The 104,827-nt window shown below is 66.6% G+C and carries 105 protein-coding genes, 1 tRNA gene and 2 pseudogenes (1 of these 108 cut by a window edge); 64 read left to right on the top strand and 44 right to left on the bottom strand.

The genetic code is table 11. The annotated features are described in order from the left end of the window. The 8 genes in view from AWC14_RS12755 to AWC14_RS12790 are tightly spaced (each overlapping or abutting the next) and all read left to right on the top strand, a layout consistent with a single transcriptional unit that may run on beyond the window. A protein-coding gene (locus AWC14_RS12755) for an MCE family protein (protein ID WP_045377251.1) crosses the window boundary here: on the top strand, nucleotides 1–71 show its 3' portion. It extends 1,132 nt beyond the left edge of the window; 71 of the gene's 1,203 nt are visible here — the last part of the coding sequence; its start codon lies off the left edge, out of view; it ends in the stop codon at nucleotides 69–71. Further along, nucleotides 71–1,120, top strand: a complete 1,050-nt coding sequence (locus AWC14_RS12760) for an MCE family protein (RefSeq protein ID WP_045377247.1) — start codon at nucleotides 71–73, stop codon at nucleotides 1,118–1,120. The genes AWC14_RS12755 and AWC14_RS12760 overlap by 1 nt, the downstream gene beginning before the upstream one ends. Next, nucleotides 1,110–2,171, top strand: coding sequence for a virulence factor Mce family protein (locus AWC14_RS12765; RefSeq protein WP_045377244.1), 1,062 nt, complete (start codon nucleotides 1,110–1,112; stop codon nucleotides 2,169–2,171). Before AWC14_RS12760 ends, AWC14_RS12765 begins: the two co-directional genes overlap by 11 nt. Continuing rightward, complete coding sequence (locus tag AWC14_RS12770; protein WP_045377242.1) at nucleotides 2,168–3,580, top strand: virulence factor Mce family protein; 1,413 nt, start codon at nucleotides 2,168–2,170, stop codon at nucleotides 3,578–3,580. The genes AWC14_RS12765 and AWC14_RS12770 overlap by 4 nt, the downstream gene beginning before the upstream one ends. Further along, nucleotides 3,577–4,737 carry a virulence factor Mce family protein gene (locus tag AWC14_RS12775; RefSeq protein ID WP_045377240.1) on the top strand — a complete coding sequence of 387 codons (1,161 nt, stop codon included), beginning with the start codon at nucleotides 3,577–3,579 and terminating at the stop codon, nucleotides 4,735–4,737. Before AWC14_RS12770 ends, AWC14_RS12775 begins: the two co-directional genes overlap by 4 nt. Then, complete coding sequence (locus AWC14_RS12780; RefSeq protein ID WP_045377238.1) at nucleotides 4,737–6,449, top strand: virulence factor Mce family protein; 1,713 nt, start codon at nucleotides 4,737–4,739, stop codon at nucleotides 6,447–6,449. The genes AWC14_RS12775 and AWC14_RS12780 overlap by 1 nt, the downstream gene beginning before the upstream one ends. Further along, on the top strand, nucleotides 6,413–7,120 hold the full coding sequence (locus AWC14_RS12785) for a mammalian cell entry protein (RefSeq protein WP_045377235.1): 708 nt from the start codon (nucleotides 6,413–6,415) through the stop codon (nucleotides 7,118–7,120). The genes AWC14_RS12780 and AWC14_RS12785 overlap by 37 nt, the downstream gene beginning before the upstream one ends. Next, a complete protein-coding gene (locus tag AWC14_RS12790; RefSeq protein WP_045377230.1) occupies nucleotides 7,120–7,602 on the top strand; it encodes a mammalian cell entry protein in 483 nt (160 codons plus the stop codon). Before AWC14_RS12785 ends, AWC14_RS12790 begins: the two co-directional genes overlap by 1 nt. A gap of 108 nt (nucleotides 7,603–7,710) precedes the next feature. Here AWC14_RS12790 and AWC14_RS12795 read toward each other — a convergent pair whose 3' ends face one another. Genes AWC14_RS12795 through AWC14_RS28995 form a run of 3 tightly spaced genes read right to left on the bottom strand, consistent with a single transcriptional unit; the run spans nucleotide 7,711 to nucleotide 9,931 of the window. Continuing rightward, a complete protein-coding gene (locus AWC14_RS12795) occupies nucleotides 7,711–8,274 on the bottom strand; it encodes a hypothetical protein (protein ID WP_045377229.1) in 564 nt (187 codons plus the stop codon). Between the two features lie 40 nt (nucleotides 8,275–8,314). After that, nucleotides 8,315–9,766, bottom strand: a complete 1,452-nt coding sequence (locus AWC14_RS12800) for an alpha,alpha-trehalose-phosphate synthase (UDP-forming) (RefSeq protein WP_045377228.1) — start codon at nucleotides 9,764–9,766, stop codon at nucleotides 8,315–8,317. Further along, a complete protein-coding gene (locus AWC14_RS28995) occupies nucleotides 9,767–9,931 on the bottom strand; it encodes a hypothetical protein (RefSeq protein ID WP_162267194.1) in 165 nt (54 codons plus the stop codon). 118 nt (nucleotides 9,932–10,049) lie between these two features. On the opposite strand from AWC14_RS28995, the gene AWC14_RS12805 reads away from it, so the two are divergent. After that, nucleotides 10,050–10,985 carry an enoyl-CoA hydratase gene (locus tag AWC14_RS12805; RefSeq protein WP_045377225.1) on the top strand — a complete coding sequence of 312 codons (936 nt, stop codon included), beginning with the start codon at nucleotides 10,050–10,052 and terminating at the stop codon, nucleotides 10,983–10,985. 84 nt (nucleotides 10,986–11,069) lie between these two features. After that, nucleotides 11,070–11,885, top strand: a complete 816-nt coding sequence (locus AWC14_RS12810; RefSeq protein ID WP_045377222.1) for an SDR family oxidoreductase — start codon at nucleotides 11,070–11,072, stop codon at nucleotides 11,883–11,885. Here the strand turns inward: AWC14_RS12810 and AWC14_RS12815 are convergent. Continuing rightward, nucleotides 11,868–12,809 (bottom strand): NAD(P)-dependent oxidoreductase, encoded by a 942-nt coding sequence (locus tag AWC14_RS12815; RefSeq protein WP_045377420.1) that lies wholly within the window; start codon nucleotides 12,807–12,809, stop codon nucleotides 11,868–11,870. The two genes, AWC14_RS12810 and AWC14_RS12815, sit on opposite strands and share 18 nt — an antisense overlap. A gap of 96 nt (nucleotides 12,810–12,905) precedes the next feature. On the opposite strand from AWC14_RS12815, the gene AWC14_RS12820 reads away from it, so the two are divergent. After that, on the top strand, nucleotides 12,906–14,180 hold the full coding sequence (locus AWC14_RS12820; RefSeq protein WP_045377220.1) for an amidohydrolase family protein: 1,275 nt from the start codon (nucleotides 12,906–12,908) through the stop codon (nucleotides 14,178–14,180). Nucleotides 14,181–14,184: 4 nt separating this feature from the next. Here AWC14_RS12820 and AWC14_RS12825 read toward each other — a convergent pair whose 3' ends face one another. Further along, a complete protein-coding gene (locus AWC14_RS12825; RefSeq protein WP_045377417.1) occupies nucleotides 14,185–14,763 on the bottom strand; it encodes a PaaI family thioesterase in 579 nt (192 codons plus the stop codon). A 116-nt stretch (nucleotides 14,764–14,879) separates the two neighbouring features. Here AWC14_RS12825 and AWC14_RS12830 point away from each other — a divergent pair, with 116 nt between their 5' ends. Then, nucleotides 14,880–15,554: a PadR family transcriptional regulator gene (locus AWC14_RS12830; RefSeq protein ID WP_045377217.1), complete on the top strand. Its 675-nt coding sequence runs from the start codon at nucleotides 14,880–14,882 to the stop codon at nucleotides 15,552–15,554. On the opposite strand, the gene AWC14_RS12835 is transcribed toward AWC14_RS12830, so the two are convergent. From AWC14_RS12835 to AWC14_RS12855, 5 genes are all read right to left on the bottom strand, one after another. Then, nucleotides 15,555–17,240 carry a 3-ketosteroid-delta-1-dehydrogenase gene (locus AWC14_RS12835; protein ID WP_045377215.1) on the bottom strand — a complete coding sequence of 562 codons (1,686 nt, stop codon included), beginning with the start codon at nucleotides 17,238–17,240 and terminating at the stop codon, nucleotides 15,555–15,557. Between the two features lie 113 nt (nucleotides 17,241–17,353). After that, nucleotides 17,354–18,430 carry a hypothetical protein gene (locus AWC14_RS12840; protein WP_045377213.1) on the bottom strand — a complete coding sequence of 359 codons (1,077 nt, stop codon included), beginning with the start codon at nucleotides 18,428–18,430 and terminating at the stop codon, nucleotides 17,354–17,356. 89 nt (nucleotides 18,431–18,519) lie between these two features. Continuing rightward, on the bottom strand, nucleotides 18,520–19,395 hold the full coding sequence (locus AWC14_RS12845; protein ID WP_081968093.1) for an alpha/beta hydrolase: 876 nt from the start codon (nucleotides 19,393–19,395) through the stop codon (nucleotides 18,520–18,522). 53 nt (nucleotides 19,396–19,448) lie between these two features. Next, nucleotides 19,449–20,294, bottom strand: coding sequence for an SDR family NAD(P)-dependent oxidoreductase (locus AWC14_RS12850; protein WP_045377414.1), 846 nt, complete (start codon nucleotides 20,292–20,294; stop codon nucleotides 19,449–19,451). Nucleotides 20,295–20,311: 17 nt separating this feature from the next. After that, a complete protein-coding gene (locus AWC14_RS12855; RefSeq protein ID WP_045377411.1) occupies nucleotides 20,312–20,794 on the bottom strand; it encodes a nuclear transport factor 2 family protein in 483 nt (160 codons plus the stop codon). Between the two features lie 130 nt (nucleotides 20,795–20,924). Here AWC14_RS12855 and AWC14_RS12860 point away from each other — a divergent pair, with 130 nt between their 5' ends. Beyond that, nucleotides 20,925–22,823, top strand: a complete 1,899-nt coding sequence (locus AWC14_RS12860; protein ID WP_045377207.1) for a flavin-containing monooxygenase — start codon at nucleotides 20,925–20,927, stop codon at nucleotides 22,821–22,823. Next, nucleotides 22,820–23,707: an SDR family NAD(P)-dependent oxidoreductase gene (locus AWC14_RS12865; protein ID WP_045377204.1), complete on the top strand. Its 888-nt coding sequence runs from the start codon at nucleotides 22,820–22,822 to the stop codon at nucleotides 23,705–23,707. The genes AWC14_RS12860 and AWC14_RS12865 overlap by 4 nt, the downstream gene beginning before the upstream one ends. Before the next feature lie 3 nt (nucleotides 23,708–23,710). Here the strand turns inward: AWC14_RS12865 and AWC14_RS12870 are convergent, their stop codons facing one another. From AWC14_RS12870 to AWC14_RS12895, 6 genes are all read right to left on the bottom strand, one after another. Continuing rightward, entirely contained in the window at nucleotides 23,711–24,343 is a 633-nt protein-coding gene (locus tag AWC14_RS12870; RefSeq protein ID WP_045377201.1) for a Dabb family protein, read from the bottom strand. Next, nucleotides 24,336–24,683 (bottom strand): hypothetical protein, encoded by a 348-nt coding sequence (locus tag AWC14_RS12875; RefSeq protein WP_045377196.1) that lies wholly within the window; start codon nucleotides 24,681–24,683, stop codon nucleotides 24,336–24,338. The genes AWC14_RS12870 and AWC14_RS12875 overlap by 8 nt, the downstream gene beginning before the upstream one ends. Before the next feature lie 97 nt (nucleotides 24,684–24,780). After that, on the bottom strand, nucleotides 24,781–25,602 hold the full coding sequence (locus AWC14_RS12880; protein ID WP_045377408.1) for an IclR family transcriptional regulator: 822 nt from the start codon (nucleotides 25,600–25,602) through the stop codon (nucleotides 24,781–24,783). Nucleotides 25,603–25,740: 138 nt separating this feature from the next. Then, the gene (locus AWC14_RS12885) at nucleotides 25,741–27,207 is read right to left on the bottom strand and encodes an FAD-dependent oxidoreductase (protein ID WP_045377195.1); all 1,467 of its coding nucleotides are present in this window, start codon (nucleotides 27,205–27,207) and stop codon (nucleotides 25,741–25,743) included. Then, on the bottom strand, nucleotides 27,204–28,112 hold the full coding sequence (gene bphC / locus AWC14_RS12890) for a biphenyl-2,3-diol 1,2-dioxygenase (protein WP_045377192.1): 909 nt from the start codon (nucleotides 28,110–28,112) through the stop codon (nucleotides 27,204–27,206). The genes AWC14_RS12885 and bphC overlap by 4 nt, the downstream gene beginning before the upstream one ends. 8 nt (nucleotides 28,113–28,120) lie before the next feature. Next, on the bottom strand, nucleotides 28,121–29,305 hold the full coding sequence (locus tag AWC14_RS12895; protein ID WP_045377189.1) for an acyl-CoA dehydrogenase family protein: 1,185 nt from the start codon (nucleotides 29,303–29,305) through the stop codon (nucleotides 28,121–28,123). A gap of 152 nt (nucleotides 29,306–29,457) precedes the next feature. Here AWC14_RS12895 and AWC14_RS12900 point away from each other — a divergent pair, with 152 nt between their 5' ends. Beyond that, on the top strand, nucleotides 29,458–30,051 hold the full coding sequence (locus tag AWC14_RS12900; RefSeq protein ID WP_142281682.1) for a 2-keto-4-pentenoate hydratase: 594 nt from the start codon (nucleotides 29,458–29,460) through the stop codon (nucleotides 30,049–30,051). A 13-nt stretch (nucleotides 30,052–30,064) separates the two neighbouring features. Here the strand turns inward: AWC14_RS12900 and AWC14_RS12905 are convergent, their stop codons facing one another. After that, nucleotides 30,065–31,663 (bottom strand): flavin-containing monooxygenase, encoded by a 1,599-nt coding sequence (locus tag AWC14_RS12905; protein ID WP_045377402.1) that lies wholly within the window; start codon nucleotides 31,661–31,663, stop codon nucleotides 30,065–30,067. A gap of 125 nt (nucleotides 31,664–31,788) precedes the next feature. Here AWC14_RS12905 and AWC14_RS12910 point away from each other — a divergent pair, with 125 nt between their 5' ends. Genes AWC14_RS12910 through AWC14_RS12925 form a run of 4 tightly spaced genes read left to right on the top strand, consistent with a single transcriptional unit; the run spans nucleotide 31,789 to nucleotide 35,108 of the window. Then, the gene (locus AWC14_RS12910; protein ID WP_045377186.1) at nucleotides 31,789–32,565 is read left to right on the top strand and encodes an SDR family oxidoreductase; all 777 of its coding nucleotides are present in this window, start codon (nucleotides 31,789–31,791) and stop codon (nucleotides 32,563–32,565) included. Between the two features lie 21 nt (nucleotides 32,566–32,586). Continuing rightward, a complete protein-coding gene (locus AWC14_RS12915) occupies nucleotides 32,587–33,378 on the top strand; it encodes an SDR family NAD(P)-dependent oxidoreductase (RefSeq protein ID WP_045377183.1) in 792 nt (263 codons plus the stop codon). Beyond that, nucleotides 33,375–34,244 carry an alpha/beta fold hydrolase gene (locus AWC14_RS12920; protein ID WP_045377179.1) on the top strand — a complete coding sequence of 290 codons (870 nt, stop codon included), beginning with the start codon at nucleotides 33,375–33,377 and terminating at the stop codon, nucleotides 34,242–34,244. Before AWC14_RS12915 ends, AWC14_RS12920 begins: the two co-directional genes overlap by 4 nt. A 21-nt stretch (nucleotides 34,245–34,265) precedes the next feature. Beyond that, a complete protein-coding gene (locus AWC14_RS12925) occupies nucleotides 34,266–35,108 on the top strand; it encodes an IclR family transcriptional regulator (RefSeq protein WP_045377176.1) in 843 nt (280 codons plus the stop codon). Between the two features lie 15 nt (nucleotides 35,109–35,123). On the opposite strand, the gene AWC14_RS12930 is transcribed toward AWC14_RS12925, so the two are convergent. Next, nucleotides 35,124–36,206, bottom strand: a complete 1,083-nt coding sequence (locus AWC14_RS12930) for an acyl-CoA dehydrogenase family protein (protein ID WP_045377400.1) — start codon at nucleotides 36,204–36,206, stop codon at nucleotides 35,124–35,126. Nucleotides 36,207–36,259: 53 nt separating this feature from the next. On the opposite strand from AWC14_RS12930, the gene AWC14_RS12935 reads away from it, so the two are divergent. After that, nucleotides 36,260–37,291 (top strand): acyl-CoA dehydrogenase family protein, encoded by a 1,032-nt coding sequence (locus AWC14_RS12935; RefSeq protein WP_045377173.1) that lies wholly within the window; start codon nucleotides 36,260–36,262, stop codon nucleotides 37,289–37,291. On the opposite strand, the gene AWC14_RS12940 is transcribed toward AWC14_RS12935, so the two are convergent. After that, nucleotides 37,205–38,674 carry a wax ester/triacylglycerol synthase family O-acyltransferase gene (locus tag AWC14_RS12940; RefSeq protein WP_045377170.1) on the bottom strand — a complete coding sequence of 490 codons (1,470 nt, stop codon included), beginning with the start codon at nucleotides 38,672–38,674 and terminating at the stop codon, nucleotides 37,205–37,207. The genes AWC14_RS12935 and AWC14_RS12940 overlap by 87 nt on opposite strands. Nucleotides 38,675–38,820: 146 nt before the next feature. Between AWC14_RS12940 and AWC14_RS12945 the strand changes: the two genes are divergently transcribed. The 4 genes from AWC14_RS12945 to AWC14_RS12960 are packed head-to-tail and all read left to right on the top strand — an operon-like array spanning nucleotide 38,821 to nucleotide 42,996. Then, entirely contained in the window at nucleotides 38,821–40,437 is a 1,617-nt protein-coding gene (locus tag AWC14_RS12945; RefSeq protein ID WP_045377167.1) for an AMP-binding protein, read from the top strand. Next, complete coding sequence (locus AWC14_RS12950; protein ID WP_052425555.1) at nucleotides 40,434–41,423, top strand: alpha/beta hydrolase; 990 nt, start codon at nucleotides 40,434–40,436, stop codon at nucleotides 41,421–41,423. Before AWC14_RS12945 ends, AWC14_RS12950 begins: the two co-directional genes overlap by 4 nt. Then, nucleotides 41,414–42,211, top strand: coding sequence for an SDR family NAD(P)-dependent oxidoreductase (locus tag AWC14_RS12955; RefSeq protein WP_057003332.1), 798 nt, complete (start codon nucleotides 41,414–41,416; stop codon nucleotides 42,209–42,211). The genes AWC14_RS12950 and AWC14_RS12955 overlap by 10 nt, the downstream gene beginning before the upstream one ends. A 2-nt stretch (nucleotides 42,212–42,213) precedes the next feature. Next, a complete protein-coding gene (locus AWC14_RS12960; RefSeq protein WP_045377161.1) occupies nucleotides 42,214–42,996 on the top strand; it encodes a glucose 1-dehydrogenase in 783 nt (260 codons plus the stop codon). A gap of 3 nt (nucleotides 42,997–42,999) precedes the next feature. Here the strand turns inward: AWC14_RS12960 and AWC14_RS12965 are convergent, their stop codons facing one another. Further along, a complete protein-coding gene (locus tag AWC14_RS12965) occupies nucleotides 43,000–44,520 on the bottom strand; it encodes an LCP family protein (RefSeq protein ID WP_045377158.1) in 1,521 nt (506 codons plus the stop codon). Between the two features lie 337 nt (nucleotides 44,521–44,857). On the opposite strand from AWC14_RS12965, the gene AWC14_RS12970 reads away from it, so the two are divergent. The 14 genes and pseudogenes from AWC14_RS12970 (at nucleotide 44,858) to AWC14_RS13030 (ending at nucleotide 57,767) form a co-directional block, all read left to right on the top strand. Further along, complete coding sequence (locus tag AWC14_RS12970; protein ID WP_235215870.1) at nucleotides 44,858–45,175, top strand: hypothetical protein; 318 nt, start codon at nucleotides 44,858–44,860, stop codon at nucleotides 45,173–45,175. A 205-nt stretch (nucleotides 45,176–45,380) separates the two neighbouring features. Beyond that, the gene (locus tag AWC14_RS12975) at nucleotides 45,381–46,052 is read left to right on the top strand and encodes a TetR/AcrR family transcriptional regulator (protein WP_045377155.1); all 672 of its coding nucleotides are present in this window, start codon (nucleotides 45,381–45,383) and stop codon (nucleotides 46,050–46,052) included. Between the two features lie 417 nt (nucleotides 46,053–46,469). After that, nucleotides 46,470–47,249 (top strand): MlaE family ABC transporter permease, encoded by a 780-nt coding sequence (locus AWC14_RS12980; protein WP_428838968.1) that lies wholly within the window; start codon nucleotides 46,470–46,472, stop codon nucleotides 47,247–47,249. A gap of 1 nt (nucleotide 47,250) precedes the next feature. Then, nucleotides 47,251–48,120 carry an ABC transporter permease gene (locus AWC14_RS12985; RefSeq protein ID WP_045384789.1) on the top strand — a complete coding sequence of 290 codons (870 nt, stop codon included), beginning with the start codon at nucleotides 47,251–47,253 and terminating at the stop codon, nucleotides 48,118–48,120. Nucleotides 48,121–48,125: 5 nt separating this feature from the next. After that, entirely contained in the window at nucleotides 48,126–49,439 is a 1,314-nt protein-coding gene (locus AWC14_RS12990) for an MCE family protein (RefSeq protein WP_045384793.1), read from the top strand. Next, nucleotides 49,436–50,476 carry a virulence factor Mce family protein gene (locus tag AWC14_RS12995; protein WP_045384788.1) on the top strand — a complete coding sequence of 347 codons (1,041 nt, stop codon included), beginning with the start codon at nucleotides 49,436–49,438 and terminating at the stop codon, nucleotides 50,474–50,476. Before AWC14_RS12990 ends, AWC14_RS12995 begins: the two co-directional genes overlap by 4 nt. Next, nucleotides 50,473–52,032: a virulence factor Mce family protein gene (locus AWC14_RS13000; protein ID WP_057003330.1), complete on the top strand. Its 1,560-nt coding sequence runs from the start codon at nucleotides 50,473–50,475 to the stop codon at nucleotides 52,030–52,032. The genes AWC14_RS12995 and AWC14_RS13000 overlap by 4 nt, the downstream gene beginning before the upstream one ends. Next, nucleotides 52,029–53,600 carry a virulence factor Mce family protein gene (locus tag AWC14_RS13005; RefSeq protein ID WP_057003329.1) on the top strand — a complete coding sequence of 524 codons (1,572 nt, stop codon included), beginning with the start codon at nucleotides 52,029–52,031 and terminating at the stop codon, nucleotides 53,598–53,600. The genes AWC14_RS13000 and AWC14_RS13005 overlap by 4 nt, the downstream gene beginning before the upstream one ends. Continuing rightward, the gene (locus AWC14_RS13010) at nucleotides 53,597–54,730 is read left to right on the top strand and encodes a virulence factor Mce family protein (RefSeq protein ID WP_045384784.1); all 1,134 of its coding nucleotides are present in this window, start codon (nucleotides 53,597–53,599) and stop codon (nucleotides 54,728–54,730) included. Before AWC14_RS13005 ends, AWC14_RS13010 begins: the two co-directional genes overlap by 4 nt. Beyond that, nucleotides 54,724–56,274, top strand: coding sequence for a virulence factor Mce family protein (locus AWC14_RS13015; RefSeq protein WP_045384782.1), 1,551 nt, complete (start codon nucleotides 54,724–54,726; stop codon nucleotides 56,272–56,274). The genes AWC14_RS13010 and AWC14_RS13015 overlap by 7 nt, the downstream gene beginning before the upstream one ends. Nucleotides 56,275–56,359: 85 nt before the next feature. After that, nucleotides 56,360–56,812, top strand: a complete 453-nt coding sequence (locus tag AWC14_RS13020; protein WP_045384780.1) for a universal stress protein — start codon at nucleotides 56,360–56,362, stop codon at nucleotides 56,810–56,812. After that, complete coding sequence (locus AWC14_RS13025; RefSeq protein WP_237761624.1) at nucleotides 56,809–57,387, top strand: ester cyclase; 579 nt, start codon at nucleotides 56,809–56,811, stop codon at nucleotides 57,385–57,387. Before AWC14_RS13020 ends, AWC14_RS13025 begins: the two co-directional genes overlap by 4 nt. Before the next feature lie 9 nt (nucleotides 57,388–57,396). Then, nucleotides 57,397–57,471 (top strand): annotated as a pseudogene (locus tag AWC14_RS29610) (hypothetical protein); the annotation flags it as partial. A gap of 223 nt (nucleotides 57,472–57,694) precedes the next feature. Continuing rightward, a tRNA-Thr gene (locus AWC14_RS13030) sits at nucleotides 57,695–57,767 on the top strand. Nucleotides 57,768–58,028: 261 nt separating this feature from the next. Here AWC14_RS13030 and AWC14_RS13040 read toward each other — a convergent pair. Further along, on the bottom strand, nucleotides 58,029–58,760 hold the full coding sequence (locus tag AWC14_RS13040) for a hypothetical protein (RefSeq protein ID WP_045384778.1): 732 nt from the start codon (nucleotides 58,758–58,760) through the stop codon (nucleotides 58,029–58,031). A gap of 116 nt (nucleotides 58,761–58,876) precedes the next feature. Between AWC14_RS13040 and AWC14_RS13045 the strand changes: the two genes are divergently transcribed. Genes AWC14_RS13045 through AWC14_RS13055 form a run of 3 tightly spaced genes read left to right on the top strand, consistent with a single transcriptional unit; the run spans nucleotide 58,877 to nucleotide 61,784 of the window. Beyond that, complete coding sequence (locus tag AWC14_RS13045; protein ID WP_045384777.1) at nucleotides 58,877–59,596, top strand: response regulator transcription factor; 720 nt, start codon at nucleotides 58,877–58,879, stop codon at nucleotides 59,594–59,596. A gap of 30 nt (nucleotides 59,597–59,626) precedes the next feature. Continuing rightward, the gene (locus tag AWC14_RS13050) at nucleotides 59,627–61,060 is read left to right on the top strand and encodes a sensor histidine kinase (protein ID WP_045384776.1); all 1,434 of its coding nucleotides are present in this window, start codon (nucleotides 59,627–59,629) and stop codon (nucleotides 61,058–61,060) included. 40 nt (nucleotides 61,061–61,100) lie between these two features. Beyond that, nucleotides 61,101–61,784: a hypothetical protein gene (locus tag AWC14_RS13055; RefSeq protein WP_045384775.1), complete on the top strand. Its 684-nt coding sequence runs from the start codon at nucleotides 61,101–61,103 to the stop codon at nucleotides 61,782–61,784. Here the strand turns inward: AWC14_RS13055 and AWC14_RS13060 are convergent. Continuing rightward, nucleotides 61,769–62,188 carry an HIT family protein gene (locus AWC14_RS13060; RefSeq protein ID WP_045384774.1) on the bottom strand — a complete coding sequence of 140 codons (420 nt, stop codon included), beginning with the start codon at nucleotides 62,186–62,188 and terminating at the stop codon, nucleotides 61,769–61,771. The genes AWC14_RS13055 and AWC14_RS13060 overlap by 16 nt on opposite strands. Here AWC14_RS13060 and AWC14_RS13065 point away from each other — a divergent pair. After that, nucleotides 62,187–62,495, top strand: a complete 309-nt coding sequence (locus tag AWC14_RS13065; RefSeq protein ID WP_045384772.1) for a nucleotidyltransferase family protein — start codon at nucleotides 62,187–62,189, stop codon at nucleotides 62,493–62,495. The two genes, AWC14_RS13060 and AWC14_RS13065, sit on opposite strands and share 2 nt — an antisense overlap. 34 nt (nucleotides 62,496–62,529) lie before the next feature. Continuing rightward, nucleotides 62,530–62,715, top strand: coding sequence for a HepT-like ribonuclease domain-containing protein (locus tag AWC14_RS13070; protein WP_045384771.1), 186 nt, complete (start codon nucleotides 62,530–62,532; stop codon nucleotides 62,713–62,715). Here AWC14_RS13070 and AWC14_RS13075 read toward each other — a convergent pair. From AWC14_RS13075 to AWC14_RS13125, 11 genes are read right to left on the bottom strand one after another with little or no spacing between them, the layout of a single operon-like run. Next, nucleotides 62,712–63,590, bottom strand: coding sequence for an SDR family NAD(P)-dependent oxidoreductase (locus AWC14_RS13075; protein WP_235216047.1), 879 nt, complete (start codon nucleotides 63,588–63,590; stop codon nucleotides 62,712–62,714). The two genes, AWC14_RS13070 and AWC14_RS13075, sit on opposite strands and share 4 nt — an antisense overlap. Then, a complete protein-coding gene (locus tag AWC14_RS13080; protein ID WP_045384770.1) occupies nucleotides 63,587–64,012 on the bottom strand; it encodes a nuclear transport factor 2 family protein in 426 nt (141 codons plus the stop codon). The genes AWC14_RS13075 and AWC14_RS13080 overlap by 4 nt, the downstream gene beginning before the upstream one ends. A 15-nt stretch (nucleotides 64,013–64,027) precedes the next feature. Beyond that, complete coding sequence (locus AWC14_RS13085; protein WP_082632521.1) at nucleotides 64,028–66,025, bottom strand: oxidoreductase; 1,998 nt, start codon at nucleotides 66,023–66,025, stop codon at nucleotides 64,028–64,030. After that, nucleotides 66,022–67,101 carry an NAD(P)H-dependent amine dehydrogenase family protein gene (locus tag AWC14_RS13090; RefSeq protein ID WP_045384769.1) on the bottom strand — a complete coding sequence of 360 codons (1,080 nt, stop codon included), beginning with the start codon at nucleotides 67,099–67,101 and terminating at the stop codon, nucleotides 66,022–66,024. The genes AWC14_RS13085 and AWC14_RS13090 overlap by 4 nt, the downstream gene beginning before the upstream one ends. 4 nt (nucleotides 67,102–67,105) lie before the next feature. Continuing rightward, entirely contained in the window at nucleotides 67,106–68,233 is a 1,128-nt protein-coding gene (locus AWC14_RS13095) for an NDMA-dependent alcohol dehydrogenase (RefSeq protein ID WP_045384767.1), read from the bottom strand. A gap of 57 nt (nucleotides 68,234–68,290) precedes the next feature. Further along, nucleotides 68,291–68,836 carry a nuclear transport factor 2-like protein gene (locus AWC14_RS13100; RefSeq protein WP_045384765.1) on the bottom strand — a complete coding sequence of 182 codons (546 nt, stop codon included), beginning with the start codon at nucleotides 68,834–68,836 and terminating at the stop codon, nucleotides 68,291–68,293. Between the two features lie 2 nt (nucleotides 68,837–68,838). Further along, the gene (locus AWC14_RS13105; protein ID WP_045384764.1) at nucleotides 68,839–69,045 is read right to left on the bottom strand and encodes a ferredoxin; all 207 of its coding nucleotides are present in this window, start codon (nucleotides 69,043–69,045) and stop codon (nucleotides 68,839–68,841) included. 1 nt (nucleotide 69,046) lies between these two features. Continuing rightward, nucleotides 69,047–70,405, bottom strand: a complete 1,359-nt coding sequence (locus tag AWC14_RS13110; RefSeq protein WP_057003328.1) for a cytochrome P450 — start codon at nucleotides 70,403–70,405, stop codon at nucleotides 69,047–69,049. After that, nucleotides 70,402–71,220: an SDR family oxidoreductase gene (locus AWC14_RS13115; protein WP_045375678.1), complete on the bottom strand. Its 819-nt coding sequence runs from the start codon at nucleotides 71,218–71,220 to the stop codon at nucleotides 70,402–70,404. Before AWC14_RS13115 ends, AWC14_RS13110 begins: the two co-directional genes overlap by 4 nt. Further along, a complete protein-coding gene (locus tag AWC14_RS13120; protein WP_057003327.1) occupies nucleotides 71,221–72,423 on the bottom strand; it encodes a cytochrome P450 in 1,203 nt (400 codons plus the stop codon). It lies immediately after the preceding gene. 49 nt (nucleotides 72,424–72,472) lie between these two features. Further along, a complete protein-coding gene (locus AWC14_RS13125) occupies nucleotides 72,473–73,084 on the bottom strand; it encodes a TetR family transcriptional regulator (RefSeq protein WP_045375683.1) in 612 nt (203 codons plus the stop codon). Between the two features lie 142 nt (nucleotides 73,085–73,226). Here AWC14_RS13125 and AWC14_RS13130 point away from each other — a divergent pair, with 142 nt between their 5' ends. The 4 genes from AWC14_RS13130 (at nucleotide 73,227) to AWC14_RS13145 (ending at nucleotide 76,790) form a co-directional block, all read left to right on the top strand. Beyond that, a complete protein-coding gene (locus AWC14_RS13130; RefSeq protein ID WP_045375734.1) occupies nucleotides 73,227–74,690 on the top strand; it encodes an aldehyde dehydrogenase in 1,464 nt (487 codons plus the stop codon). 77 nt (nucleotides 74,691–74,767) lie between these two features. Next, nucleotides 74,768–75,517, top strand: a complete 750-nt coding sequence (locus tag AWC14_RS13135; protein WP_045375685.1) for an SDR family oxidoreductase — start codon at nucleotides 74,768–74,770, stop codon at nucleotides 75,515–75,517. After that, nucleotides 75,514–76,365: an NAD(P)-dependent oxidoreductase gene (locus AWC14_RS13140; RefSeq protein WP_045375687.1), complete on the top strand. Its 852-nt coding sequence runs from the start codon at nucleotides 75,514–75,516 to the stop codon at nucleotides 76,363–76,365. Before AWC14_RS13135 ends, AWC14_RS13140 begins: the two co-directional genes overlap by 4 nt. Before the next feature lie 8 nt (nucleotides 76,366–76,373). Further along, the gene (locus AWC14_RS13145) at nucleotides 76,374–76,790 is read left to right on the top strand and encodes a carboxymuconolactone decarboxylase family protein (protein WP_045375688.1); all 417 of its coding nucleotides are present in this window, start codon (nucleotides 76,374–76,376) and stop codon (nucleotides 76,788–76,790) included. Here the strand turns inward: AWC14_RS13145 and AWC14_RS13150 are convergent, their stop codons facing one another. Beyond that, a complete protein-coding gene (locus tag AWC14_RS13150; RefSeq protein WP_045375690.1) occupies nucleotides 76,791–77,384 on the bottom strand; it encodes a TetR/AcrR family transcriptional regulator in 594 nt (197 codons plus the stop codon). Beyond that, nucleotides 77,384–78,625: a cytochrome P450 gene (locus AWC14_RS13155; protein WP_045375692.1), complete on the bottom strand. Its 1,242-nt coding sequence runs from the start codon at nucleotides 78,623–78,625 to the stop codon at nucleotides 77,384–77,386. The genes AWC14_RS13150 and AWC14_RS13155 overlap by 1 nt, the downstream gene beginning before the upstream one ends. Before the next feature lie 100 nt (nucleotides 78,626–78,725). On the opposite strand from AWC14_RS13155, the gene purD reads away from it, so the two are divergent. Then, the gene (purD, locus tag AWC14_RS13160; protein ID WP_045375736.1) at nucleotides 78,726–79,985 is read left to right on the top strand and encodes a phosphoribosylamine--glycine ligase; all 1,260 of its coding nucleotides are present in this window, start codon (nucleotides 78,726–78,728) and stop codon (nucleotides 79,983–79,985) included. Here purD and AWC14_RS13165 read toward each other — a convergent pair. Further along, entirely contained in the window at nucleotides 79,982–81,565 is a 1,584-nt protein-coding gene (locus AWC14_RS13165; protein WP_045375694.1) for a gamma-glutamyltransferase family protein, read from the bottom strand. The two genes, purD and AWC14_RS13165, sit on opposite strands and share 4 nt — an antisense overlap. Before the next feature lie 71 nt (nucleotides 81,566–81,636). On the opposite strand from AWC14_RS13165, the gene AWC14_RS13170 reads away from it, so the two are divergent. After that, nucleotides 81,637–82,812 (top strand): thiolase family protein, encoded by a 1,176-nt coding sequence (locus tag AWC14_RS13170; protein WP_045375696.1) that lies wholly within the window; start codon nucleotides 81,637–81,639, stop codon nucleotides 82,810–82,812. A gap of 15 nt (nucleotides 82,813–82,827) precedes the next feature. On the opposite strand, the gene AWC14_RS13175 is transcribed toward AWC14_RS13170, so the two are convergent. After that, complete coding sequence (locus tag AWC14_RS13175) at nucleotides 82,828–83,733, bottom strand: alpha/beta hydrolase-fold protein (protein WP_045375698.1); 906 nt, start codon at nucleotides 83,731–83,733, stop codon at nucleotides 82,828–82,830. A gap of 72 nt (nucleotides 83,734–83,805) precedes the next feature. On the opposite strand from AWC14_RS13175, the gene AWC14_RS13180 reads away from it, so the two are divergent. Continuing rightward, complete coding sequence (locus tag AWC14_RS13180; RefSeq protein ID WP_045375700.1) at nucleotides 83,806–84,426, top strand: TetR/AcrR family transcriptional regulator; 621 nt, start codon at nucleotides 83,806–83,808, stop codon at nucleotides 84,424–84,426. Between the two features lie 68 nt (nucleotides 84,427–84,494). Then, a complete protein-coding gene (locus AWC14_RS13185; RefSeq protein ID WP_045375702.1) occupies nucleotides 84,495–85,913 on the top strand; it encodes an APC family permease in 1,419 nt (472 codons plus the stop codon). Here the strand turns inward: AWC14_RS13185 and AWC14_RS13190 are convergent. Further along, nucleotides 85,876–86,751 (bottom strand): DUF429 domain-containing protein, encoded by an 876-nt coding sequence (locus tag AWC14_RS13190; protein WP_045375737.1) that lies wholly within the window; start codon nucleotides 86,749–86,751, stop codon nucleotides 85,876–85,878. The two genes, AWC14_RS13185 and AWC14_RS13190, sit on opposite strands and share 38 nt — an antisense overlap. 40 nt (nucleotides 86,752–86,791) lie before the next feature. On the opposite strand from AWC14_RS13190, the gene purB reads away from it, so the two are divergent. From purB to AWC14_RS13205, 3 genes are read left to right on the top strand one after another with little or no spacing between them, the layout of a single operon-like run. Continuing rightward, nucleotides 86,792–88,207 carry an adenylosuccinate lyase gene (gene purB, locus AWC14_RS13195; protein ID WP_045375704.1) on the top strand — a complete coding sequence of 472 codons (1,416 nt, stop codon included), beginning with the start codon at nucleotides 86,792–86,794 and terminating at the stop codon, nucleotides 88,205–88,207. Nucleotides 88,208–88,211: 4 nt separating this feature from the next. Further along, entirely contained in the window at nucleotides 88,212–89,447 is a 1,236-nt protein-coding gene (locus tag AWC14_RS13200; RefSeq protein WP_045375706.1) for a cytochrome P450, read from the top strand. Continuing rightward, a complete protein-coding gene (locus AWC14_RS13205) occupies nucleotides 89,444–90,430 on the top strand; it encodes a tellurite resistance/C4-dicarboxylate transporter family protein (RefSeq protein ID WP_268811694.1) in 987 nt (328 codons plus the stop codon). The genes AWC14_RS13200 and AWC14_RS13205 overlap by 4 nt, the downstream gene beginning before the upstream one ends. 7 nt (nucleotides 90,431–90,437) lie before the next feature. On the opposite strand, the gene AWC14_RS13210 is transcribed toward AWC14_RS13205, so the two are convergent. Together AWC14_RS13210 and AWC14_RS13215 are read right to left on the bottom strand one after the other, a co-directional pair. Beyond that, nucleotides 90,438–91,295 (bottom strand): DUF559 domain-containing protein, encoded by an 858-nt coding sequence (locus tag AWC14_RS13210; RefSeq protein ID WP_045375708.1) that lies wholly within the window; start codon nucleotides 91,293–91,295, stop codon nucleotides 90,438–90,440. Nucleotides 91,296–91,357: 62 nt separating this feature from the next. Next, complete coding sequence (locus tag AWC14_RS13215) at nucleotides 91,358–91,990, bottom strand: hypothetical protein (RefSeq protein ID WP_045375709.1); 633 nt, start codon at nucleotides 91,988–91,990, stop codon at nucleotides 91,358–91,360. A gap of 99 nt (nucleotides 91,991–92,089) precedes the next feature. On the opposite strand from AWC14_RS13215, the gene AWC14_RS13220 reads away from it, so the two are divergent. Both AWC14_RS13220 and AWC14_RS13225 read left to right on the top strand, forming a co-directional pair. Beyond that, entirely contained in the window at nucleotides 92,090–92,983 is an 894-nt protein-coding gene (locus tag AWC14_RS13220; RefSeq protein ID WP_045375711.1) for a phosphoribosylaminoimidazolesuccinocarboxamide synthase, read from the top strand. Continuing rightward, on the top strand, nucleotides 92,980–95,124 hold the full coding sequence (locus AWC14_RS13225; RefSeq protein ID WP_045375713.1) for a S9 family peptidase: 2,145 nt from the start codon (nucleotides 92,980–92,982) through the stop codon (nucleotides 95,122–95,124). The genes AWC14_RS13220 and AWC14_RS13225 overlap by 4 nt, the downstream gene beginning before the upstream one ends. On the opposite strand, the gene AWC14_RS13230 is transcribed toward AWC14_RS13225, so the two are convergent. Next, nucleotides 95,053–95,499: a DoxX family protein gene (locus tag AWC14_RS13230; RefSeq protein ID WP_045375714.1), complete on the bottom strand. Its 447-nt coding sequence runs from the start codon at nucleotides 95,497–95,499 to the stop codon at nucleotides 95,053–95,055. The two genes, AWC14_RS13225 and AWC14_RS13230, sit on opposite strands and share 72 nt — an antisense overlap. Before the next feature lie 91 nt (nucleotides 95,500–95,590). On the opposite strand from AWC14_RS13230, the gene AWC14_RS13235 reads away from it, so the two are divergent. After that, on the top strand, nucleotides 95,591–96,154 hold the full coding sequence (locus AWC14_RS13235) for a TetR/AcrR family transcriptional regulator (RefSeq protein WP_045375716.1): 564 nt from the start codon (nucleotides 95,591–95,593) through the stop codon (nucleotides 96,152–96,154). On the opposite strand, the gene AWC14_RS13240 is transcribed toward AWC14_RS13235, so the two are convergent. Continuing rightward, on the bottom strand, nucleotides 96,155–97,723 hold the full coding sequence (locus AWC14_RS13240; protein ID WP_052425521.1) for a DHA2 family efflux MFS transporter permease subunit: 1,569 nt from the start codon (nucleotides 97,721–97,723) through the stop codon (nucleotides 96,155–96,157). A gap of 65 nt (nucleotides 97,724–97,788) precedes the next feature. On the opposite strand from AWC14_RS13240, the pseudogene AWC14_RS13245 reads away from it, so the two are divergent. The 3 genes and pseudogenes from AWC14_RS13245 (at nucleotide 97,789) to AWC14_RS13255 (ending at nucleotide 100,718) form a co-directional block, all read left to right on the top strand. Continuing rightward, nucleotides 97,789–98,272, top strand: a pseudogene (locus tag AWC14_RS13245) (glutathione peroxidase). A 76-nt stretch (nucleotides 98,273–98,348) separates the two neighbouring features. Further along, a complete protein-coding gene (locus AWC14_RS13250; protein ID WP_045375720.1) occupies nucleotides 98,349–99,053 on the top strand; it encodes a DUF2334 domain-containing protein in 705 nt (234 codons plus the stop codon). A gap of 18 nt (nucleotides 99,054–99,071) precedes the next feature. Continuing rightward, entirely contained in the window at nucleotides 99,072–100,718 is a 1,647-nt protein-coding gene (locus AWC14_RS13255) for an FAD-binding dehydrogenase (protein WP_045375722.1), read from the top strand. Nucleotides 100,719–100,785: 67 nt separating this feature from the next. On the opposite strand, the gene AWC14_RS13260 is transcribed toward AWC14_RS13255, so the two are convergent. Continuing rightward, nucleotides 100,786–101,424, bottom strand: a complete 639-nt coding sequence (locus tag AWC14_RS13260) for an MBL fold metallo-hydrolase (RefSeq protein WP_045375724.1) — start codon at nucleotides 101,422–101,424, stop codon at nucleotides 100,786–100,788. A 38-nt stretch (nucleotides 101,425–101,462) separates the two neighbouring features. Here AWC14_RS13260 and AWC14_RS13265 point away from each other — a divergent pair, with 38 nt between their 5' ends. From AWC14_RS13265 to AWC14_RS13280, 4 genes are read left to right on the top strand one after another with little or no spacing between them, the layout of a single operon-like run. Further along, a complete protein-coding gene (locus tag AWC14_RS13265) occupies nucleotides 101,463–102,122 on the top strand; it encodes an ATPase (protein WP_249026330.1) in 660 nt (219 codons plus the stop codon). Between the two features lie 53 nt (nucleotides 102,123–102,175). Further along, nucleotides 102,176–102,415, top strand: coding sequence for a phosphoribosylformylglycinamidine synthase subunit PurS (gene purS, locus AWC14_RS13270; RefSeq protein WP_045375726.1), 240 nt, complete (start codon nucleotides 102,176–102,178; stop codon nucleotides 102,413–102,415). Continuing rightward, on the top strand, nucleotides 102,412–103,086 hold the full coding sequence (gene purQ / locus AWC14_RS13275) for a phosphoribosylformylglycinamidine synthase subunit PurQ (protein WP_045375728.1): 675 nt from the start codon (nucleotides 102,412–102,414) through the stop codon (nucleotides 103,084–103,086). The genes purS and purQ overlap by 4 nt, the downstream gene beginning before the upstream one ends. Before the next feature lie 9 nt (nucleotides 103,087–103,095). Further along, a complete protein-coding gene (locus tag AWC14_RS13280) occupies nucleotides 103,096–103,827 on the top strand; it encodes a hypothetical protein (RefSeq protein ID WP_052425520.1) in 732 nt (243 codons plus the stop codon). A gap of 117 nt (nucleotides 103,828–103,944) precedes the next feature. Here AWC14_RS13280 and AWC14_RS13285 read toward each other — a convergent pair whose 3' ends face one another. After that, on the bottom strand, nucleotides 103,945–104,742 hold the full coding sequence (locus AWC14_RS13285) for a family 1 encapsulin nanocompartment shell protein (RefSeq protein WP_045375730.1): 798 nt from the start codon (nucleotides 104,740–104,742) through the stop codon (nucleotides 103,945–103,947). Between the last annotated feature and the right edge of the window lie 85 nt (nucleotides 104,743–104,827).

Here is a 104,827-nt window from a genome sequence, read left to right on the forward strand (position 1 = left end):
TGCAGGTGGATGCGCCGTCGACGCTGCAATTTTTGTTCCACGGCGCCTTCGCAGAACGGGACGATTTCTGATGACCGCGCCTCACGAGTCGCACCGCGCGATGATGGTGAAGGTTGGCATCTTCACCGCGACGATGCTGCTGGTCGCCGTCGGCCTGCTGGTGATTTTCGGCGAGTTCCGGTTCGGCCCGTCGAACCTGTACCACGCCAACTTCTCCGACGCGACGCGGCTGAAAGGCGGGCAGAAGGTCCGCATCGCCGGGGTGCCGGTCGGTGCGGTGCGCGACGTCAAGCTCAACAAGGACAACACCGTCGACGTGGCGTTCACGGTGGACAAGCGCTACACGCTGTATTCCTCGACACGGGCGGTGATCCGCTACGACAACCTGGTCGGCGACCGGTTCCTGGAAATCACCTCGGGCCCCGGCGAATTGCGCAAGCTGCCGCCGGGCGGCACCATCGACCAGCACCACACCCAGCCGGCACTCGACCTCGACGCGCTGCTGGGCGGCCTGCGGCCGGTGCTCAAGGGCCTCGACGCCGACAAGGTCAACACCGTCAGCAGCTACGTCATCCAATTGCTGCAGGGACAGGGTGGAGCGCTGTCGGATCTGTTGGCCAACACCAACGCGTTCGGATCGGCTCTGGGCGCGCGCGACCAGGTCATCGGCGACGTCATCAACAACCTCAACACGGTGCTGACCACGGTCGACGAGAAGGGTGCGCAGTTCTCGGCCAGCATCGACCAGCTGCAGCAACTGATTAGCGGCCTGGCGCAAGGCCGCGACGCGGTGGCGGGCGCCATTCCGCCGCTGGCGTCTGCGGAAACGAATCTGACCCAGCTGTTGAAGGGTGCCCGCCGGCCGCTGCAGGGCGTCATCGAAAACACCCGGCCGATCGCCACCGAGCTCGACGACCGAAAAGCCGAGGTGGCCAACGACATTGAGCAGCTGGGCGAAGACTACCTGCGGCTGTCCGCACTCGGTGCCTACGGGGCGTACTTCAACATCTACTTCTGCACGGTATCGCTCAAGATCAACGGGCCGGCCGGCAGCGACATCCTGATCCCGATGGGCGGTCAGCCCGATCCCAGCAAGGGGAGGTGCGCTTTTGCCAAGTAAGGCGGACAACCGCGACCCGCTGCGGACCGGCATCTTCGGCCTGGCCCTGGTGATCTGCATCGTGTTGGTGGCGTTCGGCTACACCGGCTTGCCGTTCTGGCCGCAAGGCAGGTCCTACGACGCGTACTTCAGCGACGCCGGCGGCATCACGCCCGGCAACGACGTCTACGTGTCGGGCATCAAAGTGGGGCAGGTGAAATCGGTTGGCCTGGCCGGCGATACGGCCAAGGTGTCGTTCACCGTGAACCGCCGCATCGCCGTCGGCAACCAGTCGCTGGCGTCGATTCGGACCGACACCATCCTCGGCGAGCGGTCGATCGCGGTGACCCCGGCGGGCAGCGGTAGCGCGACCACGATCCCGCTGAGCCGGACGACCACGCCCTACGCGCTGGGTTCGGCGCTGGAGGATCTGGGCCGCAACGCAGGCGATCTGGACAAGGCGCAGTTCGAGAAATCGCTGCAGGTGATCACCAATGCGCTGCACGATGCGACCCCACAACTGCGCGGCGCGCTGGACGGCGTGACGTCGCTGTCGCGCACCCTCAACCGCCGCGACGAAGCGCTGGCCAGCCTGCTGGCACATGCGAAGTCGGTGACCGAGGTGCTGGCGGACCGCGCCGGACAGGTCAACAAACTGATCCTGGACGGCAACCAGTTGTTCGCCGCGCTGGACGAACGGCGGGCGGCGCTCGGTCAGCTGATCGCTGGGATCCGCGATGTCTCCCAACAGCTTTCCGGCTTCGTGGCCGACAACCGCAAGGAGTTCGGCCCGGCGCTGTCAAAGCTCAACCTGGTGCTGGACACCCTCAACGAGCGCCACGAATACATCACCGAGGCGTTGAAACGCCTGCCCGCGTATGCGACCACCCTGGGCGAGGTCGTGGGCTCCGGACCGGGGTTCAACGTGAACGTCTACGGCGTGGTGCCGGCGCCGATCGTGGGGATCCTGTTCGACGCCGTCTTCCAGCCCGGCAAGCTCCCGGACAGCTTCGCGGATTATCTGCGCGGGCTTATCCAGGAGCGCTGGATCATTAGGCCGCAGTCGCCATGACCGTCTTGTCTGCTCTGCAAGAACGCAGTCGCGCACTGCGACTGACGCTGGCTGTCGCGCTTGTCATTCTCGTCGCGGCCGGCGCCTACCTGGTCTGGCCGGCGCGCACCGGCCACAAGATCGTCGGCTACTTCACCTCCGCTGTCGGGCTGTATCCCGGTGACCAGGTGCGCATTGTCGGGGTGCCGGTCGGCAAGATCGATTCGATCGAACCCCGCGCTTCGGACGTGAAGATCACCATGTCGGTAGATCGCGGAGTCAAGGTGCCGCAGGATGCGCGGGCGGTCATCATGGCGCCCAATTTGGTTGCGGCGCGGTTCATTCAGCTTGCTCCCGCCTACACCGGGGGGGCGGCGCTGCCCGACGGGGCCAGCATCGATCTGTCTCACACCGCGGTGCCGGTGGAATGGGACGAGGTCAAAGAGGCGCTGAAGGATCTGGCCGACAAGCTCAGTCCCGCCGCGGGACAGATGCAGGGGCCGTTGGGCAAGCTGATCAATCAGGCCGCCGACACGTTCGACGGCAACGGCGACTCGTTCCATGCCGCGCTGCGCGAGCTGTCGCAAGCCGCCGGCCGGCTGGGGGATTCGCGCACCGATGTCTTCGGCACGGTCAAGAACTTGCAGGTGGTGGTCGACGCGCTCTCGTCGAGCAACGAACAGATCGTGGCGTTCGCCGGACACGTGGCCTCGGTCTCACAGGTGCTTGCCAAGAGCTCCGAGCACCTCGACCAAACGCTCGGCACGCTCAACCAGGCTCTGGGCGACGTCAAAGACTTTTTGCACCAGAACAATTCGACACTGGTTGGAACGGTCAACAAACTTGCCGACCTGACCAAGACCCTGAGCGACCAAAGCGAAAACATCGAGCAGGTGCTGCACGTCGCAGGTCCGGGGATCAGCAACTTCTACAACATCTACGATCCGGCGCAGGGCACGCTCAACGGGCTGCTGTCGATTCCCAACTTCTCCAACCCGGTCCAATTCATCTGCGGTGGTTCCTTCGACACCGCCGCCGGGCTGGTGGCGCCCGACTATTACAAGCGCGCTGAGATCTGCCGGGAGCGGTTGGCCCCGCCGCTGCGCCGCCTGACCGCGAACTACCCGCCGATCATGTTCCACCCGATCAACTCGATCACCGCGTACAAGGGTCAGATCATCTACGACACCCCGGCGACCCAGGCCAAGGCGCAGACGCCGATCCCGGAACTGACCTGGATACCAGCGCCCGGGGTACATCCGCCCAGCCCGGATGACCTGCAGGCCATGCTTGTCCCGCCCGCGCCGTCGAACGCCCCGGCACCCGGGCCCGCTGCGGGGCCCGCGCCCGGACCCGCACCCGGACAGGCGGCCGCACCGGCCGGTGCGGCGCCCGGACCGCTGCCTGCAGAGCAGGGAGCGGGCCGATGAAGCGAATCATGCTGCGTGGCACGGCGATTGCAGCGAGCGGCATGCTGCTCGCCGGCTGTAAATTCGGCGGGCTGAACTCCATCTCGCTGCCCGGCACCGCCGGTCACGGCGTTGGCGCCTACTCGATCACCGTCGACCTGGCCGACGTCGCGACCCTCCCGCAGAACTCCCCGGTCATGGTCGACGACGTCACCGTCGGCAGCGTGTCGGGGATCGACGCGATGCAGCGCCCCGACGGAAGTTTCTTTGCCGCAGTCAAGTTGGCGCTGAACCGCAACGTGGTGCTGCCGGCCAACGCCACCGCCAAGGTGGCGCAGACGTCGCTGCTGGGCTCCCAGCACATCGAGCTGGCGGCCCCCACGGACCAGAAGCCGGTGGGCAGGCTGCGCGACGGCTCGACCATCCAAGAGTCGCACACCAGTCGCTATCCCACCACCGAAGAGGTGCTCGCGGCGCTCGGTGTGGTGGTCAACAAGGGCAATCTCGGTGCACTGCAAGAGATTACCGACGAGACGTACAAGGCGGTAGCGGGTCGTGAAGGCCAATTCGTCGACCTGGTGCCCAGACTCGCCGAGCTGACCGCGGGGCTGAACAAGCAAGTCAACGACATCATCGCCGCCATCGACGGATTGGACCGGTTCTCGGCGATCCTGGCGCACAACAAGGACAGCCTGGGCCGGGCGCTGGATTCGCTGCCCGAGGCACTGCTGGTGCTCAACAAGAACCGCGACCACATCATCGACGCGTTTGCCGCGCTCAAGAAGGTGGCAACCGTCGCTTCGCACGTGCTCGCCGAAACCAAGGTGGATTTCACCGAAGACGTCAAAAGCCTCTACTCCGTGACCAAGGCGCTGGCCGACAGCCGCAAGGAATTCGTCAGCTCGCTGCAGATCTTGCTGACGTTCCCGTTCCCGAACTTCGGCATCAAGCAGGCGGTGCGCGGCGACTACCTCAACGTGTTCACCACCTTCGACCTCACCGTGCGCCGGCTCGGTGAGACGTTCTTCACCACCTCCTGGCCGCTCGATCCGAACATGCTGCACATGGACGAAATCCTCAATCCGCCAGACTTTTTGCTCGGGTCAATGGCCAATCTGTCCGGCCAGGCGGCCGACCCGTTCAAGATCCCTCCGGGGTACTCGGAAGGCAATCACTGATGCTGGACCGCCTGACCAGAACCCAACTGGCCATCTTCGGCGTGGTCACCGTAATCACCGTGGCGGTGATGGCGATCTTCTACCTGCGATTGCCGGCCGCGCTGGGCATCGGCACCTACCGGGTGACCGCCGATTTCGTCGCCGGCGGCGGGCTGTACAAGAACGCCAACGTCACCTACCGCGGCGTCGCGGTCGGCCGGGTGGAGTCCGTCGGGCTGAACCCGCACGGCGTCGACGCGGTCATGCGGCTGAACAGCGGCACCACGGTCCCGTCGAACGTCACCGCCACCGTGAAAAGCGTGTCGGCCATCGGTGAGCAGTACATCGATCTCGTGCCACCGGACAATCCGGCCTCGACCAAGCTGCACAACGGGTCGGTGATCGCGCGGGACAACACCCGGATCCCGCTGGACATCGCCACCCTGCTGCGCCAGTCCGAAACGTTGGTCAACAGCGTGGCCGACACCCGGCTGCGCGAGCTGCTGCACGAAACGTTCAAGGCGTTCAACGGGTCCGGTCCGGAATTGGCCCGGCTGATCGAGTCGTCGCGGCTGCTGGTGGACGAGGCCAACGCCAACTTCCCGCAGACCGAGCAGCTGATCGACCAGGTGGGTCCGTTCCTGCAGGCCCAGATCCGCGCCGGCGACGACATCAAGTCGCTGTCCGACGGGCTGGCGCGCTTCACTTCCGAAGTCCGGCAAGCCGATCCACAGTTGCGCACCTTGCTGGGTGTCGTTCCGCCGGCCGCCGACGAGGCCAACACCGCGTTCTCGGGCATCCGGCCGTCGTTTCCGATGCTGGCGGCCAACCTGGCCAACCTGGGCCGGGTCGGCGTCATCTACCACAAGTCGCTCGAGCACCTGCTGGTCGTGTTGCCGGCGTTGTTCGCGGCGATCATCACGGCAGCCAACGGCGAACCGCAGGACGAGGGCGCCAAGCTGGACTTCAAGATCAACATCGACCCGCCGCCCTGCAACACCGGTTTCATTCCGCCGCCGCTGATCCGGACGCCCGCCGACGAGACGGTGCGCGAGATCCCGAACGACTTGTACTGCAAGACCGCCCAGAACGACCCGTCCACGGTGCGTGGCGCGCGGAACTACCCGTGCCAGGAGTTTCCGGGCAAGCGGGCACCGACCGTGGCGTTGTGCCGTGACCCCCGCGGCTATGTGCCGATCGGCACCAATCCGTGGCGCGGGCCGCCGATCCCGTACGGCACGCCGGTGACGAATGGGCTGAACATCTTGCCGCCCAACAAGTTCCCGTACATCCCGCCGGGCGCCGACCCGGATCCGGGCACTCCGATAGTGGGGCCGCCCCCGCCCGGGGTGGTGCCGGGACCGGGGCCGGCGCCGAATCAGCCGTTCCCGACGCCGCCGCCGCCCAACACCGGCGGCACCGACGGTCGGCAGGCGTGGATACCGCCGGCGCCCTACCCGCCGCAGCCGCCGATGATTCCGTTCCCGAAGGCGGTTCCGCCACCCGGACCACCGGAAGGGCTGTCGCCGCCGCCGCCGTTCCCCCCGCCGGAAAAGCCGTGGGGTCCGCCGCCGGGGCCGGTGCCGCAGGCCAGCGGTGCGGCCTACACCACCTACGACGAGAGCACGGGAACGTTTCAGGACCCGGCAGGTGGCACTGGTATCTTCGCGCCCGGCAGATTATCGAGCGCCGAGACATGGGTGGACCTGATGCGCGATCCGAGGCAGTTGTGACCGAAGAACCGGCGACGCGGCGTGCGCGTCGGCGGGCTTCGCGCGCGGCCGGCCCGACCGGGGGCGAAGCGGCCATGGCCACCGTTCGTGTCGAGGCACCGGCCGAACCGGTGAAGGGGCGAGCCACGCCGGTCGGCCCGCCGCAACGCCGTCCCGCGAATCGCGGGCTGGTCGGGCTGATCGCGCTGGTAGCCGGGCTGGTGGGGATCGGCGCGCTTGGTGCAGGGCTGTGGGTCCTGGTTGTCCAGCAACGCCATGCGGACGCCGCGCAGGCCCGCGACCAACGCTTCGTCGACACCGCCAGCCAGACCGTCGTCAACATGTTCAGCTACACGCAGGACAACATCGACGAGAGCGTGCGCCGGTTCTACGACGGCACCAGCGGCCCGCTGCGGGGGATGCTCAGCTCCAACAACAACGTCGAAAACATCAAGGCGCTCTTTCGGCACACCAACGCGACCTCGGAGGCGGTCATCAACGGGGCTGCGCTGGAGGGAATCGACAGCGTGACCGACAACGCGTCGGTGCTGGTCTCGGTTCGCGTCACGGTTACCGACATCGACGGCGTCAACAAACCGTCCCAGCCCTACCGGATGCGGGTGATCGTGCACGAGGACGAGGACGGCCGGATGACCGGCTACGACCTGAAGTATCCGGAGGGCGGCAACTGATGCGGTGGTTGATCGCTGCCGTCGCCGCGCTGCTGACGTCTGCGTTCGTCGGGTTGGCCGCGGCCAGCGGCTGGTTCTATTGGGACCGGGTGCAAACTCGCGGCGAGCAGTCGGCGCGCGCAGTGCTGCCCAAGCTGGCCTCGAAGGAAATAGCGCAGGTCTTCGGTTACGACTACCAGACCGTGGAGCGCAGCCTGACGGAGGCGTATCCGATGCTCACGCCGGGCTATCGGCAGGAGTTCGAGAAGAGCGCCACTCAACAGATCATCCCGGAGGCCAAGAAGCGGGAAGTGGTCGTCCAGGCGAACATCGTCGGCGTGGGAGTCATGGAGGCCAAACGCGATTCGGCGTCGGTGATGGTGTACATGAACCGTACGGTGACCGACAAATCGCGGCAGCCGGTTTACGACGGCAGCCGGTTACGCGTCGACTACAAGCGGGTCGGCGGCAAGTGGCTGATCAACTACATCACGCCGATCTGACGATTTCGGCGCGCTAATCGTCGCCCAGCGACGAAAAGCGCGCCGAAACCGCTTAGCGGCGATCGCAAGCGCGGCGAAGCCGGGCGCAGCGGGTCGCCGCCATTTGATTTAGCGGCATTGCCCGATTTCGTTGCAGTCCAACGGGTAACGCTCGACCGGTACCGGCAGCGGCTCTCTGAACGCGAGCGTGAACGGGGTCTTGGTCATCCCCGGCTGCAGGCCACAGACGGCGCCGTGAATGCTGGTGTGGGTGCCGGCGAGCGTGACGTCATCGAAGGCATACGTGTCTGTCGAGGGTGCGGTCGTGCCGTCCGGACACGAGACGCCCGCTGACTTACCCACTTGGAATGTCCACAGATCGCTGGTAAGCCGGGCCCGGCCAATGTAGTTCGCCAGCTTCTCGGCGGGAGTGATGACCCGTGCCGTCGTACTCGAGACGTTGAGTGCGCACAGGTCGGCCGCAATGACCGGGTCGGTGAAGTCCGGGATCGCGCGTTGGCGCGACGGCGCGTCGCACAAGGCCGAGATCTTCCAGGTGGCCGGCGGCACGCCCGCTTCGCTGAAGGTGTAGAGGCCGTCCGGCGGTGGGCCTAATGCTTTGGCGGGGCTGGCCGTTCCCACCGCCACCAATGCCACGGCTGCGGCGGCAGTCAGGCCGCGGGAAATGATCATCCGTCGATTATTGCAGCGCCTCACCGGGCGCATCACCGGTTCAGTTCTTCTGCGGATGCGCTTCGGCGAGCGCGTCGAGAAATGACCGGGCCCAGCGGTCCACGTCGTGGGCGAGCACCTGCCGTCGCAAGGCCCGCATCCGGCGTCGCCCCTCCTCCTCGGACTGGTTGAGCGCCGCTTCGATCGCGTCCTTGACGCCTTCGGTGTCGTGCGGGTTGACCAGGTAAGCCTGGCGGAGTTCGGCTGCGGCGCCGGTGAATTCGCTGAGCACCAGCGCCCCGCCGAGATCGCTGCGGCAGGCGACGTACTCCTTGGCCACCAGGTTCATCCCGTCCCTTAGCGGGGTGACGAGCATGACGTCGCTGGCCACGAAGAACGCGATGAGCTCGTCGCGGGGCACGGGGCGGTGAAAGTAATGCACCACCGGGTGGCCGACCTCGCCGTATTCGCCGTTGATGTGGCCGACCTGACGCTCGATGTCGTTGCGCAGGATTTGGTAGCTCTCGACTCGTTCGCGGCTGGGGGTGGCCAGCTGGACGAGCACCGCGTCGTCGCCTTTGACGCGGCCCTCGGCGAGCAGCTCGGAGAAGGCCTTGAGCCGGACGTCGATGCCCTTGGTGTAGTCGAGCCGGTCGACGCCGAGCAGGACCTTGCGCGGGTTGCCGATCTCCGCGCGGATCTCGCGGGCCCGCCGCCGGATGCCGCGGTCACGGGCCTTGTGGTCGAGGTCGCCCGAGTCGATCGAGATCGGAAAGGCACCCACGCGGACGGTGCGCGAGTCCAGCTGCACCTCGCCGAACCGTGACCGCACGCCGACCGATCCGCGGGACGTGTTGGCGCCGACGAGCCGTCGCGACAGGATCAGGAAGTTCTGCGCACCGCCGGCCAGGTGGAAGCCGACCAGGTCGGCGCCGAGCAGGCCTTGCACGATCTCGGTGCGCCACGGCATCTGCATGAACAGCTCGACCGGCGGAAACGGAATGTGCAGGAAGAACCCGATGGTCAGGTCCGGGCGCAGCTCCCGCAGCATCTTGGGGACGAGCTGTAGCTGGTAGTCCTGCACCCAGACGGTCGCGCCGTGAGCGGCGGCCCGTGAGGTGGCTTCGGCGAAGCGACGGTTGACGTCGACGTAGCGCTCCCACCACTCCCGGTGGTAGATGGGTTTGACGATAACGTCGTGGTACAGCGGCCACAGGGTGGCGTTGGAGAACCCCTCGTAGTACTGCGCGACGTCGTCGGCGGACAGCCGTACCGGGTGCAGCCGCAGGTCCTCGGCCTCGATGGGCTCCTCGTCGGCGTCGACAATGCCCGGCCAGCCCACCCAGGCCCCGCGCCGGCGGCGCAGCAGCGGCTCTAACGCCGTGACCAGCCCGCCGGGGCTGCGCTTCCAGGTGGTGCTGCCGTCGGGCAGCCGCTCCATGTCGATGGGCAGCCGGTTGGCGACCACCACAAAGTCGGAATCCCCCGAGCGCTTTCCTCCCCGGGGAGCCACTTACGCCTCGTTTTTCGCCGGTCCAATACCGAGCATCGACAGGAAAATCCGGCATTCGTCGGCGTCGTTCGCATACGCCGCGACAACACGCCTGGCCTGGCGTGCGGTGCTGTCGGCCAACGGTTCCACATCGCCGATTTCGGCAGGATCAGTTTTAGAAGGCATGACATAACTGTATGCGAAAGTGTGTTTTGGGTCGCATCCGCTGCCGGGGCCAGCGGCGCGCGCGTTACGCGCGGGCCGTAATGTGTAAGCGTCCAACCAACCCAGGTGAGGTGGCGAAATGGCAGTCCACGACGATGTGGGCACCAGCGCGGTCGACGGAGAATCCGCTGAGCTGGTGACCTATGAAACGCTCGACGAGGGCCGCATTGCCCGGGTCTGGCTGAACCGGCCCGAGGCGCACAACGCGCAGAACCGCACCCTGCTGGTTCAGCTCGACGAGGCGTTCCTGCGTGCCGAGGCCGACGACGACGTGCGGGTGGTGATCCTGGCTGCGCGCGGTAAGAACTTTTCCGCCGGCCACGACCTGGGGTCGGAGGCGGCACTCGCCGAGCGCAAACCCGGGCCCGGTCAGCACCCGACGTTCCGCGGATACGGCGCTACGCGTGACCCGATCGCCGAGAAGACCTATTTGCAGGAATGGCACTTCTATTTCCAGAACACCTGCCGCTGGCGGGATCTGCGAAAGATCACCATCGCGCAGGTTCAGGGCAACGCGATCTCCGCGGGTTTGATGCTGATCTGGGCGTGCGATCTGATCGTCGCCGCCGACAACGCCAAGTTTTCCGACGTGGTCGGCGTCCGGATGGGTATGCCGGGCGTCGAATACTATGCGCACCCTTGGGAATTCGGTCCGCGCAAAGCCAAAGAGCTTCTGCTGACCGGTGATTCGCTGGACGCCGACGAGGCTTACCGGCTCGGCATGGTGTCCAAGGTGTTCCCGGCCGACCAGCTCGAGGACAAGACACTGGAGTTCGCCCGGCGCATCGCCGAGCGGCCCACGATGGCGGCGCTGCTGATCAAGGACTCCGTGAACGCCGCCTCCGACGCGATGGGGTTCACCGAGGCGCTGCGTCACGCGTTCCACGTCCACGAGCTCGGGCATGCGCACTGGGCGGCCCGCAACGAGAACCGGTACCCGATCGGGTTGCCGCCCGACGTCGAGGACTGGCGCACCGCCAAGCCGTCGAAGATCGCCCGCCGCGACGAGCCATAGTTTCTGGCGAGCAGACGCAGAATCGCACGATCCGGCGCTCGGACGTGCGATTCTGCGTCTGCTCGCGCAACCGAAGGAGCCAGTGTGGAGCTTTCGTTCGAAGACCGGACCTACCTGGTCACCGGCGGTGGCACCGGGATCGGCAAGGCGGTGGCCGCCGGCCTGGCAGCGGCCGGGGCGGCGGTCGTGATCGTCGCGCGCAATGCCGACCGGTTGGAGGCGGCCGCCAAGGAAATCGGCGGCGAGGTTCGCCCCGAGCCGGCCGACGTCACCGACGAAGACCAGGTCGCGCGGGTCGTCGACGCCGCCGCGGGCTGGCACGGCCGGCTGCACGGGGTGGTGCACTGCGCGGGCGGCTCGGAGACCATCGGGCCGATCACCCAGATCGACTCCGACGCCTGGCGGCGCACCGTCGACCTCAACGTCAACGGCACCATGTATGTGCTCAAACACGCTGCGCGGCAACTGGTTCGCGGTGGCGGTGGGTCGTTCGTCGGGATCTCCTCGATCGCGGCCAGCAACACCCACCGCTGGTTCGGCGCCTACGGGGTGACCAAATCGGCCGTCGACCACCTGATGAAGCTGGCCGCCGACGAGCTGGGCCCGTCGTGGGTGCGGGTCAACGGCATCCGCCCGGGCCTGATCCGCACCGACCTCGTCGCCGCGGTCACCGGCTCGCCCGAACTGTCCGAGGACTACCGGATCTGCACGCCGCTGCCGCGGGTCGGTGAGGTCGAGGACGTCGCCAACATGGCGATGTTCCTGCTCAGCGACGCCGCCGCCTGGATCACCGGACAGGTCATCAACGTCGACGGCGGACACATGCTGCGGCGTGGCCCCGACTTCACCGCGATGCTGGAGCCGGTGTTCGGCACCGACGGACTACGCGGAGTGGTCTGAGCTAGGCATTTGGGGCCGACCCGCTGCGCCCGGCTTCGCCGCGCTGGCGATCGCCCCGGCATCTCGGCCTGCCAGGGTGGCGATCGCCGACCAATCCTGGTGGCCACGGCCGTCGGCCAGGAGCGCGAGGAAACGGTCACGCAGCAGGCTGGCGACCGGCAACGGCACCGCCAGTTCTTCGGCGGCGGCGAGCACCAGCCGGACATCCTTGAGACCCAGCGTCGCGGCGAACCCCGCCGGCTCGAATTCGCCACGCGCGATCAGCCCGCCGTAGGTCTGGTATGCCGGCGCGCTGAACAGCGTCGAGGTCAGGATGTCGACGTAGTGCAGCGGATCGACCCCGGCCTTGCCAACCAGCGCGATGGCCTCGCCCAGTGACTCGATCACCGACGCGATCAGAAAGTTGCCGGACAGCTTGACCAGGTTGGCGGCTTCTGGTTGTTCGGACACCACAAAGGTTCGCTGACCGATCGCGTCGAACAACGGGGTCAGCCGCTCGAGCACCTCCGGGGCGCCGGCCGCAACCACGAAAAGCTTTGCGGCAGCGGCTGCTTCGGGCCGGCCGAACACCGGCGCGGCGACGTACTGCTGGCCGGCCTCGGTGTGCGCGGTGGTCAGACGTTGAGACAGTGCCACGCTGATGGTGCTCGACGAGACGTGCACGGCGTCGGGTGCCAGCGACGCGAGCACGCCTTCCTCGCCGAACACCACGTCGTCGACGGCGCCGTCGTCGGCCAGCATCGTGACCACTACTTCGCCGCGGCAAGCCTCGGCGACGGTGTCCGCGCGGGTAGCGCCCCGGTCGGTCAGCGCTTCGGCCTTGCCGGGGGAGCGGTTGTAGACGGTGACGTGATGGCCCGCATTGACGAGGTTGGCGGCCATACCGCGGCCCATGTTGCCCAGGCCGATGAATCCAATGTCCATGGCTTCCACCATGCCCGCTCAATGAGACGAGGTCTTGCCAGTTGCCGGATCGAACCGGAACCCTGGTCTTAACCCGCACTAGCGCTGGAGGATCCGATGGCTGCAACCTGGGACACAATCGATCGGTACGTCGTCATCTCGACGGACACCCACGCCGGGGCCGATCTCTACGACTACAAGCAGTATCTGCCGGCCCGGCTGCACGACGAGTTCGACGCGTGGGCCAAGACCTACGTCAGCCCGTTCGACGACTTGATCATCGCCACCGCCGCCCGCAACTGGGATCACGAGCTGCGGCTCTCCGAGATGGACGCCGACGGCGTGGCTGGTGAGGTGCTGCTGCCCAACACCGTGCCGCCGTTCTTCCCGACCACGCCCAACATCACGATCAGCCTGCCGCGCACCCGCGACGAATTCGAGAAGCGTTGGGCCGGCGTGCAGGCCCACAACCGCTGGCAGGTCGACTTCTGCTCGCTGGCCCCGGCGCGGCGCCGCGGGCTGATTCAAATCTTCCCCAACGACGTGGAGCTGGCCATGGAGGAGATCCGTTGGGGCGCCGAGCAAGAATGCTTCGGCGGTGTGCTGATTCCGCCGGTTTCACCGGGTGACCCGCAGGTCGCCCCGCTGTTTCACACCCGCTACGAACCGATCTGGGCGCTCTGCGCGGAGCTGGACCTGACCGTGGTGCAGCACGCGGGCGCCGGCAGTCCCGAGATGCCGATGGACCAGCCGGCATCCAACGCGGTGCTGATCACCGAGATGGCGATCTGGGCGAACCGCACGCTCGGCCACCTGATCCTCGCCGGGGTATTCGAACGCCATCCGACGCTGCGGTTCGTGCCGACCGAGCAGGGAACGCTCTGGGTCCAGCCGCAGCTGGCGGTGCTCGACGCCATGGTGCCCACCATGAAGTCGGAGGCACACAACCGCACCTACGGGATGTTCGGTGGGTCGTCGGTCGACGAGCTGACGCTGTCGCCCAGCGAATATGCCCAACGCAACGTTTATTTGGCCAGCGAGCTCGCGCCGTACGACTCCGCGATGATCGATTTCATGGGGGCGGACCACATCATGTGGGGCAGTGACTACCCGCACGAGGAGGGCTTCACCCCGCATTCGAAGCTGGCCATTCGCTGGGCCCTGCACGACAGGCCCGAGGATGACTGCCGAAAGATATTGGGCGGCAACGCAGGCCGGTTGTACCGCTTCGACCTGGATGCGCTGGCGTCCGTCGCCGCCAAGATCGGGCCCACGATCGACGAGGTGCGCACTCCGTTGGCAGACACCGGCTACCACGCCCCGGCGGCGTTCGGCTACCGACCGTTCGAAGGCGGCCTGGCGCTGAAGCGGCTGGCTCCGGCGCGCGGCTAGCGATTCACCGCCGGCTCTCTCGGGGGTGGATGAACACGCCCTCAGCCTCGACGGTTATGCCCTGTGCATCCGCAATGTGGCCGACGGCGAACGTTTTGACCCCATCCACACGGTCGATGCGTGCCTCTGCCCGCAGCTTGCCCAGCGGGGTTCCGCGCAGGTAGCGCAACGTAAGCGTGCCGGTATAGGCAGGTCTTCCCGGCTTGTGCGCGGTGGCGCCTAGGACATGGTCGAGGACCATCGCGCACACCCCGCCGTGTACGTGGCCGGGGGGACCTTCGTAGGCGGCGCCGAGAGAGAAGTCCGCCCGCACCAGGCCGTCGGCTCCGTGGTGAATCACCAGGGGAGGTGCGACAGGGTTGCGCAGACCGATGACGACGTTGCCCCATACCATCGGTTGACCATCGGTGGTCTGCATACCGAACGAGCCAGGAATCAGCGCCGCGCTCAATTCCTCAGTCGCGCAATCGATCTTCTCCTTCACCCTGGCGACGGTCGTTGCGTCGACTTGTGTCCGGATGGTGGCGTCGACGAGGCGCCGGACCGATTCGGCCAACGGCCCGTATACCGACTCCAGCCGCATGAGTTCCGACGTCACGAGACACAGCGTGCGCGGTGGGCGTGCACGCTGGCAATGTCGTCTCCCAACCAGTGGTAAGCAGCCGACCTCCTGCAGGGCCAAGTTGTTAACCTGGGCAAATGGAGGGCAGCGAGCAACGGGGTAAGCCAAACCTGGCACCAACCAGCTGGGCGCTGCTCGGCATGCTCTCCTACGAGTACGAGCTGTCTGGCTATGACATCCGAAAATGGATCGACTGGAGCATGCGCTTCTATTACGGCAGCCCGGCGTACAGCCAGATCTACTCCGAGCTCAAGAAGTTGGAGCAGCTGGGTTTGGTGACCTCTCGTGTCGAGAACACGACCGGCACGCGCAATCGCAGGCTGTACAAGATCACCGAAGCCGGGATGGACGCGGTAATCCGGTGGGCGAATGAGGCGCCGGTCGACCCGCCGACGTTGAAGCACGGCCCGTTGTTGCGGGTCACGATGGGACACCTCACCAGCCCGGAACGGCTGAAAGAGGTACTGCAGGAACACGTGGCTTATGCCGACGAGATGCACCGCAAGGCGGCCAAGGACGCACGGTGGGCCGGCGCGGATCCGTCCTGGGCATATGCGCGTGTCGCGTTGCAGTGGGCCGAGCGGTATTACGCCAACGAACGTGAACTCGCTCTGAAAATGATCAAAGAGCTTGACGAGGCCGAAGCCGCGTTCCCTCAGGCCGGCAAGGGCGGCCGGACCAAGATCCCTTGGCCCCCACCGGAATTCTGGTACGAGGTCGAAAAGCGGGCAAACGCCGACGATCCGGACTGATCACGCCGCGGCCGCGTCGTGGGCGGCTATGTAGCCGTATACCAATCCCTGGGCAATAGTTGCGCCCGCGCCGGGATAGCTGGCCCCGAACGCGTTGGCCGCGGTGTTGCCGATCGCGTAGAGGCCTTCGATGACGCTGCTGTCCTCGCGCAGCACGCGGGCACGGTCGTCGGCGCGCAGACCGCCGCAGGTGCCGAGGTCGCTGAGAACCATCTTGACCGCATAGAAGGGCCCACGGTCGAGGGCGCGCAGATTGGGGTTCGGTGCGATGGTGGGATCGCCGTAGTAGCGGTCGTAGGCGCTGCGGCCGCGGTGGAAGTCTGCGTCCAATCCGGCTCGTGCCATCTCGTTGAACCGCTGCACGGTGGCCGCGAACTGTGATTGGGGAACACCCATTTTGTCGGCGAGTTCGTCAAGGCTGTCCGAGCGATGGGCGACACCCGCCGCGTACCACGGCTGCGGAATCGGCATCCGTGGAAACAGCTCGCCCGCAAAGACATAACTGTTGCGGTACTGCTGGTCGAACACGATCCACATGGACTCGACCGGATTGCCCGAGCGTTCCCGATCCAGCAGCCGCTGCCCGAATGTCATGTAATCGGTTGCCTCGTTAATGAAGCGGGTGCCGTGCTGATCGACGATCAGTGAACCGGGCAGCGACCGTTCGGCCAGCATCACCATCGGTGCCGCCCCCGGCAGCGGTGCGACGGCCGGGAACCACCACGCCTGGTCCATCAGATCGGTTGCGGCGCCGAGGTCTTGCGCGATACGGATGGCGTCGCCGGTGTTGGACTCGGCGCCCAGGCTCATATGCTCGCCCAAAGACTCGGACTGGAACTTCCAGCGCATGGTCATGGCGTGGTCGAACCCGCCGGCGGCCAACACCACGCCCCGCCGCGCGGTGACGGCAACTTCACGCCCGTCGTGCCCTACCACTGCGCCGGTGACCCGAGCGCCATCCGTGGTCAAGCGATGCAGTGCGGTGTCGGTCCATATCGGGACTCCCGCACGTAGCACACCGGCGAACAGTCCGGCGGTAAGCGCCTGCCCGCCCGCGACGTAACGTCGGCCAAGCAGCAGTCCGCCCACCCCTTGACCGAGCCGTTTGAGGATGGTCGGCATGCCTTTGCGCGGGACCCGGGCCATCAGGTTCATCCACCGGTAGTCGGCCCCGGTGGTGGGCATGGGGATCTTGACCTCCAGTACCCCGGGCCTCAGCCGGTTCCCATACTCACCGAGGATCGCGGAGTTCAACGGGCGGCATTCGCAGGTGCGGCCGACGGCGGTTCCGCCGGGCGCCTCGGGGTGGTAGTCCGAATAGTCCTTGGCCCACATGAACTGCATCGGTGTGGTGCGCCGGAGCATTTCGACGGTCGCGGTCACGTGCCGCAAGAAGCCGGCCGACCGCTCGGGCGGCGCGGTGCCCGCAACCACCGACCGCAGATAGGTCTCGGCGCGTTCCACGGTGTCGGCGCCGACGTCCAGTACTGGACTCGCCGGAAACCACAACGCACCGCCGGAGCGGGCCGTCGAGCCCCCGACATGGCACGACTTCTCCACGATCAATACGTTCAATCCGCATTCGTGCGCCGCCAGCGCGGCCGCCATCCCGGTCCCCGAGCCGACGACCAAGAGGTCGACCGTCAGGTCGCGGACCGGCGAACCGGCGGGGATGGTGCTCGACACGAAACGAGATTAGGTCGCCGAATCGGCGCCGTGACGCGCTTTCCCTGCCAGTGGGACAACCGCCGAGACCCGTCCCGAGACGATCGCGGTTCGGTCGTCGCAACCACACATTGTCATGCCGGCTGGAAGGTGCTGATCGGAGCGTCCTCCGGATAGCTCGCCGGACCGCCGAGGTCATAGGCCGCGTTGAGCGTGCGGATGAACTCCGGGTCGTGCAGGGGATCGTCCGGCATCGCAAGCTTGATGCCCTGTGCGTTGATGTCCTTGACCAACGTGTCGATTGCCTGCTCGATGGTCAGGTCGTGGGAGCCTTCCATGTTCTTCTTCAGTTCGTCGTAGTCGGAGAAGACCTCGGCCGACCAGTGCACCAGGAAGCGCAGCTCGTCGGTGTGGTGGCGGGAGATCACATTGCCGCCGTTCTTCAGCAGCCACCAGTCGCGGTCGGCGGGATCACCGGTGAACACGGTGTCGAAGGTCAGCCCGGCCGGTATCTGTTGTTCCAGTGGACCATTGGCTTCCCCGCGGTGCACCATCATCTCGTTTTGCACCACCACACCCCGGTTGTAGACGGGTGGCAGCACTCGCTGCGGCGGCTTGAGCGGTCCATCCGGCCAATACGTGAAGCCGCTGTCCGGGTCGAGGGAAAACCACGTGATCACCTGGGCCATCTTGATCAGGTAATCCTGAAATAACCCGGACTTGCCCATGACGCTCGTCAGCCAGGTGGGTGCGTTCTCGTGGCGCACCCCGCGGAAGCTCGGCGAATCCAGGTGTCCCGGATCGCGATTGGCGCACGGGCCGTTGATGTTGAACAGCATCATCTGCGGCTTGGCGTATTCGGCTTTCCAGTAGGCCTTGGCCATCTCCACGAAGCGCGCGTTGTAAAAGCAGTCGTGCAGCTGTGGGTACAACACCGCGCCGTAGTTCGCCAGGTAGCCGCGGAAGGTCGGGGTCAAAAACAGGTCCAGTGACGGCTCAAACCCTTCGGGAAACGCACCGCTCATGGTGGCGATCAGCTCTTCGGCCGAGGCGAAATGGTGCGCGATGATCAGCTTCCAAGGTCCGTTGTTGCGCACAACATCCAGCAGTCGTTCCCGCTGATCGTCCGTGTAGACGTCGTGGATCTCCTGGGGAGGTGATGCGGGCCGCAACACGTCGGACAGCTCTATGCGCCGCTGATCGGTAAGCATCGGATCTCCTCTGGTTGTCGCTGGTCTCGATTTTGCGGTTGTCATCGGTGCGGCAGCGCATCGGTGTCCGGTGACCGGGACGCCAAAGCTCAGAACGGCAATGGGTGAGCGAATTTCGCGCGCAGCAGGGCGCCGACTTCTGCGATGGCCAACCGGCCGCGCGCGGTCGCATCGGCGCGCATCAGAAACCCGTGGTACATACCCGGGTAGCGGGTCATGGTCACCTGTACTCGGGCCTCGCGCAGCCGATTTGCGTAGCGCTCGCCCCAGTCGCGGATCGGATCGCATTCGGCGGTGACGATGATCGCGGGAGGCAGGCCGGAAAGATCGGTGGCGTATGCAGGTACCCGATACGCGTCGCGTGAGCTAACAGCCCCGCTATCGGCGAGCTCGTGCATGTAAATGATGTCGTCGATAGACAGCATCGGTGCATCGGCCAGCGCCGTGATCGACGGTGCATCCATGTCGCGGTCCAGCCCCGGATAGAGCAGCACCTGGCAAAGGATTGGCGGGCCGCCCCGGTCGCGGGCTGCGAGCGCCACTGCGGCCGCCAACGAGCCGCCGGCACTGTCGCCAACCACCGCAAGCCGAGACGGATCAGCGCCGAGCAGGTCGGCATTGCGCGCCACCCAGGCGGTCGCGCTGCAGGCGTCATCGAATTGCGCGGGCGGCGGATTCTCCGGGGCGAGCCGGTAATCGACGGCCACCACCGTCGCGCCGCTCTCGGCCGCCAGCATCCGGGCCAGCGGCTCGAAAGAGCGATTGGAGCCGAGAACCATTCCGCCGCCGTGGAAATACACCAGCACCGCCCTGGCAGCGCGAGTTGGGCGGTAGATGCGCACGGGAATTGGCCCTGCGGGGCCGGGTGCCGTCCTGTCTGCCACGGTGGCCATCTCCGGCATCGCGTCGGGTAGGGGCGCCGACTCGATGGCCTCACGAATGGCGGCCAGGCCGCGCTGTCGCATTGGCGGAATGTCACCGAATGACGCGACGCGAGTGGCGGCGTCGGGATCCAGCCTCACCGGCGCGCGGGGTCGAATCGGCGGCCCCTCGGCACGGGAGGACGCTGCGAGACAAGGGTTTCGGCGCGGTCGGCCATCGCCGCGCCGACGTACTCGGGCTGCGTGAGCAAGTAGAAGCGCCCTTCGGCGGCCTGATCGAATATCGCTTCGGCGGCGGTGAGGGCATCCATCGCCCCGGCCTTGATCTCGAGCATCGCCGAGCGCTGAGACTCGGCCGCGGCGACGTCGCCGTCATTCACCCCGCCGCCGGACTCGAAGATGTTGGATGCCACCGCACCTGGCAGCACCGCCTGTACGTGGATGTGGTGGTCGTGTCCGGCCAGCTGCACCTCTAAGCGCAGGCATTCGGTGAGCGCGAGCACCGCGTGTTTGCTCATGATGTACGGCGTCTGCAGCGGCACAGTCGCCACGCCGCCAATCGAGGACACGTTCCACACCCACGCAGGTTCCGGCGAGTGCAGCATCTTCGGCAGAAACGCGCGTACCCCGTGAAAGACACCGCTGATGTTGATGTCGACGACGCGCTTCCAGTTGTCCACGGGGGTATCCCACAGGTAACCGAATTGCTCGACGCCGGCGTTGTTTACCAAGAGCCGCACCGGTCCGACGTCGCGATATGTGCGCTCGGCCAGCCGCTGCATCGCTTCCGGAACGCGCACATCGCACACCGCGTCGACCGCGGTCGCACCTTGCGCGCCCAGTTCCTCGCGCAACGCCGCGACGGCCTCGGCGTCGATGTCGGCGAGCACGACCGTCATGCCCAGCCTCGCGGCATATCGGGCCAGCCCCGCCCCGATCCCTGCGCCGGCGCCGGTGATGACGGCCACGCCGCCCCCGAACATGTTGCGCACGGTCACAATCAGGTGCTTGCGGCAGTGCTGTCGACGGACAGCGCGGAAAGCAGCACAGAGTCCCGGGTGTCGAGCACGACCTCCATTTTGGTGAACTGCAGGCCGGCCCCTGCGCGTCGCACTGTGGCGTCGACGACGGCCGTGGAGTTGACGAATGGGACGGAGTTGGCGATGTGGGATACCAAGAGGTAAAAGCGGACACCGGTGGACTCGCCGTCGCTTCCCGTGCGAAAGACGTTGACGGCGTGGTGGCGCAACGGGTATGGGCTGGCCTGGCGATGCTCGACCAGCCACGCAAGTGCTTCGTCGCGCCCACGGACGTCGGCGGTCAGCAGCTCCTCGAACGGACTAGTGCCGGTGTCGCTGCGACTGACGTAATGGACGTCGTCGGCGTATCGCACCGCCAGCTCGTCGTAGTGCGCCTCGTCGTAGTGGAACCAGAACTCGGCCATGAATTCCTGTAGCTCGGCCAGCGAGATGTCGTTGCTCACGATCCTGCAGTCAAGCAGCCGTTCGGCGTGCCGGCACCGCCGATGACCGGTCAGCGGGAGCAGAAACGCGTCCCGCTCAGTAGACACGTCGGGCGCTGTGGGACCCGCCTGAGCCGATACTGGCGTCGTCATGCTTACCCAGACCGTGGCCGCCGAGCTGCGCGCCAATCTCGAGCAGGCCGACCCTGGCGTGTTGGTGGCCGTGTTGGCGCAACTGAGCGGTGATCCCGCCGTAGTCGACAAGTTCGGGCCGGCGATCTCACACGTGCCTGATCCGCCCGAGCAGGCCGGTGTCACCGACCCCGAGACCGCCGCCGCCATTGTCGACGCGCTGCTGGACATCCTGACCGGCGCGTCGGAACCCGTCCGCGCCGTCGCCGCCGACGACCCGGTCCTGTTCACCCGGATCGCGCCCATCGCGCTGGGCGTAGCCCTCGACGATCGAAACGTGCCAATGCTGCTGGAGCAGGGCGGTTTTCAGAAACCGCGCCCGGTACTACCGCGCACCGCATCTGTCCCGTCTACGACGAAGATCGCCATCGTCGGATGTGGGATGGCCGGGATCGCCGCCGCCATCGCGGCCGCCGACGCCGGCATCGCCTACGAGATATACGAACGCAATCCCGAGGTCGGCGGCACCTGGCTGACCACCACCTATCCGGGCATCGGGGTGGACACGCCGTCTACCTATTACTCGCTGTCGCACGAACTCAACCCCGACTGGTCCAGCTATTACCCGATGGGATGGGAATACCAGTCGTACTTGCAGGCGGTAGCCGACAAGTACAAAATCCGCGACCACACCCGGTTCAAGACCGAGGTTGAGGCGCTCTGGTGGGACGACGAGAACCAGCGCTGGCAGATTCGTGCCCGCTCGGCCGACGGGACGCCCACCGTCAGCCACGCGCACGTGGTCATCACCGCGACCGGATACCTCAACAGGCCGCGCCTCCCTGACCTCGAAGGCCGAGAGACGTTCGCCGGCATCAGCATTCATTCAGCGCAGTGGGATCGCGAACTCGACTTGACCGGCAAACGGGTCGCTGTCATCGGGGCGGGCTGCACGGCGGTGCAGATCGTCGACGCTGTCGCCGACGACGTCGAGCACCTCACCGTGTTCCAGCGCCAGCCGCACTGGGTGGCGCCACGGCGGCGGCAGTCGGACGACGTGCCCGACTACCACCGGTGGTTGGCCCGGCACGTGCCGTACTACGCGAATTGGATTCGGCTGAAGTCCTATTGGTCGACTGCGGACAACAACTACCCGGTCATCCAGGTGGATCCCGAGTGGGCGGCGTCGCACCTGTCGATTTCGCCGGCCAACGATGTACTACTCAACTACTGCCTCGACTACATCAACCGCACCTTCGGTGCGGGCAGCGAACTGGCGAAGAAGGTCACCCCGGACTTCGCCCCGTACGGCAAGCGCATCATCCGCGATCCCGGCGGCTACTACGCGGCGCTCACCCGTCCCCATGTCGACGTCGAAGCAAGCGAGCCGGCGCGGGTCACGCCTAACGGCATCGTGACAGAGGACGGGCACGAGATCGCTCTGGACGTAATCATCTACGCCACAGGCTATTACCTCGACTTTCTGTCGACGATCGATATTCGTGGACGCGAGGGTCGAACTTTGCAAGACGAGTGGGCGGGCACTCCCCGCAGCTATCGCGGCGGCACCGTGCCCGGATTCCCGAATTTGTTCGTCACCTCGCATCCCAACGGCAGCCCGGGCCACGGCGGCGGTCACAACTTCGGCGTCGAGGTGGCCGTGCACTACATCATGGAGTGCCTGCAATTGATGGCGCTGCGGGGAGCACGGTCAATGGAACCCACGCGCGAGGCGTACGACGAGTACGTCGCGCGCCTCGACGATGTGATGGAAAACCTTGTCTGGCGGCACACCCCGACAGCGCACACGTACTATCGCGTGCCCTCCGGCCGCGTGGTGGTGGCCAATCCGCTACGGATGATCGACTGGTGGGAGGAACACCGCGCGCCCGTCGAGGAGCACTTCCACCTACGATGACGCACTTGCTTTCGGGCAGAACGGCTCTGGTCACCGGCAGCAGCCGCGGTATCGGCCGTGCGATTGCACAACGGCTCGCGGCCGAGGGCGCCACCGTGGTGGTGACTGCGCGATCCTATGGACCGTCGTCGTCGGCGCGGGCAGGTAGGTCCGCCGTGCTGCCCGGGACGATCAGTGAGACCGTCGAGCTGATCCAGCGGGCCGGAGGCGTTGCGCTCGGCATCGCCGCCGATCTCGAAGACGGCTTACGGCGCGAGCGGTTGATCGATGAGGTGCTCGCCCGCACCGGGAGACTCGACATCTTGGTCAACAACGCCGGATACGCCGATTACTCGCTCGTGGAAGACATGAGTCTGGAAACCTTCGACCGCACGGTGGAGCACTATCTGAAGACACCGTTCGTGCTGACGAAAGCCGCGGTGCCGCACATGCGTTCACAGGGAGCGGGCTGGATCGTCAACATCGGCTCCGTGACCGGCGTGCCGCCGATTCGGCCGTATCGCGACTACAACAAGACCGCCGGTGACGTGGTCTACGCATCGATGAAGGCGGCGTTGCACCGCTTCACGCAAGGGGTGGCCGCCGAGTTGCTCGACGCGAACATCGCCGTCAACTGTGTCGGCCCGTCAACCGCGGTCCGCACTCCCGGTGCCGCACAGTTAATTCCGGACGGATTTCCGACCGAACCTGTCGAGTACCTGGCCGAAACCGTACTGGCGATGTGTCACCGGCCCGCAGTGGAGCGCACCGGGCTGGTGGCGTTCAGTCTGCACTACTCCTGGTCTCAGGGATTGCCAGTGCACAGCCTGGACGGCAAGACATTGTTGCCTCCTGCGGAACCACCGGTAACCGCCAACCCAAATATCGCGCCCGCAGGCTTGTAGTGCTCAGCCGAGCACCGCGCGGTCGGCCCGACAGAAGCTGTGGCAGACACGATCCCGCACGATCACATCGGGGCATTCCGGGTCGAACCAGCGATCCACATGACCCCAATGAATCGGATGCACGAGATACGGGCCCATCAATCCGTCGACGTCGGTAAATTCCTGTTCGAACACATGAGTCCAAGTCGAGTCGCCAGTGGCCTTTTCAACGCGGCTCAGCTGCCAGGCGGTGATGGTGCGGACGTAGCGGGGCATCAGCCGCAGGTCGTCCTCGAAGCGGGCGACGGTGGCATCGTCGGTACCGGGCGCCACCCGCAACAACAGCGTGCGGTAGACGGTGCCCGGGCCGAGCGACCAATCGGTTCGGACGGGATGACCCGTATAGCTGGCCCCGTTGACCCGAGTGACCGCCGGATCGTGCAGTACATCGGTGAATTCACCTGCGATGCGGACCCATTCGCTTCGGTCGGCCAACCGCAGATGCATCAGGATGTCGCCGCCGTTGCGGCTGCCGGGCAGCGTCGGTTCCACCAGCAGACCTTCGGCGCCGACCTTCGTGGCCGCGTCGCGCAGCGCGGCTAACAAACGGTCGCGGCTATGCTCTGCTACGTCGATCAGGTTGACGATGCTAAACATCGCAAAGTCCGTCCACGTCCCGGGCATCCGAAGCGACGCTGCGGGTGCGCTCGACGAGCAGGCCGGAGATATCGGCCCACCACTGTCCAACGTCGCGATCCGACCGCGCCCGCCACGTCATCTCCCACCACGCCCGCGGGTTCGGCAGCGACCAGATGATCGTGACCGTGTTGGTCTGGTCGGCAAACCAGATCGGCGGGCTGACCAACACCTGTTGCAACGTCATTCCCCGCTCACGCGCCCGCGGCGCGTAGCCGGAAAGGTAAGTGTCAACGAATTTTCTGGCGCAGCCGGGACGAGTGACCACCCGGTCGACGATGTACACCCGACCGTCCGCCATTAGGCCGCGCCTACGGCCGTCGACCGACATGGGAGCCGGCGCGCCTCATGGCGCCGCTCCTCCTCATCGCTTCGCTCTGCATCGTCGCCGGCGCGCCTCATGCGTACTGCAGGACCCGTTCGCGCGGCGCCGGCCCCACCCGCAACGGGCGTACCTGCTGCAGCGTCGGCGCCACCCGCTGCGAACCGTCTTCCACGTTGCGCCAGATAGCCATTGCCGCCATCCGCACCGGCGCGGCCATCCGCTGATCGAACATCACCCGGCTCATCGGCCCGCATATCGACACCGCTGCGATGGCCTCACCGGGATCGCCGATCGGCGCTGCGACACAGCCGAATCCGGGCAGAGACTCTTCTCGGTCGAACGCCACCCCGCGGGCGCGAACCTTGGCCAATTCGGCGGTCAGCTGCGCCGAACTGCCGATCGAGTACCTGGTTTTGCGGTTGCCGAGATCGGCGGCGTCCGCGCTGTCGTTGTACGCCAGGATCGCTTTGCCTATTGCTGTGCAGTGCGCCGGCTGACGTCCGCCGACACGGCTGGGGATCGCGGCGGTCATCCGGTCGCCGATCTTCTCCAGGTAGACGACGTCGGCGCCGTCCAGGACGGCCAAATGGACCACCAGCCCCGTGACGCGATGCAGGTCATGCAGCAGCGAGACTGCCGCGCGGTGCAGCCGGTCCTGGTGCACGGCCAGCGATCCGAGTTCCACCAGCCGCATGCCGAGTTCGTAGTCGCGACCGCTTCGCCGCAGCCAACGCAGTTGCACCAGCCGCTCCAGCATCCGGTGCGCTGACGAGCGCGGCAGACCGGTGCGGCGCACGATCTGGGCCAGATTCAGCCGGCCCGGGCCGTCAAAAGCATCCAGTACCAACGACACCCGATCGATGACGGCACTGGGAGTGGTGGGTTCCAGGGTCACGCTCACAACGCCTCCTCGCGCAGCAGCATATGACTAATAGAAATATGTCTGTTTGTACCACACTGGTGTGGTCGCTGTCACACTGGCGGCCAAGATCGACTCGGCAGATGCTGGCGACCTCGAGGGATGTGGACGGGTTCAGTCCTTGGCGGCGGCTCGGCCGGCGCGGCGCCCGTAGAAACTGCCGTCGCCGAGCGAGATCCCGCTGGCGTAACCCCATGCCGCCAGGCCCGCGGTGCAGCGGCCCGCCGCGTACAGACCGGGGATCGGCTCGCCGCTGACGTGCAGCACCTCGGAATCAAGCGTGGTCTTCAGGCCGCCCAGCGTGAAGCCGCCGGTGCTCTCGCGCAGATCGATCGCGCCCACCGGAGATCCGATGGGCCGCAACCACTCCGCCTTCTTGTGCAGCAGCGGATCCTCGCCGCGCGCGGCGCCGTCGTTGTAGGCGGCGACGGTTGCCTGCAGTGAGCCGGGCGCGAGGCCGATGTCGTTTTCGAGCTCGGCGACGGTTTCGCACACCCAGGTGGGCTGGCGGAGCATCAGTTTCGGGGATAGCGACGCCATGGCCTCGTTCTGCCCCGCCTCGTCGATGACGAGGTATGCGGTGTTGTCCTGCTGGTAGAGCGTGAGTTGTCCGATGCGGCCCGGATAGGTGTCCTCGGCGACGTAGCGTTGACCGCGGCCGTTGACCAGGATGCCGCGCACCAGTTGCTGCGGGTCGATGAAGATCGCCACCTCGGTGGCGTCCATGTGGGCCAGATCTGCGCCCAGCGCCTGCGCCATCCGGATGGCCTGGCCGTCGTGCTGCTCGATCGACGCGGCCGGGCGCCCGGCGATCCGCGGCGCGTACTGAGCAACCATCGCGTCGTTGTAGGCGAAGCTGCCCGTCGCGAGCACCACGCCGCGGCGCGCACGGATGGCCACCTCGTTGCCGTACTGGCGGGCGCACAGTCCCACGACTCGGCCGTCGGATTCGACGACCAGCCGTTGCACCCGCACGTCGTAGAGCGCTCGAGCGCCCGCCGCGGTGGCGGTTTCCACGAGCGGCTTCATCAGCATGTAGCCGGCGCTGGCTTCGCCCTGTTTCTTGTTGGACATCTGCGGGACGTGGCCGCGGGGCGCGGGAGTGGCAATGGTGTTGAACGGATACGAGTTCTCGCCGCCGCTGTACATCAGCCCCTGGTCGGCCATCGGCTCCCAGCCGGGCTCGGAAAAGAACTCCGCCTTGAACGGCACGCCGCAGTCGACGAGCCAGTTGAAGTGATCGACGCTGCCGGCGCAGTAGTCGGCGATGCGGCTCTCGTCGGCGCCCGGTCCCATCGCGACGTTCAGGAACGCAGCCATGTTGTCGACGGAATCGGTGAAGCCGCAAGCCTTTTGCAGCGGTGTGCCGCCGCCGAGATAGATGAACCCGCCGGCCATGGCCGCCGCCCCGCCCCACGATCCGGTGCGCTCGACCACCAGCACGTCGGCGCCCGACCTGGCCGCCTCGACCGCGGCGGCCGCGCCGGCCACGCCGTATCCGGCGACGACGACGTCGGCCGCGTGGTCCCAGGTGCCGATCGACGAGGCCGGGACGGGATGGACGTCGGCGTCGGGTGTCATAGGCGCATTGCCGCGGGCATCTCGCCGACCCACTGGTGGCCCCAATAGCTGTCGGCGGTGATTTCCTCTGCGGTGTAATACGTTTCGTCGACGCGCATGCCGTCGGTGCCGAACTCGATGTCCCAGTCACCGGGGGCGCGCACGTAGAACGACACCATCTTGTCGTTGGTGTGGCGGCCCAGCGTCGACGACAACTGGAACCCCTCGGCGTTGACGCGATCCAGCGCCTGACCCACCGCGTCGAGGCTGTCGACCTCGACCATGATGTGCACCAGGCGCGGGTCGCGCTGATGGGCGGCGGGGACGATGGCCAGGCTGTGGTGTCGGGCGTTGATGCCGAGGAAGCGCACCCGCACCGGACCGAACTCCTTGGGCAACGGCACCCGGAACGCGCCGCGGGAACGGAAACCCAATACCTCGGTGTAGAAGTCGAACAGTGCGTTGGGATCGGTGGCCGGGACCACCACATGGCCCATGCCCTGATCGCCGGTGACGAACTTCGCGCCGAACGGGGTGACGACCGGGCTGTGGTCCAGCACCGCACCGTGGAACACCTCGAGGGTGGTGCCGGCGGGATCCTCGAAGGTGATCACTTCCTCCACCCGGCGCGCCTCGGCCTCGTCGGTGGACAGTTGCTTGAACGGCACCCCCGCGCCGTCGAGAGCGGCTTTGACCCCCTGCAGTGCCGGGTGGTCGCGCACTTCCCAGCCGATCGTGAGCACCCGGTCGGTTTCGCCGGGCACCACGATCAGCCGCGCCGCGCGTTCGTCCATCCGCAGATACAGCGCCGACGGGTCAGGTCCCTTGCCCTCGGCGAAGCCCAGCACGCCGAAGGCGAAATGCCGCCACCGTTCGATGTCGCTAGTCGAGATGGTAACGTATCCAAGGCTTTTCAAGTCGGTCACGGCTACTCCTAGATCAAAGCCCGCAGCGGACCCTCGGGTGGATCGATGCCCAGCGAACTCAGCGCCGACGCGTGGAAGACGGTCCCCGGCACATGGATGGCGTGCAGATGGCCGACGTGCACGTCGCGCCAGTAGCGCTGCAGCGGCTTGTCCATCCGCGCCGCATTGCCGCCGGAGCGGGCGAAGATCTCGTCGACCGCCGACACCGCGCGCCACGCAGCGCGGATCTGGGTGCGCCGGCCCGCGGCACGGTCCGCGAACGACACCTCTTTGCCGGACGCGACGATGTCGTAGATGCGGTCCACGTTGGCCAGCAGCTCCTGGCGGGCGGCGTTGATGTCGGCCGCGGCCTCGCCGATCGCATACATGACATACGGATCGTCTTTGATCGCGGTTCCGGTCGCGCCGACACGCTCGCGTTGGTAGTCCAGGTGGGCGGCCAGTGCCCCTTCGGCGATGCCGACGACCGCGGCCGTGATGCCCAGCGGGAACATCGTCGACCACGGCATCAGGTAGAGCGGCTCGGTCATCCCGGCCTCCCGCTGGGCGGTGCCGTCCATCACCTTGGTCGCGTCCATGGTGCGGTAGGCCGGGACGAACGCATCGGAGACGATGACGTCCTTGGACCCGGTTCCGCGCAGCCCCACCACATTCCACGAGTCCTCGACGATCTGGTAGTCCTTGCGGGGCAAGATCATGTGCAGCATCTGCGGCGGCATCAGCGGCACACCCTTTTCGTCGCCGAGCATCGCGCCCAGGATGATCCAGTCGCAATGGTCGGTGCCGGAGCTGAACTGCCAGCGGCCGTTGAAGATATAACCGCCGTCGACCGGCTTGGCCACGCCCTGCGGCGCGTACGGAGAGGCCATCCAGGTGTCGACGTCGTCGGCCCAGATCTCGGCGGGCACTTTGGGGTCGGCGTACGCCAACTGGTAAGGGTGGACGCCCACCACGCCGACGATCCACCCGGCCGCGGGGTCTAGCGCCGCGGTGGCCATCACCGTCTCAGCGAACTGGCGGGGATGGGCCTCGAATCCTCGGTACTGCTTGGTTTGCAGCAGCCGGATCAGGCCGGCCCCTTTCATCAGCTTGACCGTGTCGTCGGTGAGCCGGCCGATCCTCTCGGCTTCCGCGGCCTGTTCGCGTAACTGGTCGGCGATGTCCATCACCCGGTCGATTACCCGCTCGCTCATGCTGTCGTCCTTATGTAGTCGGATGCCAGAGATGGTCTCCTGTCGCCGATGATGACAGCTTTGGCGATCCCGCTCAGCGGAACTGATGCTCCACGGGCCTTCGCCGTTTTTTATCGTGCGTGGTCATAGGGTTTACCAGCCAGGAGATCACCATGCTCGACGTCCGAAAACGAGCGGCCGCCACACGCAGGGTTGCGATCGGCGGCTACAAGGCCGGCCCCGACCAGGGCCCGCTGATGACCGGCATGTTCGTCGACGACGGCGATACGGTCAATCTCTGCGGGCTGTGCCATCCCCGCATCGAAGTGGAGTTGGCTTTCGTCTTGGGTGACGACCTACCCGGTCAAGCCTGCACAGAACTCGACGTGCTCGATGCGACCGAATATGTGGTGCCATCGATCGAATTGATCACCGATGCGATCGCCGACAACGCATCCTCGGCGCGGGTGGTACTGGGGTCGCAGCCCTGCTCGCCGCTGGCCGTGGATCTGGCGGACCTGGGCGCCGTACTTTCCTCCGGCTACAGCGAGGTCGTGGTCACGCGCGGCAATACCGGTGCGGTACTTGGCAACCCGCTGACAGCAGTAGCTCGCCTGGCCCGCCACGTCGCGCAGTTCGGGGTGCGACTCCAAGCCGGTCACACGATCTTGCCCGGATCGTGCACCCGGGCTGTCGACGTATCCGCCGGTGACCGGTACAGGGCCGAATTCGCCGGTGTGGGCGGCGTTTCGGTCGAGTTTTGCTGAGCTGGTTCGGCTGTTAGTTCTCGAGGATCTCGAAGCCCTTGTAGCCGGCGGCGGCCACGTCGGCGATGATCTGGCCGTACACCCCGAAGCCCCCGACGAAGGGCATGAACACTCGCGGCTTGCCCGCAATGTTGGCACCCATGTACCACGAGTTCGCTTGCGGCATCAGGGTTTCTTCCGCCCGTCGCGCGCACTCACTGCCCCATTCGGCTGCCGCGTCGCGGCGTGCCTCGAGCCCGACGGCGTCGTGAGTCGCCAGGTATCCGATCGCGTCGGCGACCCAGTTCACGTGTAGCTCCGAGTGCAGCGCCATGTTGGCTAGCACCGAGGGGCTGCCGGGCCCGGTCATGTTGAACAGGTTCGGGAAACCCGGCACGGCCAGGCCGAGGTACGTCACCGGACCCTCGGCCCAGGCGTGTTTGAGTGTCTCGCCGCCCCGGCCGACGATGCTCACCTTGTCGAGCGACCCGGTCATCGCGTCGAACCCGGTCGCGAAGACCAGTGCATCCAGTTCGTAGTGGGCGTCGCAGGTGTGTACGCCTGCCGCGTCGATCCGCTCGATCGGCGTGGCGCGCAGGTTCACCAGGCTCACGTTGTCGCGGTTGAAGGTCTGGTAGTAGTTGTCGTCGGTGCAGATCCGTTTGGTGCCGATCGGGTGGTCGTTGGGAATCAACAGCTCGGCGGTCTTCGGGTCGTCGATCACCGCGCGCACTTTTTCTTCCCAGAACTTTCGCGCGGTCTCGTTGGCCTCGATGGTCACCATCTGGTCGGCGAATGTCTTGGAAAACAGCACGCCGCCGAGCTCCCACCGTCGTTGGTACGCCTCCCGGAGTTCCTCGGGAGAGGCCTCGACCGCCAACTTCGGATGTGGTTGATGAGGTGAGCCGCCGCCGCTGGCCATCGACAGTCGCCGACGCTCGGCGTAGCCGGCCTTCTGCGCCCGCCGAGTGGCGTCGTCGAGCGGCACGTTGCCGGCCGGGACGCTGTAGTTCGCGGTCCGCTGGAACACGACCAGCTGCGCGGCCTGTTGGGCGATGCACGGAATCGCTTGAATGCCAGAGGATCCGGTGCCGATCACGCCCACCCGTTTGCCGGTGAAATCCACACCCTCGTGCGGCCAGCGCGCGGTGTGGTACACCTCGCCGGCGAACGACTCCAGTCCCTCGATCGCCGGGATGTTCGCTGTGGACAGCGGACCGACGGCCAGCACGCAGAACCGGGCGGACACCACATCGCCGGCGTCCGTGTGAACGTTCCATCGCAGCGCGGCCTCGTCGAGGACCATGTCGGTGACCCGGGTGTTGAACTTGATGTGGCGTCTCAGGTCGAACCGGTCGGCGACGTGGTTGAGGTAGGACAGGATTTCGGGCTGGGTTGCGTATTTTTCGCTCCAGTTCCAGTCCTGTTGCAGATCGTCGTCGAAGGAGTACGAGTAGTCCACGCTCTCGACGTCGCAGCGCGCGCCCGGATAGCGGTTCCAGTACCACACACCCCCTACGCCGTCGGCCGCTTCGAACGCCTGCACCGACAGGCCGTCGCGGTGGAACCGGTGCACGGCATAGAGGCCCGCGAATCCGGCGCCGACCACCACCGCGTCGACAGTCTGGGTCATGCGCAGTGACGGTACGAGCCGCACGGCTGCCCTGACAGCGATTGTCTCGCTGGGCGGGAAAAGCGGGTCGGCACCTGTCCGGATGTGGTTGTGTGCACGAGACCCCCTCAACGAGTCCGGGAGTTGTGGATGTGAAGTCAGACCGGTTGGCCTCTGTGACCGCCATCGTCACCGGCGGTTCGCGCGGTCTCGGGGCGGCGTTCGCCCGCCACATCGTCTCGCACGGAGGCAAAGTGGTGGTCGCCGATCTGCTCGACGACGAGGGCGCGCGGCTGGTCGACGAGCTCGGCGTGTCCGCCCGCTATGTGCATCTCGATGTCACCGACGCCGCGCAGTGGGCGTCGGCGGTCGCGTTCACGGTCGCCGAATTCGGTGCGCTCACCGGCCTGGTGAACAACGCCGGAGTGGCGACCGGCCAGTTCGTCGAGCACGAACCCGTCGAGCACTTCCGCAGCGTGCTGGAGGTCAACCTGGTGGGGGTGTTCAACGGGATACAGGCCGTGATCGCACCGATGCGGGCGGCCGGCGGCGGTTCGATCGTCAACATCTCGTCGTCGGCCGGGCTGTTCGGGCTCGCCCTCACTGCGGGATACGGCGCCTCGAAGTGGGGTGTGCGAGGGCTGACCAAGATCGCCGCGGTGGAACTCGGCACCGACCGGATCAGGGTCAACTCGGTGCACCCCGGCATGACCTATACCCCGATGACGGCGCAGGTGGGCATCCAGCCGGGTGAGGGCAACTATCCGAACACCCCGTTGGCGCGCGTCGGTATGCCCGACGAAATTGCCGGGGCGGTGGGATATTTGCTGTCTGACGAGGCCACCTATGTCACCGGCGCGGAGATCGCCGTCGACGGTGGCTGGACCGCGGGTCCCACCGTGAAATATGTTATGGGACAGTGATTTCGACCGACGGGAGTTGAGATGAAGCGCCTGGACCGCCACCGGATCCTGGTGACCGGCGCCGCGTCGGGGATCGGCCGGGCCACCGCGCTGCGACTGCTGGACGAGGGTGCCGCGGTGGTCGGCGCGGATGTCGCGGCCGACGGTCTGCAGAAGACGGTCGCACAGGCGCAGGAGAGCGGCACCGCTGACCGGCTGATCACTGTGGAGATGAACATCGGTGACGAGAGTTCGGTGGTCGCTGGTGTGCGATCCGCAATCGACGCGCTCGGCGGGCTGGACTCACTGGTCAACGCGGCCGGCATCCTGCGTGCCTCGCACACCCACGACATGACGCTGGAGTTGTGGAATGAAATCGTCGCCGTCAACCTCACCGGCACGTTCCTGGTGGTCCGCGAGGCGCTGCCGGCGCTGCTGGAAAACCCGCGCAGCGCGATCGTGAACTTCAGCTCGACGTCGGCGAGCTTCGCGCATCCCTACATGGCGGCCTACGCCGCCAGCAAGGGCGGTGTCCAGTCGTTCACCCACGCGCTGGCCCTCGAGTACGGCAAGCAGGGTTTGCGTGCGGTGTGTGTGGCGCCGGGCAGCATCAAATCTCAGATCACCGACACGACAGCCGGATACCTGCCGCCAGACTCCGACTGGTCGCTGTTGGCCAAGCTGTCGCCGATCTTGCCCACTTCGCTGGAGTCCAGTGGCGCCCCGATGGCCGACCCCGTGGCGGTGGCCGGGGTGATCGCGATGCTGGTGTCCGACGACGGCGCCTTCATCACCGGGACCGAGATCCGCATCGACGGCGGAACCCACGCATGACGCTGAACATCAGCCGCGAGGGAACCCTTCGCGAAATCGCCACCGACGCCGGAGTGTTGCGCTACCACGAGGCCGGTGACGGTCCTCCGCTGCTGATGTTGCACGGCTCCGGTCCCGGTGTGACGGGTTGGCGCAATTTCCGGGGTGTGCTTCCCGCTTTCGCCGAGCATTTCTGTTGCCGGATCCTGGAATTCCCGGGTTTCGGGGTCAGCGACGACTTCGGCGGCCACCCGATGCTCACCGCTTTCGACGCCCTGGTCCGGTTCGTCGATGCACTCGGCCTGGACACCGTCGACATCGTCGGCAACTCGATGGGCGGCGGCGTCGCGGTCAGCTATGCCATCGCGCACCCCGACAAGGTGCGCCGGCTGGTGACCATCGGCGGTATCGGCCGCAACGTCTTCAGCCCGGGGCCGCCGGAAGGCATCAGGTTGTTGCAAGACTTCACCGAGGAGCCCACGCGCGAGCGGCTGATCCAGTGGCTGAATTCGATGGTGTACCACCCGGATACGGTGACCGAGGAACTCATCGAGGAACGCTGGCGCGACGCCACCGCGCCCGAGACGCTCGCTGCTGCGCGGCGGATGTACGGGAAGGCGGCGTTTGCGCAGATGGTCGCGGCCATGGAGTCCTCGAAGGCGCCGCAGCCGTGGGCGATGATGCACCGGATCAAAGCGCCGATGTTGATCACCTGGGGCCGCGACGATCGGGTGAGTCCGCTGGACATGGCGCTGATCCCGATGCGCACGGCCCCGAACGCCGAGCTCCACGTGTTCCCGAACTGCGGGCACTGGACCATGATCGAGGCCAAGGAAGCCTTCGAGAGCACGGTGCTGGCGTTCCTGCTTCGTGCGGACAGCGCCTGAACATGACGTGGGAGGCCGGCGATGTCGGCTGGTGACGTGGCGACGTCGATGGTGGCGCGGGTTGCGCTGATCATGAACGTGTTCGACGAACCGGGCAGGCGTTTGCGCTTGGACCAGGTGGTCAGCCGCACCGGCCTGCCCCGATCCTCCGTCCACCGGATCCTCAGGCAGTTGGAATCCGCGGGGCTGTTTCAACGTCGCCCGGACGGATACTGCTTGGCGGCCTCCCCGCTGCCGCGAACACAGATGGTCGATCACTCCCAGCTGCGTGGCGCTGCGTCCCGCACGCTCGAGCGCCTGCACGCGGACACCGGGCTGGTGGTTCATCTCGGGGTGCTGCTCGGTAAAGACGTGGTCTATCTGGACAAGGTCGCCGGGCGCAGCGGGGTTTTGGTACCGACCCGCGTCGCGGGCCACACCCCGGCGCACGCCAGCGCGCTGGGCAAAGCAATGCTGGCGCAACTTCCCGCCGAAGAAGTGGATGCGGTCATTGGCGAACGCCTCGAGAAACGCACCCCGGCCACGATCACTAACCTGGCGACATTGCACCGAGAACTCGCGCGCATTCGGTCAAGGCATGGATTGGCTTACGACACTGAGGAATTGGCGATCGGTCTGTGCAGCGTCGCAGCGCCCATCCGGACTTCCGATGGCGAGGTTGCGGGTCTGTCGCTAACGGGGGCGGTCCCGACGCACCGGCTGCAGCGAACCGCTCCGTTCGTGCTGCGCGCCGCCCGGCGCATTTCCCAGCAGTTGGGCGGAACCGATCTCGAGGCGGTCGCCGGTCCGCAACCCACCGCAACCGATACCGACAGCATGCTGTCGCGTGTCCTTCGCACCCTGACATCCGACGCGTGGGTCTGATCGGGTACGCGCAGCTCACAAGATGAACGCGTCGACTTTCAGCCCGAATGCGAACTGGCCCACCACCGACAGCACCCGTTCGACGTCGTTGGCGACGTGCATGTGCGCGGTTCGTACGTCGCGCCACACCCGCTCCACCAATTCGGCGTCGACATCCGGCTCGAACAACCGAATCGCCGTCATCGCACGCTCGAACGCCAGCACCTGGTCTCGGCGTGACCGCAGCATCAATTCCTCCTCGGGGCCGGCGTCGAGACGGGCGCAGGCCATGAGCTCGGCCACATTGCGGCGCATTTGAAGGACCGACAATTCCAAGTCGGCCTCGGCCATCGCGACGGCGCTCAGCGGGTGCCTGACTTTGGCACGCCGTGCGGCCAGCACGCCCAGCGCAGCGCCGAGAACCGGCGCAGTTCCGGTGTGGGTGTACAAGATTGGCTGCGGAAGCCGGTACAGCGGGGCAAGCCTGCTCCGCTGGTCGGGGGTGACCCATCCGAACGTGCGATGGCCCGGCACGGTCGCACCGGCGACCACGACATCGTGTGCACCAATTCCGCGTAGTCCCAACCCGTTCCAATTCGGCTCAATCGCGTAATCATGTCGTGGCACCAGGGCGACTACGAAATCTTGGGCAGCGCCGTCATCTCCGACGACCAATGCGCCGGCCATCAGCCACGCGGCGTGATCGACGCCCGTGCAATGGCTCCAGTGTCCCGACAGGCGAAAGCCGCCGTTCACGCGCTCCAACCGCCCGGTCGGGGCGTACGACGCGCAGACCAACGCCCGCCGGTCGGAATCCCAGACGTCGTGCTGCGCTCGTTTGTCGAACAGCGCGAGATGCCAGGTGCTGACCCCGAGCATCCCGGCCAACCAGCCCGTGGACATGCACGCCGCCGATATCTCGCGCGTGGCCGCCAGATAATCGTCCGGTTCGACTTCCAGTCCGCCGAACGACGTCGGCTGCAGCATCGAGAAGAAGCCGGCGTCTTGCAGAGCCGCGATGATGCCGGGATCGACTGCGCGGTTTCGATCGACGTCGGCGGCGGACTCGGCGATCGCGGGAAGCAGCCCACGGACCGCAGCCAGCGCACTTTCGGTCATGGCCATCGCCCTCCGCACTATGGATACCATCATTGCGTCCCGAGGAGGTCTGCATGGCCGAACCGTCCGGTGTCGCGCGCGAGATACTCGACGTGGTGATGCGGATGGCCGCCCGCCATCTCGGTGAGCCTGCGTTTGGCGACGAATTGACCGCAGGATTGCGGGACTCGGGTGCGTGGCGGATGCTGCAGCCGGTCCAATACGGCGGGCACGCAGTGGATCCCGGGGAGTTCGTCTCGGTGGTCGGCGCGCTCGCCGCGATCGACGGATCGGCGGGCTGGCTCTGCGCAATGTTCAACGTGGCGGCCTACCACGTTGCCGGCCTGCCGAGTGGGGCGGCCGACGAGGTTTGGGACTCCGGTGGCCGGTCACTGGTCACCGCCGGCTATCGGACGGAGGGGCAACTGGTTCGCGGTGCCGTAGGTCCGCGGCTGACGGGACGGTGGACCTCGCTTGCCGGCTCCGACCTCGCGGACTGGTTGTTGCTGACCGCAGCAGACGACGATCGGCGCTGCTGCGTGCTGGTGCCGCGACAAGAGGTCGAACTCGAAGCCGCCGCAAGCCCAAACGGGCTGCGGGCGGCCGGAATCTACGATGTAAGGGTCTCCGCGTTGCCGGTCGGCGAGCAGCGAATCTTCCAAAGCCTTTGCGAGAAAGCGGAATCCGATACCAAGGTGGCGGTCCCGGTGATGGTCGGCGCCGGCGCGGCTGCGGCCGTGGTTGGAGCGGCCGAGGGTGTCTGGCGGGTACACGTCGACCAGGTGCGTGAACGACTCGCCGCCTCCTACGGCAACGAAGAGGTGACCGACCGGGTGTCGTCGACCGTGCAGGTGGCCCGGGTGGCCTCCGACATCGACGCCGCCAAGCTGCAACTCGCAGCAACACTGCAGGCCGAAAGTCGCCGCGCCGCGGGGGCGGGCCAGCGGCAGGCGGTCGTTCGGGCCCGCGACAGCGCCGACCGGCTGCTGGGTAGCAGCCGGCGGCACGCGCTGGATGCATCAGACCCGGTGACCCGCCTCTGGCAGGACGTCCACGCCGGCTGCCGCCTCACCCTTAGCCTGCTCGACGGTCTCGACCGCGGCTGACGCCCGCTCGGCCAGCTCGGCGAGTGCCCTCGGCAGGCCGTCCGCGATTTCCCACGGATCGGCCACATGGTCACCACAGGTGAGCACGCCGATGGTCATCCTGTCCGCGTAGCTCCAACCGGTGAAGTTCAGACCCATCGGGAACACCAGCGGGCCGGTCGAGATCAGCTGTTCGATCGGCGCTCCGCCCCAATAGAGCCGCCGCTGCGGCCCCCGCATGTTCGAGGCGATCAGGCTGAACGTCGGTCGGTGGCTCATCCGTTCACCGACGAGCGGCAACGCGCGGGAATAGAACCAGAACAGCGGCCAGTACTCCATCCAGTCGTGCTGGAGCAGGGCATCTCGTTCGGCCTGCACCTCGCGGGCCGTTCGGGTGGCCGCGGCAATCGCGGTCAGGCGTTCGACGGGATCGGCGATGTCGGTGGCAAGCAGGACGTTCCACCGCGCGACATGATTGCCCCACTCGATCTCGGCACCGGGCGGTCGCATGGATACCGGCACTACCGCGGTCAACGTTTCGGCGGGCAGATCTCCGCGCCGCGCCAGGAACTCGCGAAGGGCCCCGCTGCAGCACGCCAAGAACACGTCATTCACGTTGACGCCCAAGGTTTTTGCCACCTGTTTGATCGTTTGCAGATCGCAGCTGTGGTAGGCGAACCGGCGATCGGGGGTCAGCGGCGCGTTGAACCGGGCCCCCGGCGCGGCGAATGCGGCGGCATAGCCCGGCTTGCCGGCTTTTTGGCGGCGCCGGATGGTGCGGGTGACGCGCGCGGTGCGGGCGATGATGCGGGGGAAGCCGATCAGCGCGGCGAGCTGATGCCGCACAACCAGCGGGAGCCAGATCCAGGACGCCGGCCGTCGGTCGTTCGGCAATGGTGTGACCCTCGGCTCGGGCAAGCGAGCCTCGGGGTCGGCGCTGTACATGGTCTCGAGGAGACGGAGCGAGGCCATGCCGTCGGCGACGGCATGGTGAATCTTCAAGACCAGCGCGATCCGCCCGTCGGCCAGGCCGTCGACGTACCACATCTGCCATGGCAGGCGGCTGCGATCGAGTCGGGGCTCGACGATCGCGCTGATCGCCGCCGCAAGTTCCCGATCGCCTCCCGGCGCCGCGGCGGCGACCCGCCTGACGTGGTAGTCGATGTCGAGCCGAGGCCGCGAGATCCACCACGGCCGACCGATCGGCAGTCGCGGCATCAGCAGTTGCCACTGCAAGGGTTCGATGCGATCGACCATGCCCTGCACCGCGACTTTCACGCGCTCGAACGTGAGCGGCACATGGCCCCGGGCCGGGTCGCACACGATCGCCTTGATCGTGTGCTGCGGTTGCACGTCGCTTTCCCATGCAAGAAAACTGTTGTCTTCGCCCTTCAAACGCCGCATATCTCACCTCATTCGTGGGTGCCGCCCTGCGGGCAGCGCGTGGCATGAGTCACTTCTACGCGGGCAATGTGGGCGGAAAGACAACTTGTCTCGTCCAGCGAGACTCGGCCGTGGTCATCGCATGCGGCCGCCTTACGTTTCGCTGCATGAAGCGGTTGCAACGACTCAGGGTGACTGCCCGCAGCATCAAGGTGCTGCGCGAGGCCGGATTGTCCGGAGGTCTCGTGGACGGGATCAGGTCCGCGACGCTGGTGCGCAAGTTCGGGGGTTTCGCCGGAGTTATCGAGGCCGCGGCGGTGAAGAACACCGACGCCGTTGCCATCAGCGACGAATTCGGTGACGTGACGTTCGCCGAACTCAACGGGCGGGTCAACGCGCTGGCCCGGGCGTGGACGGCGCGGCGGATCGGCCCCGGCGACGTCATCGCGATGATGTGCCGTGATCACCGCGGACTGATCACGGTGCTCGCGGCGGCCAACAAAATCGGTGCCCGGCTGCTGCTGCTGAACACAGGGTTCGCCAAGCCCCAGCTGGCCGACGTTGCGCGGCGCGAACGCGTGTCCGTTCTGGTGTACGACGACGAGTTCGCCGAACTGCTCGAGGCCATCGATCCGAGCGTGCGTCGATTTGTCAGCCATCGAACCTCCGGCGCACAACGAGGCATCGACGCGTCGCTCGAGGAGTTGATCCGGTCGACATCCACCGCTCCCGTTGCGCCGCCGGACATACCCGGCGGTCTGACGCTGCTGACCAGCGGCACGACCGGCACACCGAAGGGCGCACCACGCGGCAAGACCTCGCCGCTGTTCTCCGCACAGCTGCTGGATCGGGTGCCCCGGCGGCGCAACGAAACCTGCATGCTGGCCGCACCGATCTTTCACGGCACCGGACTGGGACAGGCTGTCCTGTCGCTGGCCTTGGGGAACCGGCTGGTACTGCGCCGCAAGTTCGATCCTGAAGCGACGCTGCAGGCCGTCGAATCGTATCGGTGCAACGTGCTCGTTGTCGTACCCACCATGTTGCAGCGAATCTTGGTGCTGTCCAAAGATATTCGCGACCGCTACGATACGTCGTCGCTGCGGATCGTCTTCGTTTCGGGGTCGGCTATGCCGCCAGATTTGGTTCGCCGCGCGCTGGACGAGTTCGGTCCGGTGCTCTACAACCTCTACGGCTCAACCGAACTCGCGGTCATGACCGTCGCCATGCCCGAGGATCTGCTGCACGATCCCCGCACGGCCGGGCGGCCACCGGTGGGTTGCGCCGTCCGGTTATACGACGCGCAGGGCAAGCAGATCACCGCACCGGGAGAAATCGGCCGCATCTTTGCCGGCAGCAATATCAGCTTTTCCGGCTACACCGACGGCAGGACGAAGGACGTCATCGACGGCCTGCTCAGCAGCGGCGACGTCGGTCACTTCGACGAGACGGGCCGGCTCTACGTCGACGGCCGCGACGACGACATGGTGGTCTCCGGCGGCGAGAACGTCTATCCGCTCGAGGTGGAGAACCTGATCTGTGGCCACCCCGAGGTGGCCGAAGCCGCGGTGCTCGGGGTCGACGATCCCGACTTCGGCCAACGTCTCAAGGCGTATGTGGTCCGCGTCGAGGGCTCCACCGTCGACGCCGAGGGCGTCAAGGACTACGTGCGGGCGAACCTGGCCCGTTACAAGGTGCCCCGGGAGGTCGAATTTCTCGACGTACTTCCGCGCAACGCCACCGGCAAGCTGCTGCGCGGCCAGCTGACAGGCGGCGGAGTCAAATGACGGACACCGAAGGCATGCAGCGCGAAGTTGCGGCGAGGATGAGCGCGGCGTTCGCGTCGATCGCCGCCGGGAACGGGAACGCAACCGAAGTTCGCGCCAGCCTGCGGGCAAGCCGGCGGCCCGCAATCCCGGTACCGGTGAGACGGGTCGAGGAGCGCAGCATTGCGGGTCCGGGCGGTGAGTTGCGGCTGCGGATCTACTTTCCGTTGAATACCGACACATCCAACGGCGGGCCGCCGGTGCTGATCTATTTCCACGGCGGCGGTTTCGTGCTGTGCGACCTCGATTCTCACGACTCGTGTTGCCGTCGGCTCGCCAATGGTATTGGGGCGGTGGTTGTTTCGGTCGATTACCGACTGGCTCCGGAGTTCCCTTTCCCGGCTGCGGTGGAGGACGCGTGGGCCGCTACCGAGTGGGTGGCGGCCCATGTGGGCGAACTCGACGGTGACCCGGCGCGACTCGTGGTCGCAGGTGACAGTGCCGGCGGCAACCTTGCCGCCGTGGTGGCCATGATCGCCCGCGATCGCGGCGGTCCGCCGATCGCGTTCCAGCTGCTGATCTACCCCGTCGTCGACCAGCGCCGAAAGTCCTCGGCGACAAGCCCGCACACCGAAAGCGGAGTCCTCACCGCTGCGCACATGCAGTGGTTCACTGAGCAATATCTCGGGCGTGAAGGCGACCGGACGAGTGTGCTGGCGTCCCCGATCCTCGGCGAATTCGGCGAACTCCCACCGGCGCACGTCGTCACCGGCGATTTGGACCCGTTGTGCGAGGAGGGCGAGGAATTTGCGGGGCGGCTTCGTGGCGCAGGGGTGCCGGCCACGGTACGACGCTACGAGCAGGGGTTTCACGGCTTCTTCAATCTGGCCGACCATCTGCCACTTGCCCGGCAAGCCAGCGACGAGGTGTGCGCCGTACTGCGTGATGCGCTGAGCCGCAAGGGTTCCCAAGGCCGACCAGCACCGAAAGGCCCGTCATGCAATTGAGCAACACCCGCGCGTTGGTCACCGGCGCGAGCCGCGGATTGGGAAAGAGTATCGCCGAGGTACTGGCCCGGCGTGGCGCCGACGTCGCGCTGGTGGCACGCAGCGGGGACTCGCTGGCGGTGCTGGCAAAAGAGCTGGACGGCAAGGCGTATCCGACCGACTTGTGCGACCCCGACGCCGTCGAGAAACTGGTCGACCGGGTCGAAGCCGACGGCCCGGTGGACGTGCTCGTCAACAATGCCGGAATCGACCATGTGGGCCGCTTCCCCGAGGCCGGCGCACAACAAGTGCGTGACCTCCTGCAGGTCAACCTGGCCGCGCCGATGGAGCTCTGCCGTCAGTTGATGCCCCGTATGGTGCTAAGGGGACGCGGTCATATCGTCAATGTGTCGTCGCTCGGAGCCATCTCGCAGGGGCCCGGGGTGACCTTGTACGGCACCTCCAAAGCCGGGCTCAGCCATTTCACGGCGGGGATCCGTTCGGAATTGCGGGGCAAACCGGTGGGAACCACACTCGTGCAGCTGGGTGAGGTCAAGACCGACATGATCGACCACATCCGAGAATTCGGCCCGGCCCGTCGCACCATCGAGCGGTCCATCAAATGGCGCATGATTCCGCCGTCAGCCCTGGAACCCGAGGTCGTCGCCATCGCGATCGCCGACGCGATCGAGCGCAACCGCAGGCATGTGATCCTGCCGCGGCAGATCGTGCCGATGGCCAAGTTCACCGAGTTCCCACGCCGGGTCTCGGAAATCATGCTCACCGGCATCGACCAGGACAGCGACTGACAATGGCCGCGAACCGGACGTCGGTAGACCTGTCGGGAAAGGTCGCGATCATCACCGGGGCGGCGCGCGGGCAAGGCGCGGCCGAGGCCCGATTGTTCGCCTCCCTGGGCGCCCGGGTCGTGCTGACCGACATTCTCGCCGACGAGGGCGGGCGGGTTGCCTCCTCGATCGGCGCGGCGGCCCGTTTCGTCCGTCACGACGTCGGCGACGAGCGTGGTTGGGCGGCAACGGTTAACACCGCCATCACGGAGTTCGGCTGTGTCGACGTCCTCGTCAACAACGCGGCGATCTGCGATGTCCATCCGCTTGCCGATCAGAGCCTCGACAGTTTCGAGCGAATGCTGCGGGTCAATCTCATCGGCGCATTTCTGGGTATCCAGGCGGTGGTGGAGCCGATGAAGGCGGCCGGCGGCGGGTCGATCATCAACGTGTCTTCGCAAGCTGGGCTGCAGGGCCTTGCCGGCTACGGCGCCTACGGCGCGTCGAAATGGGGGCTGCGCGGCATGTCCAAGGTCGCCGCAATCGAGTTGGGCGCCTTCGGTATTCGGGTCAACTCCGTCCACCCGGGGATGATCGATACTCCGATGGTCGCGCATCTCGACGTCGAGCGCGGGCCCGGCGGGCACCCGGGCGCGCCGCTGACCCGAGTCGGAACACCGGAGGAGGTTGCCGACGTCGTCGCCTTCCTGGCCTCGGACGCATCCTCGTATATCACGGGGGCCGAGTTGGCCGTCGACGGCGGCGCCAGCGCCGGCAGGATACCGACTACGGCAGGTGCACGCTGACGCTTAGTTGACGCAGGGCACGCCGCCGCCGTCGATCGGTGCGCCCCGGTCGGGGGTGGGCTCGGTGCTGCTGGTGGTGGTGTGCGAGCCGTGATACGACCCGGCCACCGTCGAGGCTGTGCTCGTGTCGTCCTGGGACGGCATGGAGTAGTCGTCGCCGACAAAGACTTGAATGTGGTCGGCGCTCAGCGCGGAGTCGCTGTGCTCGGCAACGTCGCCGCCCAGCAGCGCCGCGATGGCCTGCGCATCGGATTTGGCGCCGGAACCGTACTCGACGGTTGTCGAGCTCGGTTCGCCATACTCGCGGTCGCGCACGGTGCCGGCGGTATAACCCTTCTGGCTCAGCGTCTTTGACACCTTGGTGGCGAGTCCCGAGGTGCTGCTGGCATTGACCACGTCGACCACGGTGGACGGGTTCGGTGCCGTGGTCGACGTGGTGGCGGGTGCGCTGGTGCCGAACGCAGTTGCCACCTCGGCCTTGATTGCCCTGGGGTCGACGATGTTGACGTCTTGGCCGTCGATGTTGTCGTAGCGCACTACCGGCAGCGTCCGGTATTCGACGTTGCCGCCGGCCAGAGCGCCCATCCGCCGGAACAGGTTCTCGTCCCAACCCGCCGACAGCACAACGTCTTTGCGCGCCACCGCCATCAAACCCTTCAGCTTGGCCAAGTCGGTGAATGTGCCCGAATCCTGCAGCTGGTGCATGACCGACGACAGGAACGCCTGCTGGCGGTGAGTGCGGTCCAGATCGCCGTTTTCCAGACCGTGACGCTGCCGCACGAACGCCAGCGCCTGTTCGGCATCGAGGGTCTGGCGGCCGGCAGGGAAGTCGGCACCCGAATACGAGTCGTACACGGCGTGTTTCAGGCACACCTGGACGCCGCCGAGGCTTTCGGTCAGGTCGTAGAAGCCGGCCAGGTTGACCTCGGCGAAGTAGTCGATCGGGACGCCGGTCAGATTTCGCACCGCCCGCAGTGTCGCCGAGCGGCCCGCCTCGCGGCCCTTGGTCTCGAGTTCTTTCTGATTGCTCACGCCTTTGTCCATGAGCTTCTGCTCGGTGTAGGCCTTGGTGAGCCCGTACGCTTCCTTGATCTTGATGTGGTCGTAGCCCGGAACGCCGCTGAACGGCACATAGTCGTCGCGGGGGATCGAGAAGGCGGCGACTTTGTCGTCGGCGCCGACGTGCACCAGGATCAGCGTGTTGGTGTTGTAGCCGCCGTCTTCGGAATCACCGGCGTGCAGGTGCTTCAGGACCGCCCAGGGCAGCTCGTTGCCGTCCTGGTCTTTGCGGGAATCCAGACCGATCAGCAGGATGTTCATCGCGCCGCCGCTGGAATGCGGATCCTCCGAACGCAGCGCCTGAGAAACGGTGATGCCGCCCAGCATGCCGTGCGCCATCCACCAGCCCGCGCCGGTGGCTGCCACTGCCAGTACCGCAGCCAGCGCCATGCCGCCGCGGGCCAGGCGCCGGCGGATCTGCCATGGTTTCGCACGGCGGTGCTTGCCGCCGGATCGGTTCACCACAATCTCGACTCTGTCGGGAAGCGCCGCGCCTGCCCCCCGACGGCAACTTGCGGCGACAACATCTACTACTTGGCGTTCCAGTATGCCGGAGGTTGCCGGAAAGTGCCTCGCCAAGGTGCGTGACCAGGCAGACTTTGGTAAATCGGCCAGTGAAGTGAGACCAGACGATGCATGCCGTTGCGATCGGAATGAGTTTGGCGGCGGTAGCGGGCGGCGCAGTGATCATCACGTCCGCGCCGGGAGGCCGATGCGGTTGCCTGCCTGGTCAACGGTCCCTCGTCTTTGGGACCGCCACCTAAAGAATCCCGGGGATAACCCCGTGAAGGGAGTCTGGCAGATGTTGAACACCGTTACGGTCCACCACAACCGGGTGTCTGAGCAGCGCGCACAGGATGCCGAGTTACTCAAGGAGTCAGGCGTGCACAAGCTGGTCGTCGCAGACCGCGACGGCAACTGCCTGGCGTTCGTATTAGCTTGGGACAGCTTCGAATACGACGCCGAAACCGACACCTACGTGTGCGTCGCGGACGCTGATGGCGGCGAACTCATGACGATGTATGCCGCCGGCGAAATCAAGGCAGCACCTGGCGCGAACATGTATGTCGTGACCGCCCCGGATCGGACGAGTGGTCGCAGGACGTTGCGCCCCTGTTGACCTCCCGGCAACCAGGTAAGCGCCAAGAGGCTGAGCGCTCCTTACCTCTACCAGCACGTCGCAACGGCTTCTGACGTGCACATTTGCTGCCATTTTGGCTGATCCGGCGACTTGGCTGCCGGCCCCGCCGGTTCGACTGGGAGGTTACTCGCGCGGCGAAAGTATGATAGACCGGTCGTACGGTTAGTTTGCCCGAAGGGTTGAGATGCCCAGATCACCTGGCAGACGCGGCGAGATCCTCGATGCGTTTGTCCGCTACGTCGCCGAACGTGGCTATGACAGAACGAATATCGGTGACATCGCCGACGAGCTCGGCATGTCCAAGGGCACCATCGTTCATCACTTCGGAACCAAAGCGCAAATGTTGCGGGAGCTCGAAGAAACCCGGTTGGCCCGTCAGCTCGAAGTGTTACGGCTGGTGTGGGACCGTCTGGCCGCGCCGCACGAACGCCTCGCCGCGATCATTTACGCCTCCACCCTGCTCCAGGTGATCGCCCGCGATGCGACGGTGGCCAGCCAGCGCGAGGTGCTTCAGTTGTCAGACGATCCGGCAATGCAGCAGGTACGCAAGTCCCGCCGGCAGTTGCAGGCGTTGACGATTGACGAGATCCACAAAGGCGTGAAGAGCGGATTGTTCCGAAACGTCGACGTCGAACTGGCAGCACTACAGCTGTGGGGATCGCTGGAGTGGATGTGGGTGTGGTTCGACCCCGCCGGCTCCCGGACAGCCGAAGGAGTCGGCGCCGCCTTCGTCGACGTCTTCCTCGGTGGCCTGCTCCTCGACCGCTTGGGCCTCAGCAAGTGGGCAGACCCGTCCACGGAGGTCGTTTCAGTGGTGCGCGAATGCCTTACTGCGGTAACCGGTGTGACAGATTGACCGCCTGACGGACTTGGCCGCTAGCCGAACCGCCGCTATGACCGTACGTGTAGTCAATATCTGCACCCTGCACCAACGTGGTCCGCAGGGCCGAAAATCTCGCTAAACGCCTAGTCACTGCCATAAAAGGCCAGCATCATCCGCGATTGACCAGAGCAGCCCTTGAGCCAGCCGTCCATCCTGATTATTGACTGACCGTACGGTCTGATGTCATAGTTGCCATGTGGCACACACGAGGGCGACATGGATTCAGGGCGCGGCCGAGGAAACTGCCCGCCGGGAATGTCACGCCGTTTCATGCCGCAACGCGCATCGAGAAGCATTGCGCTGCAACGTGAATCCACGTCACCGGAGCCTTCCCTCGCCTACGGAAAGCTCGAAATACCGTCTGGTGCACCGCCGATGACTACCGCGGACATGGTCGCCGGCAGGGTGGTCAATCGGATCCGGCCAGGGGCAGAAGTGGTCGGCGGCTTCTTCCGGATGTGTGTGCTGACCGGCAAAGCCCTGATGAGGCCGTTCGAATGGCGCGAATTCATCTGGAACGGCTGGTTTCTCATGCGAGTGTCGCTGTTGCCGACGATCGCGGTGTCCATCCCGGAAACCGTGCTGCTCATCTTCACGCTCAACGTTCTGCTGGCCGAATTCGGCGCCGCCGACGTTTCCGGCGCCGGCGCCGCTATCGGTGCGGTCACCCAGCTCGGCCCGATCGTGACGGTGCTGGTGGTCGCCGGTGCCGGCGCCACCGCTATCTGCGCCGACCTCGGCGCCCGCACCATCCGCGAAGAGATCGACGCAATGGAGGTCCTCGGTATCGAGCCGATCCAACGGCTGGTGGTGCCCCGCGTCGTCGCCTCGATTGTCGTCGCCGTTTTGCTCAACGGACTCGTGGTCGCCGTCGGACTGGGCGGCGGCTACCTCTTCAGCGTGTACCTGCAGAACGTCTCGAGCGGTGCCTACCTCGCCACGCTGACGGCGCTCACCGGATTGCCCGAGGTGGTGATCGCGAACATCAAGGCAGCGATGTTCGGCCTGATCGCCGGCCTGGTGGGCTGCTACCGGGGGCTGATCGTCCGCGGCGGTTCCAAGGGTCTGGGCACCGCCGTCAACGAGACCGTGGTGCTGTGCTTCATCGCGCTGTTCGCGGTCAACGCGGCGCTGACGACGATCGGCGTCCGTTTCGGAACAGGGCGCTGACGTGTCGACGGCTGTCGCACCGGTTGCCCGCTTCCCACAGGCGGCCGCCGCGTTCCGCCGCTACCGGCGCGCCCCCGCGCATCGACTGACCGAGCTCGGCCAGATCGTCTGGTTCGCGCTGACCGCAGTGGGGCAGATCCCGTTCGCGCTGCAGCGTTATCGCCGAGAACTGCTGCGCCTGATCGCCCAAATGGGCATGGGCACCGGCGCGATGGCGGTGGTCGGCGGCACTGCCGCCATCGTCGGCTTCATCACCCTGTCGGCCGGTTCGCTGGTCGCCATCCAGGGTTTCGCGTCCCTGGGCAACATCGGCGTCGAGGCATTCACCGGATTTCTGGCCGCCATGGTCAATGTGCGTTTTGTCGCGCCGGTGGCCGCCGGCCAGGCGCTGGCCGCCACTGTCGGCGCCGGCGCCACCGCCGAGCTGGGCGCGATGCGCATCAGCGAAGAGATCGACGCGCTCGAGGTGATGAGCGTCAGGTCGATCGCCTACCTGGTCTCCACCCGGGTAGTGGCCGGTTTCGTCGTCATCATTCCGCTCTACGGCCTGGCGATAACCCTTGCCTTCCTGTCCGCGCAGGTCACCACCGTCTTGTTTTACGGGCAGTCCATCGGCACATACGACCATTACTTCCACACGTTCCTGCGCCCCAATGACGTAGCGTGGTCGTTCGCCGAGGTGATCCTGGTGGCGCTGGTCGTGATGACCACCCACTGCTACTACGGCTACACCGCCAGCGGCGGGCCGGTCGGGGTCGGCGAAGCGGTCGGCCGGTCGATGCGGCTGTCGCTGATCACGATCGTGGTCGTGGTGGTGCTGACCGCAATGTCGGTCTACGGCAAGAACCCGAACTTCAACCTCACGGTGTAGTCGTGATGGCGACGTGGGTCCAGGGCAAGGTCAACAAGCCACGTATTCCGCCGTACAAGACGGCCGCCGTGGTCTTCTTGTTGGTCGCTGCGCTGGTCTTGGCGTTCGTGTGGTTGCAGTTTCGCGGCTTGCTCACGCCCAAGACCAAGTTGACCATGGTGGCTCCCCGCGCGGGCCTGGTGATGGACCCCGGGTCGAAGGTCACCTACAACGGGGTCGAAATCGGCCGGGTAGCCAGCATTTCGGAGGTACGGCGCGAGGGGACACCGGCGGCCGAGGTCGTCATGGATGTGAATCCGAAATACATCGCACTGATTCCGGCCAACGTGGCCGCCAATATCAGGGCGACCACCGTGTTCGGCAACAAGTACGTGTCGCTGACGTCGCCGAAACACCCTGTGCCGCAGCGCATCAGCCCACAGCACGTGATCGATGCCAGGTCGGTCACGACGGAGTTCAACACGTTATTCGAGACGCTGACCTCGATCACGGCGAAGGTGGATCCAGTCAAGGTGAACCTGACCCTGGCCGCGGCCACGCAGGCGCTGAACGGGCTGGGCGACAAGTTCGGCCAATCGATCGTCAACGCCAACGCGATCCTGGACGATGTCAATCCGCGAATGCCGCAGGTGCGCCACGACATTGCGCAGCTGGCGGCGCTCGGCGACATCTACGCCGATGCCGCACCCGACCTGTTCGACGCGCTCAACAATGCGGTGACCACGGCGCGCACGCTGCACCGGCAAGAAGCCGACCTGGATGCGACGTTGCTGGCTGCCGCCGGGGTGGGCAACACCGGCGCCGACATCGTCGCCCGCGGCGGGCCCTACCTGCAGCGCGGGATCGCCGACCTGGTGCCCACCGCCGAGCTTCTCGACACCTACAGCCCCGAGATCTTTTGCACCATCCGCAATTACCACGACGCCGAACCCAAGACCTATGAGACGACGGGCGGCGGCAACGGCTACGCGCTGAAAACCATGACCGAGCTGATGTCGGGGCTGGGAGGCATCCTGACTCTCCCCGGGCTCTTCGGCGCGGCAGCCACGATGGGGGCGCTGGGGCTTGCGGGGTTGGTCGGCGGGGCACCGAATCCCTATGTCTACCCGGACAACCTGCCGCGGGTGAACGCTCGCGGTGGCCCGGGCGGCGCGCCGGGTTGCTGGCAGCCCGTCACCCGGGATCTGTGGCCGGCGCCCTGGCTGGTGATGGACACCGGCGCCAGCCTCGCGCCGTACAACCACGTCGAAACCGGCTCGCCGTACGCAATCGAGTACGTCTGGGGCCGCCAAGTGGGGGACAACACGATCAACCCATGAAAACCACCGGCAACGCAATCAAACTCGGCATCGTCTCGCTGGTGCTGCTGCTGATCACCCTGTCCATCGTGGTGGTGTTCGGCCAGATGCGGTTCAACCGCACCAACAGCTACACCGCGGAGTTCAGCAACGCCAGTGGGCTGCGTAACGGCCAGTTCGTGCGTGCCTTCGGCGTCGAGATCGGCAAGGTCAAAAAGGTGCGGCTGGTCGACGGCGGCACGCGGGTGCGGGTGGACTTCGACGTCGACCGCTCGGTGCCGCTCTATCAGTCCACGACAGCGCAAATCCGGTACCTCAACCTGATCGGCGACCGCTACGTGGAACTCAAACGCGGCGAGGGCGAAAGCGCCGACCGGGTCCTGCCTGCGGGCGGGTTCATTCCGCTGTCCCGGACGTCGCCGGCGCTTGATCTCGACGCTCTGATCGGCGGTTTCAAGCCGCTGTTCCGTGCCCTCGATCCGGAGAAGGTCAACACGATCGCGTCGGCCATCATCACGGTGTTCCAGGGGCAGGGCGGCACCATCAACAACATCCTGGACCAAACCGCCCAGGCCACTTCGCATATCGCCCAGCGGGACCAGGCGATCGGCGAGGTGATCAAGAACCTGAACGTGGTGCTCGACACCACGGTCAAGCACCGCAGGGAGTTCGACCAGACCGTCGACAACCTCGAGAGACTGATCACCGGGTTGCGCAACCATGCCGACCCGCTGGCCGCCGGCACCGCCCACATCAGCGACGCCGCCGGGACGGTGGCCGACCTGCTGGCCGACAACCGCGCGCTGCTGCACAAGGAGATCGACTACCTGCAGACTGTTCAGCAGCCGCTGATCGACCAGAGTGATCAGCTCAGCGATCTGATCCACAACTGGCCGATCGCACTGAACCTGATCGGTCGCAGCATCGGCCTCTACGGCGACTGGGTCAACTTCTACGTCTGCGACGTCACGATCAACTGGAACGGACTGCAACCCGGCGGCCCGGTCCGCACGGTCAGGATCTGGCAGCAGCCCACGGGCAGGTGCACGCCGCAATGAGAACACTGACCGAATTCAACCGGTTCCGCGTCGGCATTGCGGGCGTGGTCGTGCTGGTGCTCATAGTCGTTGTGGGCCAAAGCTTCACCAGCGTCCCGATGCTGTTCGCCACGCCGAGCTACTACGGACAGTTCGCCAACACCGGTCAACTGAACAAGAACGACAAGGTGCGCATCAGTGGCGTGGACGTGGGCACGGTACAGGCGCTCAACATCGACGGCGACCACGTCGTGATCAAGTTCTCGATCGGTGCCAACACTATCGGCACCCAGAGCCGGCTGGCGATCAAGACCGACACCATCCTGGGTAAGAAAGTGCTCGAGATCGAGCCGCGGGGAGCCGAAACATTGCGGCCCGGAAGCGTTTTGCCGCTGGGTCAGAGCACCACCCCGTACCAGCTCTACGACGCCGTCTTCGACGTCACCAAGGCAGCCGCCGGCTGGGACGTCGACACCGTCAAGCGGTCGCTGAACGTCTTGTCGCAGACCATCGACCAGACCTACTCGCACCTGAGTCCGGCCCTCGACGGCCTGTCGAGGCTCTCCGACGCCATCGGCAAACGCGACGAAGAGGTCAAGCATCTGCTCGCACAGGCCAACAAAGTGGCCAACGTGCTGGGCGACCGCAGCCAGCAGATCAACCGGCTGCTGGTCAACGCCAAGACGCTGCTGGCCGCGTTCAATGAACGCGGGCGGGCCATCGACGCGCTGCTGGCCAATATCGCCCAGTTCTCGCGCCAGGTCCAGGGTTTCATCAACGACAACCCGAATCTGAATGCCGCGCTGGAGCAGTTGCGCACCCTCAGCGACCTGCTGGTGGCACGCAAGAACGACCTCGCCGAGGGCCTCAAGACCGTCGGCCAATTCGCCGCATCGCTGGGCGAATCCGTCGCATCAGGCCCGTACTTCAAGATCGTGCTGGCCAACCTGCTGCCGTACTGGATATTGCAGCCGTGGGTGGACGCCGCGTTCAAGAAGCGCGGGATCGATCCCGAACACTTCTGGGAGACTGCGGGATTGCCCGCGTTCCGGTTCCCCGACCCCAACGGCACCCGGTTCCCCAACGGCGCGCCGCCGCCCGCGCCACCGGTGCTGGAGGGTACGCCTGATCACCCAGGCCCGGCCGTCCCACCGGGATCGGCGTGTTCGTACACTCCGCCGCCCGACGCGCTGCCGCGGCCGTGGAATCCGCTGCCCTGCGCGGGCGTCGACGCTGGACCGTTCGGAGGAAGTTTCCCCGCGCCGATCGACGTCCAGACGTCGCCGCCGAACCCGAACGGTCCACCCCCAGGCCCGGGGATCCCGATCGCCGGGCGGCCGGGTGAGCCACCTCCGGACGTACCGGGCACACCAGTCCCGTTGCCTGCCAACGCCCCGCCGGGAGCGCGCACAGAGAACCTGCAACCGGCAGGGCCGACCCTGCCGCCGTCGACGTTCGCGCCGGGGCTGCCGGCGGGGCCGCCCGCCCGCCCGGGGCCGGGGGAGCAGCTGCCGGCTCCATTCATCACGCCGGGTGGAACGGGAGGCAGCGGAATAACGGGAGGTAGCCAGAATTGAGCAACATCTTCCGGACCCGCAACACGCGCACGGCGTCGCTGATCACCGGATCGCTTGCGGTGGTAGTGATCCTGGCCGCCGGCTTCGCCGGTCTGCGGCTGTACCACACGTTGACCAACAACACCGTCGTCGCCTACTTCCCGGAGGCGAATGCGCTCTATTCCGGGGACAAGGTCCAGATCATGGGGATCCGCGTCGGCTCAGTCGACAAGATCGAGCCCGCCGGCGACAAGATGAAAGTGACCTTTCACTACCGCAACAAATACAAAGTGCCCGCCGACGCGTCCGCGGTGATCGTCAACCCCACCGTGGTGGCGTCGCGCAGCATCCAGTTGGAGCCCCCCTACAAAGGCGGCCCTGTGCTGGCCCACAACGCAGTGATCCCGATCGAGCGCACGGCGGTGCCGACGGAATGGGACCAGCTGCGCAACAGCGTCGCCAACATCATCGACAAGCTCGGCCCGACGCCCGAGCAGCCCAAGGGACCCTTCGGCGATCTCATCGAGTCGTCCGCCGACGGGCTGGCCGGCAAGGGCAAGCTGATCAACACCACGCTGGAGAGCCTGTCGCGGTCGCTGAACGCGCTGAACGAAGGCCGCGGCGACTTCTTCGCGGTAGCACGCAGTCTCGCGATGTTCGTCAACGCCTTGCACAAAGACGACCGCCAGTTCGTCGCACTGAACAACAACCTGGCCCAGTTCACCGACAGGCTGACCGGGTCCGACCGCGACCTGGGTAATGCGATACAGCAGTTCGACGGCCTGCTTTCCACACTGCGACCGTTCCTGGCCAAGAACCGCGAGGTGCTGGCGCACGACGTCGACAACCTGGCCAACCTGACCACCACGCTGGTCCAGCCCGAGCCGCTCAACGGTCTGGAGACCGGCCTGCACGTGCTGCCCACGCTGCAAGCGAACCTGGGCGGGATCTACCACCCGTCGCACGGCGCCGTCATGTCCATTCCGGCGATCCCGAACTTCACCAACCCAATGCAGTTCATTTGCAGCATGATTCAAGCCGGCAGCCGGCTGGGCTACCAAGACTCCGCCGAACTGTGCGCGCAGTACCTGGCGCCCATCCTGGATGCGATCAAATTCAATTACTTGCCGTTCGGCCTCAACCTGTTCAGCACCGCCGAGACGCTGCCCAAGGAAGTCGCCTATTCCGAGCCGCGTCTGCAGCCGCCGCCCGGTTACAAGGACACCACGGTGCCCGGGATCTGGGTGCCCGATACTCCGTTGTCGCACCGCAACACTCAGCCCGGTTGGGTGGTGGCGCCGGGGATGCAGGGCACGCAGGTGGGTCCGGTCACGGCGAGCCTGCTCACCCCGGAATCGCTGGCCGAACTGATGGGCGGACCGGACGCCGCGCCGCCGCCCTCAGGCGTACAAACCCCGCCGGGACCGCCGAACGCCTACGACGAGTACCCGGTGGTGCCACCCATCGGCCTGCAGGCCCCGCAGGTTCCGGTCCCTGCCCCGCCGCCGGCGCCGGGTGTGGTGCCCGGGCCGGTCGCACCGACGCCCGCGCCTGACGCGGCGCCGCTACCCGCCGAGGCCGGCTCATGAGGCGCGGGCTGGCGTTGTTGGCGGCTGCCGTCGCACTGACGTCGTGCGCGAATTGGCATGGCATTGCGAATGTCCCGATGCCCGGCGGACCGGGAACCGGAGCCGGTGCCTACACCGTCTACGTGCAGATGCCCGACACGCTGGCCCTCAACGACAACAGCCGGGTGCGGGTCGCCGATGTCTTCGTCGGCACGGTCCGCGCGATCAGGCTGAAGAACTGGGTCGCCACGCTGACGCTGGGGCTGAACAAAAACGTCAAGCTGCCCAAGAACGCCACGGCCAAGATCGGGCAGACCAGCCTCCTGGGCTCTCAGCATGTGGAGTTGGCCGCCCCGCCCAACCCGTCGCCGGAGCTGCTGAAAGACGGCGACACGATTCCGCTGAAGAACTCGTCGGCCTACCCCACCACCGAACAGACGCTGGCCAGTATCGCGATCATCTTGCGCGGCGGCCACATCCCGAATCTCGAAGTGCTGCAGGACGAGGTCTACAACATTGTCAACGGGCGTGCCGAGCAGATCCGGGCGTTCCTCGGCAAGCTGGACACCTTCACCGCCCGGCTCAACGAGCAACGAGAGGACATCACCCACGCCATCGATTCCACCAACCGGCTGTTGGCGTACGTGGGCTCCCGCTCGGATGTCCTGGACCGGGCCCTCACCGAATTCCCGCCGCTGGTCAAGCATTTCGCCGACAAACAGAACCTGTTGATCAACGCCGTCGACTCGGTGGGGCGGCTCAGCGAGCTCACCGACCAACACCTGTCGCCCTCGCGGGGCGACCTGCACCAGGATCTGTTGTCGCTGCAATGCCCGTTGCGTGAACTCGGCCGTGGCTCACCGTATTTGATCCGCGCACTCAAATTGATTCTCGCCCAGCCGTTCGACGTCGACTCCGTGCCCAAGTCGTTCCGCGGCGACTACTTCAACCTGTCGCTGACGGCTGACCTGACCCTCAGCGCCGTCGACAATGCGATGCTCACCGGCACCGGGTTCTCCGGGGCACTGCGAGCGCTCGAGCAGTCGTGGGGCCGTGATCCCGAAACGATGATCCCCGACGTGCGCTACACGTCCAACCCGAACGACGCTCCCGGCGGCCCGCTGGTCGAAAGGGCGGACCGGCAATGCTGACTCGCTTCGAGAGGCGCCAGCTGATCCTGTTCGGCATCGTGACCCTGATCATGGCCGTTGCGCTGGGCGGGTACTACCTGCGGCTTCCCAGCGTGGTGGGACTCGGTCAGTACACGTTGAAGGCGGACCTGCCCGCGTCGGGAGGTCTGTATCCCACGGCCAACGTGACGTACCGCGGCGAGACGATCGGCAAGGTCACTGCCGTCAAGCCGACCGAGACCGGCGTGCAGGCGACGATGAGTATCGCCAGCCGGTACAAGATTCCGGTCGACGCGACCGCGAACGTGCATTCGGTGTCGGCGGTCGGTGAGCAGTATCTGGACCTGGTGTCGCCGGGCAACGCCGGCAAGTACTTCTCGCCGGGACAGACCATCACCGAGGGCAGCGTGCCCACGGAGATCGGACCGGCGCTGGACGCCGCCAACCGCGGGCTGGCCGTGCTGCCCAAGGAAAAGATCGGCGCGCTGCTCGACGAGACAGCCCAAGCCGTCGGCGGGCTGGGGCCCGCGCTGCAACGGCTGGTCGACGCAACGCAGGCGATTGCCGGCGACTTCAAGACAAACATCGGCGACATCGACGACATCATCGAGAACTCCGCGCCAGTCCTTGACAGCCAAGTGAATTCGAGCGCCGCGATCGAACGCTGGTCGCACAACCTTGACGTGCTGGCCGCGCAGACCGCCGACAACGACCAGCACGTGCAAAGCATTCTCACCCAGGGACCGGCCACCGCGGACCAAGTCAACGCGGTGTTCAACGACGTCCGCGAAACATTGCCGCAGACACTGGCGAACTTCGAAATCGTGCTCGAGATGCTCAAGCGCTACCACAAGAACGTCGAGCAGCTGCTGGTGGCATATCCGCAGGGCGCCGCGGCCGCCCAGACGGTGACGACGGCGTTCCCAGGCTACGCGTCGCTCGACAACGCGCTGACGATCAACCAGCCGCCGCCGTGTCTGACCGGCTTCCTCCCGCCATCGCAGTGGCGGTCGCCGGCGGACACCAGCCCGGCGCCGCTGCCGTCGGGAACATATTGCAAGATCCCGCAGGACGCCCCGGCCAACGTGGTGCGCGGGGCGCGCAACATTCCGTGCGTCGACGTCCCCGGCAAGCGCGCCGCGACGCCACGGGAGTGCCGTGACCCCAAACCGTATGTCCCGCTGGGGACCAACCCGTGGTACGGCGACCCCAACCAGATCCTCAACTGCCCGGCGCCGGGGGCGCGCTGCGACCAACCGGTGAACCCCGGTCAGGTGATACCCGCGCCGTCGGTGAACAACGGCCTCAATCCCGCGCCGGCGGACAAGGTGACGGGGACGCCGCCTCCCGTCAGCGATCCGCTTCAGCGGCCGGGGACAGGAACGGTGGAGTGCAACGGTCAGCAGCCGAACCCCTGCGTCTACATCCCCAGCTGGCCGCCCACGGCGGTCTACAGTCCGCAGAGCGGTGAGCTGACCGGGCCCGACGGTGTCAAGTACGCGGTCGAGAATTCGACCAGAACAGGAGACGACGGATGGAAGTCGATGCTGGCGCCGGCCCGCTAGGTGCGTTTCGCGGAATCGTGCTGCCCGCCCGCATGGGGGCGTTACTGTCTGCGATGGGGACTAGCCAACAGGGCGGGGAGGGCACATGACGGCCTATCAGACCGTGGTGGTCGGCACCGACGGCTCGCAGTCGTCGCTGCGGGCGGTCGAGCGTGCGGCGCGGATTGCCGCCGAGTCGGACGCCAAGCTGATCATCGCGACCGGGTACCTCCCGCACGAGGACGATAAGCGCGCGGCGGACATCCTCGGGGAAGAGGCCTACAAGGTGCGCGGCAACGCGCCGATCTATTCGATCTTGCGCGACGCCCGCGAGCGGGCCAAGGCGGCCGGGGCGAAGAACATCGAGGAGCGGCCGATCAAGGGGGCCGCAGTAGAGGCACTGGTCGACGCTGCCGGGGCGGCTAACGCCGATCTGCTGGTGGTCGGCAACGTAGGACTCGACGCCCGTTCTGCGATCATCGGGCGCGTGTTCTCGATCCCCGGCAGCGTCGCCAGCAAGGCCAAGGTCGACGTGCTGATCGTGCACACCACTGGGTGATTCGTCGAGTGGAGGCCAAGAGCCGGTTCGACTTTCCAGGCATCGACACCCTGCGCGCCCGCGAAAAGCTCGTCCTCGACCACTTCCATGACGAGGTCGTCCAGCGGTGGGACGACGTGCTGTCCACCTTTCCGCACCCGCACTACGAGCTGATTCCCACTCTCACGGTGCACGACGGCGACGCCGAGGTCCGCCGCTATTACCAAGACACCCGGGTGGCCTTCCCCGACCAAAACCACGAGATCATCGCGCTGCGCCACAGCGCCGACGCCGTCATCGTGGAGTTCTGGCTGCTGGGGACCCACCGCGGACCCCTGGGCGGCATGCCGCCGACCGCGCAGCGGTTCCGGGTGCGGATGACGGCCTACTTCGTCTTCGACGCCGACGAGAACCTGGTGTGCGAGCGCATCTACTTCGACAGCCTGACCATGCTCAAGCAGCTGCTGGGCGGCCTGAACTTCAAAGACCCGCGGTCGTGGCCCAAGCTCGTCCGCGCGCTCCGAGGCATCGCCGCCATGTCCGGAGAGCCCGACCCGCGGCTGCTGAATACTTCGCCACCGGACCTCGGCCGTTAGCAGCAGCAAGATTTCGGACGGGAGGTGATCCGCCAGTTCGAGCAGGACGTCGAAATCTGGCAACACCAACGCTATTCGGATCCGATCTGCAAGGAATGAACCGTGACGGCAACGCCATGCGCCCGGTGTTCAGAGTCCATCTTCAGATACCCGCCAGGGTTGACCTGACGACCGCTCGTTACCAAGGCGCTCCTTCCGTGGCCTCCCGCCGAACAGAACGAAACCGACCGCGCCGCTTTGAGCTGGCGCCGCAGTATCGACGGCATGACCCCGTCGTAGAATCGTCATGGCTCATCGAGCCGGCCCGGCCGCGTTAGCTCAGTTGGTAGAGCGTCGCTCTTGTAAAGCGGATGTCGAGAGTTCGAGTCTCTCACGCGGCTCAACTGCTGTCGGTGCTGACCGATAGCGTCGTTTTATGTCGACGACCTGCCTTGGGTGCGGAATCGATTTGCCAGGCCGTCGGCCAAAAGTGTTCTGCACCAATGCATGCCAACAGTCACATCGCCGGCGCTTGCTCGTGGAGGCCTGGCTCGATACCCGCGTATGTGGTCGCATGTCGTACCGGGGCCACTACGTTCGGGACCACCTTAATGAGGAACAGGGCGGTTGTTGTGCCGACGTGCACGCTCGACGAGCGACAGCTAGACCTGCTCGTCGCCCTCGACGACGCGCTCGGAACGTATCTGCTGCGGGGGATAACGGCGCGGCGTGCGGCGCCGCATCGGAATGCGCTCGGCGATGTTGCTCAGCGGGTTGACCACCATCGTCAGGGCGACGACCGCGTCCTGAAGAGTGGCGATGGCCGGCTCCAACGCCTCCATCCCCGGCGCGAGCCGGGCTAGGGTGTCGGCGACGTCGGTGAGCTGTTCGAGCGGTCCGTGCCGCGCCGTCAGCTTGTCGATCAGGCCGCCCTCGGCGAGCAGCCGGTCGGCCAGCCCGTCCTCGGCGAGCACCCGTTCGATCAGCCCGTCGTCGGCGACCAGCTGATCCACCAGTCCGCCGGGCTTCAACGCGCGCTCCAGCCCGCCGCCCTCCTCGGTCAGCCGGTCGAGCAGGCCGCCGGGCGCGGTCAGCAGGTCGACGATCCCGCCCGGCCGCAGCAACCGGTCCACCGGACCGTCGGGCGCCAGGGCACGCCCCAGCGGGGCGTCGTCGTCCAACAGCCTGGCCAGCCGGTTGGCCCGGGTGATCGCATCGTCGATGCCGAACATGTGCGCAACCGCGTTCGGCCCGGTCTGCGCGCCCGCTTCGCCGAGCGTTCGGTGCGCCAGGCCGAGGGCCGCGGTCGCAACACCCACTCCCGCGTCGGCCGCCGCAAGCCCGACTCGCATGGGTGTGGTCGCGATGGTCACCAGGCTCTTGGCGAGGTTCATCCCCCGAGTCTAGGCATTCGGTCCGGCGGTTAACGCAGGTAAGAAGGTATCGGATTCACAGGAACTCCACAGGCGCTCTGGAGGTAACGTTCAACCAAGTGCGAGGGAATGAGCACATGGCATCGGCAACCACAGACGGAAATACCCCCGAGGCGCGGATCCTCGTCGTCGACGACGAGGACAACATCGTCGAGCTGCTCTCGGTCAGCCTCAAATTCCAGGGCTTCGAGGTCTTCACCGCGACCAACGGTCCGGCCGCCTTGGACCTGGCGCGCGAGGTCAAGCCCGACGCGGTGATCCTCGACGTGATGATGCCCGGGATGGACGGGTTCGGGGTGTTGCGCCGGTTGCGTGCCGATGGCATCGATGCGCCCGCACTGTTCTTGACCGCCCGCGACTCGCTGCAGGACAAGATCGCCGGGCTGACCCTCGGCGGCGACGACTACGTGACCAAACCGTTCAGCCTCGAAGAGGTGGTCGCGCGGCTGCGGGTCATCCTGCGGCGCGCCGGCAAGGGCGTCACCGAGCACCGCAACTCCCGGCTGACGTTCGCCGACATCGAACTCGACGAGGACACCCACGAGGTGTGGAAGGCGGGCGAGCCGGTGTCGCTGTCGCCGACCGAGTTCACGCTGTTGCGCTACTTCGTGATCAACGCCGGCACTGTGCTGAGCAAGCCGAAAATCCTCGACCATGTCTGGCGCTATGACTTCGGCGGCGACGTCAACGTCGTCGAGTCCTATGTGTCGTACCTGCGGCGCAAGATCGACACCGGGGAGAAGCGGCTGCTGCACACGCTGCGCGGAGTGGGATACGTGCTGCGAGAACCGCGATGAGCCGCGGCGCGTTTGGCGAAGAATACGAGGATGGCTAAATTCCGTCGACCGGCGGTGCCGCTGCGGGTGGGCCTTGTCGCCGCCACCCTGGTGCTGGTGGCGTGCGGGCTGGCGGTGTCGGGGATCGCGGTCACCTCGATTCTGCGCCACAGCCTGATCAACCGGGTGGACCAGAACCTGGAGGACGCATCGCGCGGATGGGCGCAGGCGCCGCGGCGCTTCTCGCCAGTCCCGCGCGAAGGCCCGAACGTCGACCGGCCCCCGACCAACTTTTACGTTCGCAGCATCGGTCGCGACGGACGCACCTGGACCGTCGTCAACGACCGCAACGCCGAGCCTGCGATCCCCGAAAACAACGACGTGGGTGCCGAGCCCACGACCGTCGGATCCGTCGATAACTCCGGTGTGCAATGGCGGGCGGTTTCGGTGCGCGGGCCGCTCGGCCGGCTGATCACCGTGGCCTATGACCTCTCCGACGTGCAACACACTGTGCGGTCGCTGGTCTGGCTGCAGGTCGGCATCGGTGCGGCGGTGCTTCTGGTAATCGGGATCGCCGGCTACGCGGTGGTGCACCGAAGCCTGCGGCCGCTGATCGAAGTGGAACAGATTGCCGCGGCCATCGCCGGTGGGCAGCTGGATCGGCGCATACCCGAACGTGACCCGCGCACCGAGGTGGGCCGACTTTCGTTGGCGCTCAACGGAATGCTGGCGCGACTGCAGCAAGCGGTGGCGTCGTCGGAGTCCTCGGCGGAGCAGGCGCGCACGTCGGAGGAACGGATGCGGCGGTTTATCACCGACGCCAGCCACGAGCTGCGCACACCGCTGACCACGATCCGCGGGTTCGCCGAGCTGTACCGCCAGGGCGCCGCCCGCGACGTGGAGATGCTGATGTCGCGAATCGAGAGCGAATCGCGCCGGATCGGCCTGCTGGTCGACGACTTGCTGCTGCTGGCCCGCCTCGACGCGCAACGGCCACTCGATCAGCACCGCGTCGATCTGCTGGCGCTGGCCAGCGACGCCGTGCACGACGCGCAGGCGATCGCCCCGAAACGCAAAATCGCGATGGACGTGCTCGACGGCCCCGGCACGCCGGAGGTGCTCGGCGACGAGGCCCGGCTGCGCCAGGTGCTGAGCAACCTGATGGCCAACGCGCTGCAACACACCCCGGAAAGCGCTGACATCACCGTGCGGGTCGGAACGGACGGCGACAACGCTGTGCTGGAAGTCGCCGACGAGGGACCCGGCATGAGCCAGGAGGACGCGGCCCGAGTTTTCGAACGGTTCTATCGCACCGACTCGTCGCGGGCGCGCGCCAGCGGCGGCGCCGGGCTGGGCCTTTCGATCGTCGACTCGCTGGTGCATGCGCACGGCGGCACCGTCTCGGTGACCACCGCGCCCGGCGAGGGCTGCCGCTTCCGGGTCAGCCTGCCGCGGGTGGCCGACGTGCCCGCGCACGTCGGCTGAGCCGGCCAATTCAGCAGGCTCGCGGAGATACAGTCACGCAATGGTCATGGCGAATGACGACGGTTCTCCCCGGGACTCCACGGCCGCGCTCGCCGCGTTGTATGCGGCGGAGCGAACCGACGTGCAGAACATTCTCGGCCACGCACTGACGTTGGTGAGTGTTCTGGTGGCCTACGCCACGGTGATCGGTGCGGCCTGGGCGACGAGGCCAGATACCATCCCGCACTACTTGATTCCGATGATTCCGATACCCGCACTGCTGGTCATTGCGTGGCACTCGCAGCTGAACAGTCGCGTGTGGGCGCACAATCAGGTCATCTTCGTACTCGAGCAGCGGCTCTTGGACCAGATCCCCAGCATCACGAACCCGACCCGGCTTTGGATCGGGCATACGAGCGGACGGCTGGTCAACGAGATCCCGATCCTGTTGAAAGAGCGGCGATTTGGGATGGCCGCGGCGAGCATCATCACCTACGGTGGCGTCCTGACAATCGTGTTGGCCCTGACGGTGTCAAGTCTGGTGGTGCCCATCGTCGTCTACCAGGATTGGCAGTGGCTGGCATGGACGATGGCGGCTGTTTACGCGATTGCTCTGGTTCTGCTGGCCGCGTCGTACAAGTCCACGTTCGGGGTCAATATCGCGAGGATGGACGAGTGGGCGAAATCCGCCCACGCCACCTTTCCCGATCAATTCAAGACGACGCACGGCTACCGGGAAGGCTGATGGGTCAGCTCGGCCAGTGCGGCTTTGATCTTGGCCTGCGCCTCGTCGAGCGACTGCGGCGACGGGTTGCGGTCGACGTTGGCGAAGCCGAAGTCGCTGAGGCTGCGGGTGGGGAAGACGTGCACGTGTAGGTGCGGCACCTCGAGTCCGGCGATGATGACCCCGGACCGTTTGGTGTCGAAGGCCCGGCACACCGCCTTACCGATCAGCTGCGCCACCGCCATGACCCGGCCGAACGTTTCCTGGTCGACGTCTTGCCAGTTGTCGATTTCGGCGCGCGGCACCACCAGCGTGTGCCCCTGGGTCATCGGCTCGATGGTCAGAAACGCGACGGTCTCGTCGTCCTCGTAGACGAACCGACCGGGGATTTCGCCGTTGATGATCTTGGTGAAGACAGTGGCCATGCATCACAGCATATCGGTGCTGCTCGCCAAACACCGCCGTGACATCCTCGCTCTGGCCCAGCGGCACAAGGCAAGTCACGTGCGCGTGTTCGGCTCTGCGGCGCGCGGCGACGATGTATCCGCAAGCGACATCGACTTGGTTGTGCGGTTCTCACCCGATGCCGACGTCTTTGATCTCGCCGACCTGACAGTCGCTTTGGAAGAGCTGACCGGACTGCACGTCGACGTGGTGTCGGATCGTGGAATTCGTTGGGGTTCAGACGCGATTACCGCCGAGGGGCGCGGCCCCTGTGAGCGAATCCTCTGACCCACAACGAGATCGCACGGTCGCGACACTCAAGGTGGCCCGCCTGCCTGATGGGTTTGTCGCCGCGCACCCGGATGTGGCCTGGCGAAGCATGAAAGCCACGCGCAACATCGTGGCCCACCAATACGACCACCTTGACTACGAAATCATCTGGAATGCCTTGGCGCGCCAGCTACCCGTCGAAGCCGACCGGATAAGGATGGTCTTCGAGGATCGCTAGCCTCGATGGGCTTGAACCAAGTCGTGCAACTCCTCGACCGACCACGGTGGGGAGTCGTGGTGGTCGCGGTATGCGATGACAGCGGGCGTGGGCCGCGGGTATCGGCCGACGAAACCACCTGAGGCGACGAAGATTCCACCGGTCACCTGTGCGGCGAGGTCACTGGCCAGGTAGGCATACAGCGGCGCCACGTAATCCGGTGGTGCGACGTCCAGCGAGCCGTGCATGCCGGCCTCGTCCAGCAGGCCTCGCCGGTGCAGGTCTTTGATGTGGGCTTCGTAGCCCGGCCCGCTGGACAGCCGGGTCCGTGCGCCCGGACACACCACGTTGGCCCGCACCTTGTGTTGCTTGAGTTCTGCGGCGATGGCCAGCGTCAGACTGTTGACGCCGCCCTTGCCGGCCGGATAGCCAGTGCCGCCGTAGTCGCCGAGGAACGCCGACGAGCTGGTGTTGACGATGCTGCCGCCGCCCTGCGCGACCATCTTCGGCGCGGCCGCGCGGCAGGTGGCGAACACCGTGCCCAGGTGCGCGTCGAGCAGCTCGCGAAACTGCGCCGGAGTGATGTCCAGGATCGACGAACCCGCCGGCTCGGCGATGCCCGCGCAGTTCACCAGGATGTCGATGGCGCCGAATTCGTCAATGCACCCGTCCACCAAGGCCTCTGCAATTGCCTGGTCGGCCGGTGACCCCGCGTGGGCCACCGCGCGGCCGCCGTCTGCAGTGATGGCTGCCGCCGTTTTGCATGCCGCGTCGGGATCTCGGCCGTTGACCACCACGGCGGCGCCGTGTTGCGCCAGTAACGCCGCCACCGCCGCGCCGATCCCGCGCGACCCGCCGACCACCACGGCGCCGCGGCCGGCCAGCAGCGGACTCACTCCGTGTTGCCGAATGTCATCATGTCGAGGTTCCAGTAGCCGCGCATGTTGGTGATCAGCCCGGCGTCGTTGACCCGGTAGGTGAACACGCCCCGCACACTGCTGGTGATCCCGTTGTCGAACTTGCTGTCCAGCACCAGGATATGCGCGATTTCGTTGGGGGAACTCGACGGAAACGTCTCCTCGCAGGTGATCGTCAGCTGGTTGGCGGCGATGTTGGTGTCGTAGAACCCCGCAACGCCGTCCTTGCCCCGCACACCGGTGCCGTCGGGGTTGGTGACGGCCTTGCCGATCGGGTCCTCGACCACGACGTCGTCGGCCATCAGTGCCAGCCAGCCCTCCCGATCGTGGGCCTGCACGCACCGCCACGACGCCTGCGAGGCGGCCAACGCGGGTGATTGCTGAACGGTTTCTTGCGACATCGTCAACTCCAATCTCTAGATGGCGCAGGCGGCGCGGGCGCCGTCTTCGGTGGCTTTGCGGATCAGTCCCAGGCCGGTGCAGTCGCCGGCGGCGTGTATTTCGGTGTCGGGCATGGCAGTTACCAGTGCGTCCAACAATGTGGTGTCGGGTTGCGGGGTGCCGGCGACGACGACGGTGTCGGCCCGCAGGCGGCGCGTGGTTCCGCGATCCGGCGTGAAAATCACGGCGTCTTCGGTGATCTGTTCGACGGCGGCCCGGACGTGGACTGCGACCCCGAGGCGGTCGAGGCGGTCCATGTGTTCGGTTCTGCGTTTGAGGCCCACTTCGGGGGCAATCGCCTTGCCGGACTCCAAGATTGACACCAGGCGGTCGCGGGCGGCCAGGAACTCGGCCAGCTCGAGCGCCACCAGGTCGCCGCCGATGATCGCGACGCGCCGGCCGACGGGCATCCAGGCGTGGGTGGCTTTGCGCATCAGTGTCGGGCGGATCAGCCGCTGCCTGCGCCCGGCAAACATCTCGCGCAGCGCCGGGCCGGTCCGCACATGCGGAAGATCGGCGCCGGGAATTTCGGGAACCGTGACTTTGCCGCCGGTTGCCACGATGATGCTCTGCGGCGCGAGGCCTGCCACGTCGGCAGCTGAAACGGCATGATTCAACACGACTTTCGCGCTGCTGCGGGCGATCTCGTCGCGCAGGTACCGTAGGAACGGCTCGTTCTCCGGGTGCAGCACCGCCGCCCAGAGCAGCGCACCGCCCAGCTGGCCGTGGCGTTCGAACAGCGTCACTCGATGCCCGCGTTCGGACGCGACGCGGGCAGCTTCCAGACCGGCCGGGCCGCCGCCGATCACCATCACCCGCTTTGCTTTCGTGGTATGCCCCGGCGTCAGCTCGCGCTCTTTGCCGGTGCGGGGGTTGACCGCGCAGTCGACGGAGAACCGCTGTTCCATTGCATCGATGCAGTTTTCACACGAGATGCACTTGCGGATCCGACGGGCCTGACCTGTTTGCAGCTTGCGGGGCAACTCGGCGTCGGCGAGCAGCGGGCGGCCCATCGCGATGAAATCGGCGCGCCCGACGGCCAGGATCTGTTCCGCCCGGGCCGGATCGTGGATCCGCCCGACGGCGATCACCGGCACGTCGACCACTTCTTTGACCGCGGCCGCGGCGCCGACGTTGAGTGCGTCGCCGTCATCGGCGCCGTTGACCATCTGCGTGACCAGCCGGTCGATCACTCCGCCGCTGACGTGGAAGGCGTCCACCCCGGCGGCCACCAGTTGCGGTGCCACCTGGGCGGTTTCGTAGATGGGACGGCCGCCGGCGACCCGCTCGTATCCGGAAATCCGCAGTGTGATCGGCAGCGCGTCGCCAATCTCGGAGCGGATCGCCGCCAGCGTCTCCAGGACGATGCGCAGGCGGCCCCGCACCGAGTCGCCGCGGTAGTCGTCGGTGCGCCGGTTGCGTTGCGGGGCAAGGAAAGAGCCCAGCAGCATGTAGCCGTGCGCGGCATGCAGCTCGATGCCGTCATAGCCGGCCTCGGCGGCCCGTCGCACCGCGGCTTTGAACAGGTCGAGCACCTCGGTGAGTTGCTCGGTGGTGATCTCCGCCGACGGCCGCCCGGTCAGATACGACGGGATCACCGACGGTCCCAGCGACGTCACGCCGTGCATCTCGGGTCCCAAGCCGTCGGGCCCGGCGTGCACGATCTGCGGCTGGATCTTGGCGCCGTGTTCGTGCACCGCCTCCACCAGCCTGCGGTGTGCGTCGACGGCGGCGTCGGTGCCGAGATGCAGCCCGCCCGGTGTTTCGGGATGCCGGTGGTCAACCCCGGTGGCGCCCACCGTGATCAGCCCGACCCCACCTTGGGCGCGGGCGGCGAAGTAGTCGCAGGTGCGTTGCGACGGCAGGCCCTCCGGGGTGCCGTACATGGTTTCCATCGGCGACATCACCAGCCGGTTGCGCAGCGACATGTTGCCGATGCGGCCCGGCGCCAGGAGGTGGCGAAAGGAGTTCACCGGCTGAAGCGACCCGCGAAGGCGCGCAGTGGCAGGTCGGCACTGGTGAGGATGCCGGGCGGCGCGTCGACAACCGCCCGGATCGCGTTGAGCGCGGGCATGCCGGTGACGGTCATGCCGATCGCCGCGAACGACTCGACCGACGAGAAGTCGGTGCCCGGCTTGGGCAAAATCAGATGCTTGCTGTAGATGCAGGGGTCACCCTGGATCTTGGTGACGTAGCAGCCCTGAATGTCCCAGTGCGGGTTGGTATGTGGCGTCATCTGCCATTCCAGATGCAGCTCCACCCGCGGCACCCCGTCGACGGTGCCGACGTACTGGAACGCTGCACCGCCGACCGACCCGGCCGGCAGCCGATACCAGCCGAGGTCGACGTCCTTGGTGCAGGCACCCAATTCGTAGTGGAAGGTGACCTCGTCGAGCGCGATGTCGAGGCAGTCGGCCATCAGCCGCACGCCGTCTTCGAACACCCGGGTGCCTTGCTCCAGCAGCCGTGGCACCTCGGGGTCGTCGACGGGGCGGCCGAACCCGCAGTTGGCCCACGTCGGTGCCGAGTGGTGGCACGACACGTCGACCGATTCGATGCAGGTGACGTTCTCGATGTCGGCCACGTCGGCGCTGTGCACGATCGTCAGGATCTGCGCCAGACCGGGATTCATCCCGGTGCCGTAGAAGCTGGACCGCCCGCGCTGGCAGGCGTCCTGGAAGACTTCGGCTTCGGTACGGCCGTCCGGCAACCGGTGGTTGGTGTTGCGGTGGTGACCGGTCACCCAGTCCGCGGTGGTGACGACGTTGATGCCGGACTCGAGCACCCGTTCGTAGAGCGCCAGGTCCGGCCACACCCCGTGGAAGGTCACACAATCCGGGCGTGCGGCGATGATCTCGTCGACCGTCCCGGTGGCCAGCACCCCAAGCGGCTCCATGCCGGCGATCTCACCGACGTCGCGGCCCACCTTCTCCGGCGAATAGCAGTGCAGACCAACCAGTTCCAGGTCCGGGTGCCGGCCGATCCGTTTGATCATCTCGGTCCCGACGTTCCCGGACGCCACCTGGAACACCCGCAGCGGGCCGGCCATACCGCTACCGGTCGTCGTCGGTGTAGCGGATGACGCCACGAATGTTCTTGCCGTCCAGCATGTCCTGGTAGCCGTCGTTGATCTGCTCCAGCTTGTACTGGCGGGTGATCATGTCGTCGAGGTTCAGCTTGCCCGCCTTGTACATCGACAGCAGCTGCGGGATGTCGTACTGCGGGTTGCCGCCGCCGAAGATGGTGCCCTGCAGGTTCTTTTGCATCAAGGTCAGCATCGCCAGGTTCAGCGTGACCTGGTTGTCGATCAGGCTGCCGATGGCGGTCAGCACGCAGGTGCCGCCCTTGGCGGTCATGATCATGTAGTTCTCGACGTCGGCCCCGTGGAGTTCGCCGACGGTGACGATCACCTTCTTGGCCATCAGGCCGTAGGTGATCTCCATGATGCCCGCCAGCGCGGCGTTGATGTCTGGATAGACATGGGTGGCACCGAATTTCAGCGCCTGGTCGCGCTTCCACTCGACCGGGTCGATCGCAAAGATGTAGCGGGCGCCGGCGTTGACCGCTCCCTGCAGCGCGGCCATGCCGACACCGCCGATGCCGACGATGGCCACGTCGTCGCCGGGGCGGATGTCGGCGGTGCGGGTGGCCGAACCGTAACCGGTGGTGACGCCGCAACCCACCAGGGCCGCCACCTCGAACGGCACCGACGGGTCGATCTTCACCACCGAACTCTTGTGCACCACCATGTACGGGGAGAACGTGCCCAGCAGGGTCATCGGGTAGACGTTTTGGCCGCGCGCCTGAATGCGGAAGCTTCCGTCGGAAACCGACGCGCCGTTGAGCAGCCCGGCCCCCAGGTCACACAGGTTGCGCATGCCCGCCTGACATGTCTGACATTTGCCGCAGGACGGGATGAACGACAGCACCACGTGATCGCCCACCGCGATGTCCTCGACACCGGGGCCGACCTCCGTGACGATGCCCGCACCCTCGTGACCGCCGAGCACCGGGAAGCCCGCCATCGGGATGCCGCCGGTGACCAGGTGGTGGTCGGAGTGGCACATCCCGGCCGCTTCCATCTGGATCTTGACCTCGTCCTTGCGCGGGTCACCGATCTCGATCTCCTCGACCGACCACGGCTGGTTGAACTCCCAGAGCAGCGCGCCCTTTGTTTTCACCGCGAACCTGCTTTCAACTAGTTGGTGGGGACCTGTGCGACAGCGTAGTGACGTGGGTCACCACAGCGGAACCGGGGCCTTACCTAGCGGGTAGTAGCCCGGTAGCTTCTCGCCGGCAAGGCTGCGTTCGATTCGCTTTTGCATGCCCTTGGACAACTTGCCGGCCTTCATCAAGTCCATGTACAGCGTCTGGACGTGGCCGAAGTCGAAGAAGTCGCGCTGCCATTCGATGAGCTTGTCGGCGTTCAGCCGAAACCAGCTGCCGCCGATACCGTAGATCTCCTGTTGGCCGCCGTCGCCGTCGACAACCACCTGCTTCCAGAAGCCGACGATCTCGCCTTGCCGGTCGTCGATGATGACCTTCTGATACGGGTACTGCCAGTTCTCCAGGCCCTCCATCTCCAAGCCCAGGGCGATGTCGCGGATCTCGTCGATCCCCACGCACATCACGTCTTCCTTGGGCCCGATGTTCCAGCCGTAGGTGGCCTCGGGTGCGTAGAAGTCGGCCAGCGGCTTCCAGTCGCCCGCCTTCTCGCAGTCCTTGTTGGCTGCAAGCCAGCGCTGCACCCAGTCGTCGAGCTCGGCGCGGGGAAATGAGGCCATGGTCAGTCTTCTTTCTCTTCGATGGACAGAGCCTGGGTGGGACAGGCCCACACGGCTTGCTCGATTTCCTTGCGGGCCTCCTCAGGCGGCTCGTCGTCGAGGATTTCGACCTGGCCGCGCTTGGGCACCCGGAAGTAGTCGGGTGCCTCCAGCTCGCACATCGCGTGGCCCTGGCATAGATCCAGGTCGGCTTTCACCCTGTAACCCATCTCAGCTCCTGCGCCGGTAGCGCACCGTGGCCGGCTGAGCCAGCTGCACCACCATCTTGGAATGGTCGTTGCGGTAGCTGTCCGATGGCTGGGTCATCTCGAATTCGTACTCGCGCAACAACACCGAGAAGATCGCCTTGATCTGCATGGTGGCGAACGCCGCCCCCACGCAGCGGTGCCGGCCCGCGCCGAACGGGATCCACGTCCAGCGGTTGAGCAGGTCCTCTTGTCGCGGCTCTTCGTAGCGCTCCGGCACGAAGCTGTCCGGGTCGGGGAAGTCCTCGGGGATGCGGTTGGAGATCGCCGGTGACGCCGCGACGAAATCGCCTTCGTGAATCGGGTAGCCGCACACTTCGAATTCGCCCTTGGCCACCCGCATCAGGATGATCAGCGGCGGATGCAGCCGCAGCGTCTCCTTCAGCACGTTCTCCAGCCGCGGAATCTGGCGCAGCGCATGAAAACTCACCGACTGGCCATCGCCGTAGAGCTCGGTGAGCTCCTCGAGAACGCCCGCATAGACGTCCGGGTGGCGCATCAGCTCGATCAGCGTCCACGACGCGGTGCCCGAGCTGGTGTGGTGGCCGGCGAACATCAACGAGATGAACATGCCGGTGACCTCGTCGGCCGAGAACCGGGGATTGCCGTCGTCGTCCTTGATCGACACCAGCACGTCGAGCATGTCCCGTTCGCTCTTGTCGGCCGGCGGGTTCGCGATCCGCTGGTTCATGATGTCTTGGACCAACGCCACCAACCCTTTTCGGGCCTCGTCGCGGCGACGGAAGCTCTCGATCGGCAGGTACGGATCGACGTAGCACAACGGGTCGGTGCCGCGCTCGAGCTCGTGGTAGAGCTGGGCGAACCGGTGGTCGAGTTGCTCGCGGAACTTACGCCCGATCAGGCAGGCGGTGGAGGTGTAGATGGTCAGCTCGGCGAAGAAGTCCAGCAGGTCGATTTCCCCTGTGTCGCCCCAGTTTTCGATCATCCGACGCACTTCGCGCTCGATTGTGACGGCGTGGCTTTTCATGTGCTCGCCGCGGAGCGCGGAGTTGTGCAGCATCTCCTTGCGCCGCTCCGGGCTGGCGTCGAACACCACGCCTTTGCCGAAGATCGGCGTCATGAAGGGATAGGCCTCGGCCTGGTCGAGTTCTTCGTCGCTGGACCGGAAGAAGAACTCGTTGGCTTGCGCGCCGGACAGCAACACCACCTGCTTGCCGGCGAGCTGGAACCAGCCGACGTCGCCGCATTCGTCACGGACGCGTTTCATCAGCCCGATCGGGTCGGTGCGGAATTCCCCGAGGTGGCCGTGCTCCTCCTCGCCACCGGATACCCGCGGAACTTCTTTGAGCTCTTGGCTTGTCACGACTCCTCCGGATACTTCAGTTGCTTGCGTTCGGCGGGTGCGCCGGCCAGCGGCGCCTCGGGTTGGATCTCCATCGAGGTGATGAACCCGCCGCGCGGCGTTTCGGCGACGAATGCGATCGCCCGGGCGAGGTCGGACGCGCGCAGGAAGTAGTCGTGGCGGGCCTGGCCCCATTTGGCCCAGTCTTCGAGCATCGGGCCGATGGACTCCGGCGGCAGGCTCCAGCCCATGCCGGTCTTGGTGGGCCCCGGATGCACGATCGAGGCCCGCACGCCGGTGCCCTCGAGTTCCATTTGCAGGTTGGTGACCATCGCCGTCAGCGCCGCTTTGGCCGCGCCGTAGGCGCCCATGTGCGGGCGCTGGCGCAGCGCGACGTCGGACCCGACGAAGATCAGGTCGCCGCGTTGACGTTCCAGCATGCCCGGCAGCACCGCGGTGGCAAGCCGGTTGGCGCCAATCAGATGGATCTGCACCTGGGATTCGAAGACGTCGGTGCTGATTTCGTGCAGGCGACCGAAGAACGTGTCGCCGGCGCCGGTGATCAGCAGCTCGATGTCGCCGAGTTGCTCGGTTGCCTGGTGCACGAACGATTTGACCGACTCGGGTTCGGTGACGTCGAGGTGCAGCGCGACGGCTTCGCCGCCGTCGGCTTTGATCTTGTCAACCAGCTCTTGGCATTTCTCGACGCGGCGGGCGCCCAGGGCGACCGGGAAGCCGCGACCGGCGAGCTCGACGGCGGTTGCGGCGCCGATGCCCGACGACGCCCCGGCGACGATGGCGGGACGGCGGGCCGGATGTGGTTCGAAGCGAGGCATTTACACGGTCTCCACGGTGATCGGCAAGTGGGCGAATCCGCGTACGTTGCTGGAGTGGACGCGGACGGCGTTGTCCTCGTCGACGTCGTAGCCGCGGATCCTTGTCAACAGTTCGCTCAGTGCCACTCGCGCCTCCATGCGGGCCAGGTGCGCGCCCAGGCAGAAGTGTGCGCCGCTGCCGAAACTAACCAGCTTCGAGCCGATGTCGCGGCCGATGCGGTATTCGTCGGGGTTGTCGAACACCCGGTCGTCGCGGTTGGCGGAGCCCGGGAGCAGCAGTAGCACATCGCCTTCGGGGAGCATGGTGTCATACAGCGTAAATTCCTGCGCGACGGAGCGTGCCAGGATCTGGCTCGAGGTGTCGTAACGCAGCGTCTCTTCGACCCACAGCGGGATCCTCGAGTGGTCGGTGTACACGGTCGCCAGCTGGTCGGGATTCTTGAAGCCCCAATATGCTGCGTTCGCAAGCAGTTTGGTGGTGGTCTCGTTGCCGGCGACCACCATCAGGAACAGGAACGCCATGATTTCCTCGTCGGTCAGGCGGTCCCCGTCGATTTCGGCCTCCAGCAGCGCTGACGTCAGGTCGTCGCTGGACTTCTTGCGGCGCTGGGCGACCATGTCAGCGTAGTACACCATCAAATCGGCCGAGGCCTGGATCGCCGACGGCGGAACGTCGGCCAGCCCGTCTTCGCGGTGCATGACGCCGTCGGCCAGTTCGCGGATGTGGGCCCGGTCGGGTTCGGGTACGCCCATCAGCTCGGAGATGACGTCCATCGGTAGCTTGCCGGCGAATTCGGCGATGAAATCGAAACTTTCGGACTGCAGCGCAGCGTCGAGGTGCATGCGGGCCAGCTCGACCACCCGCGGCTCGAGTTCGCGAATCCGCCGCGGCGTGAAGCCCTTGGAGACAAGCGTGCGTAGCCGCAGATGCCCTGGGTCGTCCATCGCGAGAAACGACATCACCTTGTGCGCGTCGGGGGTGCGGGAGACCGGATCCAGCGATACGCCATAGGCATTCGACAGCGCGGTGCTGTTGCGGAAGCCTTGCAGCACATCGTGATGGCGTGACAAGGCCCAGAACTTCAGCTCGTCGTTGCGGTACAGCGGGGCCTCGTCGCGCAGCCGCCGGTAGTACGGGTAGGGATCCTCGTGAAAGTCGTAATCGTAAGGGTCAAGCACTAATTCGGGCGTCTCTACAGTCATCTGCGCCGCTCCTCCTCATCGCTCCGCTCTGCATCGTCGCCGGCGCGAGTCATCTATCTTCTCCCAAGATCAGGCTCACCACATAGCCCAGCCGGTCGGCGATCTGGTGGTAGCTGAACGCGCCGCTTCCGGCCTGCACCAGCGCGCCGAAGAACGTCATCTCGAGTGCGGCCACCGTCCGTGGGTCGGCCTCCGGGCCGATCGCCGATGTGACGCGGCGATGGATCTCCGCGCCGATCCGGTCGCGCACGGTGCGCACCGCCGCATCGGCCCCGCCGCCGAGCAGCGCCGTCGTGCAGGCCGCGGCGACCTCGGGTTCGTCGGCGACCACCAGCGCCAGATGCCGCAGCGCCTTGTCCACGCGCACCGGCATCGGATCGTTGACGTCGGTGAAATACGGCACCTGGCGGACCAGGTCCAGATAGACCTCGGCGATCAGGTGGTTTTTCGAGGAGAAGTAGGTGTAGGCCGTCGCCGGGGCCACCTTGGCGCGAGCGGCGACCGCGCGCACGGTCAGATCCGCGTATGACTTCTCCCGCAGAACCTCGATGCCGGCCGCCAGCACCTTGCGGAAGGTTTCTTCCTGCCTGCGGTTTCGCGGCGCTTCACTGGCGTGGCGATCGGCGTCTGACGTGATCGCCGCCACTGCATCGCTGGACACATGTCCAGGCTAACGGAAGTCGATAGGGACAAGCAAGCCCGCAGGACAAACGCCGGGCACTTGCCCGGCTGGCCGCCCGACGGCTATGGTTCGACTGGACTATTCCGGACAAGTGTCCATCGCAATGAGGCGGGAGCGGAAGATGGCGTTACTGGCCGACGGAGCGAGTGCTCTGCTCATCGACGGAAAGCTGTCGCCCGGCAGTGCGGGTACCTTCCCGACGATCAACCCGGCCACCGAAGAGGTGCTGGGAACGGCCGCCGAGGGCACCGCCGACGACATGGGCCGCGCCATCGAGGCGGCGCGGCGCGCTTTCGACGACACCGACTGGTCACGCAACACCGAGCTGCGGGTGCGCTGCGTGCGCCAGTTGCGCGATGCAATGCGCGAGCACCTCGAAGAACTTCGCGACATCACCATCTCCGAAGTCGGCGCGCCGCGGATGCTCACCGCGAGCGCCCAACTCGAGGGACCGATCGACGACCTGGCTTTCAGCGCCGACACCGCCGAAACCTATTCGTGGAACTCCGATCTCGGTGAGGCCGCCCCGCTGGGCATCCCCACCCGGCGCACGATCGCCCGCGAAGCCGTCGGCGTCGTCGGCGCCATCACGCCGTGGAACTTCCCGCACCAGATCAACTTGGCCAAGCTCGGCCCGGCCCTTGCCGCCGGCAACACCGTCGTACTGAAACCCGCCCCCGACACCCCGTGGTGTGCGGCGGTGCTCGGCGAGCTGATCGTCGAGCACACCGACTTCCCGCCCGGCGTGGTCAACATCGTCACCTCCAGCGACCACAGCGTCGGCGCGCTGTTGGCCAAAGATCCTCGGGTGGACATGATTACGTTCACCGGATCGACGGCCACCGGCCGCAGTGTGATGGCCGACGCTGCCGCCACGATCAAGAAGGTCTTCCTCGAGTTGGGCGGCAAGTCGGCGTTCCTGGTGCTCGACGGCGCCGACCTGGGCGGCGCGGTCTCGGTGTCGGCGTTCTCGGCGTGCGTGCACGCCGGGCAGGGCTGCGCGATCACCACGCGGCTGGTGGTGCCGCGCTCGCGCTACGACGAGGCGGTCGGTATCGCGGCGGCCACCATGTCGTCGATCAAGCCCGGCGACCCGACCGACCCGGGCACGGTCTGCGGCCCGCTGATCTCGGAGCGGCAGCGCGATCGCGTGCAGGGCTACCTGGATCTGGCTGTGGCAGAAGGTGGTTCGTTCGCATGCGGCGGCGGTCGGCCAGCCGACCGGTCGACCGGATTCTTCATCGAGCCGACGGTGATCGCCGGGCTGGGTAACGACGCCCGGGTCGCCCGGGAGGAGATCTTCGGGCCGGTGCTCACCGTGATCGCCCACGACGGCGACGACGACGCGGTGCGCATCGCCAACGATTCGCCGTACGGGTTGTCGGGCACCGTCTTTGGCGATCCGGAGCGCGCGGCGGCGGTGGCGTCCCGGTTGCGGGTGGGCACGGTCAACGTCAACGGCGGCGTCTGGTACTCGGCGGACGCGCCGTTCGGCGGCTACAAGCAGTCCGGCATCGGCCGGGAGATGGGATTGCTCGGCTTCGAGGAGTACCTCGAGGCCAAGCTTGTTGCGACGGCGGTTTAAGGCGCCGAGTGTGTGCTTGAAGCACGCCCTGACGCGAAAAGCGTGACCCAACCCCACATTCGGCGGAGAGGAAGAGCATGAGATTCGAGAACAAAGTGGCCATCGTCACCGGGTCCGGCGGCGGCATCGGCCAGGCGTATGCCGAGGCGCTGGCTCGCGAAGGGGCAGCCGTGGTAGTGGCCGACATCAACGCCGAGGCGGCCGAGGGCGTGGCCAAGCAGATCACCGCCGACGGCGGCACAGCGCTGGCTGTGCCGGTCGACGTCTCCGACCCGGCTTCCGCCAAGGCGATGGCCGACCGCACGCTGTCGGAGTTCGGCGGCATCGACTACCTGGTGAACAACGCGGCGATATTCGGCGGCATGAAGCTGGATTTCCTGCTCACCGTCGACCCCGAGTACTACAAGAAGTTCATGAGCGTCAACCTCGACGGCGCGCTGTGGTGCACCCGCGCCGTGTACAAGAAGATGGCCAAGCGCGGTGGCGGCGCGATCGTCAACCAGTCGTCCACCGCGGCGTGGCTGTACTCGAATTTCTACGGACTGGCCAAGGTCGGCATCAACGGTCTGACCCAACAACTTTCGCGTGAGTTGGGCGGTCAGAACATTCGGATCAACGCGATCGCGCCGGGCCCCATCGACACCGAGGCCAATCGGACCACCACGCCCAAAGAGATCGTCGACGACATTGTCAAGGGTCTTCCGTTGTCGCGGATGGGAACTCCCGAGGATCTGGTCGGCATGTGTCTGTTCCTGTTGTCCGACGAGGCAGCGTGGATCACCGGACAGATTTTCAATGTCGACGGCGGACAGATCATCCGGTCATGAGCGAACAGATGAAGCTCGGTTACATCGGGCTGGGCAACATGGGTGCACCGATGGCCAAACGGCTGGTCGACTGGCCGGGCGGGGTCACGGTTTTCGATGTCCGCACCGAGGCGATGACGCCGCTGGCCGAAGCCGGCGCCACCCTGGCCGACAGCGTGGCCGACGTCGCGACCGCCGACATCATCAGCGTCACCGTCCTCGACGACGCACAGGTGCGCGAGGTCGTCGCCGACTTGGCGGGCAATGCCAAGCCGGGCACCGTCATCGCGATCCACTCGACCATCAGTGACACCACTGCCGTAGAGCTCGCCGATGAGCTGAAACCCCAGGGCATTCACATCGTCGACGCGCCGGTCAGCGGTGGCGCCGGTGCCGCGGAGAAGGGCGAGTTGGCCACCATGGTGGGCGCCGAGCGAGATGTCTACGAAAAGATCAAGCCGGCGTTCAAGCAGTGGGCGTCGCTGGTCATCCACGCCGGCGGGCCGGGCGCCGGGACGCGAATGAAATTGGCCCGCAACATGTTGACATTCACCTCGTACGCCGCGGCCTGTGAGGCGATGAAGCTGGCCGAGGCGGCAGGACTGGACCTGCAGGCACTGGGCCGGGTGGTGCGTCACACCGACGCCCTCACCGGCGGGCCGGGGGCGATCATGGTGCGCGACGACATGAAACCCCTTGAGCCAGACCACTTTCTGTATCAGCCGTTCCTGCACACCCGCGGGCTCGGCGAGAAGGATCTGAGCCTGGCGCTGGCATTGGGCAAGGCGGTCTCGGTGGAGTTGCCGCTGGCCGAGGTGGCCCGGCGCAACCTGGCCGCCGGCCTCGGCTTGCCGCACTCGGACGAATAGGAGAGGCCATGGACGAGTTACGCCGCAAAGGGTTGGCGAAGATGAACGAGGTCTATGGCTGGGAGATGCCGAACGTCGAGGGCGACGCCTACTTCGACCTGACCGTCGACCACCTGTTCGGCAGCATCTGGACCCGACCGGGATTGTCGATGCGGGACAAGCGCATCATGACGCTGACCGCGGTGACGGCGATCGGAAACCGCGACCTCGCCGAGATCCAAATCAACGCAGCGCTCCTCAACGGCGAACTCACCGAGACCGAACTGAAGGAGATGGCCGTCTTCCTCACCCACTACCTGGGGTTCCCGCTGGGGTCGGCGCTTAACGGCGCCGTCGACGCCGTCGTCGCAAAGCGCAAAAAGGGCGCCGGAGAGGACAAGAAGGCCAACGTCGACGCCGCCGTGAAGATGCACAAGGGCGAGTAGTTACGGAGTGACCGCCGACGCGACCCAGCGACGCAGATAGCGGCGCAGCTCCCCACCTTCCCGCGGCGGTCGGCCGGGGTCGATGACGAACGACTGGATGATGCGCAGCAAGTGCTCACCCAGCTCATCCAAATCGGCGTCGTCCAAACCCGCTGCGGCCCAATCGACGTCGAATCGCCGCAGCATCGCGTTGGCGAACTGCAGGGCCACGTCCGACGTGACGTCCGCGGTGAACGCATTGTGGCGGTCGGGCGCAAGCAGCAGTCCGATGTGTTTGTCGTTCGGCAGCCATTCCAGCGCGGTGGCGATTCCCTCGGTGACCGCATCGACGGGATCGATGATTCCCGACAGGTGTGCAGCCAACCGGTCGAGGAAGCCGGTCGCTGCCTGCGTCGCAGCCGCGACCAGAAGCGCGTCGGTGCTGGGGAAGTACCGGTACACCGTCTGACGGGTAACCCCGAGCGCGCGTGCCACGTCGGCGATGCTGATGTCGGCGCCGCGTTCGTCGATGGCCTTGCCGGCCGCGGCAAGGATGCGGTCGACGGCCTCCTCGTCGGATGCCGGGGTTGCGCCGGCCCAGCCGTGGGTGCGCACTATCCGTGATAGGAGACTTGCAGGTCTTTGATGCCGTTGATCCAGCCGGACCGAAGTCGTTCCGGTTCCGCGATTTTGGTGATGTTCGGCAGCTGGTCGGCGATCTCGTTGAAGATCAGCTTGATCTCCATGCGGGCCAGGTTGGCGCCGATGCAGTAGTGGGCGCCGTTCCCGCCGAAGCCCAGGTGCGGGTTCGGGTCGCGCAGGATGTTGAACTCGAACGGCCGGTCGAAGACTTCTTCGTCGAAGTTGGCCGAGCTGTAGAACAGGCCGGCCCGCTGGCCTTCTCGGATCGTGACGCCACCGACCTCGACGTCTTTGCGGGCGGTCCGCTGGAAGCAGTGCACCGGCGTTGCCCAGCGGACGATTTCGTCGACCGCGGTCTCCGGCCGCTCCCGCTTGTAGAGCTCCCACTGGTCGGGATAGTCGGAAAACGCGTTGATGCCGTGTGTCATGGCGTTGCGGGTGGTCTCGTTGCCCGCGACCGCCAGCAGGATGACGAAGAACGCGAATTCGGTTTCGCCCAACGATTCTCCGTCGATGTCGGCCTGCACCAGCTTGGTGACGATGTCATCGGCCGGGCAGCGCCGGCGTTCTTCAGCCATGGTGTAGGCGTAACCCATCAATTCGGCATTGGCGGTGGTGGGGTCACTGTCGAAGTCCGGGTCGTCGGTGTTCATGATCGCGTTGGTCCACGCGAACAGCCGCTCGCGGTCGGCCTCCGGTACCCCGATCAGGTCGGCGATCGCCAAGAGAGGCAGCCGCATCGCGATGTCGTCGACGAAGTTGCCGGAGTCCTTCTCGGCCGCGGCCCGCACGATGTCGCGGGCGGCCGATGCCAGCCGCTCCTCGAGGGAGGCCACGGCGCGCGGCGTGAACAGCCGGGAGACCAGCTTGCGCAGCCGGGTGTGCTCGGGCGGATCGTGGTTGATCAGCAGCGCCTTGGTGAGCTCGAGCTGCTCGGCAGTCACCCCGTCGGGCAGCCGCATCACGGCGCCCTTGGCGTTGGTGGACCACAGGTCGTTGTCCCGGGAGATGTCCTTGATGTCGCGGTGGCGGCTGATCACCCAGTATCCGCCGTCGTCGAAGATGTTGGAGCCCGGCGCCTGCGCGTTCCACCAGACCGGGGCGGTCCTGCGCAGCTGAGCGAACTCCGCCACCGGCATTCCGCGTTTGAGCAGGTCGGGGTCGGTGAAGTCGAAGCCCGCCCCGAACGGACAGGCACGCTCGATTGTCGTCATGTGTCGCCGCCTCCCTGAGTGATCTGACGCACATCCCAGTGTCCAGACCATACACATGGCTGTCAAGTGTATGGCCGTGGGCCGCTATAGGCTCAGCCTCGTGCGCGTCCTGGTGATCGGTTCCGGTGCCCGTGAACATGCGCTGCTGGTGGCGCTCGCCAAGGACCCTCAGGTCGACCTGCTGGCCATCGCGCCGGGCAACGCCGGCACTGCGGCCGTGGCCGACCAGCACCAGGTGGACATCACCTCGGTGGACGAGGTGGTGGGCCTGGCGCGGCGCGTCGACGCCGATCTGGTCGTCATCGGTCCCGAGGTTCCCTTGGTGCTCGGCGTGGCCGACGCCGTGCGCGACGCCGGCATCGCCTGCTTCGGGCCCAGTAAGGCCGCCGCACGCATCGAGGGCTCCAAGGCGTTCGCCAAGGACGTGATGGCCGCGGCCGGTGTGCGCACGGCCTCCAGCGAAATGGTCGACAACCCAGCGCATTTGGATGCCGCGCTGGACCGGTTCAGCGGGCAAGCCGCCTGGGTGGTCAAAGACGACCGGCTGGCCGCGGGTAAGGGCGTGGTGGTGACGCAGGACCGGGCGGTCGCGCGCTCACACGCCGCCGGTCTCCTCGAGGCGGGGCACCCGGTGCTGTTGGAGTCCTACCTCGACGGCCCCGAGGTGTCGCTGTTCTGTGTCGTCGACGGCAAGACCGTGGTCCCGCTGCTGGCGGCCCAGGACTTCAAGCGTGTCGGCGACGGCGACACCGGCCCCAACACCGGGGGGATGGGGGCCTACGCTCCGCTGCCGTGGCTACCGGCCGACACCTACCGCGACATCGTCGCTCAGATCGTGGAACCCGTTGCGGCCGAACTGGTTCAACGGGGCTGCCCGTTCTCCGGGCTGCTGTACGCCGGGCTGGCGATCACCTCCAACGGGCCGTCCGTCATCGAATTCAATTGTCGCTTCGGCGATCCGGAGACGCAGTCGGTGTTGGCACTGCTGGAATCGCCGCTGGGACAGCTGCTGCACGCGGCGGCCACCGGCCGGCTGGCCGACGTCGGGGAACTGCAATGGCGCGACGGCGCCGCCGTCACGGTGGTGCTGGCGGCGGAGAACTATCCCGGTCGGCCCCGGCTGGGGGATGTCGTCGCCGGCGCCGACGCCGACGGGGTGCTGCATGCCGGGACGGCCCGGCGCGACGACGGCGCGATCGTGTCGTCGGGCGGCCGCGTGCTCTCGGTGGTGGGTACCGGCGCGGATCTGGCCGCCGCGCGCGAGGCCGCTTATCGCACGCTCAGCTCAATTCGCTTGCCGGGCGGTCACTTTCGCAGCGACATCGCGCTGGCCGCCGCGGAGGGCAAGATCCGCGTCTAGAACCCGGCGGCTTGGCCGTCGCGGCGGGGGTCGCTGACCGCAAGGTAGCCGTCGTCGAGCCGCCAGATCGCCTGGCAGCTGCCGAACTGGTTGTAGTCGTCCACGGCGACCAGTTCATGGCCGCGCGAACGGAGCTCGTCCAGTGTCGACGGTGGGAAACCGATTTCGCAGGCGACCTGGTTGCCGTGCACCCAACGGAACCGGGGACCGTCGCAGGCTGACTGGGGGTTCTGGCCGTGATCGACGATCCGCGCCACCACCTGCACATGACTCTGCGGCTGCATGGTGCCGCCCATCACCCCGAAACTCATCACCGCAGCGCCGTCCTTGGTCATGAAGCCGGGGATGATCGTGTGATACGGCCGCTTGCTGGGCCCGACCTGGTTCGGATGCCCTTTGGTGACAACGAATTCCGTGCCTCGATTCTGCAGGGCGATCCCGGTGCCGGGCACCACCACCCCGGACCCGAAGCCCATGTAGTTGGACTGGATCATCGACACCATGACTCCTGACGCGTCGGCGGCGGTGAGATACACCGTGCCGCCGCGCGGCGTTCCGGCGGAGGCGGGCCGGGCCCGTTTCGGGTCGACCAGCGCTGCCCGCTGCGCCAGGTAGTCCTTGTCGAGCAACTGCTCGGGACGCACCGGCATGTGATCGATGTCGGCCACATAGGCCTGCGCGTCGGCGAAAGCCAGCTTGATCGCCTCGATCTGCAAATGCATGCTGTCGGCCGAATCCGGTGGGTACGAGGCCAACTCGAACTGCTCGAGGATGCCCAGAGCGATCAGGGCGACGATGCCCTGCCCGTTGGGCGGGATCTCGTGGATGGTGTAGCCGCGGTAGCCGGTGCTGATGGTGTCGACCCAGTCGGCGCGATGGTCCGCGAGATCGCCGGCACGCATGGCGCCGCCGCACGCCGCCGAATGCTCCTCGAGTGCGGCCGCCAGTTCACCGCGATAGAACGCCTCGCCATTGGTGGCGGCGATCTTCTCCAGCGTGGTCGCGTGGTCGGGCAACGTGACCAGCTCTCCGGCGTGCGGCGCCCGGCCGCCGGGCATGAACACGTCGGCGAAGCCGGGTTGCGAGGCGAAGATCGGCACCTGCGCGGCCCACTGCGCCGCGATGGTCGGCGAAACGAGAAACCCGTTGCGGGCGTAGGAGATTGCCGGCTCGAAGAGGCGGTCAAACGGCAGCCGTCCGAACTTGGCATGCAGTTCGACCCATCCCGACACCGCGCCGGGCACGGTGACCGAATTCCAGCCAAGGGCGGGAACGGGGTTGCCGCCGAAGTACTCCGGAGTCCAGGACGCGGGCGAGCGGCCGGAGGCGTTCAGGCCGTGCAGCCGTTGGCCGTCCCAGACGACGGCAAACGCGTCGGAGCCAATGCCGTTGGAGACCGGTTCCACCACGGTCAACGCGATGGCGGCGGCGACCGCCGCGTCGACCGCGCTGCCGCCGTCGGCGAGCATCCGCAGGCCGGCCTGAGCGGCCAGCGGTTGCGAGGTGCACACCACGTTGCCTGCAAGCACGGGTGTTCGCGGCCACGGGTAGGGGAAGTCCCAACCGAACGGCACGGTCACCGTCGGATCGTAAGCCTTGGCGGCGACCCCGACTTATCGTCGTCGCTACGGTAATTGTTACGATTGGCCGCATGCCGAAGCCCGTCATCGTCAGTGCCGTCCGGACCGCAATCGGGACATCGTTCAAAGGTTCACTGGTCAACACCCCAGCGGAGGTGCTGGCCACCACCGTGCTGCAAGAGGTGGTACGGCGATCCGGACTGGAGCCCGCCGCTATCGACGACGTGATCTTCGCCGAATCCCATTACGGCGGTGGTGATCTGGCCCGCTATGCCGCGGCCGCGTCGGACATGGTGTCGGTGCCCGGGCAGGCCGTCAACCGGCACTGCGCCGGCAGCCTCACCGCCGTCGCCAACGCCGCCGCGCAGATCGGCTCCGGCGTCGAGCGCGTCGTGGTCGGCGGGGGCGTGCAGTCGCTGTCGACGGGCCCGCTGATGAACTGGCGCATCCCCGGGCCGAAGCTGGAGTTCGAAGAACGCTGGATGCCGCCCACCCACGTCGAGACCCCGGATGCCCCCACTCGCGACATGTCGATCACCGTGGGCTGGAACACCGCCCAGGCGGTCGGCATCACCCGCGAGGAGATGGACGCGTGGGCGCTGCGGTCGCACCAGCGTGCGATAAAAGCGATCGATGAAGGCAAGTTCGCCGACGAAATCGTGCCGCTGAAAATCCAAACTCCCGACGGCGCATTGGTGGAGTTCAGCGTGGACGAGCACCCGCGTCGCGACACCAGCATGGAGAAGCTGGCGTCGCTCAAAGTGCTGCACCCAGAAATCGAAGGATTCTCGATCACCGCGGGCAACAGCAGCGGCACCAACGACGCCGCGGCCGCTCTCACGCTGGCCGACGAGGAGTTCGCCCGGTCCGCCGGGCTCAGCGTGCTGGGCAACGTCCGGACCTGGGCATCCGTCGGCGTCGAACCGAGAGACACCGGCCTGGGCGCTGTGCGGGTGATCGGCAAGGTGCTGCAGCGGGCCGGCTTGTCGCCCGCCGACGTCACGTTGTGGGAGATCAACGAGGCTTTCGCCTCGGTGCCGATCGCCGCCTGCCGTGAGTACGGGCTCGACGAGGATCGGGTCAACATCTACGGCAGCGGGTGCAGCCTGGGCCACCCGATCGCGGCCACCGGCGCGCGGATGCTGACCACGCTGGTGCACGAGTTGGGCCGTCGCGGCGGCGGGATCGGGGTCGCCGCGATGTGTGCGGGCGGCGGTCAGGGCGGCGCTGTCGTCGTCGAGGTGTAGACGCCGGGCATCTCGCTACGCCGTGAGCAGCGGCGCCATCCAGGTCAGTTCGGCCGGGAGCTGCGAACTCCAGAACGATGCGTCGTGCCCGCCGGGCGAAAACCCGCCCGCCGGCGGATTGGGCAGCTGGGCGACGAACTGCTTCGTCGCGCTGTAGAACGGGTCGCTGTTGCCGCAGTCCACCCGAATCGGGATGGACGCCAGCGCAGGCATTCCGAACACCGAGTTTGCCGACCAGTCGTCGGGGCCGTCGAACGCGCCGGGCGCCGCCGCGCCGGGTGACAACCACAACGCCGGGCTCACCGCGCAGATCGCGGCGGTGCGGGCCGGGCCGAGCCGCCCGCCGAGCAGCAGCGCGCCGTAGCCGCCCATCGACCAGCCCAGAAACGCCACCCGCGACGTGTCGAGTCCTTGTGTGTCCAGCATCGGGATGAGCTCGCCCAGCACCATCGCTCCCGAGTCCTCACCGGAAGCTCTTTTGTGCCAATAACTTCCGCCGCCGTCGACGGCGACCACCGCGAACGGCGGCAATCCGGCGTTGACGGCCTGGGCCAGGCCCTGCTCGACACCGCCGGCCATCACAGTGGACGCGTCAGAGCCCTTGCCGTGCAGGGCGATCACCGGACGCAGTGCCTTGGTCTGGCCGGGTGGCCGGGCGATCGCCCAGTTGGTCGTGACGCCGCCGCGCGCCGCCGACACAAACGAACCGGTCGACATCGTCGGCGCCGCAGCCGCAGCCGGCTCCAGCGGAGGCGGCGGAACAAGTGGAACCCCGGTGGCGGTCATCGTCACCGGCGTCGACGCGGAGGGCTTGACGGGAAGCAGGCTGTCCAGCGCGTAGGCGCCGAGCGCTCCCGCCGCCGCGCCGGCGCCAAGGCGCAGGACAGCGCGACGGCTCAAATTTTGCATGCGGCTCATCATAAAGCGGTGGTCCTGTGGGCGTTTGTCCGAAAGGGCAATGCGGCCCCTGCCCGACTGGCAGCATGACTATGCGTGACAGCAGCTGTCACTCCCAAGGGAGAACGTCGGCGGTACGCGCTGGTCAGCGCGGCTGCTGAGCTGTTGTGCGAAGGCGGGTTCGAAGCAGTGCGGCACCGGGCGGTCGCGCGCCGGGCGGGCCTGCCGCTGGCGTCAACCACCTACTACTTCTCGTGTCTGGACGACCTGATCGCCAGCGCCGTATCGCATGTCGGGATGCTGGAAGTGGCTCAGCTGCGGGCCCGGGTCGCAGGGCTGTCGCGGCGCCGCCGCGGCCCGGAGACAACCGCCGACGTGCTCGTCGACCTGCTCGTCGGCGACGAGTCCGGCCCTCGCCTGACCGAGCAGCTGATTTCGCGCTATGAGCGCTATATCGCCTGCGCCCGGCTGCCCGCGTTACGCGACATCCAGCGCCGAAACCTGCGCCAGCGCGTCGACGCCGTCGCCGAGGCGATCGAGCGGTCGGGACGCTCGGTGCGGCTCGAGCTGGTGTCGGCGCTGATTTGCGCGGTCGACGGCGCGGTAGTCTCGGCGCTGGTCGACGACCAGCAGAATGCGCGGGATGTCGCGCGGGCCACGGTGATCGACATCATCGACGTGCTGGCGCCGTTCGACCAGCGGCCCGTACAGATTTGAGCCCACGGCCGGTCTCGTTGGCGGGCACTGTGACAACGCCGGGGGAGGCCGGAGTTCCGGGAGGCGCGATGGAGTCGGGGGCCGTCGCCGAGCAGCCTCGGCTGCGCCGGGTGCTGGGCCCGGGCTTGCTGCTGTTGTTCATCCTCGGCGACATCTTGGGCACCGGCGTGTACGCGCTGATCGGCGACGTGGCCGCCGAAGTCGGGGGAGCGGCGTGGGTCGCGTTCCTGCTGGCGTTTCTGATCGCCGCAGTGACCGCGTTGAGCTACCTGGAGCTGGTGACCAAATACCCGCAGGCGGCCGGAGCGGCGCTGTATGCGCAAAAGGCGTTCGGCAACCAGTTCGTCACGTTCCTGGTCGCCTTCGTCGTGATGTGCGCGGCCATCACGTCGGCGTCGACGGCGTCGCGGTTCTTCGCGGCCAACTTCGTCGTGGCATTCCATTTCGGCTGGGGCACCGTGGGGGTCACCGCGATCGCGCTGCTGTTCATGGCGGTGCTGGCCGCGGTGAACCTGCGTGGGGTCGGCGAGAGCGTCAGACTCAACGTCGTGCTGTCCGCCATCGAGATCACCGGGTTGTGCATGGTGATCTTCGCGGGGTTGTGGGCCTTCGGCAGTCAGCACGTCGACTACTCGAGGGTGATGGCGTTCGACACCGGCGGCAACAAAAGCATTTTCGTGGCGCTGACCACCGCGACATCGCTGGCGTTCTTCGCGATGACCGGTTTCGAGGATTCGGTCAACATGGCCGAGGAGACCAAGAACCCGGTCCGGGTTTTCCCGAGGGTGCTGCTGGCCGGGTTGAGCATCGCGGCAGCGGTCTACATCGTCGTGGCGATCGTGTCGGTGGCGTTGGTGCCGATCGGTGCGCTGAAGGCCAGCGACACGCCGCTGATCGACGTCGTCAGGCTCGGGGCGCCGGGCTTGCCGATCAAGGATGTGCTGCCGTTCATCTCGATGGTGGCGGTGTCCAACACCGCGCTGATCAGCATGCTGATGGCTAGCCGATTGATCTACGGGATGTCTCGTCAGCGGGTGTTGCCGCCGGTGCTTGGGGCGGTCAGCCGGGCCCGGCGGGCGCCGTGGGTGGCGATCCTGTTCACCACGGCGATCGCGTTCGCGGTGATCCTCTATGTCACCGCGTTCGCCAACACCGACGCCATCGAGGTGCTCGGCGGGACGACGTCGCTGCTGTTGCTGGCGGTTTTCACGATGGTCAACGTCGCCGTGCTGGTGCTGCGCCGCGACGTGCGGGCCGGTCGCCGCCACTTCAGGACGCCGACTCCGCTGCCGGTCATCGGGTGTGTGGCCTCGCTGTATCTGGTGACGCCGTTATCGGGTCGGCCGGGTCAGCAATATCTGCTGGCCGCCATCTTGGTCGCCAGCGGAGTGGTGCTGTCGCTGCTCACGCTCGTGCTCAAGCGCCGCCTCGGCGAGCGCGCCGGCGGCATCACCGACGCCGCGCACTTGGGCGACGCTCCGGGTTGACGGCCAGCTCGCGCAGCGCAGCCACCTCCAGCGCGGCCTCCTCGAGTAGCGCGGCGAGGCGGTCGAGCCGCTGCTGTATTTCGCCGGGGTCGCGGGCGGGCTCGTGCGGCGCGGACCGATCGGGGGGAAGCGACGGGGTCAGTATGTAGCCCGTCAGGTGGTCGCCGTAGACGGTCACGTCGTCGGGTCGGTGATGCCAATACAGCGCGACGTACGCGCACAGCACGGCGTCGACGGGATCTTCGTCGTGGTCGAGCTGGCCGGGCCGGGTCGCGGCGGCGACGCGCTTTCGCAGCTCCACCCAGGACACGTTGCGGTTGACCCGCAGCCGCGGTGTCGCGGTGTCGAGCTCTTCGATCAGCGTCATCAGCTGTAGCAGCGCCCGCTGCCGATCCCCGAATGCACCCCGCTTGTATTTCAGGGTTTTCGGCAAACCGAACAACGCAATGGTCGCCGGGTGGGGGTACACCTCGATCGCCCGCCGGGTCGCGGTCGATGCAGGGTTCATGTCGAGACCGAGCGCGGTGGCGATGCGGGCGCCACGCGGGTCCTTGAATTCGGGCCGTTCGGTGAACGCGGGACGCGCTCCGGCCTCGAAGCGTCCGAAGTCGCGATTGAGCGCCGCCTCGCACGGTCGGTACCCGGTCGGATTCTTGACGATCAGCGGTGCGTCGATGGCCACCACGCAGTCGTCGCCGACATACGGCGCGACCGCCTCCTCGATGCCGGCGTCGTCCTGCGCGGTGCCGATGTGCAGCAGCCGCCCGTCGGCGTCGACGACGGCGATGCCGCTCTGGTTGATTTCTCCCCAGGCAAGGTCGACGCCAACAAAGTGCATCTGTTCAGCTTGCCGCATCCCGACCGTAAGCTGTGACGTTGTGAGCATCCCGAATGTGCTGGCCGGCCGCTACGCCAGCCCCGAGATGGTGGCGATCTGGTCACCGGAGGCCAAGGTGGTCGCCGAGCGGCGGCTGTGGCTGGCGGTGCTGCGGGCCCAGGCGCAGCTCGGCGTCGACGTGCCGTCTTCGGTGATCGCCGACTACGAGCAGGTGCTCGACGACGTCGACCTGGGCTCGATCGCGGCCCGCGAGCGGGTGCTGCGCCACGACGTGAAGGCGCGCATCGAGGAATTCAACGCGCTGGCCGGCCACGAACATGTGCACAAGGGCATGACCAGCCGCGACCTGACCGAGAACGTCGAGCAGCTGCAGATCCGCCGGTCGCTGGAGCTGGTGTTCTCCCACGGCGTCGCGGTGGCGGCCCGGCTGGCCGAGCGGGCGGTGACCTACCGGGATCTGGTGATGGCCGGGCGCAGCCACAACGTCGCCGCCCAGGCCACCACGTTGGGCAAGCGGTTCGCCTCGGCGGCGCAGGAGACGCTGATCGCACTGACTCGGCTGCGCGAGCTGATCGACCGCTACCCGTTGCGGGGCATCAAGGGCCCGATGGGGACCGCGCAGGACATGCTCGACCTGCTCGGCGGCGACAAGGCCAAGCTGGCCGAACTGGAACGGCTCGTCGCCGAATTCTTGGGATTCTCAACAGTTTTGACCAGTGTCGGGCAGGTGTACCCGCGGTCGCTGGACCACGACGTGGTCTCGGCGCTGGTGCAGTTCGGCGCGGGCCCGTCGTCGCTGGCGCACACCATCCGACTAATGGCCGGCCACGACCTGGTCACCGAGGGGTTCGCGCCCGGGCAGGTCGGCTCGTCGGCGATGCCGCACAAGATGAACACCCGCAGCTGCGAGCGGATCAACGGCCTGCAGGTGGTGCTGCGTGGCTACGCCTCGATGGCCGCCGAACTGGCCGGCGCGCAGTGGAACGAGGGCGACGTGTTCTGTTCGGTGGTGCGCCGAGTCGCGTTGCCGGACAGCTTCTTTGCCGTCGACGGTCAGACCGAGACGCTGCTCACCGTGCTCGACGAGTTCGGCGCCTACCCAGCGGTGATCCAGCGCGAGCTGGACCGCTACCTGCCGTTCTTGGCGACGACCAAGGTATTGATGGCCGCGGTGCGCGCCGGGATGGGCCGGGAAGCCGCCCACGAGGTGATCCGCGAGCACGCTGTCGCTACGGCATTGGCCATGCGGGAAGGCGCCGACCCCGACCTGCTGGACCGGCTGGCCGCCGACCCGCGACTACCGCTGGACCGGGCCGCGCTGGACGCCGCGCTGGCCGACAAGCAAGCGTTCACCGGTGCCGCGGGCGATCAGGTCGACGCGATGGCCGCGGCGGTGGACGCTTTGGTCGCCCGTTATCCGGACGCGGCCAAGTACACCCCGGGTGCCATCCTGTAATGCCATGACCGTCTGCGACTTCGATCTCACCGATCTGGACAACTTCGCCGACGGATTCCCGCACCACCTGTTCGCGATCCATCGCCGCGAAGCGCCGGTGTTCTGGCACGAGCCCACCGAGCACACCCCCGACGGCGAAGGATTCTGGTCGGTGGCCACCTATGCCGAAACCCTTGCAGTGCTTCGTGACCCGACGACGTACTCGTCGGTCACCGGCGGCCAGCGGCCGTACGGGGGCACGTTGCTGCAGGACCTGTCCATCGCCGGCCAGGTGCTCAACATGATGGACGACCCGCGGCATTCGCAGATCCGGCGGCTCGTCAGCTCCGGGCTGACGCCGCGGATGATCCGTCTGGTCGAGGACGACCTTCGGGCCCGGGCGCGCCGGCTACTGGATGCGGTGGTGCCCGGCGAACCGGTCGACTTTCTGGTCGACATCGCCGCCGAGCTGCCCATGCAGATGATCTGCATTCTGCTGGGAGTGCCGGAGTCCGAACGACATTGGCTGTTCGAGGCCATCGAGCCGCAGTTCGACTTCGGCGGGTCCCGCAAGGCGTCCCTGTCGCAGCTGTCGGTCGAGGAGGCCGGCTCGCGAATGTATGCCTACGGCCAGGAGTTGATCGCGTCCAAGCGCGCCCAGCCGAGCGACGACATGTTGTCGGTGGTCGCCAACGCGGGGCTTGACGACGCCGACGCGCCGGCGCTGTCGGACCTCGAGCTGTACCTGTTCTTTAGCCTGCTGTTCAGCGCCGGTGCGGAGACGACGCGCAACGCGGTCGCCGGGGGGCTGCTTGCCCTGGCCCAGCATCCGGATCAATTGCAGGCGCTGCGTGAGGATCTCGACCTGCTGCCGAGCGCCGTCGAGGAGATCGTTCGGTGGACGTCGCCGTCGCCGTCGAAGCGGCGCACCGCCACCCGCGACGTCACACTGGGCGGTCAGTCGATCCGGGCGGGGCAGAAGGTGCAGATCTGGGAGGGCTCGGCCAACCGCGACGAGACAGTGTTCGACCGCGCCGACCAGTTCGACATCACCCGAAAACCCAACCCGCACTTGGGGTTCGGACAGGGAGTGCACTACTGTCTGGGCGCCAACCTGGCCCGGCTGGAACTGCGGGTGCTGTTCGAGGAACTGCTGTCCCGGTTTGGCGCTGTGCGCGTTGTGCAGCCCGTGGAATGGACTCGCAGCAACCGGCACACCGGTATCCGGCATCTGGTCGTGGAACTGCTCGGTGGCCGGTGAGGGCGGGGCTGGGCGCGATCACGGTGACGCCGGACGTGTTCTCGGCGGTGATGGCGACCGGGATCGTGTCGATCGCCGCACGCAACCACCACTACGGGCGGATCAGCGGCGCGCTGGGCATCCTCGCGTCGGTTAGCCTGCTGGTTCTCGTCGCGCTCGTAATCTTCAGCGTCGCAGCCAAACGCCGCCTGGTGACCTGGAACCTGAGCGATCCCGACGTCACGCTGCGCCTCTTCACGTTCGTGGCGGCGTGCGCGGTGCTGGACAGCCGGCTGGCGTCGGACCTGGTGGTGGCCTGGGTGCTCGGCGTGACAGCGCTGTCGGCGTGGCTGGTCTTGACCGCGCTGACCGCACGCAATATGTCGAGGCGACGGTGGACGGCGCTCCGCGATCAAGCCCACGGCGCATGGGAGCTGGCCAGCGTGGGCACGTCCGGGTTGGCGATCGTCAGCAGCCAGGATGCGCGGTACACCGGTCACCACTGGTGGCTCGCGGTGGCGGTGCCGATCTGGATCGTGGCGATCGTGCTCTACGGTCTGATGACCTGGCTGATCGTGTGGCGGGCGGTCGCCGAGCGCCAGGACCGCGACGGGTTCGAACCCGACACCTGGATTCTGATGGGCGCGTTGGCCATTGCCACGCTGGCCGGCGACGACGTCCATCAGGTGGCGCCCGGCTGGCTGGCAGGAACGGTGCGGACCGTGACGATAGTGACCTGGGTGGCGGCCACGCTGTGGATACCGCCGCTGATCTACTTCGGGCTACACCGAATCACCCGGCGCCCCGACGTGCTGCAGCTGACCGGGGCGTGGTGGACGCTGGTGTTCCCGCTGGGCATGTACTCGGTGGCCACCCACGCGATGGCATTCGAGCTCGGTGTGCGGTCCATGCGCACGATCTCGCTGGTGTTCTTCTGGAATGCCTTGGCGGCGTGGGTGATTGTGGTGGTCGCCACCGGATTTCGGCGCGATTTCTTGCGCTGAGCGACGATTATCGCGCCGAAATCGCCGAGCGGATCTGGGCGAGGACGCGCTGCGGATACTCGACGAGGTCCAGCCACGTGAAACGCAGTACGTGCCAGCCGCTGAGGGCGATGTTGTTCTGGCGCTCCCGATCGTTTTGAAAGTCGACCTGGCTGCTGTGAAATGCCCAGCCGTCGACTTCAATCGCGACTTTTGCTGTGGGAAATGCGACGTCCACTCGATAGCCGCCGATCGGATAATTGGCGACCCATCCCGCGATACCTGAATCACGGAGCAGCTGCACCAGTAGCCGCTCCGCATGCGAGCGCGCACCGTCGCTGGCTGCCTCCAGCATCCGTCGAGCCGCCGGCGAGCCATGTCGTCCTTTGTTGCGCAGGTGTGCACTCCACAGCTGCGGCAACTCGGCGCAGCGCTGAAGGGCAAAGTCCATCACGGCAGGGCCGCCGCCGCGCCTGGCCGCTGCTTCGACAACGGTGAGCCCTAGCGCGGTCACTCGCAATTGCTTGCGCACCACGACGTCCACAGATCCCAAGTCCCGTCGTCTGACCCGGGTACCGCGACGAGCACGACCATGCGAGTTTCGCGGCACAGTCACCTCGACGGTCTCGGGGGCGAAGTTGACCAGCTCGTGCCACCACGCGGCGGATAGCCCACTTGCAGCGGCATTCGGGCCATAACTCCACACCCCTGCCCGAATCCGCGCGGCGGTGGTAAAGGGTCGGTCATCGACGAAGTACACCCCTGGACCGCACCGCCGCCAATGACCGGACCTCAGCCGCCGACCGATGCCAGAGTCGCTGAGCCCGCAGCCGATCGCCTGCGACCGCGTGATTACACCATCCTGGCGTCGCAAATAATCGTCCATATCGGGTGGACGCGGTTCGCGCTGTTGGCGTTCCCCGGATGTTTCGGCGCGGTAATCGTCGCTCAGCGCACAGAATCGCGCCGAAATCGCCGAATCCCCGCCGAGCGCAGCTCGAGGGCGGCCAGCCCGCGGATGGCGGCGGGATCCTCGCGGCGCCAGGCGCCGACGGGGTCGGCGCTGACCGCCGAGAGCCGGCGCAGCGGCCGATTCGCCAACGCCCGCAACGCCAGCAGCTGTTCGCCTGCCGGGGTGGCCGCCAGCGTCGTCACCGTCCATTTGCGGCGGAAGAACCGCACCCGCAGCACCAGCCACGGCATCACCACCGCGAGAATCGGCGGCGCCGCAACCGCCCCGGCCAGCACCACCGCCAGCCAGGTCGCCGTGGTGTCCAGGTTGTGCCCGGCGCCGGCGATGTCGAGAGCGGCCTTGCTGGCCGCGGTCAGCGGCTTGCTGACCGCGTCGCCCACGAGCGGGATGCGATCGGCACTGTGACCCGCCGACGCCAGGTTGCCGGCCACGCCGTGGGCGCCGCCTTCGACCTGCCGGCCGACCTCGGCGATCGTCGCCACCGCGCTGTGCACGGCCAGGCCGACGAGCACCCAGCCGAAGGTCCATGCCGCGACGACGGCGTCGCTGAACAGTTGGGCCAGCAGCCGGCCCGGAGTAGTGGCGTAGGGCACGAAGCGCGACTTCATAGCCCCGATCCCAGCACAGTGTCGCGCCGGCCGGGTCTGATGACGGCGACCCTCTGCGACCGGCTCCGCCGCGCTTGTGATCGCCATTAAGCTGACCCGATGCGTCCCGCGCTGTCCGACTACCAGCACCTGGCCAGCGGCAAGGTCCGCGAGTTGTACCGCGTCGACGACGAGCACCTGCTCTTCGTCGCGACGGACCGGATTTCGGCATTCGACTATGTGCTCGACAGCACGATTCCGGACAAAGGCCGCATCCTGACCGCAATGAGTGTGTTCTTCTTCGACTTCGTCGAGGCCCCCAACCACTTGGCCGGCCCGCCCGACGACCCGCGGATCCCCGACGAGGTTCTGGGCCGCGCGCTGGTGGTGCGGCAGCTCGAGATGCTTCCGGTCGAGTGCGTCGCACGGGGCTACCTGACCGGCTCCGGGCTGTTGGACTACCAGCAGACCGGCAAACTGTGCGGCATCCCGTTGCCGCCCGGCCTGGTCGAGGCCAGCCGGTTCCCCACGCCGCTGTTCACCCCGGCGACGAAAGCCGAACTGGGCCAACACGACGAGAACATTCCGTTCGCCCGGGTGATCGAAATGGTGGGCGCGGTGCGGGCCAACCAGCTGCGCGACCGCACGCTGCAGACCTACGTACAGGCTGCCGACCACGCGCTGAGGAAGGGAATCATCATCGCCGACACCAAATTCGAGTTCGGCCTGGACAATCACGGCAATCTGGTGCTGGCCGACGAGGTCTTCACACCGGACTCGTCGCGGTACTGGCCCGCCGACGGCTACCGGGCGGGCGTGGTGCAGACCAGCTTCGACAAGCAGTTCGTCCGCAACTGGCTCACCAGCCCCGAGTCCGGCTGGGACCGTTCCGGACCGGAACCGCCGCCACCGCTGCCCGACGACATCATCGACGCCACCCGGGCGCGCTACATCGAGGCCTACGAACGGATTTCCGGACTGCGGTTCGACGACTGGATCGGACCCGGGGCGTGACGCCCACGCCGCCCGTCGCCAAACGGGTCGACAGTCGGCGCGAATTCCACGGCGACGTGTTCATGGACCCCTACGAATGGCTGCGCGACAAGTCTGACCCCGAGGTGATCGCCTACCTCGAAGCCGAGAACGACTATGCCGAGCAGAGCACTGCGCAACTAGAGCCGTTGCGGCAGCGCATTTTCGACGAGATCAAGGCGCGCACCAAGGAAACCGACCTGTCGGTGCCCACCCGGCGAGGCGACTGGTGGTACTACGCGCGCAGCTTCGAAGGAAAGCAGTACGGCGTCCAATGCCGTTGCCCCGTAGCCGACCCGGACGACTGGTCCCCGCCCACATTGGACGAGCACACCGAGATCCCGGGCGAGCAGGTGCTACTCGACGAAAACGTCGAAGCCGAGGGCCACGACTTCTTCTCACTGGGCGCGGCCAGCGTCAGTCCCGACGGCACCGTCCTGGCGTATTCGGTCGACGTCGTCGGAGACGAGCGATACACCTTGCGGTTCAAGGACTTACGGACCGGCGAGCGGTACCCCGACGAGATCGTCGGCATCGGCGCGGGAGCAACCTGGGCGACCGACAACCGCACGGTGTACTACGTGACGCTGGACGCGGCCTGGCGTCCCGACACGGTATGGCGGCACCGGCTGGGCGCGGGGTTGCCCGCCGAGAAGGTGTATCACGAGCCCGACGAACGGTTCTGGCTCGCGGTGGGCCGCACCCGCAGCGACGCGTACGTGCTGATCGCGTCCGGATCCGCGATCACCTCCGAGGTGCGCTACGCCGACGCCGCCGATCCGCAGGCCGAGTTCACCGTGGTGTGGCCGCGTCGCGATGGCGTCGAGTACTCGGTGGAGCACGCGATCGTCGGCGGCCAGGACAGGTTTTTGATCCTGCACAACGACAACGCGGTGAACTTCGCCCTCGTCGAGACCCCGGTCGCCGACCCGACCGCGCAGCGCACGCTGATCGAGCACCGCGACGACGTCCGGCTCGACGCCGTCGACGCCTTCCAGCGTGATCTGGTGGTCAGCTACCGACGCGAGGCCCTGCCGAGGGTCCAGCTCTGGCCGATCGCCGACGACGGCAACTACGGTGAGCCCGAGGAGATCTCGTTCCAATCCGAACTGATGTCGACCGGATTGGGCGCCAACCCAACCTGGAACTCACCCAAACTGCGGATCGGCGCCGGGTCGTTCGTCACCCCGGTACAGATCTACGACGTGGACCTCGCCAGCGGCGAGCGCACCTTGCTGCGCGAAGAGCCGGTGCTCGGTGACTACCGCCGCGAGGACTATGTCGAGCGGCGCGACTGGGCGTATGCCGAAGACGGCACCCGGATCCCGATATCGATCGTCTACCGCGACGGCATCGAATTCCCCGCGCCGACAGCGCTTTACGGCTACGGTGCCTACGAGATCTGTGAAGACCCTCGCTTCTCCATCGCCCGCTTGTCGCTGCTGGACCGCGGCATGGTATTCGCCATCGCCCATGTCCGCGGCGGCGGCGAGATGGGCCGGCTGTGGTACGAGCAGGGCAAGCTGCTGAACAAGAAGAACACCTTCACCGACTTCGTCGCGGTAGCGCGGCATTTGGTGGACTGCGGGCTGACCCGGCCCGAGAAGCTGGTGGCGCTGGGTGGCAGCGCGGGCGGGCTGCTGATGGGCACCGTCGCCAACCTGGCTCCGGAACTGTTCGCCGGCATCTGGGCGCAAGTGCCCTTCGTCGACCCACTGACGACTATCTTGGACCCGTCGCTGCCGTTGACCGTCACCGAGTGGGACGAGTGGGGAAACCCCTTGCAGGACAAGGATGTGTACTACTACATGAAGTCCTACTCGCCGTACGAGAACGTCGCCGCCAGGGATTACCCACCGATCTTCGCGATGACGTCGCTCAACGACACCAGGGTCTACTATGTCGAGCCGGCGAAATGGGTTGCGGCACTGCGGCACACCAAACCCGGCGGGAATCAGGTGCTCTTGAAGACCCAGATGAGCGCCGGCCACGGCGGGATCAGCGGTCGCTACGAGCGCTGGAAAGAGATTGCCTATCAGTACGCGTGGCTGCTAGCGGCTGCTGACAATGACCACTATGGCAGCGGCCAGGTAGACGATCTCCTCAGCGGTGCGCAAGGGTAGTCGCGTCGTCATCGACTTCGGCGGGTTGGGCATCCGGGCCGCGTTCACGTTGGCCGGGAACATCAACAGCATCAGCAGCAGCAGGCAAATGGCGGCCGCCGGCCGGGTGGGCGGCAGCAATAGGCCGGCGGCGCCGAGGAATTCCAGCACACCGGTGACGGTGACCAGAAGTTCGGGCGACGGCAGCCGCGGCGGCACGATCGCGACCAGGTCGCGGCGCAGCGGCGGCACGAAATGCGCCACGCCGGTGAGAATGAACATCGCCGCCAGCCCGACGGCAATGGCTTTCGGCCAGTTGCCGACGTAGTCGACACCGAGCCAGCCGACGATGCGGGCAATGATGCTGCCCACCAGCAGAGTGATCAGCGGAGCCATGGCCCGGCCTCCCATCTAGACACTGACAAGTTGCATCACAGCTTAAGCCGATGAACTAGCCACTGTCAAGATTGCTGCGTAAGCTACTGGCATGGCCCGTCCGAGCTACCACCACGGCGACCTGCGCGCCGTGATCCTGGCCGAGGCGGCGCGGTTGGCGGCCGCGCGGGGCGCCGACCGGATCTCGCTGCGCGAATTGGCCCGCGGTGCGGGGGTGTCACATGCCGCGCCCGCACACCACTTCACCGACCGGCGGGGACTGTTCACGGCCCTGGCCGCCGAAGGGTTCCGGCTGCTGGCCTCCGTCCTGGCCGACGCCGGGCCGCGGTTCATCGACGCGGCGTTGGCCTACGTGCGGTTCGCCATCGAGCATCCCGGCCACTACGAAGTGATGTTCAACAAGTCGCTGCTCGACACTTCGGATACCGAACTGGCCGCCGCGGAGGCCGCCGCCGCCGCCGAATTGACCCGTGGCGTAGCGACTTTGAGTGACCCGCACGCTGCCGCCGACCCGGCCGGCGCGGAGCTGGCGGCGTGGTCACTGGTGCACGGGTTCTCCACACTGTGGCTCAACGACGCCGTCAACGCCCGGGTGAAGGCGACCGATCCGATGCAGACCGTCGAGCGCATAGCGCGGATGCTGTTCGACGGCTGATCAGTGCGCCAGCGTTGGCAGCTGCTGTGCGGCAACCGGTTTCCTGGGCAGAAACGCGGCGGGAATGTAGGTCAACGCCAACAAAACGAGCGCCGCCACGAAAACTGCGGTGTAGGCGTGTGACAAGTCGTGCAGCACGTTGCTCATGAAATCGGGTGCAAGGGCACGACGAGGGATTGCCGCGGGATTGGGCGTCACGCCGTTGCGCGCCGCTTCCTGTTTGAGGATCGCGAACTTGTCAGCGGCGGAAATGTCTTTGCTGCGGTTGAACTGGCCGGTCAGGATCACCGACATCAGCGCGATGCTGATCGAGTTCGCCACTTGGAGATTGACGTGGATCAGCGCCGAGCCGCGCGCGACCTGATGCGGTGACAACGACTGCACGGACGCCGCGATCAGCGGCATCGCAATGCAGCCGAGGCCCATGCCCATCAACACCAGCCCGGCCAGCAAGAGTGGCAGGTAGTTGACCTGCGTCGAAACACCATAGGCGAAGGTCGCCATGCCGGCGCAGATCAGTGTGATGCCCGCCAGAACGATCTTGTCGGGGCCGCGCCTGTCCAGCAGCCATCCGGCCAGCGGCATGGTCAGCAGTGCGCCGACCCGCTCGGGCATCATGTGTACTCCGGATTGCAGCGGCGTCTGGTGCAGCAACTGCTGAAAGCAGCTCGGGATGAGCAGCACCGCGCCGAAAAACGCCGCCGAGAAAAGCAGCATCGCCGAGTTGGCCGCGGTGACTTCCCGGTTTTTGAACAGTCGCAGGTCGATCAGCGGGTGGTCGGTCCGGTACAACGCATGCAGTACGAACCCGGCGACCAGCATGAGGCCCACGACTGCCGGCATCCACACGTGCCGGTCGGTGACTGTGCCGCGGCCCGGGATGGACGACACCCCGTACAGCAGGGCCGCCAAGCCGGGCGACAGCAGCAGCATGCCGACGAGGTCGAACGGCTGGGATGACGTCGCGCGATCCGGCGGGAAGACGACCGCCGCCAAGAGAAACGCCGCCACCCCGATCGGCAGGTTGATGCCGAAGATCCACTCCCAGCCGTAGGTGTCGATCAGCCAGCCGCCCAGGACCGGTCCGGCAATCGGGCCGAGCAGCATCGGGATGCCCAGCACTGCCATCAGCCGCCCGATCCGCTTCGGACCCGCTTCGCGCGTCAAGATCGTGACGGCCAGCGGCATCAGCATGCCGCCACCGACGCCCTGCAACACTCGAAACGCGATGAGCAGGCTGATGTTTGGCGCCGTCGCGCATAACACCGAGCCCGCTGTGAAGGCCAGCACCGACGCCATGAACAACCGCTTGGTGCCGAACCGGTCGGCGGCCCAGCCGGCCAGCGGGATCACGGTGGCCAATGCAAGCGTGTAGCCGGTCATCGTCCAGGCGACGACCGCTTGGGTGGAGTCGAATTCAGCGACGAAGGTGCGCTGGGCGACGGCGACGACCGTGGAGTCCATGATCGCCATCAACACGGCCAGGGCGCAGACGCCGGCGATCCGGAGCAGGCGTGCATCGAGCTTGTCCGGATAGCTCAGTTCCACGCTGGGGGCAGTTGGCGGCACGGCCACCAGCGTACGACTAGCTAGGTGATCAAGCTACTTTGCGGCCGCTGGCGTAGGCTGCGCCCATGACGCTGACCGACATCCCCTTGACCACTCTCGACGGCCGTCCGACCTCGCTGGCCGATTACGCCGACCGCGCGGTCCTGCTGGTCAACGTCGCATCGAAATGTGGTCTGACGCCCCAATACAGCGCGCTGCAACAGCTGGCGCAGGACTACGCCGAGCGCGGGCTGACCGTGATCGGGGTGCCGTGCAACCAGTTCATGGGCCAGGAACCGGGTAGCGCCGAGGAAATCCAGACCTTTTGCTCCACCACCTACGGCGTGACGTTTCCGCTGCTGGCGAAAACCGAGGTCAACGGGCCGGGCCGGCACCCGCTCTACGCCGAACTGACGAAAACGCCCGACGCCGACGGCGAGGCCGGAGACGTGCAATGGAACTTCGAGAAGTTCCTGATCGCCCCGGGCGGTGGTGACGCGGTTCCGGCCGCGGACGGAGCCCGACGCACCAGAGGTGATCTCCGCCATCGAAGCGGTGCTGCCGAGTTAGCTGGCACACACTGATCGACGCCCGCTGGCTGCGCGGATTTCACCGTCTGTAAACCTGGCACCGGCACACTAGTGGTGTGTCTGGAAAGCTGATCGTCTCGGTTTCCGGGATCGGCGAGCGAACATTGGACGACGTCCGAGCGTTCTGCGCGGAGATGGACGACCGACAGGTGCCGGTCTCGTTGCTGGTGGCCCCGCGCCTCAAGGGCGGCTACCGGCTCGACCGTGATCCGCACACGGTGGAGTGGTTGACCGCCCGGCGTGCCGGCGGTGACGCGGTCGTGTTGCACGGCTACGACGAGGCGGCCACCAAGAAGCGCCGCGGCGAGTTCGCGACGCTGCCGGCCCACGAGGCCAACCTGCGGCTGATGGCGGCCGACCGGGTACTCGAACATCTCGGACTGCGCACCCGGCTATTCGCAGCCCCCGGGTGGACGGTGTCCCCGGGTGCGGTGACCGCGTTGCCCCGCAACGGTTTTCGCCTGCTGGCCGATCTGCACGGCATCACCGACCTGGTTCGCCACACCACTGTGCGCGCCCGGGTGCTCGGGATCGGAGAAGGATTCCTCGCCGAGCCGTGGTGGTGCCGGATGCTGGTGCTGTCGGCCGAGCGCATCGCGCGCCGCGACGGCATTGTGCGGGTGGCGGTGGCTGCCCGTCAGCTGCGCAAGCCGGGCCCGCTGCAGGCGATGCTGGATGCCGTGGACCTCGCGTTGCTGCACCGCTGCGAGCCCACGGTCTATCAGTGGCGGGCCGATCGGGCACTACCCGACGCGGCCTAACCACTAGTCTTACCCGGCATGGGCGACGCTGACGTCATCGTTGTCGGGGCTGGACTGGCCGGGCTGGTGGCCGCGTGCGAGGTGGTCGACCGCGGCATGCGGGTGCTGATCCTCGACCAGGAGAACAGCGCCAACCTGGGTGGCCAGGCGTTCTGGTCGTTCGGCGGCCTGTTCTTCGTCGACAGCCCGGAACAACGCCGCCTCGGTGTGCGCGACAGCCACGAACTGGCGCTTCAGGATTGGCTGGGCACCGCCGGGTTCGACCGGCCCGAAGACTACTGGCCGAGGCAATGGGCGCACGCCTACGTCGATTTCGCGGCCGGTGAGAAGCGCAGTTGGTTGCGTGCCCGCGGCTTGCAGATTTTTCCGCTGGTGGGGTGGGCCGAACGCGGGGGATATGACGCACGCGGGCACGGCAACTCGGTGCCCCGTTTCCACATCACCTGGGGCACCGGGCCGGCGCTGGTGGAGATCTTTGCGCGCCGGTTGCGCGACCGCTCGACAGTGCGGTTCGCGCACCGCCACCAAGTCGACGAGCTGATCGTCGAAAACGGCGCGGTGACCGGCGTGCGGGGAAGTGTCCTGGAGCCGTCTTCCGAACCGCGCGGTGTGCCGTCGTCGCGGAAAGCCGTGGCGCAGTTTGAGTTCCGCGCTCCAGCGGTGATCGTCACCAGCGGTGGTATTGGCGGCAACCATGACATGGTGCGGGAGAATTGGCCGAAGCGGATGGGCCGGGTTCCCGAGCAGCTGCTGAGCGGGGTGCCGGCTCACGTCGACGGGCGGATGATCGGCATCTCGGAAAAGGCCGGCGCGCGGGTAATCAATCGCGACCGGATGTGGCATTACACCGAGGGCATCACCAACTACGACCCGATCTGGCCGCTGCACGGCATCCGGATCATTCCCGGCCCGTCGTCGCTTTGGCTGGACGCCAAGGGCAAGCGGCTGCCGGCGCCGTTGTATCCGGGCTTCGACACGCTCGGCACGCTGGAGTACATCGCCCAGTCCGGCTACGACTACACCTGGTTCATCTTGAACGCCAAGATCATTGAGAAGGAATTCGCGCTGTCGGGCCAGGAGCAGAACCCGGATCTGACCGGGCGCAGCGTGCGCGAGCTGCTGCGCAACCGCGCCAGCTCTGGCCCGCCCGGTCCGGTGCAGGCTTTCATTGACCGGGGTGTGGACTTCGTCAGCGCAAACTCGTTGCGGGACTTGGTGTCTGCGATGAACAAGCTGCCCGACGTGCTGGCGCTCGACTATGCCACGGTGGCAGAGGAGGTCACCGCGCGAGACCGCGAGGTGGCCAACCGGTTCAGCAAGGACAGCCAGATCACGGCGATCCGCGGCGCCCGCACTTATCTGGGCGACCGGCTGGGCCGGGTGGTGGCTCCGCATCGCTTGACGGATCCGAAGGCCGGGCCGCTGATCGCGGTCAAGCTGCACATCCTGACTCGGAAAACCTTGGGCGGCTTGGAAACCGACCTGGACTCGCGGGTGCTCAAGGCCGACGGCACTCCGTTCGACGGGCTATACGCCGCCGGTGAGGTGGCCGGTTTCGGTGGCGGCGGCGTACACGGCTACCGGGCGCTGGAGGGCACGTTTTTGGGCGGGTGCATCTTCTCGGGTCGCGCCGCGGGCCGCGGCGCAGCCGGCGACATCGCCTAGTTGCGCGAGCAGACGCAGAATCGCACAATTTCGCAACGAAACGTGCGAATCTGCGTCTGTTCGCGCGTTAGAAGGCGACCGCGCTTTCTTCGGGTAACACCTGAAAATCGGTGTCGGTCATGTCGCTGAGCCGGCCGTAGAAGATTCCGCGTGCGTCGGGCGCGATGATGCCCTGGTGGATCGGCACCGCGTGGGCGGGCGCGACGGCGCGCAGATAGTCCACCGCCTCGGAGATCTTCATCCACGGCGCCGCGGCGGGGGTGGCCAGCACGTCCACCGGTTCGTCGGGAACAAACAGGGCGTCGCCGGGATGCATGAAGCGTGCGGGGTGGTCACCGTCGCCCACCAGATACGAGATGTTGTCAATAACCGGGATTTCCGGGTGGATGACCGCATGCCGGCCGCCGACGGCGCGGATGGTGAGTTCGCCGACAGACAGCTCGTCGCCGACATTGACCACCTTGCAGGGCTCGCCGAGCTGGGCGGCGGTTTGCGGGTCGGCGTACAGCTCGGCGTCAGGGTTCGCGTCACACAGCGCGGGCAGCCGTGCGGTGTCGACGTGATCGGGGTGCTGGTGGGTGATCACGATCGCCGAAAGCCCGGTGATTCCCTCAAAACCGTGCGAGAAATTGCCCGGGTCGAATAACACAGTGGTATGGCCGAAGTCGGCAAGCAGACAGGAATGGCCGAAATGCGTGAGTTCCATGTCTACGATTGTGCGCTCAGGGGGTAGGTGCTGTGCGGGTGATCCTGGCGACGATGCTGCTCGCAGGTGGTCTGGTGGTCGCGCCGCTGTCGGTAGCACGCGCCGACGCCGAGACGTGTCCCCCGGTGTGCGACAAGATCCCGGACAGCGCATGGGTTGGGGCGCGGGCGATCCCGCTGAACTCGACCTACCATTGGCCGTCGCTTGCCGGCATCGCGGTAGCGCTGACCGGGACGACGCCGCGGTTCCGATTCGAAGAGCTGTGTGCCACTCCGGCATTCCCGCAGGACACCCGCGACTCGGCTGTCGCGAGCCGGGCGACCGTCGTCAATCCGCCAGGACAGTGGCAGCTGCAGGCGCAGATACTGCACTGGCGCGGCGACACGGCGCGCGGCGGCCAAAACGCCTCGTCGGTGTTCAACATCGCTGCGGCCGCGCTGCGCGGCTGTCAGCTGGGATCGCCGGCGCAGTCGCCGTCGGTCACCGCCGATGCCACTAACCGGCTGGCGGTGGTGATCAGCGGGCCCGTGATCATGCACACCTACCTCGTCGCGCAGCCGCAGAGCAGCACGATCAGCGAACTGACCTTGTGGTCGTCGGCGCCGCCGCAGGTGCCGTGGCCGGTGATCTCCGACGACCAGGTTCTGGACGCGATGACTGGCCCGATATGCGACGCCTATATCGCCTCCTGCCCCTGATCCGGGCACCGGTAGAGTTGGCGCCGAGCAAACAGATCTGAGGAGGAGCGCCGGTGGCCCGGGTGGTTGTGCACGTGATGCCCAAGGCCGAGATTCTCGACCCGCAGGGGCAGGCGATCGTCGGCGCGTTGGGACGCCTGGGGCACGCCGGCATCTCAGATGTGCGCCAGGGCAAGCGATTTGAGCTCGAAGTGGACGACAGCGTCGACGATTCCGAGCTTGCCCAGATTGCCGAATCGCTGTTGGCCAACACCGTGATCGAGGACTGGACAGTCAGCAGGGAAGCGACGTGACGGCGCGGATCGGGGTCATCACCTTTCCCGGATCGCTCGACGACGTGGACGCGGCGCGGGCGGTCCGGTTCGTCGGCGCCGAGGTGGTCAACCTGTGGCACGCCGACGCCGACCTCAAGAGCGTCGACGCGGTCGTGGTGCCCGGCGGGTTCTCCTACGGCGACTACCTGCGGGCCGGCGCCATCGCCCGGTTCGCCCCGGTGATGGGCGAAGTCATGGCAGCTGCCGCACGCGGAATGCCAGTTCTAGGGATTTGCAACGGTTTTCAGGTGCTCTGTGAGGCTGGCCTGTTGCCCGGTGCGCTAACGCGTAATGCCGGTTTGCATTTCGTCTGCCGCGATGTGTGGCTGCGGGTGGAGTCGACGGCGACGGCGTGGACGTCGCGTTTCGAGCCGAAGGTCGACCTGCTGGTGCCGCTGAAATCCGGTGAGGGCCGCTACGTCGCATCGGAGAAGGTGCTCGACGAGCTGGAAGGCGAAGGGCGCGTGGTGTTTCGCTACCACGACAACATCAACGGCTCGCTGCGCAACATCGCCGGAATCAGTTCGCCCAACGGCCGGGTCGTCGGGCTGATGCCGCATCCCGAGCATGCGATCGAAGCATTGACCGGCCCGTCCGACGACGGGCTCGGTCTTTTCTACTCCGCGCTGGATACCGTTCTGGCGGCGTAGCGCTCTGGGATGAAGCAGGTGTTCCTGGTCGTCTTTGGGCTCTTATTCTTTAGCATTTTCGGCACTTCCTGCTTGGTATGGACGATTGTTGTGCTCGGCCGGAACGAATACCTCACCGCCGTCGCGGTTTTCGGATTCGCCGCGCTTTGCTTCGGCTTCGTTGCCCTATTCATCAAAGTCAGGCTGGGTGCGATAACCGCGCGGGTGACTTACGAGCCGACCGGGACGACGCTCCGTCCGGATCGAGGGGCTGTACTGCTCGGTGGCATAGCCGTGGTCGGCGGGGAGGTCGCCATGGGACTGGGCGCGGTCCTGGCATTTTTCGGCCGACTCGACGTACCGCTGGGTCCGGGTCAGAGGCTCGACCGGCTGGTGGGTATGGGTGCGGTCGGTGCGCTTTTGGGTGTGCCCACAATGTGGCGAATGTTCACTCGTGGAACATATCTGCGTCTGACCCCTACTGGCTTCGAGGCCTCGCAAGGTTGGCCCTCTGCGGCGGGCGAGTGGGTCGAGGTAAAGGACGTGACCGACCACGCACCCGGCCGTCGCGCCGTGACGGCCCGCGGGATCGTCATCGTGATGTCCGATGGTCGAACACCAACGTTGGCCACCGGGATGTTCACACCCGATGGAAGAGCGTTACGGGAGTTGGTTTGGTTCTACTGGCAGCATCCGGAGTTCCGCAGCGAGCTGACCGACGGCCGAGCACTCGAGCGGCTTAACAAGCAAAGGTTCGAGTAACCACCACCGACGTCGCGAGCGTGCGCAAAGCCGGGTTTTGCCTCGGCGTGTCGGCCGGGGACACGCACGCTCGCGCCAGAAAGGGGACACGCACGCTCGCGCGAAAGCGGAAAGGCCTTACGTCCCTAGGCAGACTGAGGCTTCGGCCGTGTAGCACAGGAACGTCAGGGTCTCCTGCAGGTACAGCTGCACGGTTTCGGCGTCGTGGGACAAGTAACCGATCGCCACGTCGGTGCCCAACTGCAGGTCGAAATCCCCACCGCGAGTGGTCAATACGAACGCGCCGTCGATTGCGGGCGCCCAGATGATGTCGCCGTCGACCAGCCGATGCAGGTGCTCGCGGATCGGGTAACCGTGTTCGGTGGTCTCGCTGACCTTGGTGTACGCATCGGCCGACAGCAGTACCGAATACGGCCCGTCGACACCGGCCAGGCGCAAGCCCGAAAGCGCCTGGGAAATAACGTCGGGGAAGTCGCGGGCGTCCTCGGGCAGGGTCAGCGCAGGGTTGGAGCTGGCGCTTCTGATCCCCTCGATCGACGCCGCCGGATAGCCTTCGAAGATCGCCCGGTCTTCCACGAACGCCAGCTTCTTGGCGGCCGTCTTGACCGGATCCCAGTCGGCGTCCTGTGCGCCGCGCTCCACGTCGTCGATCTCCGCGCGCGACAACGTGAACGGAACCCGCAGCCGCACAAGCGGTTTGCTGGCCCGCAGGTGCGCCTCCACCCCGTCGGTGGGCGCTTTGACGTCCTCCAGCCGGCCGGTGCCGATCGCCGCCGCGGTGGGACCGCCCGGCTCGCTGACGTCGACCACCCGCCGCCCGGCGATGTGGCGCTTGAAGGTCCGCGTCGCCTCCAATTCGATTTCGGCCCAAGCGGCTTCGGTGATCGGCGCCAGCTCGCGGTACAGGTTGTTCATTGCGGGTTTCCTTATCTGTGATGCGGACCCCCTGTAAAGGGGTGGATCCGGGTGGTTTTTGGTTGTTTGCTTCGTTCTCGCCCGT

It is taken from the genome of Mycobacterium kyorinense, assembly GCF_002101735.1.
Taxonomy (GTDB): domain Bacteria; phylum Actinomycetota; class Actinomycetes; order Mycobacteriales; family Mycobacteriaceae; genus Mycobacterium; species Mycobacterium kyorinense.

Bases quoted from the DNA above. Each gene is read 5' to 3' on its own strand.
- AWC14_RS12760 (WP_045377247.1), top strand. From the start codon at position 71: ATGACCGCGCCTCACGAGTCGCACCGCGCGATGATGGTGAAGGTTGGC.
- AWC14_RS12770 (WP_045377242.1), top strand. From the start codon at position 2,168: ATGACCGTCTTGTCTGCTCTGCAAGAACGCAGTCGCGCACTGCGACTG.
- AWC14_RS12775 (WP_045377240.1), top strand. From the start codon at position 3,577: ATGAAGCGAATCATGCTGCGTGGCACGGCGATTGCAGCGAGCGGCATG.
- AWC14_RS12780 (WP_045377238.1), top strand. From the start codon at position 4,737: ATGCTGGACCGCCTGACCAGAACCCAACTGGCCATCTTCGGCGTGGTC.
- AWC14_RS12785 (WP_045377235.1), top strand. From the start codon at position 6,413: ATGGGTGGACCTGATGCGCGATCCGAGGCAGTTGTGACCGAAGAACCG.
- AWC14_RS12790 (WP_045377230.1), top strand. From the start codon at position 7,120: ATGCGGTGGTTGATCGCTGCCGTCGCCGCGCTGCTGACGTCTGCGTTC.
- AWC14_RS12795 (WP_045377229.1), bottom strand. From the start codon at position 8,274: ATGATCATTTCCCGCGGCCTGACTGCCGCCGCAGCCGTGGCATTGGTG.
- AWC14_RS28995 (WP_162267194.1), bottom strand. From the start codon at position 9,931: ATGCCTTCTAAAACTGATCCTGCCGAAATCGGCGATGTGGAACCGTTG.
- AWC14_RS12805 (WP_045377225.1), top strand. From the start codon at position 10,050: ATGGCAGTCCACGACGATGTGGGCACCAGCGCGGTCGACGGAGAATCC.
- AWC14_RS12815 (WP_045377420.1), bottom strand. From the start codon at position 12,809: ATGGACATTGGATTCATCGGCCTGGGCAACATGGGCCGCGGTATGGCC.
- AWC14_RS12820 (WP_045377220.1), top strand. From the start codon at position 12,906: ATGGCTGCAACCTGGGACACAATCGATCGGTACGTCGTCATCTCGACG.
- AWC14_RS12825 (WP_045377417.1), bottom strand. From the start codon at position 14,763: ATGCGGCTGGAGTCGGTATACGGGCCGTTGGCCGAATCGGTCCGGCGC.
- AWC14_RS12830 (WP_045377217.1), top strand. From the start codon at position 14,880: ATGGAGGGCAGCGAGCAACGGGGTAAGCCAAACCTGGCACCAACCAGC.
- AWC14_RS12840 (WP_045377213.1), bottom strand. From the start codon at position 18,430: ATGCTTACCGATCAGCGGCGCATAGAGCTGTCCGACGTGTTGCGGCCC.
- AWC14_RS12845 (WP_081968093.1), bottom strand. From the start codon at position 19,395: ATGCGACAGCGCGGCCTGGCCGCCATTCGTGAGGCCATCGAGTCGGCG.
- AWC14_RS12850 (WP_045377414.1), bottom strand. From the start codon at position 20,294: ATGTTCGGGGGCGGCGTGGCCGTCATCACCGGCGCCGGCGCAGGGATC.
- AWC14_RS12860 (WP_045377207.1), top strand. From the start codon at position 20,925: ATGCTTACCCAGACCGTGGCCGCCGAGCTGCGCGCCAATCTCGAGCAG.
- AWC14_RS12865 (WP_045377204.1), top strand. From the start codon at position 22,820: ATGACGCACTTGCTTTCGGGCAGAACGGCTCTGGTCACCGGCAGCAGC.
- AWC14_RS12870 (WP_045377201.1), bottom strand. From the start codon at position 24,343: ATGTTTAGCATCGTCAACCTGATCGACGTAGCAGAGCATAGCCGCGAC.
- AWC14_RS12875 (WP_045377196.1), bottom strand. From the start codon at position 24,683: ATGGCGGACGGTCGGGTGTACATCGTCGACCGGGTGGTCACTCGTCCC.
- AWC14_RS12885 (WP_045377195.1), bottom strand. From the start codon at position 27,207: ATGACACCCGACGCCGACGTCCATCCCGTCCCGGCCTCGTCGATCGGC.
- AWC14_RS12895 (WP_045377189.1), bottom strand. From the start codon at position 29,305: ATGAGCGAGCGGGTAATCGACCGGGTGATGGACATCGCCGACCAGTTA.
- AWC14_RS12900 (WP_142281682.1), top strand. From the start codon at position 29,458: ATGCTCGACGTCCGAAAACGAGCGGCCGCCACACGCAGGGTTGCGATC.
- AWC14_RS12905 (WP_045377402.1), bottom strand. From the start codon at position 31,663: ATGACCCAGACTGTCGACGCGGTGGTGGTCGGCGCCGGATTCGCGGGC.
- AWC14_RS12915 (WP_045377183.1), top strand. From the start codon at position 32,587: ATGAAGCGCCTGGACCGCCACCGGATCCTGGTGACCGGCGCCGCGTCG.
- AWC14_RS12920 (WP_045377179.1), top strand. From the start codon at position 33,375: ATGACGCTGAACATCAGCCGCGAGGGAACCCTTCGCGAAATCGCCACC.
- AWC14_RS12925 (WP_045377176.1), top strand. From the start codon at position 34,266: ATGTCGGCTGGTGACGTGGCGACGTCGATGGTGGCGCGGGTTGCGCTG.
- AWC14_RS12930 (WP_045377400.1), bottom strand. From the start codon at position 36,206: ATGACCGAAAGTGCGCTGGCTGCGGTCCGTGGGCTGCTTCCCGCGATC.
- AWC14_RS12935 (WP_045377173.1), top strand. From the start codon at position 36,260: ATGGCCGAACCGTCCGGTGTCGCGCGCGAGATACTCGACGTGGTGATG.
- AWC14_RS12940 (WP_045377170.1), bottom strand. From the start codon at position 38,674: ATGCGGCGTTTGAAGGGCGAAGACAACAGTTTTCTTGCATGGGAAAGC.
- AWC14_RS12945 (WP_045377167.1), top strand. From the start codon at position 38,821: ATGAAGCGGTTGCAACGACTCAGGGTGACTGCCCGCAGCATCAAGGTG.
- AWC14_RS12950 (WP_052425555.1), top strand. From the start codon at position 40,434: ATGACGGACACCGAAGGCATGCAGCGCGAAGTTGCGGCGAGGATGAGC.
- AWC14_RS12955 (WP_057003332.1), top strand. From the start codon at position 41,414: ATGCAATTGAGCAACACCCGCGCGTTGGTCACCGGCGCGAGCCGCGGA.
- AWC14_RS12960 (WP_045377161.1), top strand. From the start codon at position 42,214: ATGGCCGCGAACCGGACGTCGGTAGACCTGTCGGGAAAGGTCGCGATC.
- AWC14_RS12970 (WP_235215870.1), top strand. From the start codon at position 44,858: ATGTTGAACACCGTTACGGTCCACCACAACCGGGTGTCTGAGCAGCGC.
- AWC14_RS12975 (WP_045377155.1), top strand. From the start codon at position 45,381: ATGCCCAGATCACCTGGCAGACGCGGCGAGATCCTCGATGCGTTTGTC.
- AWC14_RS12980 (WP_428838968.1), top strand. From the start codon at position 46,470: ATGGTCGCCGGCAGGGTGGTCAATCGGATCCGGCCAGGGGCAGAAGTG.
- AWC14_RS12990 (WP_045384793.1), top strand. From the start codon at position 48,126: ATGGCGACGTGGGTCCAGGGCAAGGTCAACAAGCCACGTATTCCGCCG.
- AWC14_RS12995 (WP_045384788.1), top strand. From the start codon at position 49,436: ATGAAAACCACCGGCAACGCAATCAAACTCGGCATCGTCTCGCTGGTG.
- AWC14_RS13000 (WP_057003330.1), top strand. From the start codon at position 50,473: ATGAGAACACTGACCGAATTCAACCGGTTCCGCGTCGGCATTGCGGGC.
- AWC14_RS13010 (WP_045384784.1), top strand. From the start codon at position 53,597: ATGAGGCGCGGGCTGGCGTTGTTGGCGGCTGCCGTCGCACTGACGTCG.
- AWC14_RS13015 (WP_045384782.1), top strand. From the start codon at position 54,724: ATGCTGACTCGCTTCGAGAGGCGCCAGCTGATCCTGTTCGGCATCGTG.
- AWC14_RS13020 (WP_045384780.1), top strand. From the start codon at position 56,360: ATGACGGCCTATCAGACCGTGGTGGTCGGCACCGACGGCTCGCAGTCG.
- AWC14_RS13040 (WP_045384778.1), bottom strand. From the start codon at position 58,760: ATGAACCTCGCCAAGAGCCTGGTGACCATCGCGACCACACCCATGCGA.
- AWC14_RS13045 (WP_045384777.1), top strand. From the start codon at position 58,877: ATGGCATCGGCAACCACAGACGGAAATACCCCCGAGGCGCGGATCCTC.
- AWC14_RS13050 (WP_045384776.1), top strand. From the start codon at position 59,627: ATGGCTAAATTCCGTCGACCGGCGGTGCCGCTGCGGGTGGGCCTTGTC.
- AWC14_RS13055 (WP_045384775.1), top strand. From the start codon at position 61,101: ATGGTCATGGCGAATGACGACGGTTCTCCCCGGGACTCCACGGCCGCG.
- AWC14_RS13065 (WP_045384772.1), top strand. From the start codon at position 62,187: ATGCATCACAGCATATCGGTGCTGCTCGCCAAACACCGCCGTGACATC.
- AWC14_RS13060 (WP_045384774.1), bottom strand. From the start codon at position 62,188: ATGGCCACTGTCTTCACCAAGATCATCAACGGCGAAATCCCCGGTCGG.
- AWC14_RS13080 (WP_045384770.1), bottom strand. From the start codon at position 64,012: ATGTCGCAAGAAACCGTTCAGCAATCACCCGCGTTGGCCGCCTCGCAG.
- AWC14_RS13090 (WP_045384769.1), bottom strand. From the start codon at position 67,101: ATGGCCGGCCCGCTGCGGGTGTTCCAGGTGGCGTCCGGGAACGTCGGG.
- AWC14_RS13100 (WP_045384765.1), bottom strand. From the start codon at position 68,836: ATGGCCTCATTTCCCCGCGCCGAGCTCGACGACTGGGTGCAGCGCTGG.
- AWC14_RS13105 (WP_045384764.1), bottom strand. From the start codon at position 69,045: ATGGGTTACAGGGTGAAAGCCGACCTGGATCTATGCCAGGGCCACGCG.
- AWC14_RS13115 (WP_045375678.1), bottom strand. From the start codon at position 71,220: ATGCCTCGCTTCGAACCACATCCGGCCCGCCGTCCCGCCATCGTCGCC.
- AWC14_RS13120 (WP_057003327.1), bottom strand. From the start codon at position 72,423: ATGACTGTAGAGACGCCCGAATTAGTGCTTGACCCTTACGATTACGAC.
- AWC14_RS13130 (WP_045375734.1), top strand. From the start codon at position 73,227: ATGGCGTTACTGGCCGACGGAGCGAGTGCTCTGCTCATCGACGGAAAG.
- AWC14_RS13135 (WP_045375685.1), top strand. From the start codon at position 74,768: ATGAGATTCGAGAACAAAGTGGCCATCGTCACCGGGTCCGGCGGCGGC.
- AWC14_RS13140 (WP_045375687.1), top strand. From the start codon at position 75,514: ATGAGCGAACAGATGAAGCTCGGTTACATCGGGCTGGGCAACATGGGT.
- AWC14_RS13145 (WP_045375688.1), top strand. From the start codon at position 76,374: ATGGACGAGTTACGCCGCAAAGGGTTGGCGAAGATGAACGAGGTCTAT.
- AWC14_RS13155 (WP_045375692.1), bottom strand. From the start codon at position 78,625: ATGACGACAATCGAGCGTGCCTGTCCGTTCGGGGCGGGCTTCGACTTC.
- AWC14_RS13170 (WP_045375696.1), top strand. From the start codon at position 81,637: ATGCCGAAGCCCGTCATCGTCAGTGCCGTCCGGACCGCAATCGGGACA.
- AWC14_RS13175 (WP_045375698.1), bottom strand. From the start codon at position 83,733: ATGATGAGCCGCATGCAAAATTTGAGCCGTCGCGCTGTCCTGCGCCTT.
- AWC14_RS13185 (WP_045375702.1), top strand. From the start codon at position 84,495: ATGGAGTCGGGGGCCGTCGCCGAGCAGCCTCGGCTGCGCCGGGTGCTG.
- AWC14_RS13190 (WP_045375737.1), bottom strand. From the start codon at position 86,751: ATGCACTTTGTTGGCGTCGACCTTGCCTGGGGAGAAATCAACCAGAGC.
- AWC14_RS13200 (WP_045375706.1), top strand. From the start codon at position 88,212: ATGACCGTCTGCGACTTCGATCTCACCGATCTGGACAACTTCGCCGAC.
- AWC14_RS13210 (WP_045375708.1), bottom strand. From the start codon at position 91,295: ATGGACGATTATTTGCGACGCCAGGATGGTGTAATCACGCGGTCGCAG.
- AWC14_RS13215 (WP_045375709.1), bottom strand. From the start codon at position 91,990: ATGAAGTCGCGCTTCGTGCCCTACGCCACTACTCCGGGCCGGCTGCTG.
- AWC14_RS13220 (WP_045375711.1), top strand. From the start codon at position 92,090: ATGCGTCCCGCGCTGTCCGACTACCAGCACCTGGCCAGCGGCAAGGTC.
- AWC14_RS13230 (WP_045375714.1), bottom strand. From the start codon at position 95,499: ATGGCTCCGCTGATCACTCTGCTGGTGGGCAGCATCATTGCCCGCATC.
- AWC14_RS13235 (WP_045375716.1), top strand. From the start codon at position 95,591: ATGGCCCGTCCGAGCTACCACCACGGCGACCTGCGCGCCGTGATCCTG.
- AWC14_RS13255 (WP_045375722.1), top strand. From the start codon at position 99,072: ATGGGCGACGCTGACGTCATCGTTGTCGGGGCTGGACTGGCCGGGCTG.
- AWC14_RS13260 (WP_045375724.1), bottom strand. From the start codon at position 101,424: ATGGAACTCACGCATTTCGGCCATTCCTGTCTGCTTGCCGACTTCGGC.
- AWC14_RS13280 (WP_052425520.1), top strand. From the start codon at position 103,096: ATGAAGCAGGTGTTCCTGGTCGTCTTTGGGCTCTTATTCTTTAGCATT.
- AWC14_RS13285 (WP_045375730.1), bottom strand. From the start codon at position 104,742: ATGAACAACCTGTACCGCGAGCTGGCGCCGATCACCGAAGCCGCTTGG.